The organism is Natronomonas gomsonensis (genome assembly GCF_024300825.1).
Taxonomy (GTDB): domain Archaea; phylum Halobacteriota; class Halobacteria; order Halobacteriales; family Haloarculaceae; genus Natronomonas; species Natronomonas gomsonensis.
Map to the genome: position 1 here is coordinate 114,133 of NZ_CP101323.1, position 109,272 is coordinate 223,404.

Consider the following 109,272-nt stretch of genomic DNA (forward strand, 5'->3'; position numbering starts at 1 on the left):
AACCGGCGTCGCCTCGGCGTGGACGACCGCGGCCGGCATCAACGGACTCGACGTCGAGGACCTCCCCGAGGTGCCGTGGTTTCCGCCGGCCCAACGCGAGTTGGAAATCGAGGCGGAGGAGGCTTCCCTCGTCGGACACGTCCGGGATGTGACCTCGTGTGCGGTCGGACTCGCCGAATCGCTGCTCGCCCGTGATTCGGACCTCGACATCGACCTCGATGTCGTCATCGCGGGCGCGCTCGTCCACGACGTCTCGAAACCCTACGAGTTCGACGGGATGGAGACGACCGAGGTCGGCGACCTGTTGGGACATCCCCACTACGGCGTGGCGGTCGTCTCCCGTGCCAACCTCCCCGTCGAAATCGCTCATATCGTTCTGTCGCACTCCTCGCGGACGACGGTCGAACCGGCGACACTGGAGGCCGAAATCGTCCGCCGCGCCGACGAGGTGGCGGCCGCGGGGATTCGCTCGAAGGCCGTCGACGACCTTCGAGAGGCGTAGGGTGATGTCGGTCGCTCCGCAACCACTTTACCCGCCACGTACCTCCCTCCGGTAATGAGTGATTGGACGGAAAAGTACCGCCCATCGACGCTGTCGGAGGTCCGCGGGAACGACAAGGCCCGCGACGCGCTGAAGGAGTGGGCCGAAACGTGGGACGACCACGGCGAGGCGGTCGTCCTCCACGGCTCGCCGGGCGTCGGGAAGACCTCGGCGGCCCACGCCTTGGCCAACGACATGGGGTGGCCGGTGATGGAGCTAAACGCCTCGAACTCCCGGACGAAGGACGAAATCGACCGCGTTGCGGGGCGGGCGGCCTCGAATACGACGCTCGGCGGCTCCCGGCAACTCATCATCTTAGACGAGGCCGACAACCTCCATCAGCACAAGGACCGCGGCGGCGCGGCGGCGATGACGCGACTGGTGAAAAACGCTACCCAACCCATCGTCCTCATCGCCAACGACTACTACGAGATGTCCTCGGGACTCCGGAGCGCCTGCCGGGACATCGAGTTCCGCGACATCTCCTCGCGCTCTATCGTTCCCGTCCTCCGGGACATCTGCCGACAGGAGGACATCGCCTTCGACGAGGACGTACTGAAGGGCATCGCCGAACAGAACCGCGGGGACCTCCGAGGTGCCATCAAGGACCTCCAGTCACGGGAACGCGACGGCGAGATACGCCCCGAGGGCGAGGAAAGCGACCGCGACAAGACGGTCGACATCTTCTCGTTTCTCGATGCCGTGCTGAAAGAGGAGTCCGCCGAAGACGCCCTCCAGACGGCCTATTCGGTCGACGAGACGCCCGACGACTTGCTGCAGTGGATAGAGGACAAGGTACCCAAAGTGTACGAGGGGGCCGAACTCGCCGACGCCTACGAACACCTCGCCGACGCCGACGTATGGCTCGGTCGGGTTCGTGCGACCCAGAACTACAGTTACTGGCGCTACGCCACCGACAACGTCGCCGCGGGCGTCGCGGCGGTCAGACGGTCCGACCGCGGCGGCTGGACCCGCTACGGCGGCGCACCGTATCGGTCCTCGCGTGACTCGACGCGGGACTACATCGCCCGGGAAATCGCCGAAACCGCCGGCGTCTCGACGGCGACCGCTCGCCGGGAAATCATGCCCTACCTCGCGGCGATGACGCATCACTGCCGGAACCGCGACCTCACGGTCAGGATGGTCGCTCGCTACGACCTCGATGCCGAACACGTCTCGTTCATCACCGGGTCGGGGAAGACGACCAACAAGGTGCAGGGAATCGTTGAGGACGCCGAGGAACTGCTCGAACAGGAGGCCGTCGACCACTCCGGGGGCGCCTTCGCCCAACTGGAGTCGGCGGTCGACGCCGACGAGACGGACTCCGAAGACGGGGAAAGCGGCACACTCGCGGACTTCGGCAGTTCTGAGTCCGCAGACGACGGTACCGATAGTGACGATGACGATGCCGAGCGGACGACCGAAGCGCGCGCGGAGGCCGCCGAAGACGACGATGGACAGGCCGGCCTCTCGGATTTCATGTAGTCAGTCGCGTCGGGCGGAGGACCCGAGTCCCGGAATCGCCACGGCGGATTCGAGTTTCGACATCGCCAGCGCCGTCGTCAACACCAAGGCGAGATAAAACAGCGCGGCGATGACGTAGATGTCGGTGAAGGCGAAGGTATCGGAGCCGATGTTTCGGGCCTGTCGGAACAGTTCGGGGACGGTGATAAACGACGCCAGCGAGGAGTACTTGATGAGGTAGACGAACTCGTTTGTCCACCCGGGGATGGCAAAGCGAAGTCCCTGTGGGAGGACGACGTGTCTGATGCCGTCGAGTTTCGAGAGTCCGACGGAACGTGCGGCGGTCAGTTGGCCGGCGTCGACCGACTGCAGAGCCGAGCGGATGTACTCCGATTGGTACGCCGAGGAGTTGATTGTGAAGCCGATTATCGCGACGAGAATCGACGCACGCGGAACCACTCCCTCGCCGACGAACGCGAAGCCGTTGAAGAAACTCGCAAGCGGTAGTCCGAAGTAGAGGAAAAACAGCTGTGCGAGCAGCGGCGTCCCGCGGATGAGTTCGGTGTAGACGAGCGAGATACCCGAGAGGACCGGCCCACCGTACACCCGAGCAACGGACAGCGGCACGGCGATGACGAGTCCGAACAGCATCGAGAGGATGGTGAGATACACCGTGATGAACGCCCCGGAGGCGAGTGCGGGTTCGGTCGTCGTCGCGAACGCCGCGAGTTCGAACGGCCACGCCGCCCACTCGATGAGGAAGTCGAGCGGTCCGACGGCGCTTTCGGCGCTCAGGATTGCTTCGGCGACGGCTTCGAACGGTGCCGCGGGAATCCACGACTCCTGTTGGCGGTAGCCCAACTCCGAGCGGATGAGGTCCGGAAAGCCCAACGCGGTGAACAGGCGGTCCAACAGCGTGTTGTGGTAGGCCCACCGGGCGAGCAGCCACGTCCAGAAGACGGCACCCACACCGATGACGACCAGCCGCTTCCGCCCCGGAATCTCGCCGACGGTCGACCCTCTGACTTCGGTTTCGCTCATCAGTGGAGGTCGGTCAGTTCACCGAGGAACTGTCTCGTGCGGTCGTGTTCGGGGGTGTCGAACAGCTGTTCGGGCGGGCCGCGCTCGACGATGCGGCCCTCATCGAGGAACGTCAGCGTCGACGCTGCTGAGCGAGCAAAGCCCATTTCGTGGGTGACACACAGCATCGTCATCCCGCCCTCGGCGAGGTCACGCATCACTTCCAGCACCTCCCCGATGAGTTCGGGGTCGAGTGCGCTCGTCGGTTCGTCGAAGAGGATGAGTTCGGGGTCCATCGCCAGCGCGCGGGCGATGCCGACGCGCTGTTTCTGGCCGCCGGAGAGCTCCGCCGGGTAGGAGTCGGCCTGTTCGGCGAGGCCGACGCGGCCGAGGTAGTCGTCGGCTTTCGCTTGGGCCTCCTCCTTCGACAGTCCCAGCACCTCGGTCAACCCCAGCGTGACGTTGCCTCGGGCGGTGCGGTGTGCAAAGAGGTTGAAGTCCTGAAACACCATGCCGACGCGGCGTCGAAGGTCGTTTTCGCCGATGCCGTGAATCTCCTCGTCGTCGAGGTAGATGGCACCGTCGTCGATTTCGGTGAGTCTGTTGACACACCGGAGCATCGTCGACTTCCCCGACCCGCTGGGGCCGACGATGACCTCGACGTCCTGGCGGTCCATCTCGAAACTCACGTCGTGCAGTACCTCCTCGTCGCCGTAAGATTTGTCGACGTTCTCGACGCGTAGTAGACTCATTCGTTGCCTCCGGGTGTCGCATAGACGTCTTCGAGACGGTCGAGCGAACGGTTCGTCGTGAACGTGAGTACGAAGTAGATGGCGCTGATGGTGATGATGACCTCCATTGCCGCCGTCCCACGCCCCGGTTGGAGATACAGGTTCTCGGCGCGAGTCAGGAGTTCGGCCAACCCGATAGCGAAGGCGACGCTCGTGTCCTTGAGAACGATGGTGAACTCGTTTTGAAAGCCGGGCACGGAGCGTCGAAGGGCCTGCGGGAAGACGACGCGGCGGATGGCCTGTAGTTTCGTCATCCCGACGGAGCGTGCGGCCTCCATCTGCCCGTCATCGATGGATTGGATGGCACCGCGGAACACCTGTCCCTGGTAGGCAGCGCTCCGGAGTCCGAGCGCGAGCGTCGCCGCGACGAACGTACTCAGTTGGATGTCCAGCCACTGGATGTCTCCGAGGTCGGGAATCGGGAGCCCGAAGTGGAACAGGAAGATGAGCACGACGATTGGCGTCCCGCGAAGGACGACGCCGACGGTGCTGACGATGTCCTCCAGCCGCCCGGAGCCGTACACCTCGATGGCGCCGGCCGGAAAGCCGGCGAGGAAGCCGAGGCCGAGGCTCGTCACCGTCAACAGCACGGTGACGATAGTCCCGACCAGCAGGTACGACCCGTTCGAGGCGATGAACGCCCAGTCGCCGGCCTGCAGGAACACCGATTCCATCTATCTCACTCGAAGTACTCGGCGACGAGGTCCTCGTAGGTGCCGTCCTCGCGAATCTCGGCTAGTGCGTCGTTGATGTCGCCGATGCGGTCGTCGTCCTGTCGCATTCCGAGCCCGTACTCCTCGCCGGTTTCGATGACGAAGGCGACCTCGACCGACCGGCTGTCGGCGAAGTTGTTCGCGACCGGCACGTCGATGATGATGGCGTCGACGTTGCCGTTCTCGAGGTCCTCGACCGCCAGCGTGTAGTTGTCGTACTGGCGGTAGTCGTCGCCGTCGACGATGCCCTCCTCGATGAGCCGTTCTGCCTCCGAAGCGCCGGTCGTCCCCGACTGAGCGCCGACGACGCGGCCTTCGAGGTCGGACTCGCCTTCGGGTGCGAAATCGCGGTCGGAGGAGACCAGCACGGACTGGTTGGCCTCGTAGTAAGGGTTCGAGAACGCGATTTGTTCGGCGCGCTCGTCGGTAATCGTCATCGCGGCCGCGACGAGGTCGATGTCGCCGCCGGTCAACGACGGGATGAGCGAATCGAACTCGATGTCGACCCAGTCGCCGACCTCGTAGCCGGCGCGGGTAATCGCCTCCTCGGCGAGGTCGACGTCGAAGCCGACCAACTCCCCGTCTTGGGTGTACTCGAACGGCGGGAACCCGGATGCCGTCCCCGGAACGATTACGTCGTTGCCGTCACCGTTGCCGTTTCCGTTGCCGTTTCCATTGCCGTTTCCGTTGCCGTTCCCACCGTTGCCGAGACAACCCGCAACCGCTGCGGTCGTCCCTGCCGCTCCGACCGTCTTCAGATACGCGCGACGGTCCATACTGAACTTGCGTGCCATACCTCGATTGTCGGGGGAATCCGGTTTCAACGTTTCGACGGAGGCCTGCTGTGGCTGTTAACACGCTTCGCGGAGAAAGCGAACAGTCGTCCAGACGCGGTCGGTTACTGTCCGTTGGACTGTGCGTCGACGACCGCAACGCCGGCCAGATTCACGATGTCTTTGACCTCATCGCCGCGCTGGAGGACGTGGACGGGTTTGTCCATGCCGACGAGCATGGGTCCGATGGCTTCGGCGCCGCCGAGTCGCTGGAGGAGTTTGTAGGCGATGTTGCCGGCTTCGAGGTTCGGAAAGACCAAGACGTTCGCCGGTTCCTCCAACTCCGAGAAGGAGTAATCGCCCGTCAGCATCTCCTCGACGACCGCCGTGTCCGCCTGCATCTCACCGTCGACCGGGAAGTCGGCCTCGGGGTCGTCGTGGAGCATCTTCGCGGCGTCGCGGGGCTTGCTGGTTCCCTCGTTTCTGACGCTGCCGAAATCGGAGTACGACAGCAGCGCCGCCCGCGGTTCGACGTTGAACCGGCGGGCGAGTTTCGCGGTCTGTTTCGTAATTTCGGCGAGGACGTCCTCGTCGGGCGATTGGTTGACGGTGGCGTCGGCGACGAAGACGACGCGATTCTTGAACGTCAGCATGTACACCCCCGCCGCGTAGTCGGCGTCGGGGTCGGTACCGATGACCTGCAACGGCGGCCGAAGCGCCGATGGGTAGTGGTGCATAAGCCCCGTCAACATTGCATCGGCGTCGCCCATCTCCACCATCACGCTGCCGAGGTAGTTCCCGTCCTCGATGAGTTCGTTGGCCTCCCGGCGGGTGATGCCCTTCCGCTGGCGGAGTTCGTACAGTCGCTCGGCGTACGGTGCGAGGTTGCCCTCCTCGGGGTCGACGATTTCGGGGTCGAAATCCAGCCCGAGCCGTTCGGCGTGCTCCCAGATTTCCTCTCGGTCGCCGATGAGAATCGGTTCGGCGATGCCTTGGTCGACGAGTTGGTGGGCCGCACGCACCATCTTCTCGTCGTCACCCTCGGCGAGGACGAGTCGCTTCGGGTCGCTTTTGGCCTTGTTCAACACCACACGCATCATCTCGCGGGACTTCCCGAGCCGTGCCTCCAACCGCTCGGCGTACTTCTGGAGGTCGAGTTCCTTCCGGGCACATCCGCTGTCCATCGCCGCCTTCGCCACCGCCGGGGCGACCTCGAAGAGGACCCGTGGGTCCAGCGGTTTAGGGATGATGTAGTTGGGGCCGAACTGCAGCGGTTGGTCGCCGTAGGCTTTGACGACGGCGTCGGGAACGTCCTGTCGGGCCAACTCGGCGAGTGCCTCGGCGGCGGCGACTTTCATCGCCTCGTTGATTTCGGTGGCGCGAACGTCCAAGGCCCCGCGGAAGATGAAGGGGAACCCGAGGACGTTGTTGACCTGATTGGGGTAATCCGAGCGACCGGTCGCCATGATGACCGAGTCCTCGCGAGCGTTCTTCGCCGCCTCGTAGCCGATTTCGGGGTCCGGGTTCGCCATCGCGAAAATGATGGGGTCTTCCGCCATCGACTTGACCATCTCCTCGGAGACCAATCCACCGACCGAGAGGCCGACGAACACGTCGGCGCCATCCATCGCATCCGCGAGGTCGCCTTCGGGGCGGTCCTGTGCGAACTCCCGTTTGAACTCGTTTACGTCGCCGGCTTCGGCGCGTTCCTCGGTGATAATGCCCGAGGAGTCACACATCGTGATGTTGTCGCGGTCGGCGCCCAGCGAGACGTAGAAGCGGGCGGTGGCGAGCGCCGAGGCGCCGGCTCCGGAGAAGACGATTTCGACCTCCGAGAGGTCCTTGTCGGCGATATCGGCGGCGTTCAGCAGTGCAGCCCCGGAGATGATGGCCGTCCCGTGTTGGTCGTCGTGGAAGACTGGGATGTCCATCTCCTTTCGAAGCGTCTCTTCGATTTCGAAACACTCCGGCGCCTTGATGTCCTCGAGGTTGATGCCGCCGAACGTCGGCTCCATCGCCTTCACCGACGTGATTATCTCCTTGGGGTCGTGTTGGTCCAACTCGATGTCGAAGACGTCGATGTCGGCGAAGCGCTTGAACAGCACGCCCTTGCCCTCCATCACCGGCTTCGACGCCTGCGCACCGATGTCGCCCAACCCGAGAACGGCCGTCCCGTTGGAGATGACGCCCACCATGTTCCCCTTCGTCGTGTAGGTAAACGCTCGCTCCGAATCCTCTGCGATTTCGTTACACGGCGCAGCGACGCCGGGCGAGTACGCAAGCGAGAGGTCCCGCTGGGTGTTCGTCGGTTTCGTCGTCGATATCTCGATTTTCCCCGGCGGCTCTCGCCGGTGATACTCGAGTGAATCCTCGTCCAGTCCCATAGAGGTATCCCGTCGACTGGCCTCAAAAAGCTACCCAACCCGAGGAGGCGGCAGAAGTTGCCTCAACCGGTCGTCGGCTCCCGCCAGCGTCCGGTTTCGGGGGGTATATACTCCCGTAGTACCGAACGTCGATTATGGACTTCCGTCGGCTGTTGCTCGTCACGACCGTCACGACGGCGCTCACGGCACTCGTCGGGGTCATCACGGCCACATCCGGGGCGGGACTGACCTGTGAGGCCCGGTGGCCGCTGTGCGATGGGGCCGTCTTCGGGCTGTTCCCGGCGAACTTCATGTCGTTCATCGAGTGGTCCCATCGGCTGGTGGCGATGATAACCGGCTTCCTCATCATCGGTTCTACGATTGCGGCGTGGCGCGGCGGCCACTCGCGGCGGATTCGCTTCGCTACGCTCGCCGCGTTGCTGTTGACGCCGGTGCAAATCGTCTTCGGGGCGTTTACCGTCCTCGTAAACGAGTTGGTGTTCGGCTACTCCATCGTCGTGTTGACGTTGCACTTCACGTTCGCGTCGCTCATCCTCGCGTTCCTCGTCGGCGCGACGGTGTGGGCCTACGCCGACGTATCCGAGGTGACCTTCCAGAAGATTCAGACCGCCGCCGTCGCCGCCCTCTTGGGCTTTCCCGTGATGGTCGGCCTCACCCCGCGGCTGTTCGTTGCCTTCGGCGAAATCGCACAGTTCGTCTACTACGGCCTCGGCTTCGCGATGTTCGCCGCGCTGTGTCTCGTCGCGCTGTGGAGTCGGGAACTCGGCGCCCGGGCCGTCGCCTACGCGGGCGGAGTCGGCGCTGCACTCGTGGTGTCCCAGCTCGTCATCGCCCGCCGCGCGTTCGGCAACGACGGCCAACTGTTGATTCTCGCTATTTCGCTTGCCGCCTTCGGACTGACGCTCGTGGCGATTCGACGCACCCGCGCCCTCGGCGAGCGCTCGAGGGCCGCCGCACCGATGGGCGACTGACCGACCCCCCGTCGCTCGCGTAGTTTTATCGGGCCACAGGCCGACCACTTACCCATGAGTGACCTGCTATCCGACGAGGAAATCGAGCGTCGACTACCGGAGGGCTGGGAACGTGACGGCGACGAAATCGTCCGCACCTTCGAGTTCGACTCGTATCTCGAAGGCGTTGGCTTCGCCGCCGGGGCGGGCGGCCTCGCCGAGGAGGCGTTTCACCACCCCAAGATGACCGTCGAGTGGCGTGAGGTGGAGGTCCGACTGACGACCCACGACGCGGGCGGCATCACCGAAAACGACACCGACCTCGCCGCTCGGTTCAACGAACTCGCGGATTGAGACGATGGACGACCCACAGGACGTGGGCGACGCGGAGTACGTCTTCGCCGTTCGGCTTCGACTCTCGCCGTCGGACCCGACAGTCAGACTTGACCCCGCTACCGTCGAGACGACGCTTTTCAAGCGAGCAGCGCCGCCCGGCGAGGACGGCTGGCTGTTCTTCCGGGACAACCTCTGGCGCGGTGAGGTGAACGACCACGGACACATGTGCGAACTGGCCGAGGAGATGCTCGGGACCGATGTCGAATCGGTCGATTTCCGGGAGTTACGTACCGACGAAGCGTACTACGAGGAACTACAGGACGCCATCGCGGAGGACCTCGCGCTGTTCAACGCCGACGACGTGCCGGAGGTTCTAACGAAGTACATGGGGAGTTCCATCAAGGTACTTCGGGGCGAATAGCGCCCACATCTTCCGGGATTCTGACAGGGATGGCGAAATCTCTCCAAGCGGAGTGTGGGGGGTATCGAATGCCCGTTGTGCCAGAACATTTATTGGAAACTGGGATGGGACTACAGGTGGGCAGCATATTCCCTGGCGATTCGGTGAAGAATCCCCCACCCCTATCCCCACCCACCTTGCCGCCCCGTTTTCGCTGTCGTCCGAGAGTGACCCACCGTCCCCCATCCGCCATAATGCCACGGGATAACAATAGTCACGCTGCCGGCTATCTCCGTTGTTTAATACCAGGGGCGAAAGTGCGCCTCGCCCCGAGTTTTTGATGCAGTTGGTATCCGGCCCACCACTGCAAGACATTTCGAAACCGAGGGACCCGCGTTCGTCGACGAGTTGGGTCGTTCGGTAGAGATATGTCGACGATACGTGCCATCGGGTGGTCACACGCCTCCAGAAAGCACTTATTCGGTACCCACTTACGCTGGAACCCATGAGCGTCCCGTCCTACGACCACTGGGTGTTCGACCTCGACGGCACCCTCGTCGACGTAGAACCGGGATACGTCCACGACGTGTTCGACCGAGTCGGCGACCGAGTCGGCTACGATTTCTCCGAACGGGAGGCCGAGGCGGTGTGGCACGGTCTGGGCGGCGTTCGCAACGACCAACTTTCCGAGTGGGGCGTCGACGTCGAGACGTTCTGGGAGGTGTACCACGAGGAGGAAGACCCCGAGGCCCGCGCCGACGCAACCTACCTCTACGACGACGCCGAGGTGGTCGGGGACCTCGATTCGCCGACGGTGCTCGTCACGCACTGTCAGGAGTACCTCACCGACCCGGTGTTGGAGGCGCTCGACATCGGCGACTGGTTCGATGCGGTCGTCTGCTGTACCGAGGAGACCGGCTGGAAACCGGACCCGGAACCCGTCCACATGGCGCTGTCGTCGGTCGGCGCCGACGGCGACGGCGTCCTCGTCGGCGACGGGCCCCACGATGTCGGCGCAGCGTGGAACGCCGGCCTCGCCGGCGCACACGTCGAACGCCACGGCCACGACCGACGTGGCCTGTGTGTCGTCGGCGACCACCGCGTCGACCGCGTCGACGAACTCGTTTAGTCGTACAGTTCGTCGTCGAGCGGCAACTCGAAGTCGCCCTCTTCGACACTCTCGACGGCCGCATCAATTTCGAGTGCCTCGCCGCACTCCGGACAGGGGAGCGCCAGCGTCACGTGAATGCCCCCGTCCCCCTCGTAGAGTTCCAACACGTCGGTATCGCCCGGATACAGGTACTCGGCATCGAGTTCGTGGTCACAAGACATACCGAATCATGCGGTCCGTGCCGACAAAAACCTACTGCGAGTCGTAACCTGACAGCGACTCGATGACCGAGGCACCGTCATCGATGACTGCCGCCAGACGCTCGACCTCCGGCTTTTCGAGGCGGTCGTCGCTTCCGTACACCCGAACCGTCTCGGTTCCGCAGGGGACGAACCCCATCCCGAGTGCGTCGGCGGTCGCGGCCAATCCGAGGCCGACGTCGGCCTTCCCGGCGAGGACCTTCCTGGCGGGCGATTCGTGGGCGCGGACAGAGAACTCGAAGCCGTCGATTGCACTCACGAGGTTGTGACGGTCGACGCCGCGTTCGTCTGCGAGGTCGGCAATGGCGTCGCCGAGGGTGCTCCGAAGCCCGGAGTCGGTCGTCCGGTTGACGAACCAGAGTTCCCGGTCGACGAGGTCGGTGAGGCCATCGATGTCGTCGGGATTGCCGGCGGGGACGACCAGCCCCCACTCGCGGGTCCAGCCGCCGAGTTCGGTCGCGTCGTCGGGTTCGGCGTCGCCCGAGACGACGGCCACGTCGGTGACGCCGTCGCGGAGTCGTCTGATTCCCTGTCGGCTGCCGACGCCGAGATACCTCGGTCGCTCGATTCGGTCCAACAGTCGCGACAGCGCGGGGTCGTCCTCGCCGGCGCCAAACAGACTGGGCGGGCGAACGTCGGCGGAGAACAACTGTACCTCGACTTTTTCGCCCGAGTCGAGGTACTCCATGTCTGGGTCGACGGCGACGACGCCGTCGGCCTCGACGAGACTCGTTGTCGCGCCGCTGCCCTTGTCGACCGGGTAGACGAGCGTGTTTCCGTCGCCGTCTTCGATTACTCCGGCCGGCATGTATCGCAGTCGCCCCTCGCTGTATCGCTCCCGGACGGCCATCTCGCCGGAGATGGTGGCGGTTCGCGGCTCCGGCAGTCCCGCGGCGCGCCGCACTGCGGGCGCGACGAAGGTCCGGAAGATTGTCAGCGCCGAAACCGGGTAGCCAGGCAGGCCGATGTACGCGCTCCCGTCCAACCGCCCGACGAGCATCGGCTTGCCGGGCTTGACCGCGACACCGTGCAGCAGGAGTTCGCCCGTCTCCTCGATGACGCGGTAGATGACGTCGACGGCCGACGCCGAGGTCGACCCCGAGGAGAGAACGAGGTCACACTCGCTTGCAGCCTCCCGGAGGACCGACTCCATCGCCTCGTAGTCGTCGCCGGCGTGGGGGTACAGCCGTGCCTCGCCGCCGGCCTCCTCGATTGCCGTCGCCGTCGTGTAGCTGTTCACGTCGTAGATTTCGCCCGAATCGCTGTTCAGCGGCTCGCCGGGACGGACGAGTTCGTCGCCGGTCGAGATGATGCCGACGGTCGGTTTTCCGCGGACTGGCACTTCGTCGACACCGAGGGCCGACAGCAGGCCGATTTCCCGCGGCGTCAACACGGTTCCAGGGCCGAGCGCTCGCTCGCCGGCGGCCACGTCGGCGCCCGCGAACATCACGCGGTCGCCCGGTGCCAGCGAGGTTCGGACGAGGACGGTTTCGCCATCGGTGTCAGTGCGCTCGACCATCACCACCGCGTCGGCGCCCGGCGGGAGGACGGCACCGGTCGAGATTTCGGCACACTCGCCGTCTCCCACCTCCAAGTCGGGTTCGGCGCCGGCGTGGACCTCGCCGACCAACTCCAACTCGACGGGGTCAGCCTCGTCGGCGCCGAAGGTGTCGGCGGCTTTCACCGCATAGCCGTCGACGCTCGCGCGGTCGAACCCCGGCACGTCGAGGGCGGCGTCGATTCGCTCGGACAGCACGCGGCCACGGGCCTCCCGGAGTGGGACGGTCTCGTCGTCCGCTCGGAGGTCCAGCGAGGCGATAGCCTCGTGTGCCTCGTCGGGGTCGGCCAAATCGCGGAACTCCTTTCTACGCATTGTACTCCCAGTCCTCGACGGTCACGGTTTCGCCCTTCGGAATCCCTTCGCGGCTCTCCTCGACGACGACCCACCCGTCGGCGAGGGCGACACTAGAGAGGACGCCCGACCCGCTGGCCCGGGTCGGCGTCGCGTCGAGTTCGTCATCGGACCCTTCGAGCTTCACTCGGACGAACGTCCGAACGCCGGGTTCGCTCCGTATTTTCCGCGTCAGTTCAGCCTCACGTGTCGGAATCGGGTTCCTCGGCATCCGACCGAGGTGTTTGATGAGCGGTCGGAGGAACTGAACGGCATTGACGATGGCGGCGACGGGGTAGCCGGGCAACATCACGACCGTCGTGTCCTCTACACGGCCGAGTGCGACCGGATGGCCCGGTTTCAGGGCGACCCCGTGGACGAACACCTCGCCGAGTTCCTCGACGACTTCCGGGATGAGGTCCCGTTCGCCGACGGAGGAGCCGCCGGTCGTGACCACCACGTCTCGGGTGAGGTCGCGTTCGACGGCGACGCGGAGCGCCTCGTGGTCGTCGGTGACGATGTTTCGCCGTTTCACGTTTGCGCCCCAGCGCTCGGCGAGTCGCGAGACGGTAAATCGGTTCGTCTCGATGACCTCGCCCGGTTCGGGGTCGGCCTGGACGAGTTCCTCGCCGGTCGGGACGACCGCCACCTCCGGGTGGGAAACGGCCTCGACGGTGTCGATGCCGGTGGCTTTCAACAGTCCGAGGTCCGAGGGCCGGAGCTGGTGACCGGGGTCGTAGAGTCGCTGGTCGTTCTCGACGTCCTCGCCGACGGGGGCGACGTTCTCGCCCTCGGCGACGGCATCGAACACTTCGAGTTCGCCGGCTATCTCGTCCGTTTGTTCGACCATCACGACCGAATCGGCTCCGTCGGGGAGTTCGCTTCCAGTGTGGACGCGGACGGCGGCGTTCGGGCCGACCGATTCCGCCGGCCGGAGCACCGCCGGCGAGCGGTCGGAGGCGCCGAAGGTGTCCTCGGCGCGTACCGCCCATCCATCCATCGCGGCCCGTGGGTAGTGGGGAACGTTTCGGGCGGCGTCGATGGGTTCGGCGAGCGTCCGTCCGTCCGCCACCGAAAGGGGGACGCGCTCGGTTCTGTCTAGGGCGTCCACGTCGAGTAAGCGCTCGCGGGCGTCGGCCACGCGGGTGCGCTGTTTGAACCCGGTCTCGCGTACGTCGCTCATACCGAACTCTGAGGCCGGCAAGGTCAAAAAGGGTCGCGCCCCGCACAACGGCGAGACCGGCACCCGTCGGTCACGGCCGACGAACAGTGGGCGTCGATAGCCGAATCACCGCCACCGAGGGCTTTAACGCGCCGGCGGGCGTACCCCGCCGTATGCAACTGCGTGAGGCACTCGGCGAGCTCCCGGAGACGGTGTTCGCCGACTTACTGGAGAGCGACGATGCCTATCTACTCGTCGTCGACCTCCCCGGTGCGACGGCCGACACCCTCGACGTGACACTCGACGACGGCCGACTCCGCATCGAGGCGCGACGCGAGAAGTCGCTGCCGACCTCCTTTCGCTACGTGACCGAGGAGCGCTCGCTGTTCCTCGACGCCGAACTGCCGTTGCCGCCCGACGTTTCGGGCGCCGACGCATCCGGTGAGATGGAGCGTGGCGTCCTCACGCTGCGGCTCCCCAAATCCACCGAAGAGAGCGGCCAGCGGATTCCCATCTCCTGACGCGTGTACTCCACTCTTATCACTACGGCGTCCCCCGTACGTCTGCGACCCTTACGGTCGTCGAGCGGCCGGTTCGGTGAGGTGTCTCCCCGGTGAACTTTCGCGTCTATCGGCGGTTCGTCGTCGTCGCCTATCAGTTCCTGCCGCTGCTCTTGGCGTACGCACGGGACCGAAAGCGATTCTTCCTGTTCGGCTCCGGCCGCCGAGTCACGGCGGAAACCCGACGGAAACGCGCCCAGGCGCTGTTGAACTCCCTCCTCACCCTCGGCCCGACGTTCATCAAACTCGGGCAGTTGCTGTCGACGCGGCCCGATATCCTCCCTCCGGAGTACGTCGAGGAGTTCGAGAGCCTACAGGACGACGTACCGCCAGCCGACTGGCGGGATGCGAAGGTGATCTTCGAGGAGGACATCGGCCCCGTCGAGACGACGTTCGACGAGTTCGACACCGAGGCGATAAGCGGCGCGAGTCTCGGACAGGTGTACATCGCCTCCCTCGACGACCAGCAGGTGGCGGTGAAGATTCGCCGGCCCGGCATCGAGGACCTCGTCGAAGCCGACCTCCGGGTCATCCGGTGGTCGCTGCCGATACTGATGCAGTTCGTCGACGACACGCGGTCGTTCTCCTTGGAGACGCTCGCCGACGAGTTCGAACGAACCATCCGCGAGGAGATGAACTACGAGCGGGAGCGCCGAATGCTCGAAGAAATCGGCGGGAACCTCGCCGACAACCCCAAGGTTCGGGTTCCCGTCGCACTCCCGGAGTTGTCGAGCAAGCGCGTACTCACCATGGAGTACGTCGGTGGGACGAAAATCTCCCAAATCGACAACCTCGACAGCCTCGGACTCGACCGAACCACGCTCGCGGAGACGCTCCAGCGCGTCTACCTCCAGATGATCGTCCAGGACGGCGTCTTCCACGCCGACCCACACCCTGGAAATCTCGCGGTTCAAGACGACGGCACCATCGTCTTCTATGACTTCGGGATGTCCGGGCGCGTCGACCCGTTCATCCAAGAGAAGATAATCGACTTCTACATGGCTATCGCCCGACAGGACATTGACGACATCCTCGACACCCTCGTCGAGATGGGAACGCTCAGCCCACAGGCCGACCGCGAGGTGATGGCGAACGTCATGGAGTTGGCCATCGCCGACGCCCGGGGGGAGGACATCGAGCAGTACCGCGTCCAGCAGATCATCCAGCAGGTCGAGGACACCATCTACGAGTTTCCGCTTCGGTTGCCGCCGAACCTCGCGTTGGTGTTGCGGGTGGCGACAGTCGTCGAGGGCGTCTGTGTCACCCTCGATGAGGACTTCGACTTCATCGAGGTGGCGACCGATTACCTCCGCGAACAGGGGTTCTTGGAGGAAAGCGCCCGCGGGTTCATCGAGGATCGAGTGACTGAAGCGCGCGATTTCGGCGAATCGATGGTCCGCGTCCCGCCGAAACTGGAGTCCACTCTCGACCGCGTCGAACGCGGCGACGTGACCGTCCAACTGGAAATATCCGACGACGAACGAGCCCTCGATACGCTCGCAAAGCGGTTGATTTTGGGCGGTCTGCTGTCGGCGACCGTGATGGCTTCGGCAGTGCTGTATGCATTCTCGACGCTGGAGGCGTCGCTCGTCGCTGCCGCTGTCTCGATTCCCGTCGCGGCGCTTCTGTGGCGGTCGTTCCGAAGCCGAAAGGGGATTCGAGCCACCCCACAGTTCACTCGCCAGAGCCTCCGGGAGCAGCGCGACGAGAAGTAAGCCCGCGTCGTTGCAGAAGGTGTATATAAATGGTGGGTTATAACCGGAAATCGAAACAAGAAACTTCGGGGTTACCTTCCAACCGTGTGCCCAATGAGGGGAAATGGGTCGTTTGTCGACGACCAACGCGGCGTCTCTGCGGTTTTGGGGTTCGTCCTGATGTTCGCCCTCGTCATGACGACGTTTGCAATCTATCAATCCGACGTGGTCCCCCACCAGAACGCCGAAGTCGAATCGAGTTACAGTCAGTCGCTGGACGGCGAGGTTTCGGAACTGCGGTCGACCACGATGGATGTGGCGGCCAACGGCGCCTCCGCTTCCGAGACGATTCAAGGGGCTCCCGACTACCCCGACAGAGCGTTGGGAATCAACGCTCCGCCGCCGAAGAGTCGACTGTCGACGACGGCCGAACACGATGTCTCGATAGCGGGGTTGGAATCCGCGCATAAACAGTACTGGGACGGAACCGAACGGACCTTCGAGACGCGCCTGCTCGCGTTCGAGCCCTCCTACAACTACATCCGGACCGAGGAGACGTACTACCTGGCGAACGGTGTCGGCGTCCACGAATCCGGCAACGGTTCGTACGCCAGTTCGGTCGGCGGCGAAGTCGTCGACTGCGACCAAATCGACATCGTTCTGTTCGACGGCGACGTGGACCAACAGGCCAGCGTCCACGACGTGTCGCTGGAACCGGTCAGCACGAACTCCGAGTATCACTCCGTGACGCCCGAAGACGACGCGAGCATCGAACTCCCGACCGTTCGGAGCGAGTCCGCGTGGACCGAAATTGCCGCCGATAACCCGAACGTCAACGACACCGAGGTGACGTGTGGCGACGGGAGCGACCCGCCGTGTGATGCCCGGGTGAACACCGTCGAAATCGAACTCAACGACAGCGTCGAGAGTTACGATTTCCGAGTGACGAAAGTGAGCCTCGAAGAGCCATCGACGACCTCACCGGAGTATATTACGACCACCTCGAACGTTCAGAGCGGGTTGTCAATGAATCAAACACACGAAATCGAAGTGACTGCTCGTGACAAGTACGGCAACCCAACCGACGCCGAAGTCGAGTTGGTCGGTGGCGGTGACGGAACGTTCCGACCCGATGGGTCTGTCCGAACCGGTGGCGATATGACAACGTTCAAATACGAACCCGGCTCCGGCGCGTCGGCGAATTTCAAGGCGAGAATCAACAACGGCAACGAACCCTACCAGCGGCTTGACTTCTCTCTGGGAAGCGGCGTTCCTGGACCAAGTGGAAAAGTGTTTGAAGTGTATAACGACGGACAACTGTACACTGACCTCGGTGAAATCGAATCAATGTATGTTTCGGATATTTATGCTACTGAGTCATCGAGCGCTGGATGCCTTCTCGGCGATATTGACGAGGGTCTGCTCGGATTACTTAGTGGACTTACGTGTATCGAGAGTACGAGTGATGTTTCTCAGTTCACGGCGACGCTCCATGGTGAGTCGACCACCTATGAGGTTGGATTTACTCTTGTTGATGAAGACCAAGACGGTCATATCTTCACCGGAAGCGGATACGATGGTGATGATTATGCGGCTGTGATGTTCGACAGTGACGATTCGCTCGTTGATGACGAACCCATTTTTGTTGGGAAGCTCGAACCCGGTACGGCTAACCACCTCTTCGTCACGAAACAGGGTGAAATAGACCTCCTTGACGAGAGCTCTTATCAATCGACCGAATGGGAACGAAGGTGCAGTGATACCGGTCTCTTCGGACTCACGTGTACTGATTACGAATACGGCATCACCAGCTTTGATGAATTTATGAACGAAAATATTGATGCGTTCTACGTTGACCATGCAGACGGCCACGCTACCGTCGAAGTCTCTTCCTGAGATTTTTGTCTCCTGACGTTCCATCGTCTACATGCAAATCCCACCGTTCGCCCTCGAACGCTGGTTCGAGGAGGTCGAATACGACGCCGACATCATGCTCGCCGAAAGCGGCATCCGGCCGCTGGATGCGAGCCGTTTCGACACCGACCCCGGGCGACTCGGCTACGTCGTCCCGACGGCCGGCGCCCCCGAGTTTCGCGCTGCCATCGGCGACCATCACGGTCGAAGCGCCGAGGAGACGCTGTTCACCTGTGGCACACAGGAGGCAAACTTGTTGGCTTTTCTCGCCGTGGTCGAAAACCACACCGTCGTCGTCACGCCGACCTACGGGTCGCTGACGTCGCTACCGGCGTCGCTGGGAGCGACGGTGACGGAGGTCCCGGTCGAGGAGGATGGGTGGACACTGGACGCCGATGCTGTCACGGAGGCGCTCCGGCCCGATACCGACTGCGTGGTCATCAACAACCCGAACAATCCGACGGGGCGGTACCACGACGAGGCGACGATCCGGGCCATCTACGAGGCGTGTGCGGACAACGGGACGTACCTACTGTGTGACGAGGTGTACCGACTGCTGGCCGACGAACCCATCCCACCTGTCGCGAGTTTCGGCCGATACGGCGTCTCGACGGCGGGCGTCTCGAAGTCCTTCGGTCTGGAAGGATTGCGGTTCGGGTGGCTGTGTGCCGCGCCCGAGGTCGTCGCCGCCGCCACGAACTGGAAGGATTACACGACCATCGCGCCGCCGGTCTTCGGCCAACACGTCGCCGAACAGGCCTTCGAACGCCGGGAGGAACTACTCGAAGAGAACCGCGACCTCGCGGCCGACCACCGTGCCCTCGTCGCCGAGTTCCTCGACGAGCGCGGCCTCGCGTGGTCGGACCCCGACTGCGGCGTCAACGCCTTCGTCGAGGTTCCCGAGGGGTTCGCCGGCGGGGAGTCGTTCTGTCGGGGGCTGGTCGAGGAGGAATCAGTCGTCCTCGCGCCGGGTGAGGCCTTCGGCTACCCCGACCGGTTCCGCATCGGCTACGGGCTCCCGACGGCGGAACTCGAAGAGGGCTTGGGTCGGGTGGCGGCGTTTCTCGACCGCCATCGCTGAGTTCGCGAGCGATTTTTGTCCGTCGGCTTCGAACACCGATTCGTGCAACAGGAGGTCGAGGCCGTCCTCTTCGACGTCGACGACACGCTGTGTCGGTATCGCCGTTCGGGCGCGGAACTGCTGGCGGCGTCCTTCGAGCGGACGGGCGTAGAGCCGTTCATCACCGTCGAGGAGTATCACGACCGCTACCCGGAGTTCGTCGATTCGAGCGATTCGATGGTCGACCTCCGCGAGCGGTGTTTCGCGGCTATCGCCGACGAGAAGGGGTACGACCCGGCCACCGGCCGGGAAATCGCGCAAATCTACGCCGACGAGCGCGACCACGGCAATGTCGAACCGCTGCCGGGCGTCGACCGCGCGCTGTCGGCGCTGTCGGAGTGGCCGCTCGGCGTCGTCACGAACGGCGCGCCGTCGATGCAACGGCGAAAGCTCGAGGCGCTCGGACTGGCGGAATCCTTCGATGTAGTCGTCCACGCCGGCTACGACGCTCCGGCGAAACCCAGTCCCGAACCGTTCGAGGCGGCGCTGTCGACGCTCGACGTGCGACCGGAGCGGACGGTTCACGTCGGCAACTCGCTGGGGTCGGACGTTGCGGGCGCCCGTGCGGCCGGGGTGGGTTCGGTGTGGGTACCGGACACCGACGAACCGGCCAACCCAGAGCCGGATTACACCGTCTCGTCGCTGTCGGACCTCCCGTCGCTTCTCGGCGTCGAGTAGAGCCTACCGGGGCGTTCGACGCCCGTCGTCGGCGTTCGCGGTCGCCATTCGAACGAGTCGCTCGATGCGCTCTTCCATCCGCGGATGTGTCGCCAGTAGTCGCGTCAACAGTCCGCCCTCGTCGCCGTGGATGTACAGCGGCGAGAGGGTTCCCCACCCCGGCGTGGCGGCGCGCTCGATTTTCACGAGTGCCCGCGCGAGCGCGATTGGATTCCCCGTCGCTTCGACGGCGCGGTCGTCGGCGGCGTACTCCCGGCGGCGGGAATGGGCACGCAGCGCCAGCGTCAGCACGAACAGCAACAGCACCACGAACTGCGCGACGCGAAACTGGACGATGGCGAGGTGCTCCGAGAACGGTCGGGGCGTTTCGCCACGGAGCCACGAGAGCGCCCGAAAGACGCCGCCGACGAGGAGGCCGACCGGCAGCAACGCGAGATACAGGACGCCTCCGACGGTTCTGACCTGCGTGTAGCCGAGCGTCTGAATCAGCCCATCGCGGCTCTCCAGGTGGGCGAGTTCGTGGGCGACGACGGCCTCCAGTTCCTCGGCAGTCAGTATCCTGAACAGGCCGTAATCGAGGACGAGCGCACCACCGCGGGCGGTGCCGAGTGCGAGGGCGTTCGGGGCGTCCATACGGGCGGTGTACACCGTCACGTCGTCGACGCCGATATTTCGCCGGAGGGTGTCGACGCGGGCGTAGAGCCACGGCGCCTCGGCCTCGGTGAGTTCTCTGGTGTCGAGTTCCGACAGCAGCGCTGCGGTGCCGAGTCGGTAGCTCAGATAGCCGACGACGAGCGTGGCGACGACGAAGTAGGCGACGGCGCGTGCGGGGTCGGGACGGAGTTGCCACACCACCGTGAGCAACTGATAGCCAGCGAGGGCGGCCAGCAGATAGCCGGCGAGAAGCGTCGCACCGGTGAGCGCCATCAGGAACCGCAGACGGAGCCGTCCCATTGCCGGGTGAAACGTGCTGCCGCGTTAGGAGCCTTCCGTCCGGTCGCCGTCGATCGATACGTCGGTGACCGTCCCGACGCCCTTCGAACGGCCTTCCCGGAACACGAACCGCTGGCCTTCCTCGACCATGTAGGGTCGGAACTTGAATCGGACGCGAGCGCGGCCGGTGTCGCCGGGGAGCAACTGCCCGCCCTCGGGGTGAATCGAGACGGTCTCGGAGACGGTTTCGAGGTGGACGACGGGTTCGTAGCCGTCGTCGATGCGGGTCGGATGATTGAGGACCATCACATCGGCCTCGAACTCCCGGACTGGGTCGGGGTCGTCGTCTCGGGGAAGTAGCACCATCCCGCGTTCGATGTCGGCCTCGCTGATGCCCTTCAGCGCGATACCGACGATGCGACCCGCCGAGGCCTCGTCGACGCGGTGGTAATGCATCTCGATGGAGCGGACCTCGACCTCGCGGAAGGCGCCGTCGGCCAGCGGGCCGACGAGCAACTCGTCGCCGGCTTCGACGCTGCCCGAACGGACGGTTCCGGAGGCCACCGCACCGACGCCCGTGACGTTGTAGGTGCGGTCGATGTACATCGAGAAGTCGCCCTCGGTGGCGCTCGTCTTCGGGAGGTGTTCGAACAGTTCATCGAGAACGGGGAGTCCCTCCATCGTCACCGCAGACGTCGAGAGGACGGGGACGACCTGTTCGTTTATCTCTTCGATTGCGGCCTCGACGCCGTGGCGGTCGACCGACAGCGGCGTCTTGTCGGCGTTCCGAAGCAGGCGTTCGACCTCGCGTTCGACCTCCTTGACGCGTTCTTTGGACACCATATCCGCCTTCGTGATGGCGACGACGGTGGGGAGTTCGGTCGCCAGCAGGATACCGAGGTGTTCCCGGGTCGTCTTCGTCGGACCGTCGTCGGCGGCGACGACGAGCAGGCCGTAGTCGAGTTTCTGACCGACGAGGCCGCGAATCGTCGTCCGAAGCCACGGTTCGTGGCCGACGGTGTCGACGAAGGAGACCAGCCGGTCGGCCTCCTCGACGACGCGAGCGCGGTCGGACTTCCGGTGGGGGTTGTCCATCCGGACCGGTCCTTCCTCGTCGAAGCCGTAGACGCCATAGGAGAGGTCGGCCGACAGCCCCCGGTCGACTTCGTGGGGCTGGACGTCGAGGAAGCCGCGGGTGCCGCCCTGTCCGTCGTCGGGGTCGCCGGTGACGAGCGAACCAACGAGCGTCGACTTGCCGTGGTCGACGTGGCCGGCGGTTCCGACGACGATGTGGTCGTCATCAACGTCGAGGACGGCGCCCTCCTGTAGGGTGGCGACACCGACGATACCCTCCTCGATGCCCCACGTCTGTACGTCGTCGATGTGGGCGCCTGCCTCCTCGGCGAGCATCGACAGTACGTCCATCGACTCGGAGAAGGCCTCCGGCGAGATGCCGGCGATACCGCCGTCGTCGGTGACGCCGACGACGTAGGTGGCCTCGCCGTCGCCCGACAGCACGCGATGACGCAGTTGCGCGGCGAGTGATTCCAACCGCCCGTCTGCGAGGTGGACCGAGCGAGTGAGCCGTTCCTTGAACTCGACGCTGCCGCCCTCCTGTTCGCCCCGTTCGAGGGCGCGCTGGAGTGCGGCCCGGTCGGCGCTCATGTGAGCGACGGTAACAACCACACGGGCAAAAGCTTTCCCCGGGAATAGGCAGAAACAACCGTTTGATGCGGCTGTATGTGGTGTTTTTCGACTGTACGTCTCCGGAGCGGTACGAACGGGTTCGAGTGTGGTCACCATCCGGTTCGAATCGCCTCCAGCGCCTCCAAGAATCCGTCCGCGAAGGCGCCGTCGGTGACCACGTCGGCGGCCGAAAGCGCGTAGTCGTCGGCGTTGGCGACGGCGTAGGCCTTCCCGGCAACTCCGAACACCTCGGCGTCGTTCTCGGAATCGCCGACGGCGACGAACTCCTCCGGGTAACAGTCGAGCAGGCGCGCGGCGGTCTTCAGCCCCTCGCCTTTGTCGACCTCGGGCGATTTGACGTGGTAAGCGTAGCCGGTGTCGACCACGTCCATCCCGTGGTCGGCGGCGATGCGCTCCAGCGGTTCCAGCGGTCGCTCCCGGGAGACGGCGAGTTCGGTCTCACGCCAGCGGTTCACCATGTCGACAGGGCCCCACCCGAGGTCGTAGCCCGCTTCGAGGTAGTCGGCGGCGACCGCGTCCGCTCCCTCGGGGTCGCCGTTGTACACCACTTCGCCCGCCTCCTCGATGTACACCGCGCCGCCGTTCTCGGCGATGACGTTCAGCGGAATCCCGAGGAACTCACAGAGGCCGACGGGGTACGGGAAGGACTTCCCGGTGGCGATGACGACGGGGGCCTCCCACGCGCGAAGCGCATCGAAGACGCGGGGGTCGATGGACTTGTCCGGCCGGGTGAGCGTTCCGTCGATGTCGGCGGCCAGCGGCGGTACCATACCGGCGTTCGGAACGCCGCAGGTATCAAGCCACCCCCTTCCGTACGGCGGTACGTGACGGTTACACACGCACTTGACGACATCTACACTGTCGACCCACATCTGATGGAGACGCCCGGTGCGCTCACGTTGTATCTCATCGACGCGCCGAAACCGACCATCGTCGACACCGGCGCGGCGGATTCGGTCGACCGGATTCACGACGCACTGAGCGAAGTCGGCATCGCGCCCGAAGCGGTCGAACACGTCCTCGTCACGCACGTCCACCTCGACCACGCGGGCGGAGCGGGTCATCTCGCCGACGACCTGCCGAACGCGACCTTCCACGTCCACGAGAAAGGGTTGCCCTACGTCACCGACTCCGAACAACTGAACCGGCTGAAACGCAGCGTCGACCGGGCGATGGGCACCGAGAACGCCTACGGAGAGCCGAAACTGCTCCCGGAGGAGCGTTGTCGCTCCGTCGGTGGCGGCGAGGTAATCGACCTCGGCGACCGCGAACTCGAACTCGTCGATGCGCCCGGCCACGCACCGCATCACTTCGCCGCCTACGACCCCGCAACCGAGGGCCTATTCTCCATCGATTCGGCGGGAATGCACCTCGCCGGCGAGATGCGGCCCACGACGCCACCACCGGGGTTCGACCTCGAAGCCAACCTCGACACCGTCGCTCGACTCCGGGAGTTCGACCCCGAGAAGAACTTCTACGGCCACGTCGGTCCGGGAGGCGACGACGCCGTCGGCGAACTCGACCGCTACGAGGAGATGTTACCGGAGTGGGTCGACCTCCTCGCAGAGCGTCGCCAAGAACACGACGACGACATCGGTGCTATCGTCGAATCGCTCGCTGACCGCTGGCTGAGTCCGACGGTCCAGCGGGACGTGGCCGGTGTGTTACAATACCTCGACAATCGGTAGTCCGCGGGATCCAATCGCTATCCCAACTTCTCGTCGAGGATGAGTCGCGTCTTCGTGGAGACGACTTCGTCGAGTTCCCGCGCTCGGGTGATGAGGTCGTTCAACGTCCCCGTGTCGGCGGTGTCGACGACGACGACGATGTCCTCCTCGCCGGAAACCTGCCAGACGAAGTCGACCTCGGTCCAGTCGGCGATGTCCTCGGAGATGCCGCCGGTGTCGACGTCGACGGCGACGCCGACCTCTATCATCGCCTTGACGTTGCCGGTTCGGGTGGCGATGGTGAACCGTTCGATGACGCCGTCTTCGAGCAGTCGCTCGACGCGGTTTCGGACGGTCCCCTCGCTGGTCCCGACGCGGTCGGCAATCTCCGTGTAGGGGGTTCGGGAGTCCCGCCGGAGGATGGCGAGTATCTCGCGGTCGAGGTCGTCCATTGAGATGTGACGATTCAGACTGCCCCCACTTACCGATTACGAATTTCGTAACGAATCTTCGAACACAAGCGTTATTTGGGGGTGCTTCATACGCATCTCGTAATGACGGATGCCTACGTGGCGCTGGAAAGCGGGCGTGTCGTGGAGGCACGCGCTCGCGCTCCCGGCCGCAGTCGTGGTGAACTGGTGTTTACGACAGCCTACACCGGCTACGAGGAGTCGCTCACTGACCCGAGCTACGAGGAACAGGTGTTGACGTTCTCGTATCCGCTCATCGGCAACTACGGCGTCCGAGAGGAGCGCTTCGAGTCCGACCGCGTCCACCCCCGGGCAGTCGTCGCCCGCGAACTCACCGAAGACATCGCCGAGTGGCTCGAAAGTGAGGGCGTCCCCGCAGTCGACCACCTCGACACGCGCGACCTCGTGACGGGCATCCGGGAGGGCGGTGCGATGAAGTGCGGCATCGCTGCCGGCCCCGACGCGACCCCCGAGACTGCCAAGGAAGAACTCGCCGACTGCAAGGGTATGAGCGAGCACACCGACATCGGCTCGCAGGTATCCACCGACAAGCGACTCACACACAACGCCGACGGCGACGGCCCCACCGTCGCACTCATCGACTGCGGCGCGAAGGGCTCTATCACCGAATCGCTCGTCGACCGCAATGCGACGGTCGAAATCCTCCCGTACGACGCGACGGTCGCCGACGTGGAGTCGGTCGACCCCGACGTACTGTTCATCTCCAACGGCCCCGGCGACCCCAAGAACTTCGAGGCCGCCGCCGCCCTCGTCGACGAGTACGTCGGTGAGTTGCCGCTGGCGGGCATCTGTCTCGGCCAGCAGGTCATCGCAGAAGCCCTCGGCGGCGAAACCGAGAAGATGGAGTTCGGCCACCGCGGCGTCAACCAGCCCGTTCAGGACCTCCGCTCCGAGAAGGTCGTGATGACGACCCAGAACCACGGCTACACCGTCTCCGAACCCGGACAGCTCGAAGTCACACAGATTAACGTCAACGACGACACCCCCGAAGGCCTCGAAAGCGACGAACTCGACATCATCACGCGTCAGTACCATCCCGAAGCGAACCCCGGCCCCAACGACACGCTCGACTTCTTCGACGACGTGCTCGCGCTGACCGAGAACGCACCTGTCGCCACCAAGCAGTAACCGAGGATTCTCGACGGGGAACCGTCGACTCTAAGCGGACTACTGACAACCACCTTTTCGGGCGTGGTATGCCGACGCAATGACGCTGCTTCCGTTGGTGTCACAGTTCGTGACGATGCGTGGATTGAACCGACGAGGGGTACGGGGTCGATTCAACTGGCGGACTGACCTCCGCAGATTTTGTTTTGGTAGAATCCGGAGCCTCTGAAACGGGTTTCCTCCAGTTGGTCGGCGGTCGCGTTTGCGAGGAACTCGTCGCCGCCGAGCCATCCTTCGTCGGTGTGGGCACCTTGGTCCGGTAATCCGGGTTTGTCGATGTGTCCGACGACGTTGTGCAGCAGCTCGTGAGTCATGACCCGGACCCGATTCGTGACGTTTCCATCGTAATCCGGGTTCTGAACCCCGGTGACGAAACTGCTGTAGCCCGGAGAGGAGCCCCAGCCGCTGTATCGAGTCGTCGGCTCGCCAAGGACGACGAGATGATGCCGACAGAGTCGTGGACCCATCCGTTCGGGGGTGTAATAGCGGGTGTGGTCGGCGCTATCACCGGCACCGAACCGGACCGGCTTACCGATGCTACCGCCCGATCCAACGTGAACGTCGATTCCCGTCGACCCATCGGGATTATCGACGGGCATCTCCGCCCACACCCTCCGGAGTTGCCGTTTCTCCCGCTGAGTCAGCGGGTCGACGTTCGAGCCGTGGACGACGTACACGTAGAGGTCGAGCCGTTCGACGGAGCCGTTCTCCAGTGGGGCGCCCTCCGGCGTCTCTCCGGCACGGAGCCACTCGTCGCGCAGTCGGTCGCCCGCAGTATCCGGCGATGGCCGGTCGTAGGTCGCCGAATTCAGGGCGACGGTTCCGTCGGCAGTACGGCGTATTTCACCGTCCTGAAACGCTTCTTCGAGGAAGCCACTGGCAGTTCCGCTCGCTCCGTTCCCACCATCGCCGCCGAGAGTACCAACGTCGCTGGGAATCGGTGCGGCAAAACCGAACACCACGAGCGACGCGAAGACGAAGCAGACGGCGAGGACGCCGGCAGGTCCTTCGGGAATCGCCTTCGAGCAGACCCATCGCATACCCGGAAGCACCCGACGAAGCACGGCGTAGAGGGCTCTCCCGGAGAGATACAGAACCACCAGCGTACACAGAAGGGAAATAACCGCCAGCAACGCGATTCCGGCCGGTGTCGTGAGGAACTCGAGAAACCCTTCTTCTGCCCCCGCCATGGGGATAGGGTCGCGATGTCGGTTGATAAACTATCGTGGCGTATCGGACGCCGAAGCTACTCCACGTAGTCGTACTTCCGTTCGCCCATGCGGCCCCAGCCGTCGAAGACGAACTCGCCGTCGGGGGCGGTGAACTCCTCGAAGCTCCGCTCTTCGTCGTGGTTGTGGGCGTCGTGAACCGTCTCGTACTCCGAGAAGGTGAGGTCGTAGCGCGATTCGAGCTGTTCGTCGATGTCCAGCGCCTCGATTTCGTCCTTCCAGCCCGGCTGAACCGTCTCGGCGTGGATTTCGGCCTGTGCGCCCGAACCGTAGGAGCCGACGAGCATCGTCGCACCCGTCGCGTCCTCGCCGGCCTCGGCGAGTTCCTTCAGTCCAGAGGCGCGGGCGACGTGGACGGACCCGGTGTACCAGTTGCCGACGTGTCGGGAGATGGTCAACGTCGGGTCGACGACCCGCTCGTACCACTCCCGGTATCGGTCGGTGTCCTGGAGGGCGTCGGTGTACTCCCGGACGGCATCGAGGTACTCGTCCTCGCCGTCGAAGGCTTCCTCGCGGGGCTGTGGCCCGATTTCCTCCGCGAGGGCGTCCTCGATTTCGGTGTTGCGAATCATGTGTCGGTACCCCAACACGGCGGCCTTCCGGACCATTCCCGGGAACGGCGTGTGGAACGGCACGAGTCGAATGTCGTAGGGGTGGACCTCGCCGGCGACGCTCTGGTAGTCCACCAATGCCTCTCGCATCCGCGCGAGATACACCTGCACCGAGCGCTTGCCGTCGACGCTCGGGAACTGCTGTTGGGGCTTCAGGAAGTCCGTCTCGTCGGCCGACCCATATCCCTGCTCGGTCGACAGTTCGACGAGCGAAGGGTCCTCGCTGATGAGCATCGCCACGGCGCCGGCGCCCTGTGTCGACTCGCCGGGGTCGTCCCGCGCATACAGCGCCGTGTCGGTGGCGATGACGAGCGCCGACCGACCGCGATTGCGCCCGGCCTGAATCCAGTTGTACGCGTCGTCGATGCTCTGGGTCCCCGCCACGCAGGCGAACTTCCGCTCGCCCTTGTTGGCGTGGTGGAAGTCACCCTCGAAGACCTGCTCCAGACAGCCCGCGATGTACGTCGAGACGGGCTTGGAGTGGTCGAACGCCGATTCAGTGGCCACGTCGATGCGGCCGATGTCCTCGGGTTCCAACCCCTTCCGCTCCATCAGTTTGTGGGCGGCGTTGGCCCCCATCGTCACGATGTCCTCGTAGGTGTCCGGGAAGGAACTGGCGTGCAGTCCCAGTCCCTTCGTGTACTTCTCGGGTTCGTCGCCCATCGCGGGCGCGAACGTCTCCGCGAGGTCGAGTTTCAGTTTGCCGGCGTGGATGGCGATGGCGTCGATGCCTACGCTGGTCATGTAAGTGGGGTTGGCGGTTTAGTATAAGTTTTTGTCGACGTGGAGTTCGTCGATTGTCGAATTTTAATTCGTACACTCTACCCAATCGCCATCAGAGAGTCTTGCTGTTTCACTGGCGCTGGAAAGAGTAGTACGCAGACATTCACCCCCTGATATACTTGCGCGTAATTCTAGCGGATATTTTTCCCCCTGTGGCTTAATATCGATTGTACCGCTCTGAACATTTCTTGTTTTGGATTGACCTCCAATAATTTCGAATGTAACTTGTGCTTGAGTTGTGAGTGTAAAATCAAATGTGGCTTCATTTGGGTTACCCGATTTCCCGCTTGCGGACGAGTCTCCGACCAAACTCTCAAAAGAAGCCGCGACTACGTCAACAGTGATTGTGTCAATGTCGTCTCCTCCACTGGCGTATAATACACCAGTATCATCAACTGACTCAAAGACTATTTTGAATCCCGGTGTTTCTCCGTCAGTGCCATCCGAACCAGTGAGCGCATCGGAGTCATCGATATTTGATACGATTCCTCCACTGTGGCCTGCGTCAATTACGACGTCATTAACCGGCGCACCTGAATTCCGATTGGTGACATCAACGAAGAATCCTGGGCTATTTACTGTAGACCCTGAATCAACTTCGATATCCTCAGTAGCACTGTCTCTGACTTGACTGTTCTCGTTGATAATCTTGGTAGTGTCCCACTGAACATTGTATGTCGCGTTGCCACCTGTTGCTGGGTTAGAGGGCCCCGGTGGCGAGAACGCAGGCTCACCATTCAATCCCGCAACCGCACATGATACACGATAATCGCCGCCGTCGAAATCCAACTCAACCTGATTCGTTCCGACATCACTCGCCGTCACGTCGGTTCGGTCCGACAAGATGTCGTCTTCCCACTCACCGGCGGAGAACCGAGACGGGAGCGTAATCGTCGGATTGCTGACTGTCGTACGGTATCGACTCGTTGCGTTTATTTCGATGTTTGAAACACCGACGGCGTTCTCGGATACCTCCCCGGTGAGCAATAGGAGATTGATACGGTCGTTTCCGCTTGCGGACTCGACGAGGCGCTGGTCACCGAAGATGTTCCCTTCACGGAACTGCCGCGTGGTGAATCGGTTCTCGTAGACGATAGAATTCGCGTTGTCGAATTCGGCATATCCGGGTCGGTATACGAGCGAACGAGAGGTAGCTGTCCCGCCGTCCCGACAGACGCTTACTGAACTCCCCGACTCGATAATCGATACTTCTCCTGCCTCTGTCGTCCTAAGACTTCCCGCAGCAGGCGGCGGATTCAACGCAAGCATTCGAGAGGGGTACTGCGGGCCGAGGTCGATGCTCGCCGACCGCGTGTCGCCGCTTTCGACCGCGTTGACGAGGTTGCTCTCCAGCTCTGCGAAGTCACTCTGCACGTCTTGGAAGTGGTTGAACTCCACCTCGGCGTTCTGATTCGGAACGGCGAACGCCTGATAGCCCGCAAAAGCCAAAATCAGTATCGTGAAAATAAGCAACGCCCCGATGACGACTGGTTGGCCACGTTCGTCATCGGCGAATGTCATAGCGACCATTCGCACGTCGAGAATAAAAACACCACGCCGAACTCGGCGGCGTTACTCGTCTTCGTCGATGACTTCGGGGTCGGCGAGGGCGGTTCCCAGCGAATCCAGTCCGTTCACCCACTCGGCGACGAGGCCGTACTCGATGTCCTCGGCCACGTCCATGTCTAGGGACTCGCCGTCGAACAACAGTGTCCCGGCTTGGGCGCAGTAGGCGAGGGCGGCGTCGACGTCCTCTTCGGCTTCGGCGTCGGCGGCCGCGCGGATGTACTCGGTGACCGAGCCCTCCTCCGGTGGGCCGCCGGCGACGTACTCCTCGGCGGCGTAGAAGACACAGACCAGCGAGGTCTGGACGCCGTCGATGAGCATGCGCTTTTCCTCGTCCTCGAAGTCGACTTCCGAGAGGACGATGTCGCGGACGCGGGCCAACTCCTCGAGGGCGGCATCGTCGTCGATTTCGCCGTCCTCGTACTCGGCGACGATTTTCACGACGGCGATGGCGGCGTCGTCCTGGAGGTTCAACAGCAGGCGTGCGGAATCCTCGTCCTCGGGGTCGATGTCCTCGTCCCGGAGTCGGTCGAGCCAGTTGTTCCACCGCTCTTCAGTGTAGTACTCGCCGGGGGGTGTGCTCATGCTCGAAGGTACGGTGGACGGGGGATATGCCTTTTCCTTGTCGCGCCGGATGCGTGTCGGTTCGCGGGGCGTGGTCGGTGCGTCGGGATTTAACGCTCCCGTCTGGCTTCACGACCGAGTTCTCGCTCGACGGCATCGACCTTCTCGTGGGCGCGCTGGTCGCGGGTTCGTTTGTCGTCGATTTTCAGGAACGTGCTCACGCGGTCGGCGTCGACGGCCTTGTGTGCGGCGCCGACCGCTGCGAGCAGCGTGTCGATGTCGTCGGCTTCGATGACGGTTCCCATCGGGTTGGTCTCGTAGGACACGTCGAACTCGTCGAGGGCGGCGACGGCCTCTGCGACCTCGCTGGCCATGCTGTCCTCGACGACCGGTGCGACGCTGAGGAGTGCGACGACGCTCATACCGGGAGGAGGGCATCAAGGGATAAATAGCCGCCCGCCGACGCCGTCTCCATGAGCGACACCGACTTCGACCGACTGTCGGTCGACGCCAACGGTCTCACCTTCGAATGTCTCCGCGCGGGCGACGGCGACCGCCTCGCCGTCTGCCTGCACGGCTTCCCCGACGACGCGGGGTCGATGGCGCCCATCCTCGAGACGCTGGCCGACGCCGGCTTCACCGCCGTCGCGCCGTACATGCGCGGCTACGGCCCGACCGACCCCGCACCGGACGGCGACTACTCGGCGACTGCCCTCGGTGCCGACGCGGTCGCTCTATCCGAGGCGCTGGGCGAGCGCTTCGAAACGGACGACGCTGTCCTCGTCGGCCACGACTGGGGTGCCGTCGCCGCCTACGCTGCAGACCGGGTCGACTCGACGGCGTTCTCGAAGATGGTCACGCTGGCCGTCCCGCCCGGGTTCGAAGGGTTGCTGTTGGAACACCCGCGACAGCTGCTCCGCAGTTGGTACATGTGGTTCTTCCAGATCCCGGACGCGCCGGAGCGCGCCCTCCGATGGCGGGAGTTCGCTCTCGTGGAGTTCCTCTGGGGACTGTGGAGCCCCGATTGGGACTACCCCGACGAGCGCATCGAATCGGTCAAAGAGACGTTCAGAACCGGCGAAACGGTCGAACACGCCGTCGAATACTACCGGGATACGGTCGGCCCGCAACTGTCGTCGATGGCCCGAGGGGACCTCCCCTCACTTGAGGACACGCCGCCCGTTGAGACGCCGACGCTCGCCATCGCTGGGGAGAACGACGGCTGTATCGGCCCGGCGCTGTTCGACCACGCCGGCGAGATCATCGCAGACTGTCGCGTCGTGCGCGTGCGCGAAGCAGGCCACTTCATGCATCAGGAACGGCCGGACGTGGTGACCGAGGAAATCGTCGACTATCTCGTCGAGTGATCGTCACCGAAACCCGTGGGGGGATGTTGAACCGGAGCCAGACGTGCTCGCTCACTCCGTTCGCTGCGCGCGACTGGCAGGGTTCAAATCACGGTTTCGAGTTCGTGGCTCCTGTCTGACGAGCAGGCCTCGCTTACGCTCGGCACTACTCGTCGGGTAGTCGCCACAAAAATGCGCTGGCGGGGATTTGAACCCCGGTTGTGACCATGGCAAGGTCACGTGATACCACTACACTACCAGCGCGCCCTTCGCATCAACTCGTACCGGGGAGATGAATAAAAGGCTTGCGAAACCGCCGACTGCGTGGCCGTCCGTCGCTTGGCAACGATCCACACTCCGAAACGCCTGTCAACGGCCGACACGGCGCGTGCATACCGCGATACTTTTAAGCTAGGATTTTGAAGGGATAGCACAGTCTGGTGAACGGAAACGGAAGCGACACGGCATGACACGCAGCGTACTCGTGCCGTCGTCTTTGACCCGGGAGGCCGAGGACAAACGCGAGGCGACTCGCAAACTCGGTTACGTCGCACGCGCGGCGGTCATCTTCCGGGTGGACCGACTCATCGTCTACCCCGACCGAGGGGGCGACGACGGGCGGTTCGGCGACGGGTTCGTCGACACGGTACTGTCGTACGCCGCAACGGCACCGTACCTCCGAAAGGAGGTATGGGCCCAGCGGGACGAACTGGAGTACGCCGGCATCCTGCCGCCGCTCCGCATCCGCTCACAGACCGGCTCCGGATCGGACGGTTCGGGGTCGTTAAGACAGGGAATCGTGACCGAGGTCGGATCTGACGGGCGCGTTCGGGTCAATTGCGGACTGCAACACCCGATCTCTCTCCCCGTTCCGCCATCGATGGCGGTCGAGGAGGGGGAGCGCGTCACCATCAGGGTCTCTTCGCGACGGCCGGTTCGCGCGAAACTCGTCGATGAACCCCTTCCGGGGTTCTCGGTGGAACGCGCGACCATCGACGACGCCCTCACACGACCGGACGCCGGCGTGCGCATCGCCGCCTCCCGGTACGGTGAGGAGTTGACGGTCGACCGTCTCGACCAACTGGTCGAGCGGACGGCCACCGACGGCCTGACAGTCACCTTCGGCGCCCCCGAGCGGGGACTGCCGGAGATACTCGACTGTCAGCCAGGCGAGGAGGTCATCAGCGATGACGAACCCAAAGCGCGGTTCGACCTTTGGCTCAATACGGTTCCGAACCAGGGTAGCGAGGTCGTGCGCACCGAAGAAGCGGTGTTCGCAACGCTCGCGCCCCTCACACTAGAGTGAGACACAATGCCACAACCAAGCAGACCACGCAAAGGCTCGATGGGCTTCAGCCCCCGCAGCCGTGCGGCCAGTGAGGTCCCGCGCTTCAACTCCTGGCCGGACGACGAGGGACAGCCCGGGCTCCAAGGCTTCGCCGGATACAAGGCCGGCATGAGTCACGTCGTTGCTATCAACGACGAGCCCAACTCCCCCCGAGAGGGCCAGGAGGAGACCGTCCCGGTGACCGTCGTCGAGACGCCACCGATGCGGGCTGTCGCCGTCCGAGCTTACGAAGACACGCCGTACGGACAGCGCCCCCTGACAGAGGTGTGGACCGACGAGGTCCACGAGGACCTCGAACGGGCACTGTCCGTCCCAGAAGAACAGACCGGAGACGCCGAAGGCCAGATTCGGGAGGCACTCGACGCGGGTGACCTCGCCGACGTGCGGGTCATCACCCACACCGTCCCGAGCGGCCTTTCGAGCGTTCCGAAGAAACGTCCCGACGTGATGGAGACACGCGTCGGCGGCGGTTCGCTCGCGGACCGATTCGAGTTCGGTCTCGACCTCGTCGACGACGGCGGGGAGCACGCGGCCACGGACGTGTTCCGTGCCGGCGAGTACGCCGACGTCGCGGGTATCACGAAGGGCAAGGGGACGCAGGGTCCCGTCAAGCGATGGGGCGTCCAGAAGCGGAAGGGCAAACACGCCCGACAGGGCTGGCGCCGACGTATCGGCAACCTCGGCCCGTGGAACCCCTCGCGCGTCCGGTCGACGGTCCCCCAGCAGGGACAGACCGGCTACCACCAGCGCACCGAACTGAACAAGCGCCTGCTCGCCCTCGGCGACGAGGAAGTCACCCCCGACGGTGGCTTCGTCAACTACGGCGAGGTCGACGGCGCCTACGCGCTGGTGAAAGGCTCCGTTCCGGGTCCGAACAAGCGCCTCGTGCGCTTCCGACCGGCGGTGCGACCTGCCGACCAACCGCGCCTCGACCCCGAGGTGCGCTACGTCTCCACCGTCTCCAATCAGGGATAACACATGAAGGCAACAGTACGTGACCTGAACGGCGACGACGCGGGCGAGGTCGACCTGCCGGACGTCTTCGAGACGCAGTTCCGGCCCGACCTCATCAAGCGCGCCGTCCTCGCCGCACAGGCCAACCGACAGCAGGACTCCGGTACAGACGAGTACGCGGGTCTTCGAACCCCGGCGGAATCCCACGGTAGCGGCCGCGGGATGGCGCACGTCCCCCGACAGAACGGGCGTGCCCGGGAGGTGCCCCAGGCCGTCTCCGGCCGACCGGCACACCCCCCGAAGGTCGAGAAGGACCGCGGACTCGACATCAACACGAAAGAGCGCAAACTCGCCACCCGCAGCGCCATCGCGGCGACCGCGGACGGCGACCTCGTTTCCGAGCGCGGTCACGACTTCGATGGGGACCTCGAGATTCCGCTCGTCGTCTCCGACGAGTTCGAGGACCTCCAGAAGACGAAGGAGGCCGTCGAGACGCTCGAGGCACTCGGTGTCTATTCGGACATCGAGCGCGCCGAGGACGGCAAGTCCGTCCGCGCCGGCCGCGGGACGACCCGTGGCCGGAAGTACACCCAGCCGAAGTCGATTCTCGTCGTCACGAGCGAGGAACCCTCGCTGGCCGCCCGCAACCTCGCGGGCGCCGACGTGACGACCGCTTCCGAGGTCAACACCGAGGACCTCGCACCCGGCACCCACGCTGGGCGACTCACGCTGTGGACCGAGAGCGCCCTCGAGGAGGTGGCCGAGCGATGACGCTGAAACACCCGCTCGTCACCGAGAAGGCGATGAACGCCATGGACTTCGAGAACAAGCTGCAGTTCATCTGTGACTCCGGAGCCACCAAAGGCGAAATCGCCGACGCCATCGAGGCGCAGTTCGACGTGGCCGTCGCGTCGATAAACACGCAGAATACGATGAACGGCGAGAAGAAAGCGACCGTGCGTCTCTCCGAGGACGACGACGCACAGGAAGTCGCATCGCGAATCGGGGTGTTCTGAACATGGGACGACGAATCCAAGGCCAACGACGCGGTCGCGGTACGTCCACGTTCCGGGCGCCGTCGCACCGCTACAAGGCGGACCTCTCGCACCGTAACGTCGAAGACGCGGACGTCATCTCCGGTGAGGTCGTCGATATCGAACACGACCCCGCACGGAGTGCGCCGCTCGCCGACGTGCAGTTCGACGACGACGACCGCCGACTCGTCCTCGCTCCCGAGGGCATCACCGTCGGCGACACGATTCAGGTCGGCGTCTCCGCCGAAATCGCCCCCGGAAACACGCTCCCACTCGCGGAGATTCCCGAGGGCGTTCCGGTGTGTAACGTCGAACGACAGGCCGGCGACGGTGGGAAGTTCGCACGCGCTTCCGGCGTGAACGCGACGCTTCTCACTCACGACCGCAACGCAGCGGTCGTCCAGTTGCCCAGCGGCGAGATGCGCCGCCTGTCGCCGGATTGCCGCGCCACCATTGGCGTGGTCGCCGGCGGCGGACGAACGGAGAAGCCGTTCGTCAAGGCCGGCAACAAGCATCACAAGATGAAATCGCGGGGTACGAAGTACCCGCGCGTCCGCGGTGTCGCGATGAACGCCGTCGACCACCCCTTCGGTGGCGGCGGCCGACAGCACCCCGGCAAACCCAAGAGCATCTCCCGGGACGCGCCGCCGGGCCGCAAGGTGGGCGATATCGCCTCCAAGCGGACCGGTCGGGGCGGCAAAGGAGGTAGAGAATGAGTTCGGAATACCAAATCGGCCACGAGGGTGACTTCACCTACCGTGGTCACACGCTCGACGAGTTGCAGGAGATGGAACTCGACGAGGTTGTGGAACTGCTTCCCGCCCGACAGCGGCGAACCATCAAGCGGGGCCTCTCGACTGAAAAGCAGAAACTGCTCGAGAAGGCACGCTCGCGTGGCGCCGAGGAAACCGCGAACGACCCGATTCGAACCCACCTGCGGGATATGCCGATCCTGCCGGAGTTCGTCGGATTGACGTTCGCCGTCTACACCGGCCAGAGCTTCGAACGCGTCGAGATAGAACCCGAGATGATCGGGCACTATCTCGGCGAGTTCCAGCTCACGCGTTCGTCCGTCGAACACGGACAGGCGGGCATCGGGGCTACCCGCTCCTCGAAGTTCGTCCCGCTCAAATAATCATGGGAATCAGCTACTCAGTCGACGCCGACCCCGAGAAGACGGCGAAAGCCATGCTTCGGGAGCGTCACATGAGCCACAAGCACAGCAAGGAGATCGCCCGCGAAATCAAGGGCAAGACCGCTTCGGATGCGGTCGAATACCTCGAAGCGGTCGTCAATGAGGAGAAGTCCGTTCCGTTCAAGTCCCACAACTCCGGTGTCGGTCACCGAAACGACATCGAGGGCTGGGACGCGGGACGGTACCCCAACAAGGCCTCGAAGGCCTTCCTCGACCTCCTGGAGAACGCCATCAACAACGCCGACCATCAGGGATTCGACGGTGAGGCGATGACCATCGCCCACATCGCCGCCCACAAGGTCGGCGAGTCGCCGGGACAGAAACCCCGCGCGTTCGGTCGCGCCTCGGAGTGGAACACTCCGCAGGTCGACGTCGAACTTATCCTCGAAAGCGAGGAGGAGAACGAATAATGGCAGACGAACACCAATTCATCGAGAACGGGCTTCAGCGAACCCAGATCGACGAGTTCTTCTCGGAAGAACTCTCCCGTGCCGGCTACGGCGGTATGGACGTCGCGAAGACGCCGATGGGCACCCAGATCGTGCTCAAGGCCGAAAAGCCCGGTATGGTCATCGGCAAAGGCGGGAAGAACATCCGAAAAATCACCACTGAACTGGAGGAGCGGTTCAACCTCGAAGACCCCCAAATCGACGTTCAGGAGGTCGACGAACCGGACCTCAACGCCCAAATCGTCGCCGACCGACTCGCCAACGCCCTCGAACGGGGTTGGTACTTCCGGAAGGCCGGCCACACGACCATCGACCGCATCATGGACTCCGGCGCACTCGGCGCCGAAATCGTCCTGAGCGGAAAGGTCACGGGCGCACGCTCACGCGTAGAGAAGTTCAACCGTGGCTACATCAAGCACAACGGCGAACCCGCCGAGACCATCGTCGACAGCGGCGTCGGCGTCGCGGTCATGAAACTCGGCACCATCGGCGTGCGTGTGAAAATCATCCCGCCGAACGCGGAACTCCCCGACGACTTCGAGGTCTACGAGGACGTCGAAGTCGAGGACTTCGTCGAAGAGCCGGAAGGCGAAATCGAGGACCTCCTCGAAGAGCCCGAGGATGCCGAGGGCGAATCCGTCGGCGCCGACCCCGAGGAAGTCGCCGAGGACGCGGCGGAAGCGGAGGTCCCCGACGACATCGAAGAGGAAATCATCGACGAGGAGGTCGACAGCGAGGAAGGCGCAGCGCCGACGTCGCCACCGGACTCCGCGGAAGAGGAGGAACCGGAAGAACTCGACGAGGACATTGAGGCCGAGGCGGCCGACCTCGTCGAGGAGATGGAAGCGGACGAAGACGAAAACGAGGAGGCTGAGGAATAATGGCCATCCTACACGTCGACGAAATCCGCGACATGACGCCCGCCGAGCGCGAGACGGAGCTCGAACAGCTCGAAACCGAGCTGCTCAACGAGAAGGCCGTCCTCGCCGCCGGTGGTGCCCCGGAGAACCCGGGTCGCATCGGCGAACTCAAACGAACCATCGCGCGCCTGAAGACGGTTCAGCGCGAGGAGGGCGACTTCGAAGAATGACCCCGAAGTCGCTCGTTCGCCACGAACTCGCCGGCCTCGATGTCGAGGTCACCGATTCGCCCAATCCCGACCTCGTCGGGATAGCCGGGCGCGTCGTCGACGAGACGACGAACACGCTGCTCGTGGCGACGAGCGATGGGGTCAAACAGGTGCCGAAGGCCGCGGCGACGTTCCGGTTCACCGTCGATTCCACCGACGTGGTGGTCGAGGGTGACCGACTCGTCGCTCGCCCTGCCCGACGCACCGAGCAGATTGGAGGTTCACTATGGCAATAGGACTCGACGTAACTCAGCCTCCGGAGCCGGAAAATCCGGAGGAGTACGACTACGAGACGTGTCCGTTCTTCGGTGAGTTGCCCGTCCGAGGGCAGGTCATCGAGGGGACGGTCGTCTCGACAGACATGGAACGTACCGTCGTCGTCGAGCGAGAGTACGACGTGAAGGTACCCAAGTACGACCGCTACATGAAGCGGCGGTCGCGCATTCCGGCCCACGTGCCGGAGGTACTGGAGCCGCTCTCGGTCGGCGATGAAGTAAAGATTGCAGAGACGCGACCGCTCTCGAAGACGAAGAGCCACGTCGTTGTCGAAGTCACGGGAGGTGAGGAGTGATGGAGGCGCTGAACGCCGACGTCACCCAGGGTCTCGAGAAAGGCTCGCTCATCACCTGTGCCGACAACACGGGCGCCCGAGAGCTGAAGGTCATCTCCGTCGCCGGCTACTCGGGGACGAAGAACCGACACCCGAAGGCGGGTCTCGGTGACAAGGTGACCGTCTCGGTCACGAAAGGGACGCCGGAGATGCGGCGGCAGGTGCTGGAAGCGGTCATCATCCGCCAGCGCAAGCCGGTCCGCCGTCCGGACGGCACGCGCCTCAAGTTCGAGGACAACGCGGCCGTCATCATCGACGAGAACGAAGAGCCCCGCGGGACCGAACTCAAGGGTCCCATCGCTCGTGAAGTCGCAGAGCGGTTCGGGAGCATCGCCAGCACGGCGACGATGATAGTATGACACGACAACCAACCAAACAGCGCAATCGACAGGAGCGCGCCCCGCTGCACGAGAAGCAAAAGCAGGTTCGTGCACCGCTCTCGCCGGAACTCCGCGAGGAGTACGGCCAGCGTAGCGTCCGCGTCAACGTGGGCGACACCGTTGAGGTTCAACGCGGTGACTTCGCCGGCGATTCCGGCGAAGTCGCCGACGTTGACCTCCGTGCGGCCGTCATCCACGTCGAGGACGTGACCCAGGAGACGGCGGACGGCGAGGAGGTTCCCCGTCCGCTCGAAGCCAGCAACGTTCAGGTGACCGAGCTGGACCTCTCCGACGACGTGCGCGAGGCGCGACTGGAGGAGGATAACGAATGACGAAACACCAGAAACGACTCTCGGTTCCGAAGTCGTGGCCGGTTGAGCGGAAAGAGGAGACCTACACGACGAAGGCCGCCGCGGGTCCGCACGGCGAAGAGGGGGTTCCGCTCCTCATCGTCCTGCGCGACGTGCTCGGCTACGTCGACTCGAAGAAGGAAGCGCGCTACGCGCTCGAACAGGACAGCGTTCTCATCAACGGGAAAGCCGTCTCCGACGAGCGCCGTCCGGTCGGGATGTTCGACATCCTCGCGTTCGTCGAACGTGAGGAGTACTACCGCGTGTTCCCCGACGAGGGAGGTCGGCTCTCGCTGACGCCCATCGACGAGGAGTCCGCGGGTTCGAAACTCGGCAAAATCATCGGCAAGACGCAGGTTACTGGCGGCGACACGCAGTTGACGCTGCACGACGGCCAGACGCTGCTCGTCGACGACGCTTCCGAGTACGATGCGAACGATTCCATCGTCGTCTCCAACGACGACGGCGAGGTCGTCGCCCACTTCACCTACGAGGAGGGCGCCCTCGTGACGGCCGTCCGTGGCGCACACGCCGGTCAAATCGGGACCATCGACGAGATTCAGGTCACGCCCGGTTCCTCGGCGAACAACGTCCTCATCGAGGGCGACGACGACCGCTTCGAGACGGTCGAAGAGTACGTCGTCGTCATCGACGAGAACTTCACGGACGGAGGTGACGGCGAATGAGTTCGGAATCTGCCGACTCGGAGTTCCACGAGATGCGCGAGCCGACCGTCGAGAAGGTCGTCGCCCACATGGGCGTCGGCGAAGGCGGTGAGCCGCTTGCGACCGCCGAGAGCATTCTCGGCGAGATTACCGAACAGCAGCCGGTTCGAACGACGGCCAAACGCACCATTCAGGACTTCAACGTCCGCGAGGGCGACCCCATCGGTGCGAAGGTCACGCTCCGCGGCGAGGCCGCGGAGGCGTTCCTCGAGACGGCCTTGGAGATTGCCGACATCTCGGCGAAGCAGTTCGACGAGACCGGCAACTTCAGTTTCGGCATCGAGGAGCACACCGAGTTCCCGAGCCAGGAGTACGACCCGACCATCGGGATTTTTGGTCTCGACGTGACGGTCAACCTCGTCCGGCCGGGCTACCGCGTGACGAAGCGCGACAAGGTGTCCCAGCCGATTCCGTCGAACCACCGACTGACCGCCGAGGACGCCATCGCGTTCCTCGAAGCGAACTACGACGTGGAGGTGACCGAATGAGCGAATCCGAACAAGAGACAGGCGAGCAGGCCGCAAAGCGAACGGGCCAGCTCGAAGCATGCCAGCGCTGCGGGCGCGAGCAAGGACTCGTCGGCAAGTACGACATCTGGCTGTGCCGACAGTGCTTCCGCGAAGTCGCCCGTGGCATGGGCTTCAAGAAGTACAGCTAACAATGGCGGACAACGACCCACTGGCCAGCGCGCTGTCGGGCCTCGACAACGCCGAGAGCGTCGGCCACTTAGAGCAGACGATACAGCCCGCCTCGAACGAAATCGGCTCCGTACTCGAGGTCTTCTACGACCGCGGGTACGTCGACGGATTCCAGTTCGTCGACGACGGGAAAGCCGGTCGATTCGAGGTCGAACTGAAAGGAGCGATCAACGAGTGTGGCGCGGTCAAGCCCCGCTATTCGGCGGGTGCAGATGACTTCGAGAAGTGGGAGAAGCGATTCCTCCCCGCCCGTGACTACGGGACGCTCGTCGTCACGACCAGCCACGGCGTGATGAGCCACTACGAGGCCCGCGAACAGGGCATCGGTGGCCAAGTGATCGCATACGTCTACTGACCATGCGAAAGGAAATCGACATTCCGGATGAGGTCACGGCGACGATGGACCACTTCGACATCACCGTCGAAGGGGACAACGGAAGCGTCACGCGACGCCTCTGGTACCCCGACGTGACGGTGTCCGTCGAGGACGGTTCGGTCGTCGTCGAGACCGACGACGAGAACGCGAAAGCCCGTGCCACGGTCGGCACCTTCCAGAGCCACGTCACCAACATGATTCACGGCGTGACCGAGGGCTGGGAGTACAACATGGAAGTGTTCTACTCTCACTTCCCCATGCAGGTCTCCGTCCAGGACGGAGAGGTCGTCATCGAGAACTTCCTCGGCGAGAAGGCGCCGCGGCGGACGCCCGTCCGCGGCGACACCGAGGTCTCGGTCGACGGCGAGGAACTGACCATCACGGGCCCGAGTATCGAAGACGTCGGCCAGACGGCGGCCGACATCGAACAGCTGACCCGGGTTCCCGACAAGGACACCCGCGTCTTCCAGGACGGCGTCTACATCACACAGACGCCCGAACGAGGTGAGGTCTGATGGCTGACGACGAAGAATACGAAGAACTGACCGACATCAGCGGCGTCGGTCCCTCGAAGGCCGAGGCACTGCAAGAGGTCGGCATCGAGACCGTCGACGACGTCCGTGAGCAGTCCCAGGAGGACCTCGCGGAGGTCGACGGCATCGGGAACGCCCTCGCGGCACGTATCAAAGCCGACGTCGGCGGCCTCGAAGTCTCCGAGGACACCGAGGCTGAAGTCGAAGAGGACGAACCGGAGGAAGCCGAGGAGACGCCCGACGAGGACGTCGAGACGGAACTGCAGCCCCGCGGGCTGGCCGAGAAGACCCCCGAGTTGAGCGACAACGAGGAGCGGCTTCTCAAACAGCGCCAGCGCGTCGGCAAACCGCAGTTCAATCGGCAGGACTACCACAAGAAAAAGCGAACCCCGACCTCCTGGCGCAAGCCCCGCGGTGGGCTCTCGAAGCAGCGCCGCGGCATCAAGGGCAAGGGCCCGAAAGTCGAGGCCGGCTACCGAACGCCGAAGGCGGTGCGCGGCAAGCACCCCAGCGGCTTCGAGGAGGTTCGCGTCGAGAACGTCGACGACCTCGACGGTATCGACGGGGACACGGAGGCCGCCCGAATCGGCTCGACCGTCGGCGCTCGCAAGCGCGAGCGCATCGAAGAGGTCGCCGAGGAGGAAGGCATCCGCGTGCTCAACCCGACCTACGTCGAAGTGGAGGTAGAGGAATGACTGACCTGAAAGCACAGAAGCGACTGGCAGCGGACGTGCTCGGCGTCGGGAAGAACCGCGTCAAGTTCGACCCCGACGCACAGGGCGAAATCGCCGACGCCATCACGCGCGACGACATCCGAGAGCTCGTCGACAGCGGCGTCATCTCCGCGACCGAGGCCAAGGGCAACTCCCGCGGCAAGGCTCGCGAACGGGCGAAGAAGCGCTCCTACGGCCACCAGAAGGGACACGGCTCCCGGAAGGGGAAGGCCGGAGCACGACAGAACGAGAAGGAGGATTGGACGAGCCGCATCCGCGCACAGCGTCGCGAACTCCGCGAACTGCGCGATGACGGCGAAATCGACCGCTCGCAGTACCGCGAGCTGTACGACCAAGCCAGCGGTGGCGAGTTCGACAGCGTCGCGGACCTGCGACGGTACATCGACGACAACTACGGTGAAATCTGATGGCAACGGGACCACGATACAAGGTGCCGATGCGGCGTCGCCGCGAGGCCCGAACGAACTACCACCAGAGGTTGCGCCTGCTGAAATCCGGCAAGCCACGCCTCGTTGCTCGCAAGAGCAACAACCAAACCAGGGCGCAGCTGATCGTGACCGGCACGAACGGTGACGAAACGCTTGCGAGCGCTTCCTCGGCCGACCTCGAAGAGTTCGGCTGGGAAGCGCCGACGGGCAACCTGCCCGCGGCGTATCTGACCGGCCTGCTGGCCGGCAAGCGCGCCGTCGAGGCCGGCCTCGAAGAGGCAGTTCTCGACATTGGGCTCAACACGGCGACCCCCGGCAACAAGGCGTTCGCAGTACAGGAAGGTGCAATCGACGCAGGTCTGGAGATTCCGCACAACGACGAGGTGTTCGCTGACTGGCAGCGCACCCGCGGAACCCACATCGCCGAGTACGCTGAACAAGAGGACGGCCTCTACAGCGGCGACTTCGATGCGACGGAGCTTCCGGACCACTTCGACGAGGTGCGAGAGCGCCTGGAGGATGAACTATGAGTAACGGATGGGAGCCGCGGACGCGGCTCGGACGCAAGGTAGCAGAGGACGAGATTACCTCGATGCGTGACGCCCTGCAGTCGGGGCTTCCGCTGAAGGAACCGGAAATCGTCGACCAGCTCCTCCCCGGACTGGACGACGAGGTCCTGGACATCAACATGGTCCAGCGGATGACCGACTCCGGTCGACGCGTGAAGTTCCGCTGTGTCGTCGTCGTGGGCAACCGCGACGGCTTCGTCGGCTACGCGCAGGGTCGAGACGACCAGGTCGGTGGTGCGATTCAGAAGGCCATCAACGTGGCCAAACTGAACATCATCGACGTTTCGCGTGGCTGTGGGTCCTGGGAGTGTGGCTGCGGCCGCCCCCACACCGTCGCGCTGCGGACGACCGGCAAGGCCGGCTCCGTCGAGGTCGAACTACAGCCCGCCCCGCGTGGGCTGGGACTGGCGGGCGGAGAGACCGTCCGGCACGTCCTCGAACTCGCGGGCATCGAGGACATCTGGACGCGCTCCAGCGGGAACACCCGAACGACGGTCAACTTCGCGAAGGCGACGTTCAACGCCCTTCGTGCGACCGCGGAGGCCCGCGTTCCCGAGCGAACCCTCGAAAAGCGTGAGGTGGTCGAATGAGGGCCATCGTCCAGCTGCGCGGTGAGGTCAACCAAAGCGAGAGCGTCCGGGACACCCTCGGCATGCTTAACCTCCACCGCGTCAACCACGCCACGTTCGTCCCCGAGACGGACGCCTACCGCGGCATGGTGACGAAGGTCAACGACTGGGTCGCCCACGGCGAACCCACCGAGGACATCGTCGCACTGCTCGTCAGTAACCGTGCCGAGCCCGCCGAGGGCGCGGCCGACATCGACGACGAGTGGGTCGCCGAGAACACCGACTACGACGACGTCGACGCCCTCGCGTCGGCGCTGGTCGACGAGGAGACGACGCTCCAAGAACAGGGGCTCTCGCCGACGCTTCGTCTGCATCCGCCGCGTGGCGGCCACGACGGCGTCAAGCACCCGACGACCGAGGGCGGCCAACTCGGCCCCCACTCGACGGAAGACATCGACGCACTGCTGGAGGCGATGCGATAATGACATCCAAGAAACGACGACAGCGCGGCTCTCGCACCCACGGCGGCGGTACCCACAAGAACCGCCGCGGCGCCGGCCACCGAGGCGGGCGCGGTCGTGCGGGCCGTGACAAACACGAGTTCCACAACTACGAACCGCTCGGCAAATCCGGCTTCAAGCGACCCCAGAAGACCGACCGGACGGTCGAGACCGTCAACCTCCGTGAACTCGACGAGGACATCGCGATTCTCGTCGAGGACGGCGTCGCCGAGGAGTCCGGCGACGGCTACGCTATCGACGCCCGGGACCTCGTCGAGGACGGCCACGAGGCCGACTCGGTGAAGGTGCTGGGCGCCGGTCGCGTCCACAACACTTTGGAGGTCACCGCCGACGACTTCTCCGACAGCGCCGAGGAAGCGCTCTCGGAGGCCGGCGGCGAAGCGGTCCTCTCGGAGCGCGGTGAAGCCGCCGAGGAGGCCGACAAAGATACAACCGACGAGGACAACGAGGAAGCGTAATGAGCTGGAAGGAGGTCGCCGAACCGGTACTCACGCGCCTGCCCGCAGTGAAGCGACCGACGGGACACGTCCCGTTCCGTCGGAAGCTCGGCTGGACCGCGGGCGTGCTCGTGTTGTACTTCTTCCTGACGAACGTGGCCATCTACGGCCTCGGGCAGAGCTCGGACATCTTCGGGCAGTTCCGAACCATCCTCGCGGGCGCACAGGGGTCGCTACTGCAGGTCGGTATCGGTCCCATCGTCACCGCGTCCATCGTGCTGCAGTTGCTCGGTGGCGCCGACCTCCTCGGACTGGACACCGAGGAGAACCCCCGCGACCAGGCCATCTATCAGGGGCTCCAGAAGCTGCTCGTCGTCGTGATGACGGCGCTGACGGCGTTGCCGATGGTGTTCGCCGGCTTCCTGCAGCCGAGTCCGCAAGTCGCAGCCGGATTGCCGTTCGGGACGACGGGACTGGCGTGGCTGATGTTCGCCCAAATCTTCGTCGGCGGCCTCCTCATCCTCTATATGGACGAGATTATCTCGAAATGGGGGGTCGGCTCCGGTATCGGCCTGTTCATCATCGCCGGGGTGAGCCAGCGACTCATCGGTGGCTTCATCGCCTGGAGCGGCCTGGGTGCCGGCTACGTCGGGTTCTTCCCGCGGTGGGTCGGCATCCTCACCGGCGACATCGAGGTCGGTTCACCGCTGACCCAGTCGGGGCTGTTCGACTTGTTCCTCGGTCCCGGTGAGTTGCTCGGACTCATCACGACGCTGTTCATCTTCGGCGTGGTCGTCTACGCCGAATCCGTCCGCGTCGAGATTCCACTGAGCCACTCCCGCGTGAAGGGTGCTCGTGGTCGCTTCCCCGTGAAGCTCATCTACGCGAGCGTCCTGCCGATGATTCTCGTCCGCGCTCTGCAGGCGAACGTCCAGTTCCTCGGCCGCATCCTCAACGCCCAGTGGACTGGGATGCCGGCGTGGCTCGGTGACTACACCCAGCCACAGGCCGGTGGGTTCGCCGAACCAATCGGCGGGCTGTTCTACTACGTCGCGCCGATTTACACGCCGGAAGACTGGATGTGGTGGCTTGGTGAGACCACCGCCGCGCCGTGGCAAATCATGCTCCGTGTCGGTATCGACCTCACGTTCATGATTTTCGGTGGCGCCATCTTCGCCATCTTCTGGGTCGAAACGACGGGCATGGGCCCCAACGCGACGGCCAAGCAGATTCAGAACTCCGGGATGCAGATTCCCGGGTTCCGACAGTCGCCCGGCGTCACCGAGAAGGTCCTCGAGCGATACATCCCCCAGGTCACCGTCATCGGCGGTGCCCTCGTGGGACTGCTCGCGGTCATGGCGAATATGCTCGGCACCATCGGACAGGTCTCCGGTACGGGTCTGCTGCTTACGGTGTCTATCACGTACAAACTGTACGAGGAGATAGCCGAAGAGCAGATGATGGAGATGCATCCGATGATGCGGGAGATGTTCGGCTAACGCGTCGAGACATCCCGAAACACCACTTCCTATCTTTTTGAGCGACTAGCCGCGGCTTCAGGGTGCTTCGGCGTGAGTAGTGCGCTGGTCGAGTAGCCACGGAACCACTTCCCGTGGCGGTCGACTCTTCCCACCGACTTTTTGGACGGTTCCCGTCAGATGTGTTGTATGCCCTCCGAGTCGATACTGCGAGAGCGAGTGTTCACCCAGCGGAACGTCACCATCGCCGTTGCGGTCCTCTTGGCGTTACCGGCGGCGTACCTCTTTCATGACCGCTTCGGGGCCGATGCCGGGGACTTCCTGTTGTTGTTCACCGTCGGGGTCGGCGTTCCGACCGCTTACGACGGGTTCTGGGAGCCCTACGACCGGACGTGGAAGGCGGTCGCGTGGGTCGTCGTTGCGTCGCTGCTGGCCGTCGTCGTGTTCGTTGGCAGCTATCTCATCGCTGTCGAAGGGCTATCGCTGTCGCCGTTCCTCGGGAGCGTCGCCGCGTTCGTCGTCGCCTATCCGGGGATCCTCACATTTCTTGCGGTCCGCCGACGCGCCCGGGGGGACTTCACGGGATAGTAACCGACTTACCGTCGGCCCGTGTGGACGGCGGTATGCACGTCGTCATCATCGGTGCTGGGGAAGTCGGCACCTCCATCGCAGGGAGTCTCGCCCAATCCCACGACGTCGTCGTTATCGACATCGACTCCGAACGGGCCGACCAACTCAAGTACGAACTCGACGTGATGACGCTTGCGGGTGACGGCACCGCCTCGTCGACGCTCGAACAGGCCGGTATCGAGGAGGCGGACATGCTCATCGCCAGCACCGACGACGACAGGACGAACCTCGTCGCCTGTGAGACGGCGAAGACGCTCGCGAGTCCGTTCACCATCGCCCGAGTCAAGAGCGTCGAGTACCTCCGGACCTGGGAAATCACCGAGAAGGCATTCGGCGTCGACTTCATGGTGTGTTCGGACCTCTTGAGCGCCGAGAACATCGTCCGTATCGTCGGGCTTCCGGCCGCAATCGACGTCGACCCCTTCGCCGGTGGCTGCGTCCAGATGGCGGAGTTCGAGGTGATGGAGGACAGTCCCGTCGCGGGACAGACCGTCGCCGAGGCCGACCGCTTCGAGTCGCTGACGTTCGCGGGCGTGTTCCGGGACGGAGATCTGATACTCCCGCGTGGGGATACGCTCATCGAGGCCGGCGACCGGACGGTCGTCATCGGGAGTCCCGAGAGCGTCCAGGCCTTTGCGACGGACATCGCCCCGGAGACGACGCCGGGGGCGGCCGACGAAATCGTCATCATCGGTGGGTCGGAAATCGGCTATCACACCGCCCGACTGCTCGAAAGCCGTGGGCTGAAACCACGACTCATCGAACAGGACCCCGAGCGTGCACGCCAACTCGCCGAGGAGTTGCCGAACACGCTCGTGATGGAACACGACGCCACCGACACGGAGTTCCTCGCCCGCGAACACGTCGACGAGGCCGACATCGTCGTCGCCGCCCTCGATAGCGACGAGAAGAACCTGCTCGTCTCCGTGTTGGCGAAACGAATCGGTACCGACCGTGTCGTCGCCGTCGTCGACAACGGGGAGTACGTCATGCTGTTCGAGGAAATCGGCATCGATATCGCCATCAATCCCCGGCAGGTCACTGCCGAGGAGATAACCCGCTTCACCCACGAGGGCGTCGCCGAAAACGTCGCGGTACTGGAAAACGACCAAGCGGAGGTTCTGGAGTTGGAGCTAACCGACAGCAGCGACCTCGTCGGCCGGCCGATACAGGATATCGTCGCGGACATCGACGCCGACTTGGTCATCGGTGCGGTGACGCGCAACCGCGAACTCGTCACGCCCCGGGGCGATACGGTGCTGGAGTCCGGCGACCACATCATCGTCTTCGTCGAATCGTCGTTCATCGGCGAACTCACGTCGATGGTGTGAAATGGGCGTCATCCGAGTCGATTGGCGGGCTAGTCTCGATTTGACTGGCCGGATACTGCTGTATCTCGCCGGGCCGCTGTGTTTCCCGCTTCTCGTCGCCATCTACTACGGTGAGTCGACGGTGCCGTTCCTGTCGGCCATCGCCGTAACCGTCGTCCTCGGCGGTTCGTTGCGGGGGCTGCCGGGGGAACCCGGTGAACTCGGCCCGCGGGAGGCGTTTCTCGCCGTCGCACTGATTTGGTTTCTCGTCGCGGCGGTCGGGGCCGTCCCGTTTTTCGTCGCCGGCGTCGGCATCATCGCCCATCCGGTCGACGCCATGTTCGAGTCGATGAGCGGGCTGACGACCACGGGGGCGACGGTCCTGCGTGATTTCTCGATTCACTCGCGGTCGATACTCATGTGGCGACAGGTGCTGCAGTGGCTCGGCGGCCTCGGCATTCTCGTCCTCGCGACGGCGATACTGTCGGAACTCGGCGTCGGTGGTGCCCAACTGATGGAGACCGAAACCCAGACCCGGAACGTCAGCAAACTCACGCCGCGCATCGCCGCGACGGCACAGCTCATCTGGGGGCTGTACATCGGCCTGACGCTTCTGGCCGTCGCCGTCTACTACGGCCTCCACCTGCTGAACCTCGCGCCGAATATGGGTTTCTACAACGCGGTCGCCCACGCGCTCACCTCTGTGTCGACGGCGGGGTTCTCGCCGGAACCCGACAGCATCGGCGCGTTCTCGCCGGTCGTACAGTGGGCCGTCATCCCGTTCATGCTCGTCGGCTCGACGAGTTTCGTGCTACTGTACTTCGCCATCAACGGCGACCCGATGCGCTTGCTCAAAAACGAGGAGTTTCATTTCTATCTCGGCGTCGTCGCGACCGGAAGCGTCCTCGTCGCTGCGGCGCTGGCCACCGACCCGACGGTGACCTTCGGAACTGAGGCGACGGTCCGTCATGCAGTGTTCAACGTCGCCTCCATCGTGACGACGACGGGCTATGCGAGTGCGGACTTCGAGTTGTGGTCACCGGCCGCCAAACACGTCCTCTTTCTGTGTATGTTCGTCGGTGGGATGGTCGGCTCGACGACGTGCTCCATCAAATCGCTTCGGTGGCTCGTCGCGCTGAAGGCGTTCAAGCGCAACCTCTTCACCAGCATCCACCCCGAGGCGGTTCGTCCGGTTCGGGTCTCGGGCAACCCCGTCGAGGAGGAGACGATTCGGGACATCTACGCGTACCTGCTCTTGAGCCTCGTCATCTTCACCCTCCTTACGGTGTTCATCGTCGTCGACGGCACGCGGGCACCGGTCGAAGTCACGGAGTTCGAGGCCCTCGGCGCGGCGGCATCGACGTTCCTCAACATCGGCCCGGCGTTCGGCGACGCCGGGCCATACGGCACTTACGCGACGTTTCCGCGGTCGACGCGGGCGGTGATGATTGCCTTGATGTGGATTGGCCGCATCGAAATCATCCCCGTCTTGGTGCTGTTCACGAAAGCGTTTTGGACCTCCTGAGAAACGAATCCGCCTCTTTATTACATCGGCGGTGAGACGGGACGCGTAATGGAGGTCGTCGTCCAGTGAGGTTTCGAGTTCGTTGGCGGACGAGTTTTAGCCTTGTTGGGACCGTCGTCAAGTATCTCGCAGTGGCGATGCTCATTCCGCTCGCCGTAGCTGTAATTTACGGTGACGATATCTGGGTCTTCGCCGCCTCGATTGCCATTACGGTGTCCGTCGGTCTCGCGCTCGAACGACTCGACAGGGACCCCGAGGTGGACGCCCCCGAGGCACTCGCCCTCGTTACGTTTTCTTGGCTGGCCGTCGCGGCTATCGGCGCAGTTCCGTACTTACTCGCCGGCTACGGCACCTCATCCACGCTGGCTATGCCGGTGAACGCGCTGTTCGAATCGATGTCCGGATTCACGACGACAGGGGCGACGGTCATGGGTGAGATAAGCTTCGAGCAACATTCCCACGCGTTGCTGATGTGGCGACAACTCACGCAGTGGCTGGGTGGGATGGGTATCATCGTTCTGATGATTGCCATCCTTCCGGAGTTGGCTGTCAACGGAGCGCAACTGATGCAATCGGAGGCGCCCGGTCCGGAGCTACAGAAACTAACGCCCCGAATCGCGGAAACCGCGCGCGCACTCTGGTTGGTGTATCTCGGATTCACCGTCGTCTACGTGCTGTTGCTCTACGGGTTGCATCTGGCCAATCTGGCCCCGAATATGACGTTTTACAACGCCGTCGCACACGGCTTTACGACGCTTCCGACGGGTGGGTTCTCACCGGAGGCCGACAGCATCGCGGCGTTTTCCGCGGCAGTTCAGTGGGTCGTTATCCCCTTCATGTTCGTCGCGGGTGTCAACTTCGCGCTGTTCTGGCACGTTCTCAAAGGTGAAATCGACGAACTGACCGGAAATCCCGAGTTCAGGTGGTATGCCGGAAGTATCGCCGCGGTGACGGCCGTATTGACGGCACTGTTGTTCTCCGGAACTGCACCGGTTCTGGACCTCGGTGGGGCGACGGAGGGTGTCGCCGAGAACTCGCTCCGGCAAGCGACGTTCCAGGTCGTCTCGTTGCTGAACTCGACCGGATACGCGACGAGCGACTTCGCTCAGTGGGATAGCAACGCACAGATGGTGCTCCTGTTCGCTATGTTCATCGGTGGGTCTGCTGGCTCGACTGGTGGTGGCGTCAAAGTCGTTCGGTGGCTCATCGTCGTCAAATCGATTCGGCGAGAACTGTACAAAACGGCCCGGCCGAGCATCGTTGAGCCGATTCGTCTCGGAGGCAACGTCGTCGACGAAGACGCCGTTCGAGGCGTGATGTCGTTTACACTCCTGTATCTCCTCCTGTTCGGAGTCGCGACAGTGGTCATCTCGTTGGACGCACACAGAATCGGATACGACATCACGACACTGGAGGCGCTCAGTGCGTCCATCGCGACGCTCGGAAACATCGGTCCGGGGTTCGGCTCACTCGGCCCGTTCGGCAGTTATATCAAATTTCCGCGGTCGTCGAGGCTTCTGATGGTGGTTCTGATGTGGGTCGGACGTCTCGAAATCGTCCCCGTGTTGGCGCTGTTCATCGGCATCACACGCGAGTGAGCGATTCAGGGGCGCAGGCCGTAGATGAGTGCTCGTCCGAACACCAACACCGGGATGATTTCGAGGCGGCCAATCCACATGTTGAGAACGAACATCGCTTCTGCAAGCGGGTGCATCGACGGGCCGACGATACCCGTCGACAACCCGACGTTCCCCTGTGCGCTTGCTACCTCGAAGAGCGCATCGGCGTAACTGAAATCGGGGCCCGCGAGGTTGACGAGAACGATACTCGACGCCGCCAGGAGCGATATCCAGAGGACACCGACGATGGCGGCTTCGCTGAACTCTCGGTCCATCTGCTGGCGCGTGAGCGTTCGGTCTCCCACGTTCGCCGTCGCAACCGCAGTCGAGGGGAGAAACACCCGAGAGAACTGCCATTTGATGCCCTTCGCGATGACGTACGCGCGAATAATCTTGATGCCGCCGACGGTCGACCCCGCCGCTCCGCCGACGACCATCGCTCCCGAAACGATGAGTTTTCCGCCGTCGCTCCAGTTGGCGATTGGCGAGGACTGGAACCCGGTACAGGTCAGCGCGCTGACGAACTGGAACGTTCCGTCCCGAACGGCGTCGGCCTCCGCCGTCGTTACGTGCTGGGCGAGTATCTCGGGGACTGGCACCGCGTTCCCGAGTACGCCCGTCTCACCGACGAACAAGAGGTTCTGAAACGACAGTGCGACCACACCGACGCCCAGCAGGACGAACAGCCATCGGGTCTGGATGTCTGAAACCAATCCTCCGAGGTCACGGTTTGAGAGAACGGCAAAATGAATCGGGAACGCGATGGCACCGAGGGTCATCACCGGGAGGAGAACGGCTTCGACGAGCGGTGAGTTGTACGTCCCGATGGAGTTGTCGGTGACGCTGAACCCTCCCGTCGCGAGTCCTGTCATCGCATGATTTAGGGCCTGCCAACCCACCTCGAACAGCGGCAGGGAACGCCCGTAGTCGCTCATTCGAAGCGCAACGAAGAGGACGATGATGGAAACGATGGTGTACGCGAAGAAGATCTTCCAGACGGTTCGGACCGTCGAGACGACGCTCGGGTGAATCTTCCGCTCTCGGGTTTCGCTCTGATACAGCGTGTAACTCCCGCTTCCCGGACGCGCGAGGATGGCGACCGTGAGAACGATGACCCCGACACCGCCGACCCACTGGATGACGGTGCGCCACCATTGAATCGCACGGGGAAGGGTCGGTTCGTGGACGGCCATCGTGAGGCCGCTCCCCGTCCACCCACTCATCGATTCGAAGAGGGCGTGTAGCGGATGCCGGAAGTGCCGAAGACTCGACGCCTCGAACCCGGCTGCGTTTGCGGTCGCCGCTGCGACGGCCGGTGGGGTGAAGTGTGCGGTCAACAGGAACGGCAACGCGCCGAGAACCGCCGTACAGAACCAACCGGCAGCCGCGATTACCATCCCGTGTTTCATCAGGGGGGCTGGCGCGTCGAGGAACCGCCACCGTGCGAGCCCGCCGATGCCGGCTGTCAAACCACCGGAGACGAGAAACGCCAGCGCGGCGTACCACTCTCGGAAGGCGATAGCGACACCGAGGCTGACCGTCATCACGAGGGCCTCTATCAGCAGCAGCGACCCGATGTCACGCGCAATCGTCGCGAGGTCCTGCGTTCGTGTCCGCTCCATTATGAGACGAATACGTCGAGGACAGATTCGGTAATCCCCGTCCCGGAGTACGCCGTCACCATATCTCCCCTCTCGATTCGGGTGTTTCCTCGGGGTGTAATCGGCCGTTCGTTATCGTCCCGTTCGATGGCGACGATGAGCATTTCATCCCCCAGTAATCCTTCCTCGGCCGCCTCCGAAATCGTCAGCCCGACTATTGGGGCGCCTTCTTCGACAGCGACTTCGAACACTTCGGCCTCCTCGCCGATGTGCATGTAGTCGACGACGGAGGGCCGGCGAACGGCTCGATAGAGGTACTCGGCGATGAGCCGCTGGGGGTTCTGCATCGTGTTCACGCCGATTTGTCGGAAGATGTTCATGTGTTTGGGGTTGTGGACCACGGAGACGATTTGCGGTACGTCGAACTCCTGGGAGAGGAGACACACCATGATGTTCGTCGCGTCCTGGTCGGTCGTCGAAATGACTGCATCCGCTCTGTCGAGTCCGGCGTCGGCGAGCGTCTCCTTGACTGTCGCATCGGCGTTGAGAACGAGGCAGTCGAACTGGCTGGCGGCACGCTCGGCACGCTCGTCGTCGTTCTCGATGACGACGACTTCGTTTCCACCCGATGTCGCGATTTCGATGAGTGGGATTCCGATATCACCTGCCCCGACGATGACGACGTACATTCGTCGTCGGGTTCGCTGGGTACTCACGAAAAGGTACCGTTACGGCCGCCGGATTTCGAGTTCGTACCCCTCGTCGGCGCCGTAGAGGTCTCGAAACAGCGATTCGACGAAGTCGGCGGCGTGTTTCGGGTCGGTGACCGCCGAGAGATAGACGACCTCGTCGTCGGCCTTTCGGGTGTCGGGCTGTTTGACTTTGAACACGTGGTACGCCGACAGCAGCGCTTCGAGGCGGTCGCGCTCGTCGGCGTCGAGTTCCAACCGGAGCCGCCGGTCGTCGTACTCGAGGCGGCGGTCGACAGCCTCGAACACGACGGGGTCGCCTCCTTCCCGTCGATGGGCGACGATGGCCTCGACGACCAGTCGGCGCCTGTCGACGGGCGTCGTCGCTTGGGGTGACATACAGGACCGTTGGCGTGCCGAGGTATGAAGGCGACGCTCGGCGCGTTCGTCACCGTTTTCTACCCGTGCTTCGTGGGTGGGGTGTGTCGCTGTACGAACGCCCTGCGGACCTCGACGACCGCACTCGCTCGCGTCTCGACGACGTACTGATGTCCGGGGAGGCGTTCGTCGTCGGAGCGCGGGCGACAGACGGATTGCTCTCGCGGTGGTGTACTCGCGTCGTCGTGACGACCGACCGGGTCCTGGAGATACGGCACGTCGGCCTCGATTGGTCGCTCGAAGGGTACAGACGAGAACGGATTCACGACGCCCGAGCGACCGGTGACGGCACTCGACTCCGGTTCGATGCCGGTCTCGACGAAATCGAGTATGATTTCGATGACGCGGCCACGGTCGACCGCTTTCTCACGGAACTGGCCTGAGGACGCTGCTCCGTCAGCAGACGAGGACGGTCGCGTACGCCCGACCGTCGGCGGTGGCCACGCCGACGCCGAGGTAATCCGCACCATCGGCGTACAGGGACCGTCGGGCGTGGTCGTCGCTCATCAGGCCGTCGGCGATTCGCCGCCCCACCTCCGGCTCGGAGTCCTCTCCGATGTCGACGCTGTACAACCCTTCGAGCTGCCGCCCCGAGAGGAGCGTTCCGCTGTTTTCGACCCTACAGGAGTCGAGACCGACCGCTTCGAGTCGCGCGCGGGTGCCGATTCCGCCCGCCTCGTGGCTCACCGTCCGCTCGGCGGCCATCCGCTCGCTGTGGACCGACGCCGCCTGCTCGAGTTTCGACGGAATCGTGCCGGTCGTCGACAGCGACGCGTCGTAGTAGCTCTGTGGCGTCGGCCCCGCGTTCGCGTAGTAGTTCCGATACAGTGCCAACTCCCGTTGTATCGCCCGGACCACTGCGGCGGTGTCGACATCGCGGGGCGGCTGTGGCGTGGCGGTCGGTGTGGCAGTGGGTGTCTCCGTCGGCGCCTCGGTCGGCGTGGCGGTCGGCGTCGCCGTCGTTGTGGGCGTCGGGTTGGTCGGCGTCCCGTCAGCGGTACCGACGTTTCCGTCTCTCGGCGTCGACTCGCCGGGGTCACCCATCGTCGGTGACTCACCGAGTCCGGGAACCGACCCCGGCGCACCGACGGCGAACAACACGATACCCCCCACGAGTGCCACTACGAGCAATGCCAGTTTGTTTCTCCGTCCCATTGTGTCGAGCCACGTCCGGAGTCGGCGGCGGCCCCCCCTCCGTCGAACCTTACGGCGTGTTGTTATGATAGTCGCTTAAATATTTGGTTCGCCTCCGGTGGTAAACCGGTGGATACGGCCGGTTCGGTGGTCGTCCCTACCACATGTTTCTTATAGTCCGCGAATGAATGACACGAAAATGACTAGAAGTCGTCGCTCCGTGTTGGCCGCGGTCGGAGCGCTGGGGTCGGGATTGCTTGCGGGGTGTCAGACGGGACGGTTCGGGAACGATGCCGACTCGCCGCGACGTACGGACTCGACGCCGACGGGATCGAGGGCGACTGCGACGCCCGAACCGACCGATTCGGCGACGCCGACGGAGGCGGCGAGTCGCTCGACCGACGCGGCCGAAACGCGCGCCCAGTCCGTCGAACGCGCCGAACGTATCTACGAGAAATTCGTCCTGCCGGCCGGCGAGCGCAAGACGTGGAGCCTCTCCTTCGACTCGCCGGTCACCGTCAGTATCGACCTCATCGTTCGCTCCGGGCCGCCCATCGACGTCATCCTCTTCGACGACGAGCGGGAGTACCGGGCGTATCTCCGAAACGACCGCGCCCGCTACGTCGATTCGGGCAGCGCCTTCTACGTGTTGAACCTCAACGACCTCACGACCGACCTCTCACGCGGCGACTACTGGATCGCACTAGACAACTTCTCGTGGCGTGAAGGCGACGACTTCCAGCGGGCCTTTCCGTCGATTCCCCAGCAGGACTCCGACGAGTCCGGAACGATGCGCGTCCAGTTCGGTCTCACTGCAGAGACCTGAGCGGAGCCGGCGCCGAGACGATTCAGACAAGCCTTTTACTGGAGGGGTAAAACTGCCGGTATGAGCCAGCCGAAGATTCTGCTGCTCGGGGCGCCGGGGGCCGGTAAGGGAACGCAGTCGAAAAACATCGCCGAGACTTACGACGTCGACCACGTCACCACCGGCGATGCGCTCCGCGCCAACAAGGACATGGAGACCGAACACGGGACGCCGCGGTCGTTCATGGAGGCGGGCGAACTCGTTCCGGACCCCGTGGTCAACGAAATCGTCCAAGCGGCGCTGGATGACGCTGACGGATTCGTCCTCGACGGCTACCCGCGAAACCTCTCGCAGGCGGAGTACCTCGACGACATCACCGACCTCGATTTGGTCGCTCTACTGGATGTCGACCGCGAGGAACTCGTCGACCGACTCACCGGTCGACGCGTCTGTTCGGAGTGTGGCGCGAACTACCACGTCGAATTCAGCCCGCCCGAAGAGGAGGGCGTCTGCGACGAGTGCGGCGGCGAACTCATCCAACGCGACGACGACAACGAAGAGACGGTCAAGGAGCGCCTCAACGTCTTCGAGGAGAACACCCAGCCAGTTATCGACTACTACGACGACGAGGGCGAACTCGTCCGCATCGACGGCGAGGGCACGCCCGACGAAGTGTGGGCTGACCTGCAGGCAGCCATCGAAGACGCGGTCTGAACGGCGGAAAACATCTTTTCGCGGTCCGTCCGCTCGCCGAGTCGAGTGCGTCGCCAAGGTAAAAGGTTGATTACCCGCCCTTGACTAGGGAGGGTAATGGCACGCACGGCATCGAAAGTACAGGAACTCGTCCGGGAGGACCCCGAGATGGAGTCCGCCATCGAGTACGTCCTCGAACGCGCCAACGAGGGGACGGTCTCGTGGGGGGATGTCTCAGACGAACTCACGAGCGGACAGTGGGGACGGCTCATCGAGAAGGGCGTCCTCGTCGATTCCGACGGCGAAGGGTTCGACCTCGAAAATCCCGACGCGGTGCGGGAGGCGTTAGAAGATGACGACCTCGAGATACCGGATGCCCCCGACGAGGGCTCTTCGTGGACGAAGTGGGACAAACTCGCCGCCGTCGGCTCGGTGTCAATGTTCGCCGGCTACACCTTCCAGTCCGTCCGAGACCCGCTTGCGAGTACGCTCGATATCCTCCTGGGGCCGCTGCTCGATATCCTCCCGTTCTTCGCGGTCGTGATGATTCTGTCGCTGTTTACGGGGCTATACTCGACGCTGTTGCAGGCGAACCTCATGGACATGGAACTGATGGGCGAGTACCAACAGCGGATGAAGGACATCCAGGACAAGCGCAAGGCGGCGAAAGAACGCGGCGACGACGAGGAACTCGAACGTATCCAAGACGAGCAGATGGAGGCGATGGCCGACAACATGGGCATGTTCAAAGAGCAGTTCCGACCGATGGTGTGGATTATGCTGCTTACCATCCCCGTGTTCCTGTGGATGTACTGGGCTATCGGCTTCCGCGGTGGGCCGGAACACTACGAACTCGCGACGATGGTGATGCCAATCGTCGGGCAGGTGGAGTGGACCCAAGGCTTCGTCGGGCCGATTCAGGCGTGGATCGTCTGGTACTTCGTCTGCTCGATGTGCTTCACGCAGGTCATCCGCAAGGCGCTGAACATCCAGACGACGCCGACGTAATCCGGTGGCAGCGCTGCGGTCTTCGACCGCCACGTTTTCTTCTCCGTTCACGGTCGAAAAGAAATGAGCGGTTCGCTCCCTACGATGTCGTGACGGTCGTCTCCGTGCGAACTAGTGTTCCTCGGTGGGTACCGCTCCCAACCTGGAAGTGTATCGTGTACTCGCCGGGTTCGTACTCCTCGCCTAACTGTTCTTCGAGGTCGAGAGTACCGCTGGTCGACCCGTCGCCGTAGTGGACGTGTCGGGCGTCGCTGGGAATCACCTCGCCGACCGCCACGGGGTCGGTATCGATGATAGCGTGGAGGTGGCCGGAGTTGGAGTTGACGCCGTTGCTCGACGGCTCGATGGTGTAGTCCTCGGCGGTGGCCTCCCAGTCGACGACGCTGCCGTCGACGGACGTAGAGACATCGAGCGTGGCAGTATCCTCGACGGTCACGTCAACACTGTCGGTCAGTCCCATCGCCGTGTGTTCTCCGTCGGCGACCTGTAGATGGAGGGTGTGTTCGCCGGGGCCGAGTTCGAGGACGCCGTCGGATTGCCCCGTTCCGTAGTGAATGTGTTGGTCGTCACTCGGAATCGTCTCACCGGGCGTGACCGGCTCGGTGTCGATCATGATGTGGTAGTGGCCGGCACCCTCGTTGACCTGTCCAGCCTCCTCGATGGTGACGCCGTCGGCCGACGCCGTCCACTGGAGGGACGGACTGTGTATCGTCGTGCCGTCCGACGGAACGTCGAAGGAGATAGCGGCATCGTCTCCGACTCCATTCATGTACTCGCCGTCGGGCGTCGGCGTTCCGGAATCATCGTTTGTAGAATCGTTCCCCTGATCCGTACACCCCGCAATGCTGGCTGCGGCAACCCCCGCGCCCAGACGGAGCATCGCTCGTCGACTGATTTCGTCGAACATACGACGTTCGGTGGCTTGACCAGATTGTAAAAAACCGTTCGGGGCCGCGGCAAATTTACTGGATGACGGCTGATTCCCACCCACGTGATGTGTTTTTGGTTACCACTGAGTGCGATCGAGGTGACGCAGCGAACGGGTCCAACTGACCTATCGGCGTGATTCGAGCCCGGCCCCGAAGAGTAACCTCTTTCAGTCACAGCGGCGGAGTACTGATATGTTGGTGACCATCTCCGGCCCCGCAGGCAGCGGGAAGAGTACGGCCGCTGCCTCCTTGGCCGAGGCACTCGGATACGAACACGTAAGCGGTGGTGACATCTTCCGGGAGTTGGCCGCCGAGCGTGGCCTCACGCCGCTGGAGTTGAACAAACTCGCCGAGGAAGACGACCAGATAGACCGCGACCTCGACCGTCGACAGCGGGAAATCGCCGAAGAGCGAGACGACGTGGTCCTCGAATCCCGACTGGCTGGCTGGATGGCCGGCGAACACGCAGACTTCCGGGTGTGGCTCGACGCGCCGCTGTCGATTCGCGCCGAACGCATCGCCGACCGCGAGGACAAATCCGTCGAACTCGCACGCAAGGAGACGAAGGAACGCGGTGACAGCGAAGCGCTCCGCTATCGGGAGTACTACAACATCGACATCGACGAACTCGGCATCTACGACCTCGCGCTCAACACCGCTCGCCTCTCGCCAGAGGGCGTCCTCAACGTCGTCCTCACGACGCTGGAGTCCTACGACGTCGAGAGCGACGAGGGGAAAGCACCCGTCGATAACGTCCGCTACGAGTTCTGAACATGGAGGAACGTGGGCCGCCCGACGACCGTGACCCGGCGACGCTGCTCGAGTTCGGCGTCATCAACCTCGACAAGCCACCGGGACCGTCGGCCCATCAGGTCGCCGCCTGGGTTCGGGATATGGCCGACGTTGGACAGGCGGCCCACGCGGGGACGCTCGACCCCAAAGTCACCGGTTGTCTCCCCATCCTGACCGGAACGGCCACGCGTGCCGCACAGGTGTTCGACGACAGTCGGAAGGGGTACGTCTCGGTGCTGGAACTGCACGCGGCGGCACCGAACGACCTCGAATCGACCCTCGATGAGTTCGAGGAGCCGCTGTACCAGAAGCCACCGCGGAAGTCCGCCGTCGCGCGGCGGCTTCGAGTCCGGACAATCCACCGTCTTGAGGCCCTCGAAGTCGACGACCGACGCGTCTTACTCGACGTGGAGTGCGAAAGCGGGACCTACATCCGAAAACTGTGTCACGACCTCGGCCTCGCATTGGGCACCGGCGCCCACATGGGGGACCTCAGACGGACGAAGACGGGCATCTTCAACGACCGGATGCTCGCAACGCTGCAGGATTTCGCCGACGGCCTCGCCTTCTGGCGCGAGAACGACGACGCCGAACTGCTACGGGAGGTCGTCCACCCGGCCGAGCGGGCGCTGGACGGAATCCCATCGCTGACCGTCGCCCCCTCCGCGGCACGCGAAATCGCAAACGGCGCGCCGGTGTTCGCACCCGGTATCATCGCCAGCGAGCTTGATGGAACCGAAACGGGTTCGCTAGTCGTCTGCTACACGCCCGATGGCGCGGCGGTGTGTCTCGGCCACCTCGTCGGCGATCCCGACGCCGACAGCGGCGAGGTGGTCGAACTGGAACGCGTCCTCGTGTAGCCCGCATCGAAACGAAGAGGTTAAAGGCCGGTGCGCCCTCCGTCGAAATGCAAGGGACCGTGGGGTAGTGGTATCCTCTGCGGATGGGGTCCGTTGGACCCGTGTTCGAATCACGGCGGTCCCACTTTCCAAACCGACACAGCATCCCTTAGCGATGCTCTCGGCATTTCTCAACCGATAACCGCCTCACCCCCGAGGGGGGTCCAGCAATGACCCGTTTCTGCCCCCATTGTGGCACCCGTCTGAAGCGGGGTACTACCACCGGCTCAGGCATCCCGAACGACTACTGTCCCAACTGCTCGGACGGGGGTGAACGATGATCTTCCAGTCTATAGACGGGGCTGTCCAGTTTACTCGAAAAGGAGCAGTAGGGAGAAGAATGCGAAATGGTGGTGGGGGATGCACCTCTCGCCTACCGTCCATCAGTTTCTACAGTAGATACTATAAAAAATATTTTTATTACTCAGACAAAATAACTGCCGCTTCGTCTATACTGTATACCGGCGGTATCGGTGGAGGTGATTCGGATGTCTGACTCCCCACAGCGCCGCATCACCAGCTACCCCACCATCGACGAGCACGAGCCCGCCGGGCACGAGGTCGTCCGCTTCGATCTCGACTGCGAGGACGGCTCACTCAAACGGAGTCGCACCGACAACCCGCTCGTCGCGCCCCTCGACGACGCCCACACCTATCTCGTCATCTACGATGACTCCGAGCACGACCACGAGGTCGTCCTCTCACGCTCCACAGATGGCTGGGAGGCCGACTGCTGGCAACTCGACGACGAGGGCGACCGCATCGGCCGCTGTCGCGGCTGGGCGTTCCACGACGGTCCCTGCGCCCATCTGTGGGCCGCACGGTCGCACGTCGCCCAACAGCGCCTCGAAGACGATGACGCCCGTCACGACCACCACGTCGAGCGAGCGATGGCCGACGGTGGTCATCACGCCGAGGAGGGCCGACGATGACCCGAGTCGCCCGATGCCGACGCCGACGCGACGCCAATATCGCGCACGCACCCGCCCGCGTGAGGCCGCCGTTCTCACCGCATAGGGGGGGCACGACTACGTATTGGTCAACCCGCCGCCGTCCCCGTAATCACCACGTAATCACGGACGTAATCATGCCAGTCGGTCTCATGGGGGGCCAGCGATGAGCAAACAAATCGAGTCGAACCCCTCCCGAGTATCGTTCGACCCCGGCGCCGTCGACATGGACAAGCTCGACGACATCGCCGAAGAGCGAGACCTCAGTCGGGCCGAACTCATCCGACAGACGCTGAAGGAGGTTGTCGACGCCCACGACGTTGGTGAAGAGCGAAACGCCGAACTCCACAAGCCTGAGCATCCCGAACTGCTGGCCGCCTTCGAGAAACTGCTCGACGCCAGTAACCACCCGAGAGGTGTCCGTCGCGTCGGTGTCGAGGAAGCCCGCGACAAACTCCACACGCAGCAGTGTGGGAAGTCCCAAGTTGTCGAGCGGCTTCTCAGTCCGCTCAACCAAGAGAGCTTCATCACCATCCGCAACGGGAAGATTACCGTCCACCGACAGACTGTCGACGAGGTCGAAGCAGCCCGTCAGCAGACCGAGCGGGAGATCGAGGAACAGGGATACGACGGCCCCATCCCCTCACAGTACGACATTCCCGAGGAGCAGAAGACGATTCGGAAGTATCAGTTGGGTCGGATGAACGTCCCGTTCGGCGCCGCCGCGTGGGCTACCTCGCAGGTCGTGTGGGACGACACTGACCGCGTCGCTACCGACGGAGGCCAGCGATGAGCGATACATCTACGGACAGCACAGCGGAGTCAGGGGGCGAGATGCTTCTCGCGGGGCCCCTCACTGTCGTCGGTCATCTGGTCAGAGTTAGGACGAGTGGTAATCGTCCATCCGCACTCAGGACAATCGATGTCGGCGGTGTCGCCGTGTTCTCGAACCGTCCAGTTGCCGTCGATGAGGCTTGCATGACCGCAATTAGGACAGTAAAGTGTCTTCTTTGGAACCGGAGAGTTTCCGAGAGAGTGGGTAGAGGGCAACGTGGCTCTAAATACGGTCTTCAGGCGGATAACCTCCGTGTTTCCCTGTTTTCAGAGGCCTCGATACCGAAGCCCTCGCAGGCAGGTGGTTCGGCATGAATGAGACATCCACACGCGAGAGAGAACAGTCAACTCTGGGAACGATGCCCTACGAACAGGAAGTCGATGAAGACCGAACCTTCGATGTTGAGTGCTCGTGTGGTGAAACAGCGCGCCTCTACTGTTACGCTGGACGCGACTGGCCGTGGAAACACGACATGGTGACTGGATTGGGCCATGTCGTCGAGTACCGCCGTGTCGACACGGAGGTCTCCGATGACTGACTCGTTCCACACGGGTGTCGGCCTCCTCGCGCTTTCCGGGGTTGCCATCGTGTTCTTCTCATTTCTGGGCCAACACGGCGTCTACACCGCTATCGCGATCATCACCTCGTGGTTCCTCGCACTTCCGTGGTTCGACAAGGGGTACGTCGTCGGAATCGGCCTCATCGGCCTCGCTGTGACGATGACCTTCCTACGGGACTACTTTCGCGGGCTGACTCTATGACGCTCGGTCGTCAGTGCGATTTCTGCTCCAGCTACTCGTCGCGAGCAGCCCGGTACTGCCAGTGGTGTGGACGCCAGATTCGGCCGCTCGAACCATTCGAGTCGCCGAACCAGCCATCCCACCGGCTGCTTCCATTCGATGAACTACAGGGGATGTTTCGAAGCCGACAGCGGGAGACTACCATCGAGGACATCAAGCGTCAGTCTGAGTTCCACATTCGGAGAAAGCGAGCAGATGCGCTCGAACGCATTCTCGAAGAGCGTCGTGGGGCGAAGAACCAACACCCCTACCAGCGAGGCATCGACCAATGACGCTCACGCTTCACGATGTCGTCTACTCGGTCGGGCTCGGTGTGTTCACCATCGCGCTCATCTGGAGTTGGGCGATGGTCGGCGCCGCCGTCGGGCTCCACGACAACCCGCCCGTTGAGGATGGCCTCGACACCAGCGCCGCGGGCGTCTACCTCTCGACCGGCATCGGCGGCTCGATGGAACCGACGTTGTCACCAGGCGACCGAGCGCTCTGTCTCAGTTGGGCTGACTACCAGGAAGGCGACATCGTCGTCATCGACGGCGAGGCCACAGGCAGCAGTCACGATGTGCGGCACCGCGTCGTCGAGATCGAGGGTGACCGCGTCGTCACGAAAGGCGACGCCAACGACTACCGTGACGAGCCCGTCGACAGTTCAGAAATCGTCTGTACCGTCGTCTGGCACGAATAGCCCAGCTTCAGCCTTCAAACTCCGCGCTTCTCTCGATTTTTCCTGTTTCTTCCGCACCTACCGGGGTCGGTCGGGGTCGGACCACAAGAAATCGGCCACATATGCGCCCGTTAGATATAGATATATGCGCAGGTTGGGGGGCCTGTTGGGGTTGTGGCGAAGGGATTCCAGCGCCGTCAGTCGATTTTCTCTAATCCTTTCGCAACGGCCTCTGGTGGGTCATCCGGCATCGCCACAACATCTCGATGCTCGCCGCGCAGCCACTCGCGCCAGCGTGAGCCAACCCAGCCGCGCCCGTGCTCGACTAATTCGGCCGCCTGCGGGTGCGTATCCCCGCGCATCTTCGCGCGGAGGACCGTCTCGATGTCCTTGCGTTTCTCAACTGCCTCGACATCTTCGTCGTCGCCGTCGTCATCGTCGTCGAGTCCTTCCCACGACCAGCCCGACTCCTCGTAGGTGTCGTACTCGAATTTCGCGTCGGTGAGGCCCTTCATTTCAAACAGTTTGTCTCGCGGGCCGTTGTTCGACATCCGCTGGTAGACGACCGCTCGACCCTTGTCACGGCGAGAGGGCTTCTCGATGACCAGCGAGAGGAGTTCGCGGAGTTCGGGGTGGAGTCCCTTGTTCGTCTGGCCGACGAAGAGGATGTCTCCCTGTTGTTTTCGGATGAGCTTGATTTTCTTCGCGAGGTCAGCCGCTTTCTGTGCGTCGCCGCCGCGGCCGGTGAGATGGTTGTCGGCTTCGTCGAGCACCATGATGACCCGGCCGCTCGTCGATTCGAGCACGTCGACCAACTCGCCGTAGGTGGTGACGTAGTGATCGGCACCGGCCCACTCCTCGATGTTCGTGGCGATTTCGGCGCCGTTGAAGACGGCGTGCGTATGGGCGATATTGATTGCCAGCGCCGTCTTCCCAGTTCCCGGTGAGCCTTTGATGAGTCCGATGTAGGCTTCGTAGCTCATCTCCTCCATCAGCCGCGAGAGGCCGACCTGCCGGCCTTCGGAGTGGTCGACCATGCCGACGGCGAACTGCATCTGGGAGACGTTGCCCTCCGAAACCGCCTCGGTGGCCGTGTCGGTCGCTGCCGAGGAGACCGCCATCTTGTAATAGCGCGTGTCCTCGAAGTCCGCCGGCATATCGGAGTCGTCGGGGTCGTAGAGTGCCGAGGCGAAGTTCAGCGCTTCTCGCGAGTCGGCGTTTTGGACCAGCCCAGCGTGCGGGAGGAGTACCTCGTCGTCGCCTTCGGTGATATGCTTGTTCAGCAGTGCGGCAGCGTAGGCGCTGTTGTCGTTCTGTTTCTTACTCATGTTCGGCCTCGACGTGGGTCCGCATCTTCTCGGCTCGATTCGTCGCGTATCGGCAGTTTCGGTGGTCGCACTCGACGAGCGGTTTCTCAGGCATCGGAGTCCCCACCTCCGTCGGTCGCCGCCTGCTGCCCGTTGGGGCCTTTCGACGGCACGTCGTCTTCGTAGCTCCAGTCGTCGAAGTCTTCAGGTTCCTCGTCCGGCGAGCCTTCCCGCGTGGCATCGAGGTCGCCGATCACGTCCTCGATGGTCTCGGAGATGACCTTGCCATCGGGAACGGTCATCTTCTCGGTTTGCTTGATCTGTCGGTTGATGACCTCTCGGTAGGCGCGTCGAATGATGCTCCCGTGGTTGACACGGAGATCGAGGAACTTGTCGGCCTCTCTGGCCTGTTCGGTCTCGATGTGTTCGAGTTGCTTCTCCTTCTCCCGAATCGACTTGTAGCTCTTGCCGGCGAGCCACGAGGCTTTGGCGACGTTGTTCTCGGCATCGTATCGCTTGCACTCGAAGGCGGTGCCGGCTTTCGTCGTCAGTTTTGAGAGGTAGTTCGTCCCCTGTCGGTCGTCATTGCCATCGACGACGACCAACTCAGCGAATCTGTCCGGCGAGAGGCGATGGACAGCGAGGTCGCCCTCCATCGGCGAGAGTTCGAGTAGCGTCACCTGCTGGCGCTCGTGGAGGTATCGGACGAACTTCTTTGCGGGCGAGTACGCTACGCCCGCGATAATCACGCCCGTGGCCACGAACACCCGCGCCCACGTCGGGATTTCCGGCATGGAGACATCGGGTTGGAAGACGATGAGCGCGACGGAGATGAGGACGCCGCCGCCGATGAGCCACCTGCTGTGGTCGGTGATCCAGCCCTTCCCGCTGCGGTAGATGTCCCACGGTCCGGTCTCCTCGGGGTCGAATGGTAGCGACATTCAGACCACCCGCTCGTGTTCGTCGTCTCGGGTGCTCACACGAATCCAGCCCAGCACAAGGACGGCGCCAAGGCCGGCTGCCCCACCGCCGATGCCGGCGAACCACACGTCCTGCCACATCGGTGTCGCCGGGAAGAACGTCGCCCGCTCGTCGGAGCCGAGGCCTACGAGGGATTCCCCGGCGGCAACGGTGACTGCCGCCTCGCTCGGGTTCGTCGTCTCGAAGGTCACCTCGGTGTATCCGGGCGGCACGCGCACCTGATCGCGCGGGATGTTGACCGCGCCCGTGATGTCTACGCTCGCGTCCGTGATGACGACGAACTGCGAGCGGTCGGATTCGATGGTCATCGTCACCTCGCCATCGTTCCAGTCGGCGCTGACGATGCGGGTGTGCTCGTTGATCTCGATGAGGTACGTCGTGTTCTCATCGGTCGACGGTTCCTCCGTTGGTGTCGCCGTCGGTTCCGGAGTTGTCGTCGGCGTTGGTGTCGGTTCGGGCGTCGGGGTGGCTGTTGGCGTCGCTGTTGGGGTCGCAGTGGCGTTCGGGGTTGCTTGTGGTGTGTCGGTCATGTTCGGTGGCGGCGTGGCTGTCGGTGATTCTTGAGCGCCGACGGCGCCGGTCGCTCCGGCGGCGATGAGCACGAGCGCTACAGCAGCGAGGATTCGTCTATCGGTCATGAAGTGGGTAGGGGTAGTGCGATTACCCTGCGAGGGTGGTTGCGATGCTGAAGGGATTCGCCCGGTCGATGACTTCCTGAGTGATGAGGTCGATGACGAACTCCCAGAACGACCAGAAGGCCCACGTTACGAGGTCATACAAGCCCCACAGCAACGTCGATGCGACTGGGATGCCTATCGCCTGACCGATGGCCAACGCCCCAACAATGACGAGTAGGGGCTTCACAATCGGCCGCAGTAAAAGCCAGACGAACAGCATCGCGGGTTAGTTCCCCCGCGAGGCAATCGCGGCCAGCGTGACGAGCCCGCCGCCGACCCAGCCCAGCGCTGGAATGCCGTAGTACGACTGGTCGAGGATTGATGGCTCGTCGTCTCCGTTACCGCCACCGCCGCCTGTTCCGCCGTCATCCTGGGACTCCTCGTAGAGGTCAATGAGACGCTCGTTTTGCGCCTGGAGGTTGTCCCATTCCTCTTGGGTGACGTAGTTCGTATCATCCTGCGGCTCAGAATTCTCGAAGCCTGCGGAGTCGACCTCCTCGCCCGTTTCCCGGTTCGTGAATTTCTCGATAGTAAACTGCCCTTCGAGTTGAATCGTCTCATATCGAGTTTCGTCGGTCGGGGTGTAGAATTGAATCTCTGAGATCTCGGCTATCGAGTTGTCGAGTTGCCCGCTCACGTCGACGGTCCACACCGTATTCGAGGAGCCGTCGGTCCCCTTCGTGAAGTCTGACACCGTGACCTCGGCGGTCTCGTCGTAGTTCGTCGTTATCGCATAGGTGACGCCATCGAGCGGTTCGGCCTCGAACTCGACGATTCCACCGTCGACGCCTTTCGCGTCGTCGTACTGCGTCCAGTACCCGACGCCCGACCCCACGTCGTAGGTGAGATAGACCGAACCGAGATTATCACCTGACGGCGAGTAGGTGCCGGGGGTGAGAGAATCGGGCGGTGAGGTGATACCGAGGGTCCCTTTCAGAGATACGTCCTGACTGAGGTAGTCGAGCGAGACCGTTGCCTCTCGCTCGAAATTGACCGGAACGTTCAGCGCGAGGAGGTCAGCGACAGCCTGCGGGTACTTGCCGTCATCAGTCATCATTGCCGCCCGTTCGCGGGGCGTGATGAGATCCTCAACAGCAATCTCACCAGACTGCACCTGACCATATATGCTGTCAATCCAGAGGATTAGCCCGTCATTGACCGACGTGATTGTGTTCTGAATATTCGTCCAAATGTCGTTCCATTTGTAGAAATCCAAGTAATGGAACACATCGTGCGGTTCGACCTCTACGGACATACGGCGGTGGTCAACAGTATCGTAGTTACTGCTGCTCTCAGCGGTGGGGTCCCACCGCATAACGTCGTTGCCGCCGTGAGTGTCGTGTTTCAGCCGCTTTATCGTGAGTGTGGACCCATCGGTCAGCGTAATAGTCGTCTCAGGGAAGGCGAAGTCGTTAAACCCATGAGAGCTACCACCGCCAGTGTGCCAGTCGTCATCAAGGAAATCATTGATGACCGTATCAGGGTGGTCCTCGATAGACTGAAGGGTCAGCTCGAACTCGTTTATGGACTCGTGCCACGTCTTGAGCAGGTTAGACTCAATGGTTGTTGCGTAGCCTTCGAGCGCAGAGATAGCGGCAGTTTCCACATTAGACTGAGTCTCCCCAGCATTCAGAGCCTCAATAGCCGCAAGCTTGCCTTCGACGTAGAGGGTGTTGGAAAGACCGAGGTTGACGATATTTTGGTTGTCGACGATTGTACTGGCGTTGGTAGACTGACGAGTCAACAAGGTCTGATACACTTGGTCGAGCAGGGCGTCAGCAGACAGTCCATCGGCGGGCCCATCAGCGCCGAGGACAGTGTATTCTCGGAGCGCCCAGCCGAGCGCGACACCCGCGCCGTGAGCGGCGAGGTCTCCGAGCGGCCCGAACGCCGACGGCGTGATGGCCTCACTCCGCTCGACAGGGTCGAGAGAGACCCCAACCGCGGCGGCCCCGCCCGCGGCGGCAACCCCGCGCATGAAGCGCCGTCGAGACGGGGAGGGGACCGTGTCGTGAAGTTCACTGGCAGACATGGTCAGTTGTTCTCCATGTACCAGTAGCCACCCACGAGCATGAGCCCGACGATGGCCAGGACGGGGATGCCCCAGATGGAGCCGAGCGGAAGCCCGCCACCGGAGGAGCCACCGCCGCCTGCGACCGAGACAGTCGTTCCGTAGTCGGTGGCGTTGATGTCCTCGGAGTGGCCTTCGATGACGATGCGAACATCACTGTAGTTCGCTCGATGGCTGTCGGAAATCGTCACGTCGGAGTAGCCGACTCCCTCGCCGGAGAGGGTCATCGTCTCGTTCTTTAATTGTGTCTCGGTGCCCTCGGATTGGTTGACACCGACGAAGGTGACCGTCACGTCGGTCGAGTTGCCCGAACCGAGCGCTTCGGCTGTCGCCTCGCCCCAGACCGTCAGCGTGTTCGAGTCGAGGGCGACCGTCTCGTTGACGAGTTCGTCGGGTTCTTCGGACATCGTCACGGTCTGGGAGACTGCCGAGCCCGAGACCGTGATCGAGGACGCCGAAGCGTCCGCGTAGCCGTCGGCGGAGACTTCCGCGTAGTACGTCGCATCAGTGACCGACGAGAACGTCACTTCACCGTTCGCGTCGGTCGTCGCGCTACCCGCCTCTGTGTCGTCGGCGCTGTCGTAGAGGGTGACGGTCGCGCCCTCGATGGCCGAGCCGGTGTCGTCTTCGACGGTGATGGTCACGTCACCGGCCGCCGCTGCGGGTGCGACGGCGAACGACGAGAGGACCGTGACGGCCACGAGGGCCGCCAGCAGGATGCTTTTGAATCGATGCGTACCGTCCGTGGTGTTGGTGTTTCCGAACATGGTTTTCAGTTGATGTAACTCGCCAGGGTGATGCCCATCGTCTGGATGAGGAAGGTGACGAGCGAGTAGGGCGTCGCTGCGATGGTGTTCTCGACGATAGGGAAGAACGGCGGTGCGATGATGAGGCCGGCCGTCACGTAGACGACCCACAAATCAAGCCCGCCGAGTTCGCCCCAATCGATATCTCGGTTGATCGTCACCATCCCGAGGGCGATGAGGCTCATCACGCGAGAGATGGTGATTTCGACCCCGCCACGCTCGATGAGCGCTTGGCCGAGATCGATGCCGAAGAGGTCGCCGGAGACGAAGCCGAGCGTGATGGCGGCGCCGAGAGTGAACAGCGGAATCGCCACCCAGGTCTCCTTATCGAGTTGGAGTTTCGCCATCGGGCTATCCCCACTGGAGTCGGTGGTAGCCGACGTAACTCACCAGCGCGGCGGCCGCGCCCGTGAAGGGGTGGTAGTCGCTGATGAGACCCGTGATGAACGTGATATCGAAGTGGACACCAGCGAGGAAGACGACGGCCGCCGCGACGACGCCGAACTCCCACGCCTCGATGTCGTCGAGTGAGCGGCTTCCCATCAGGAAGCCGGCGGCCAGCGAGATGAAACCGGCCAACACAGCAAAGTCAGCCAGCGCGTAGGTCATCTCCGAGCCGAAGTCGAAGGTGCCGGTGAAGATGCCAGCCGCCGACAGGACGGCCAGTCCCATCACGATACCGAGCATCGACCGCGCGGTGCGTTCGATATTCATTGTGACTCTCCGCTGTGGGTCTGTTCTGTACCATCCGACAGAATCGTATCAGTAGCTTCCATGATACAGGTCTATAAAGTGGTCAAACTGTGGAGAATCGCGGAGTTTCATTCGGGTCCTTGCGGGACCATCGGGTTCGCTCGAACCCACTTGCACCCACGCTTATTACACCCGAGAGATGAGCGAGGATATGGAGTTTCGAAAGCTTCGGCAACTGGATTCCGAGAGTGGTGGGGTGACACTGCCGAAAGAACAGCTACGTGAGGCCGGGCTGCTCGACGAACATGGGCGTGTCGACGGTGGGTGCTACGTCCGAATCGAGCAGACCGACGAGGCCGAGTGGAAGATTCGAGCCGTCGGCGAATAGGCCTGTGTACGAGGACGTATTATAGATTCTCAGAACTCACTCAGCTGCGTCTGCTCACCCACCTTTTTGCGAGCGTACTCTCGGCATGCCTCCTGCATCTTGCTGTACCTCTCTTTGACTTTGTGTTCTTTCCACTTCTTCTTCAGCGTCTTCTCGATTCCCTTTCTGGAAGTGTACTGAGAGACAACCCGGTAATCCGAAGGACCGTCTTCCCAGTCCCTGAGTAGGCCAATCTCTTGTCCAAGTTCGATCAATTCGTCGGTGATCTCATCAATCCGCTCAGATCCGTAGTTCCGCGCACCCGCCTTGATCTCACGCCTGATGTCTAAGCGACCTATGAAGGTGTCTCGCCCTCTTGAGGAATAGGCGCGAGTGATTACCCGGAGCTGGTCAATGTCTGCAGATTCGGGTAGAACGTTAACTGCTCCTGTCGCGGTCTCACAATTCTCTAGTGCAGAGTTAAGCGAACCAATGGAGTGTTTGGCTAGTTTAGATAGTTCTGCGATGGGGTCGTCACCTGGGAGATTATCAGGGGTTTCGTCCGGCAGACTCTTCTTAATATTGAGTTCTTTCTCCGTTCTGTTCACGCCCCAGACCTTCACATCCTCGCCTCTCGCCAGTACTTTCCGAGATGCGGTAGTCGCGTAGTTATCGTACGTCGCTAGCACATACTCTGCGAACACCATCTCTCGCCCAAGGTAGTTCTCCTCGATATAGTCCTGCCACTCCTCGACCGCCTCTCGCTGCTCAAGGAGGTCGTTAATCTCGCTGCCAACGTTCGTTGGGAGGCTGGCCTTTGCTTCTCCAAATATGACCTTCCCCTCTAGGTCGTGGAGGAGGAAGTCGAAATTCTTGACTCCACACTCTTCTAGCGGATCCGCACGGACGAACTGGTATCCCTCTGGTGCAGACTGCACGAACGGGAAGACACAGAAATTGATTAGTCTCCGGTGCTCTCGCTCCTGGTCGATGAAGTTCTCAAGGTCTTCCTTGTACCCTTCACGGTCAAAATCCCTGTTCTTGGGTATTATGCACTCTTGATATGCACTTCTGAAATCGCTCGTATGATGGTCTGGTAGGTCGGAGGGAGGCTCGATATTGACCATCTATGTGGCAGTCTGAGAATTGTGCAGGTCCAGCTCGGCGCTCCCGTCAACGAGCTGCAACACACAAAAGTAGAACTCGATTAAGGAAGGAAACGAGCAGTTTGTCTCGGGGACGATTCGCATCTCGTCCGCAGTGGCGCTGATGTTGAAGAACGAGTTCCGATTCTCGTCGACTACCTGAGCGGAGAAGTCGAGTGAACCGGCCTGCATCGTCACATCTGTGAAACTGAAGTCGACCCGGTCGCGGTTTCTGGTGCCCTCGACAAAATCCTCCGCTAGTACGCGAGTGAATTCACGGTCGAAGGTGACTTCACCCGCTTCAACTTTGGGCACCGTAATCGACAAATTTCCCGATTCCACCTCCTCCTCGGTAAATCGGATCTCTTGAGTGATGTCTTTCAGCTCCAGAACGTTCTCGATGACTTCCTCGACAAGCTCGAAGAGGAGATCGAAGTTCTTCGAGTTTATCTTCTTCAGCGTGAACTTCCCGCGGGAGTCGATCTTCAGGGAGAGGTTCTGATGCTCGTACTGGATTCGGACAGGTACGACACCGTACCCGCTTCGGAGTTCCTCAATTGCTTCCTTCCCGTCCCGGCCTTTGTACTCAATAGAGCGCTGTACGCTGGGTCGAATCTCGGCCTCTGCCAGGTCGGGGACTCGCTCGGACTTGAATTCGGTAATTCGGACATCGTTGTGCTCCAGAACGAGTTCGTTCATGCGCTGGAAGTCTTCCAGCATGATTGGCATGAGGGAGATGTCGTCCCTCCGGCCTAGCATGGGGAGGAGAGCTTGATCGATAGCCTCCTGCGTCTCTGCAGTCAAGATTGTGATAATCTCGCTCTCGTCGCCGTAGGGGCCGATGAAGAAGTCCGCGCGATCTTCCGCTCCGAACCGATTCGTATACTCGGCAGAAACCTTCGTCATCTCCCCGTAATTCTGTGTTTCGTACCTGTCTGGGAAGTTCGAATTCCAGTCCTCGTCTGCGATGTAGAAGTAGAACTTGAGATGCTTGACGTGGTACTGCTCAAACGCGCTCTCAGTGTGGTCTATGACCTCCTGGCAGAGTTGCTCAAGCGTGAAACTACCCTGCTCTATTTCCATATTCGTGTCTCTCTCTTGTGATATGTCATGGTCGGCTATTATCTTTCCTTGTGGTTGCCTGATGGATAAAGGTTCTCTTGGGGTTAGTTCCGGTTGAGGTTCCTAATGAGGTGTTTGCAATTCTATTGATCGATTCTTACGATATGGTCTGTATGGAACCTTCTGGAATTGGCTTGAATGAGAACCCAATTAGATTGACTTCCGACTTGTGAAAGAAGTCGGCACTCAACCCCGCTATATGGACCCGGATTACACACTTCAACTTCTTAGGCGAACATTCTAGTGCAACCTCCTAGGAGAACATAACAAGGGGCTTGGTGCAATGGAACCCCCAACAATTAGTTATATTATTCATCCTTGCTTGGCGACTCGCCTTGGACAATCTCATGGCACTCATTGATGAACCCAGCTAGGGAGGTACCAATATCTACGTCAAAAGTGGCAACAATCCCCGACGTTTCGTCCCACGGCAATTGAATTACGAAGGCCTCCTCAAAGGAATACACACCCGCAATTGGTCTTCCAAGCGGGGCATCGGACACATTTGAATGATGAAGCGTCGTGTTAAGCTCGATGGCGCTCTGCACCAGAGCGGAGATCTGCTCTTCTGTGTAGCGCTCACGGAGCATATCGTCTGAATACACTCGAGTTGTTCCTTCAGGACGGTAGACAGTGACACTCCGAAGTTTGTCCCCCGTGCGCTTTTTGCAATATGCAGCGAGTCTTTCCGCACCCTCCTCAAGCATATTATTGTTGAAGTGGCCTTGCTTCATCAGTCCCTCGACAACTTTCGCCGCTCAAAATCCTGTATTAATATGTTTCTTCATCGATATAATGTACAGATCTATTACAGAAACCGTTCAATAGAGGGTCCCACGTATCAATCGACCGGCTGCTTTACTTGATACCCACCAACTACGCCGCACAAGATACAAAGAGTTGTACTCAGTAACTTGACCTTCTGATTAGACATGAGTTCCACGATGACCCGGACAGCTAATAGCTGAACTGATTATTTTGCCGGTATCGGCCATTTCTCTCCGGGAGAGGTGGGCAAATGATTATTGGTGTACAGCCGTAGGTCCACTCATAATGAAAGGTGGGTCTCGGGTCTCCTCGGGAATCGATGGTCTCGATACGTTGCTGAACGGGGGATTTCCCTCAAACCGTACATACATGGTTCGTGGTCGGTCCGGAACGGGAAAGACCATCGTCGGATATCACTTTCTCGATGAGGGACTATCCAACAGAGAAAACGTCCTATACATCACCTTCGAGGAACCGTCGGTCGAGCTGATAGAGAATGCAGAAACCCTTGGATTCGACTTCTCGGAGATGCCCATACTCGACCTGAGCCCAACGGGCGGTGAGTTCACCGACGAGGAGTCGTACTCTGTGCTAATGCCGAGCGAGGTTGAGGGAGAGTCGACGAAGTCGGCCATTACCGAAGCCGTTGAAGAGCACCAACCGAACCGTGTTGTAATCGACCCTCTCTCACAGTTACGCCATCTTTCTCCGGACGAGTACCAGTTCAACAAGACGGCCGCTTCCCTCATGCGGTATCTCAAGGACACGGGGGCGACGACGCTCTTCACGAGCCAACCAGACACAGAACAGGCCGATGAAGGGCTCCAGTATCTCTGTAACGGGTCGATAACCATCTCACGGACTGATGAAGGTCGGTTCCTCAAAATCGAAAAACTCCGAGGGTCAGACTTCCAGAGCGGCACCCACGCATTCCGTATCGACGACGGGAAAGGCATCCATCTCTTCCCCAAGCTCCGTCCGGAGAATCAACACCACGAATCGGCCTTTGAGACGGTGCCAACGAATGTTGGGTCACTCGATTCATTACTCGGAGGTGGCCTTGAACGAGGAAGCATCACGCTCGTCTCGGGGCCGAGCGGCGTCGGCAAGTCGACAACCGCTACAACGCTGGCTAGGGCCTTTACCGCCCGCAACGAGCGAGCAGCGCTCTACCTGTTCGAAGAGAGTGAGGAGAGTTTCAAACACCGCTCGTCAGCCGTTGGGCACCCGGTGAATGAATACATTGAGTCAGGAGACATGGTTGTTGAGGCCATCGAACCACTAACGCTATCTGCCGACGAGTTCGCCGACCGGGTCCGAACCGAAGTCGAAGAGAACGATACGAAGTTCGTGCTTATTGACGGGACTGCCGGCTACGAACTGAGCCTCCACGCCGAAGGAGACGACCTCCGCAAGCAACTCCATGCATTGGCACGCTATCTCCGAAATCTCGGCGTGACGGTGGTGATAACCGATGAGATACAGGATGTCACGGGCGGGTTCCGAGCCTCGGATAGCCATGTCAGCTATCTCGCCGATAACATCTTGTTCTTCCGATATATCGAGGTTCGTGGTGACGTACAGAAGGCTGTCGGTGTCCTGAAGAAGCGCTTCGGACCATTCGAGTCTACCTTGCGTTCGTTCCGCATAGACAGTGACGGGATTCATATCGGGGATCCCCTTGATGACCTTCGTGGGGTTCTGACTGGGACACCAACGTGGGATGGTGAAACGTAATTATGAGTGACGAAGAGCTACTGTTCGCCGAGGGAACGGAACCGGGAACATCGACCGGCAGTGAGACAATTTTACTCCTCCTCCAAGGCCAGCGCAACCGAGACCTCCTCGCAGAACTGCTCAATGACTACGAGGTGGCCGTGGCGGCCCCAGATTCGGACGAACCGCTTCCGAAGTTCGACCTCTGTATCGTCGGCGAAGCAAGCTACCGTGCGGTCGCTGACACTCTTGAGGGCCGAAAAAAGAACACAGGCGAACGGTACCTACCGGTACTCTTGCTGGTAGGAGAACGTGGTGGGCACGAGACCTCTCAGCGTCTACATGGAGTGGCCGACGATACGCTTCATATACCCGCAACAGAAGCGGTCGTTAGGTCGCGTGTCGAATCTCTGCTCCGGACCCGTCGGCAGTCACTGCAACTCGCATTGTACCGGCGGGCGATGGACGATTCGACGGCGGGTATCGCCATCGCAGATGCTGACTACGACCAGCCGCTGACCTATGTCAACGACGCGTTCGTGGAGATGACCGGGTACGATCGCGAGGAGGTGCTTGGTCGGAATTGTCGATTCCTGCAGGGCGAAGAGACCGAACCAGAGCCGGTTCAACAACTCCACAAGGCTATCGAAGCGGGCGAAGCCGTAAGCGTCGAACTCCGAAACTACAGGAAAGACGGTACAGAGTTCTGGAACCGCCTCGAAATTGCCCCTGTTCGCAACGATGCAGGGGAACTCACACACTACATCGGCTTTCAGACCGATGTGACGGCTCGCCACGAAGTCGAAGAGCGATTGCGTGAGGAGACCGAAACGCTCGAACGGCTGTTGGAGACGAGTCCAATCGGCATCACAGTGCTTGATGCCGACGGCCAGATTGTCCGCGCGAATGCGATGGCGGAGGAGGTTCTCGGGCTGGAGCGTTCGGATGCGGTCGGCCGGACGTTCGACGAACCGAACTGGGGCATTGTCGGAGAGAAGGGTGAACCGGTCGACATTGAGGATCTTCCGTTTAGTCACGTGATGGCAACTGGCAAGTCCGTCCGAGGTTACGAACACGGTATCACTGAGGGTGGCGAGACGCGCTGGCTCTCTGTTAACGCCGAACCCCTGACTGACGAGTCGGGCGAGCGAATCGGCGTTATCACGACCGTCGAGGATATCACTGAACAGCGAGCGCAAGAGCGCGAATTGGAACGTCTGGTTGACCTCCTCAACCAGATGCAGGATATCGCCGATATCGGCGGCTGGGAAATCGATACCGACGAAGGTGAAGCCGAGTTCACCAAGGGGCTCGCCCAGCTGCTCGGTGTCTGGCCGCGAACCGAGTTCGACCTCGATGAGGCGTTCGGGTTCTTCCACCCGGCGGATGAAGCAGAGGCCCGTGACGTGTTCGGACGGGTGGTGGCGACCGGTAAGCCTCAGGAGCTCGATTGTCGGATTCAAACTGTGTCCGGCGAGACCAGATGGATACACGTCCGAGGTCAACCGCACCAGTCCGAGCCCTCTGTCTACCGAGGTACCATTCAAGACATCACCGAGCGCAGGGAGCGCGGACAGGAACTCAAAGAGACGAAAGATCTGCTCCAGTCCGTGTTTGACGCCTCACCTATCGGGATACTTGCAGTGGACGAAGATGGCATCACACAGCTCTGGAGTATGGGGTGTGAGCGAATCTTTGGCTGGTCCGAAAAGGAAGCCGTCGGTGAACCGTTACCGAACGTTCAAGAGGAGAAGCAAGCGGAGTTCGACGAGTTGCGAACGGAGGTGATAGAGGATAAACAGCCGGTCATTGGCTACGAGACGGTTCGTCAGCGGAAGGACGGTTCGCTTGTCGACGTAACTCTCACGACGGCTCCGATGCGAGACAGCGACGGTGAGGTCATCGGCGTGGTGGGCCTCCTTGAGGATATCACCGACAGGAAGGAACGCGAACGTCGACTATCTGTGTTCGACCGGGTGCTCCGGCACAACCTCCGGAACAAAATGAACGTCATCCAGGGGTGGTCGGAGCTTCTCATTGATGACCCGACAAGCGAGGAAACAGCGGACGCTGCCGCCAAGATTCAGGAATCAAGCGACGAACTGCTCAAGCTCTCCAAGCTTGTCAGGGATTTCGAGACTGTCTCGGACCCCGGTGCATCCGACCTCGTCGAGACGGTTGATGTGGCCAGACACGTTGAGGAGATTGTGTCGGAATCGAAGTTGAGTTATCCGAGCGCCTCTCTTTCGGTCGAGACACCGTCCGTCGCTGAGGCAAAGGTCCACCCGGCGTTCGAACTGGCCGTGAACGAACTGATCGACAACGCGGTGAAACACAGTGGGGAGCAACCATCGGTTCACCTTTCGGTCACGATAGACGACGAGTCGGATGCTGTGGTTTTTCGCGTCGCTGACGACGGGCCTGGGATTCCTGACCTCGAACGACGGTCGGTCACCGCTGGGCAGGAGTCACCACTTCAGCACTCCAACGGACTCGGACTTTGGTTCGTGCGGTGGATGGCAACGAACAGTGGGGGTTCAATGCGAATCGAGGATAATGAACCGACAGGGGCAGTCGTCGAACTTCGGTTCTTGCGGCAGTGACGTGAGCAGACCTTCGAAGCCACCTGTGCAGGGGTGATATGGCTCCGATTATTTCATTCAAATTTTGGTAGTAGTATTTATACAGGTACTCGGGCATACATAGACATGGCCGACGAAGAGTCTATTCGAGCGCGCCTTTCTGACTCGCGAATCACGATTCATCACATCGGGGAAGACGAAGACGGCTCATTTGCTTGGATTGAGGTCGAAGGAACGCCTGACCTCGTCAGACAACTCACGGCGGATTCCTTCGAGATTGAAGACGGCGTTATCGAGACCGCCGACAGTCCGCCGGAGGCGGTTGTTCGGCCCAAGTTCTGACAAAACTCCGCAGTCGCTCTATTGACCGACTCTTCCACTGTGGTTTGTCTGGAAACGTCCATAATCGACTTCCCCACCAACCCGATTAAATTTCGCCGATTCGCCCCTATATCGAGACGCTCCACCCCACTTACCCCTACTCTTACAATCGGGTTGTCTGTCGTATCCGATTATGGTACGACTCGATGACTCTGGCGACGTGACGAAGTGCTGGCTCTCCCCCGACGAACTCGACCGGCTCGAAGGTGTGGCCGGTCGGAACGGCTGGGGGCGCGAAGTCGCCGTCCAACTGATGGGACGGTGCGGCTTCCGAGCGAGTGAGGTCACCTATCCCGCCGACGAACATCTCCGGTGGTCCGACGACGGCGACTGTTGGCTCGTCGAGGTCCGCGGGAAGAACACCAGTGGCGGCGACCCGAAGGTCCGCGATGCGTGGATGCCTGAAGCCGTCGCCGACGACATCCACAAGTTCAGTCGCGAGCGCGGGCTTGAGGCGAGTGAGGCGTGGGTCGACGCCTCGACGCCGTCGGTTCGGCGGTGGGTCAAGGAGGCCGCCGAGACGGTCGCCGCGGAGATCGACGACGAACGCTGGCTGGAAGTGTCGAGTCACGACCTCCGACGCTCGTGGGCGACGTACCACCTCGTCGAACGGCAGGTGGATGTGCGGACAATGATGTCCATCGGTGGGTGGTCGGATTACTCCGCTATCGAGCCGTATCTCGCCGAGCCGACCGAATCACGTATCGGCGCTGCGATGACTTGAGCTATTACCCAATCGGAAGGGCGAGTGGTGTTGATCAGGTTTCGATTATATATCTATACCTAATATGTTAGGGGAAATGCTTTGCTCGTTCCCCACCGTTTCTCCCATATGGAGGTCATGTTTTCGTGCAACTGCGGCCACGATATTTCTGAGTTTACGCGAGGTAAGCAGACAAAGAATATCCAAGTGGAGTGTTCGAATTGCGGAGCTGTCTGGACGCTCACGCTGACGAATATTCGGTCTGGTAAGTGTGCTTAATAATTCATGAGACGCCAGAGTCGTATCACCACTCGTGTTACTCAAGTACTCGGCTGTGAACATATTCTGGAACTCAGCCACTCGATTGGAAAGTTCTGCTATACCAATGCTTATTAAATTGAATGGGATTATATAATAAATGAGAATACACGGAAAAACTGTTCACCGAGGCCAGTTGCTGGTCATTACTGCATTAGTTATCGCAGTGATATTTGTTGGTCTCGCGCTCGTGGTTAATTCGGCTATTTACACGGAAAACCTCTCAACACGGTCGGACAGCAACAGTGAAGATGCCCTGTCTGCCACATCAACGACATTCGGGACCATTGCTACCCATCTGGAGCGAGTTAATACACGGTACAATACCTCATACGATGAGTTAACGCAGAACTACACCCACCTGACTAGCGACTTCCAACAGGCACAATCGAATACATATGCGAAACGAGGAGCCGTATTCGAGATGACGGCGCTCAATCAGACAAATGGAACGCATCTTCGACAATCGAACCAGTCACGGGCATTCACCAACGCGAGCGGCCAACCAAGTGATTGGCAGGCTGCTGAGAGTGTTGGTGGTATCAGCGACTATACGATGGTGGTCAACCGGGACAGCCTATATACCGACAGTGGCGGCAGCGGTCTACTGTCGAACTCCTCCACCGTGTTTCTCACTGACGATGATGGAGATACCTGGGAGCTACATATCTATGAAACAACTGCCGGCGATGTGGCGGTACAGTCGGTCGTGGATGGAACCGAAAAGGCTGCCTGTGAGGCTGACGCCGCCGAGGTCGAGATTGATTTGGTTGCTGAGACGGTTGGTGGGGTACCGTGTTCGACACTCGTGTTTGCGGAGGGACTTGAGGAATCGATTGATATCGAGTATCACAACCCCGACGAAATCGCTGGCACCTATTCGTTGCGGGTGGATGTAGTCATTGACCCAGCCACGAGCGACCACTACGTCGAACGTGGTGTGGGATCACCAACAGCGACACCGAACATCTACGCGACGACCACGAGAATGACGTACGCCACCTCGGATGTCTCATACATCGCAACAAAGCGTATGGTCGCAGGTGAGCCAGCCTACACAGAATAAGCAAAGCCCAGTCACCTGCGTGAGTGCGGTTGTCGTGCCTGTTTTTCGCGTCGAAGGACTGGTATTGAGCAACTATCCGACCGAAGACATCCCTGACGCAGTCTGCGGAGATTCGTGGCCGGTTCGCATTTACGAGCCCGCGCGCTCGCAGTTGGCCGGCTCTCCCGATCTCGGCGACTGAGGCTACTCGCCGAGATCGTGCTCGTCGACGTAGTGCGTCAGCACCTCATCGAGCCGCGTCACCCCATTCTCCAGTCCGTAGGTGAACTCGTGGCCGCACTCAACACAGGGCATACTCCGCGTTGGTTAGCCGTTTAACAAATACCCAGCTAAATCTGACTCACGGCGCTACGACGTGAGTCGCTCAGCCACATCTCAAAAGTAATGATATCTTTATTCATTTCACGGTATCGTCAAATCCCTTCGAATCGCACAAGATTTAGTACGCGGCCGTTGAACAGTATTACAAGAACCAATGAGTCCCCAATACGTCGGACTCCCAACTGCGGCACGGAATTATGCCGCCAGTTACTTTCGGGCGCTGATACCGTTGGGTGTTGTCCTCGCAATTACGGGGGCTCTGGGGGCTCTAATCATCAATTTCGTCTATCCAGAGGTGTTTCTGTTCTACGGTGTCGCCTTTGCCAGCGTCTCGCTTCATGTCTCGGCACTTTACGTCCGCGACGTTTGGGGCGGTGACTACGAACCATCCCAAACCGAATTCGCCTCCGGGTCGCAGTTCCTTGCAGTCCTGATAGTCCTCGGTATCTCCGACTCCGGCCTCCTCGTTTTGGGTACCCTCGTCGCCGCTGGCGCGGTCTGGATGGGTGCCCCACTCGGCGCGGCCGTCGCGATCGCCGCGTATTATCCGGTTATCGACCTCGTTCTGCTCAGAAACGGTTACTGGACTCCCGGAGCCATCATAACAGCAGCCGGCGCATGGGCGATAGTCGCTACGATGAACGTCCCGAATACGCTTGTCGGGTCACTCCCCGTTATTGGCAAAGGCAAACGCCCCCAGGCTTAGTCGCCATCTCCCGAATTCGGGAACATCTCTCCCGGCTCCCCAACATTTTCGAGTAGGCAAAACGACGCTGCGTAAATCGTCGCTGAAATACTCCCCCAAGCGATTAGCACTCGAAAGTACGTCACCTGTTCAACGCCATACCACGCGGCTGCTATCCCTGGGAGGAAGACGATTGCCAGCGTCCCAGCTACGATTCCACCCTCTACGAGCACCTTCAGCGAGTAACCAAGCGCCAGTTTTGGAAGCCCCTCAGAGTGGCATAACCGGACGATTTTGGCGTGATACGTCTCATCGGACGCTGGTTCGGGTGGTTGCTCTTCCGACAACGTCGTCTGTTTGTCGTCAGTCATCTATACAACGTGGGGATTTGGGGAGTCTCGATGATTTCAGCGAGTAGAACCAGCCTTTGCGCATCCACTCAGTCGGTGACGGGGATGAATTTGAATACATTCTTACGAAGTCAGCCGTTCGACGACCTCCATCAGTTCCTCTTCCGAACGCGGATGTTCGTAGAGTCGGACATCCACCTCACCTTCGAGATACTGCAATCCTTTCGTCGTAATCTCGACCTTCCAGCCCTCTGTAATCGAGAGACCGACGAGTTCGGCATCGGCCAGTTGCAAACACCGAGCCCGTATTTGTCGCTCCGTCGCATGGATGTGCGGCTCCAGTTCCATCACCGACGGCGTCGACCACGACTCGCTCTTCAGTAGTTCGAGAATGCGGTCGTCTACGTCCCCCTGCCACGACCCCGACCTCCTCATGTTACACCCCGTTCTCCGTCTGGGACTCCGATTCCGCGCCCGATTCGCCGTTGGCGACATCTCGGTTGACGTAACTACCTGCCTCAACGTTGTACTCCTCGTCCAGATACGCCTCCCCTTCTTCTGTTATTACGTACATACCATTGCCAACTTCTTTCAGTAGATTGTGGTCCGCCATCTTGTTCAGCCGGCGGGAGATCGTTGGTCGCGACACCAAGATGAGGTCACTTTTCTTCATTTGAGATGCCGACCCCATCCCATCGTGCTCACGAATCCATTCGAGGATGCGGTCATCCCACAACCCCATCCACTTCGCCGACTTTCTCATTATTCTCAATACTCAACAAGCTTCTTTAATAGAATCGCATAGATTAATAAGAATCTAATAGTACTTGATAGACCAGTATGGTCATCCTAAACCAGCCGGTACATTTTTGAACAGACGGTTCAATTGTGTGTTTCACGAAACTGCCAAACTCGTTGATGCCTCTCTGCGGTTGGCATCTCGGGGCTGTGCACCACCACAGCCCCGGAAAAGGTGGTTTCGTGGACCTAAGATGTCCGAAACCAACTCCGCGGGCGAGAACGCCCGCACCGACCGAGACGCACCACACGACAAAAAGCCCGACGCTCACGTCCTTGGGCGTGGCGAAACTCGCGTTCCCGACGAGGACGCCGTCATCCTCACCGACGGCGGCCGCGATCTTCCTCGCTTCGTCTACGACGACGCGGCCATCTCGACGGGCGACATCGTCGTCGACCTCGCCAGCGGGAAAGCACTCCAGGTCGTCGGCAAATCCGTCCAGACCGTCAGCGAACACCCGCAGACGCGCTCGAACGACACCGCCGAGATGTTCGGCGCGCACTCCGCCGAGACCGTCTTCGACTGCGTGTTCCTGCCGGACGGCGAGAAGGTGACGCCGCCGACGAAAACCTACGCCTACCCCGAGAGCCGACTGCTCCGCTACCCCGTCGAGAACGCCACCGAGTACGACGGCGACATCCAGACGTGGCTCCGAACCGCGTTCCTCGACGAACTCGCCAACGCGGCCGCTGAGAACGACCGACTGACGGCCGCCGTCTCGATAGCCGTCCGTGAGGCCTACGGCGAGGACCTCGAAGCGACCTTCCGCGAACTCGTCGAGAGGAAGGCCGACGAGCCCGAGGTCGCCACCGACGGTGGTATCGACCTCGTCTCAGCGGACCTGAAAGCCTCGCTCGAATCCTCAGAGTGTCATCCCGACGTGGTCCGGTATGCCGAAGCGGCCGCCGAACGCGGTGGAACACCGATTCTCAACTCGCTGCGGCACTTCCACGAGGAAACCGACGTGTCGAGAATCGCCGACATCGGCACGGAGATCGAGAAGACGCTGTGGTACCACGGTGCTCGCGCGACACTGGACCGCCACGGCCACCTCGACGACACCAACACCGCGATTCTCGAAGACATCGCCGACGACCACGGCGAAGCCCTGCTCGCCGACGGCGGCACGGTCCAGACTGGCCCGGAGCCACGACCCGACGCGCCCTCGAAACCCACGCCGGACGTGACCCGGATCGAAGCGGTCGGCTCCGCCCCCGACACGGTCGACCGACTCACCGTCACGGTGCACTTCTACGACGGCTGTACCGAAAACACCGCCCACGTCGAGTTCACCGTCACCGGCTCGACGGCCGCATTCCGCGACATCGACGTGCCGTGCTCGATGAGGGCCGCCTCGCCGGCTATCGTCGAGGCCGAAGCCGCCGTCGGCGAGCATCAGGCCATCCAAGCCGTCGAGACCGCCGCGATGCAACTCGCCGAAGCGCTGGCTGCCCTCGCCGACGACACGGAGGCCGACCGATGACCCGGATGCCCGAACTGTCGGACTTCAAGCGCGACCTCCTGATGACGCTGGCGCGCTCGGAGCCGACCCACGGCTCCGGGCTCGTGGATGACCTCTCGTGTCTCCGTGCCGAGAACGTCACGAAGGGCCGACTCTACAAGAATCTCGACGAACTCCACGACCACGGCCTCATCGAGAAGCGCGTTCGCACCGAGAACGACAACCGACGCAACGAGTACGCACTCACGACCGCAGGGCGAGAATCCATCCGACAGCACGCCCAGCGCGTCGCTGGCGTCGCCGACGCCATCAACGGAGGTGCAGCATGAGCGACCGTATCTCGACGGAGGACCTCACCGACGAGCAGATAGAGAGAGTCCTGAATTCGAAGGGATTTCAGAAGATGTTGGCGTACTCGAAGCTCGCCGACGGCATCGAGGTGCTCGAATCCGAAGACGAAATCTTCGACTCGATGGTCAACACCATCACGAAGCAACACACCTCGGTCAGCACCGAGTCGAGTATCCGCGAAGTCCTCTCGCTGTTCCGCAGCGAGGTCTCGACGTTCACCGAGCCGCTCGTCGACGACGAGAACGGCATGGAGGGCAGCGACCTCGAAGACATCTACGTCGACGACACGGAGGCCGACCGATGACCCGCCACATTCCGGGCGGGTACGCCCCTGACCACAACACGCCGTCGCAGTTCGTCGTCCGTTGCTCGGACTGCGGCCGTGTCTGCATCCGCGACGACCGCGGGGATGCCCATGACCGCGCCGACAGCCACGCGCTTCACTGCGCGCAGACGGGTGTGACGCCCATCTCGTTCATCGGCGACGAGGAGCAGGCCGACGACGAGGCCGAGACTGCGACACTCCAGCCGCGGATCACCAACCTCGTCGGCGAAGAGGTGACGCTCGTCTACCACAGCAAAGACCCCCGTAGCGACGAGGTCGAACGGGACGCCGTCGTCGAGGAGATGCTCACCAGCTACCTCGACGTGCCCTACCGGGGCTTTCTTGCCCGGGCCGAGAACGGCATCGAACTGGAGGTCGACCTCTCGGCTGGCATCGTCTTCTCGCACGGTAACGTTCGCAGTCCGACCGGCGAAATCCTGCGGGTCGAACCCGCCTGCGAGGAGCCCGCGCTCGGCGAGGACGCAACCGACGACGCTCGGGTGGCAACCGACGGAGGTGAACCATGAGCGCCGACGCCGTCGAAGCCGATGGCGACGAAGAACCCGTCGACGAAGCCGATGAACGACCGTCTTCCCCGACCGTCGACGCGCTGGAGACGCTCATCAACGCGGACACGTTGGCCAAGACCATCGAGGTCGCTAACTCTGTCGCCGACGAGTCCGTGCTCCGGTTCGGCCGACACGGGCTCAAAATCCGCCTGGTCGACCCGGCGAACGTCTACATGGCGAACATCCACCTCGATTCGAGCGGCTTCGAGGCCGTCGGCGACGGCGTCTTCCCCGCCGGTCAGAAACACGAAGGACTGCTCGACTTCATCGGCAAGGCCGACAGTGAGGAACTCGTCTCGCTGGCCTTCGACGCCGAGACGAGACGACTGGCCGTCGAGTTCCAGCCCTACGAGCGCGACTACGCGCTCATCGATCCCGACAGCATCCGGCAGGAACCCGACATCCCAGACATGGACCTCCCCAACGTCTTCAACATCGACGGGGAGACCCTGAAGGAAGTCGTCGAGGTCTCGCAACTCGTCTCTGACCATGTCGACATCGAGGGCGACCCCGACGCTGAGTGCATCCGGATTGTCGCCGAAGGGGACACGGATACCAACACGGCGACTCTCGACGACGAACTTGGGTTTGCCGAGGTGACGGAGGATGCGTCGTCCTTCCTCTCACTCGACTACCTCGAAGACGCGGTCGGTGTTATTCCGAAATCATCGACTGTCGAGGTCCGATTCGGCGACGAGTTCCCCGTGATGATGGAGTGGACCTTCGCCGACGATTACGGCCACGTCAAGCAGGTAATCGCACCGCGGATTGTGTCGCAATGAGCCTCGCCATGTCCACCGGCTCATCCCACGTCATCGGCGAGCCGCATCCGAACCAGCGGTCGCACGCCACCTTCGAGTTCAAGCAGGCCGACCCCGACCGAACCGGCGGTGGCTACCCGCGCTGGCGCTCCTACGAACTTCGACCGGAGACGCCCGGTCGGCAGAAGGAGGATGTGTACGTCTCCGTCCACCGGTTGTGTGCCGTCGCGTGGCTCTTCGAAAACGGACGTACCGCCGAGGACATCCTTCGATCGGGCGACCTCATCGGCGCCGACGTGCATCACGAACTGGAGATGCCGTCGGCGAACATCGAATCCGAACTTTCGCTCCGAGGCCACGGTGAACATTCCGAGATTACACAGACGAAGCGCCGTGCGTGGGCGGAAGACACGAAGCGTGACATCGAGGAACGTGAATCCAGACCCGTCGGAGCCGACGAGTGCGCCCGCTGTGGTGCAGTCGAGACGAGTCTCGCCGAATGTGACGCATGGCCCGGCGAGAAGCGGTGTATCGAGTGCGCTATCGAGACCTCGAACGGAGAGGAGGTCCGACTGTGACCGAACACGCTGTCGGGACCACCCGAGTCCCGCCCGCCCAAGGCGGCCCCGAGACGTGGAAAACCGGCTGTCCAGAGGGACACGTCCGGACGATGCCGCGACCGCAGAAAGGCGGCTACTACTGCAACACCTGTAAGCAGCACTACGAGGGCGACCCAATTCCCCGAGGTGAGGCCGATGTCTGAGAACCTCCAGCCGACGACGCCGGAGGAGGGCATCGAGAAGTACCTCGCCCATCGGAAAATCGAGGTCTCCGAAGAGACGCTCCAGACCTACGACTACCGCCTTCGGAAATTCAATCGTTGGACCGACGAGGTCGGCCTCGACAATCTAAACGACCTCACCGGCCGGAAGCTCGACGAGTACGAGCGTCATCGCCGCCAGCAGGGCATCAAGAAGACGACGCTGAAGGGCGACATGAAGGACTTCCGGATGGCAGTCCGGTACTGGGAACGCATCGAAGCGGTCGCCGACGGGCTCGCCGATAAGGTGCCCGTCGTCAACCCGAAGAAGCACGAGGAAGTCTCCCAAGAAACACTCGACGAAGAGAGCGCGATGCCGCTGCTTCGGTACTATCGGCACCGGACACCCGGTACTCGAAACCACGCTTTCCTCGAACTCGCGTGGTCGACCGCCGCCCGCGTCTCCGGGCTCCAAGCGCTCGATATGCGGGACTTCTACCCCGAAGAGGGCTACGTCTGGTTTCGGCATCGGCCGGGGCAAGGCACCTCGCTCAAGAAGAACTACGCCAGCGAGCGAGTCGTCAGTATCCCCGACCGCGTCGTCGAGGCGCTCCGGGGCTACATCTCAGATAAACGCTACGCCGTCCGTGACGACCACGGTCGTCACCCGTTGTTTACCAGCCAGCAGGGACGGCCGCACAAGAACACGATTCGCGGCTGGTCGTATCACATGACCCAGCCGTGCCGCTACGGCGACTGTCCGCACGGGTACGACCCCGCGGAGTGCGACTTCCGTGAGCACGGATACTACTCGAAGTGCCCGTCCTCGAAGTCGACACACCCGATTCGGAAGGGCTCGATTTCCTGGCACCTCGGTAACGGCGTGCCCATGGAACTCGTTGAGGCCCGCTGTGACGCCTCTCGGGAGGTCATCGAGTTACACTACGATATGCGCTCTCCCGAGGAGCGAATGCAGCACCGTCGCGGAACCGTTCTCCCGAAACTGAAGTACGCATGACCATGTCCGAAACCACCGACCAACACGACCCGCAGAATCGACGCGAAACGGAAGATGTGGGTACTCCGATACACGGCGGTCCCACTTTCCAAACCGACACAGCATCCCTTAGCGATGTGGACATCTCGATAGGGGGATGCGAACTATTCAACAACCACCACCGGCGTCTGCCATGTCTGTGGCGACGAGCACGCGACCGAACAATCCGGTGGGTTGGCCGTACTGAGTCACCGCTTCAGTTCCACCCCGGTTGGCAAACTTCTTATTCGGTGTCGGGCGACAGGCGCCCTATGGGCGACGAAGTACCACTCGAACTCATGGTCTCGGAAGACGCAGCTAAGGCGGCTATTCGAAGGGACGAGATGGACGCACCCGAGTTGTTCGCGAACCTTGAGTCGCTGATTTGGGTGTACGAGATACTCGACGCCAGGGCGAATCCACAAACCAACGACGAGCTTCGAGATATTCGGTTGTTGCTCGATGAAGATTTGGAGGTCCCTGTCAAGCGAGCCGCGAAGATACTCAGCGAACTGGGACTCGTTGAGGATACCGGTCAGGGATGGGTGACAACCGACTAACCCGTCACGCCCCAATCGATGATATCGGAATCGCAATACTGAGGAAAGTTATTTGACCGATTGGCCACGTTACCGTGGTGTGATTAGGCGAGATTTCCTCGCGACGAGTTTATCCGGAACTGTAGCCCTCATTGCTGGGTGTACAGGCGGCGATTCGAACGATTCAGACACGTCACCCGCCACGCCGGACGGGGATGCGTCTCCCGAAGAACTGCTCCCGGAACCATTGGAAGGATGGGACCGAACCAATATACGGGACGTTGGGGGTGGGTTTGGACCAGACGATGGAATTGAAACTGCGAAATTAGGGTCGTACACACCCGATGGCGAAACTGGCTATCAAGTCGGGATTTATCGCTTTGCGTCAGAGGCAGACGCGACCGAAGTCGCCTCGCTCATCGAGGAGGAGGGCGAATTTTTCAACTTCATGTACGCGGTTCAGAACAAAAATTTCCTCATCGGTGGCAGACATAGTGATGGAACGGATCAAAACCTCCTGTCGCTATTAACTAATTCGCGCGTGCTTACTGAACAGTACGTTACGGACAATAACCTCCTGTAGGGCGTATCTCTTCGCAGTGTATAGATACGGAGTCGAGGGGCTGGGTGATTGCTAATAAATAAAGAGCGCGTCGATAGGGCCCGCAACGTGACAACCCCGATCTTAGAACTTGCCTGGTACAGTTGTCAGTTAAGCCACTCCACTTTACGACGTTCCGCCTTCTGTACGTCGGGCGCGTACGTCCCCCGGTAGTGTATCGAGGAACGTTTCGAGGTCGTCCCAGCCGCCCCAGTCACAGACGAGGAGTGAGTCGACATCCTGGCTTTTCAGTTGCGTTGCCCATATCCGCCGGAGGCCGTGGAACGTGAGTTCCGCCCACCGCGGGTCGCCCTCTTCGGCCAACTGCTTGTCCGTGGCCTTGATTCAGTGGAGGAGCGTCCGGGTGCTGAGGCCTTTTGTCGAGGACTGTGAGGTGACGATGGGATAGTCGTCGGGGTCGTCGCGATACTCGGCGGCGGTCTCAATGGTGTTCGCGACCGACGGCGGAATCGGGGTCTCTGAACCGTTGATAATTCTTAAATTTGGATTCGCTTTCCTGAGATGGAGAATCAGCTATTATTACCTTTGCCAGAGGAGAAATAGGTGCTTGTAGTTCCATCTTCGAATTCCAGCACGACTGCGATAGCGGCGTTTGGTTTTCCAGATATTCCTTTTATATTAATATTATGGGTTTCCTCACCACTCCAGGTCCACTCATTAACCTCCCTAAACTTCGTCCCCCCCACATTTACAGAAGACGCCGTTTCAGATGTTTTTGCGAATGTGAGGTCTACCGAAGATATGCCATTCCCATTGCCAGGATTGGAGGCCCATGGTACGCGAACGCCGGTTACGACTTTTGCTGTATCCGCCTTGTTCTTAAGAACTAGTTTGTCGGCCGATGAGGAGGGTCCTTTCAGGACAAGAGCATCTGCACCGATTGGATTAATCCCGCCTGTGTCTTCATCCTCACCACTATCATCTCCAGTGAATACTGCCGCAGGCTCATTCTCTGGGTCCGTATTGATGCCGATTGGCGTACAGCGAATGCGATACTGTTCACTCCCACTCTCACTATCGAGTGACAGGACTGCCTCGTCTTCGGATGGCATAACGAAGTCACCATCAAACGACGCTTTCCAACCGTCTTGGTTCTGAATCGGGATTTCAATCGTGGCAGGGGTATCATCCTCACCCACACTGAACGTCCCTGTGTCGCCAGTCACCCCTGGCTTGAACGTGATCGGTTCTCTTGAAGTTCCCGATTCACGAATCGAACCATGGGTGATCGGAGTGAGGTGAATCGTTGTGACACCGGATTCATCGTCAACTAATCGTTGACTGTTTTTCAAGCCAGCCCCGTCGACTATCCGATAGTGAACTCCGGCCTCATACGTGTGTGAGGCCGCGTTCTGGTATTCATTATACCGTGGTTCATAGGTAAGCGCCTTTGTCTCGACGCCTGAGAGCCCACAAACCTCGTTAACTAGCTCTCTATCATCCAAATCCGAGAAGGCATCGCCGTTCTCACTTGATAATGACCCAACAGACTCACTTTCTACCGTGCCTCGTGCTGGTGGTGGCGTGAGAAACACCGTCGACACGCCGTATCGAGTTCCCAGAGAGAGACTAGCGCTTCGTTCGCGGTTACTCCCGGCTGCATCCCCGATCGAGGCATACATTTCGGTGAAGTCATCAGAGACTTCTTCGACGTGATTCTGCTCGGTCGCCGCGATCTCCTGTGGGACGAAATACGTCTGGAGGAGTCCCAGTGCGAGAATGAAAATCCCGAACAGTAATATTGCGCCAACTACCTCTGACTGTCCCCGGTCCCCGGTGATGATGCCCATTGGTCCCCACTCACATGGGGTATTCGCTGAAAGGTAAAAAATCTATATACAACCAAACTCATAGTAAATGACATCCGGACACACCGCCTCTACATACGGATTTTCGCCATCTAACTCGATAACAACAGGATGTATGGAGATTCCACGCGACCAGCCCAGGCCCCACAGAATCACAACGACCACCCCTGCGGCTCGGCACACGCTGAATAACAATGTCCATCGCGCTGCAGTGACGGTCAGCAGGCGTTCCGACGGGACTCGGCGGCCGCTGTCGTCAGGAATCCACATGACCGGACATTTAAACTCTCCCGTCGTCGAACTCGCGTATGACTCTCCTCGTCCCGTTCGATGGGTCCGAACTCGCCGAGGCGGCGCTCGTCCGAGCGACGGAGTTCGCGGCGGTGTTCGACGAAGACGTGTTGGCTGTGACGGTCATCCCGAAAGGCAACGCCCGCTACGCGAGAAAACGCGACTGGCTCGGCGACGAGGAGCCCTTCGCCATGCAGCCAATCGTCTCGAAGTTACACGAGCAAGTCGTGGGACTGGCATCGAGTGCGGATTTTATACACAAGACGGTCGACAAATACGCACCGTCCGGGTCCATCTCGACTCGCATCCGAAAAGTCGCCAAACGGGAGGACGTGTCGATGGTGTTCATCGGCAGCGACAACGCCGGCCACCTGGTGACAAGCGTCTCGAGCGTCGGCGGCAACGTCGCCACCGACGAAGCCTACGACGTGGTCATCGTCCGCAATCGGAGTCCGGCGAAAATCGCGAAACTGAAGAACGCCTCCCCTCACCGACACACGAAATCCGACTTCTATCTCCCGGATTGAGTCTCGGCGTGGTTTCGTCCGGACTGCCCGGCGGTCCGTGGCGACGAATCTGTGTGCATATATACGGGGATGTGTAACGCCAGATGTGCCCGACGGATTCGATGGAGACACCGACGAGGTCGGCTGTCCGGACGAAATCGACGACACGCCCACCGTGTCGTGTTCCCAGTGTGGCCGGGAGTGGGACCTCGAATACGAACTCGACGACCTGCGCGTCGGCAATCAGGCGCTCGAACGGTTCGCGTTGGACCACAAACGCCACACCGGACACTTTCCCGACGAGGTAACGCCGTGGGTCGTGGCCTGCCGACAGTGTCCCGACGGCGACGAGTTCCTCTCGGAGCGGCCCGCACGGCGCTGGGCGGAGACCCACGCACGCCACACGCGACACAGCGTGACGGTTCGCGGCGACGACGGTGACGACCCGACGGTCGTCGAACCCGACGACTGAACGGTAGTGTCTCGACTCGGCCGCACGCAACCTTTTTCGAACGGCCGGCCGACGTACGGCCGTGAGCAACGAGGGGTCGGACGACTCGGACCTCGAGGAAGTCGCAGTCGAGGAAATCCGCTCGCAACTCGCGGAGTTGGAAGCCACCGTCGACGACGACGCCGAGCGCCGCGAGGTCCGTGGCGTGATTTCTCTCCTAGACCGCCTGCCGGAGCCGTCCGTCTCGGAGGGGATTCGGAAGTTCACGCGACGCGACATCGCGGAAGCCACCGTCGGCGCGATTATCATCTCGATTCCGATGTTGGTCGAAGACGGCGTCTTCGACATCGCTGCGTATCTCCTTTCGACGCCGGCGTTGTTCTTGGTGAACGCCGCGTTCGTCGTCCTGATGGCAATCTCTCTGCTGTACTTCGCGGACTTCCGTGAGGTAATCGTCAACCGACCCATCTTCGGTCTCGTTCCACGGCGACTCGCCAGTGTCCTCGTCGTCGCGTTCCTCACCGCAGCGTTCACGATGACGCTGTGGGGCCGTATCGACTGGACCAATCCTTCGGTTGCCCTCGCCCGCGTGTCCGTCGTCTGGACGGTCGCCTCCCTCGGGGCCGCACTGGGAGATATTCTCCCGGGTGAATCGTCCGGGACCGACATCAACGACGAAATCGAGGACCTCGGCGAGCGGCTAGGTATCGGCGACGAGGAGGGACGTTTTTAGAGACACGAACTTTTTGCACGGCGCGCTGTGCGCGCCGGCAAAAACTTCGATGAAAAATAGTGGCTCGTTCCCTACGGTCACTCGCCGCTACCGGCGGCTGTGCCGCCGGAGAACCGCGCTCGCTTCGCTCGCGCGGATGCTATCTAAAAGAGCCTCAGCGCTTAGTCGTCGCGCTTCACGCCGGGGTTCGTCACCGCGCCGTTGGCGGCAGAGCCGAAGGCCATACCGTACTTCGCCAACACGCCCGTCGGATACGAGGGGTCGGGCTGTTCCCAGTCCTCGAGGCGCGCTTCGAGTTCCTCGTCGGTGAGGTCGACCTCGATGCTCCGTTCGGGAATGTCGATGGTGACGTGGTCGCCGTCCTCGAGGGCCCCGATGGGACCGCCGACGAACGCCTCGGGGGCCGCGTGGCCTATCATCGGTCCGCGGGTCGCCCCCGAGAAGCGGCCGTCGGTGAGCATCGCCACGTCGTCCTCGTGGCCGGCGCCGACGACAGCGGCGGTCACGCCGAGCATCTCCCGCATCCCGGGGCCACCCTGCGGGCCCTCGTTGCGGATGATGATGACGTCGCCAGATTCGATGCGGTCCTCCTGGACGTACTTCATCGCCGCCTCCTCGTCTTCGAAGACGCGTGCCGGCCCCTCGTGGAAGAAGGCGTCGTCGCCGGTCACCTTCAGCACCGCGCCGTCGGGTGCGAGGTTGCCGGTGAGAATCTTGATGGCCCCCTCCTCGTGGATGGGGTCGTCGACGGTGTAGAGGAAGTCGGCCTCGATGTCCTCGTCGTCGGGAAGGTGGCCGGTCTCTTCGAGCAATTCGAGTTCCTCCTCGATGGTGCGGCCGGTGACGGTCATCGCGTCGCCGTGGATGTAGCCGCCCTCAAGCAGCCGCCGGATGACGACCGGCACGCCGCCGATTTCGTGGAGGTCGTTCATCACACGCGTCCCGCCGGGCTGGAGGTTGGCGATTTTCGGCGTGCGCTTGGATATCTCGTTGAACTCCGTGATGTCGAGGTCGATGCCGGCCTCGGCGGCCAACGCGAGGACATGGAGGACGCCGTTGGTCGACCCACCCAGTGCGACTTGGACGGCGATGGCGTTCTCGAAGGACTCCTTCGTGAGGATGTCGGAGGGCTTGCGGTCCTCTTGGACGCACTCGAGGACGAGTTCGCCGGCGCGTTCGGCGACCTCGTAGCGCTCGTCGCTCTCGGCTGGCGGGGAGGCCGACCCGAGCGGCGCCATCCCGAGCGCCTCGCTGATGGAAGCCATCGTGTTGGCGGTGAACATCCCGCCACAGGACCCGGCGCCGGGACAGGCGTGGTGTTCCATCTCTTCGAGTTCCTCTTCGCTCATGTCGCCGGAGGCGACGGCGCCGACGCCCTCGAAGACGTTCTGAATCGTGATTTCTCGCCCGTCGTGTTCACCGGGCATGATGGACCCGCCGTAGAGGAACACGGAGGGGAGGTCCGTTCGAATGGAGGCCATCATCATTCCGGGGAGGTTCTTGTCACAGCCCGCGACAGTGACGAGGGCGTCCATGCGCTCGCCGAAGGCGACCAACTCGACGGAGTCGGCGATGACCTCCCGTGAGATGAGGCTGGCTTTCATCCCCTCGGTCCCCATCGAGATGGCGTCGGAGATGGTGATGGTGCCGAACTCGATGGGCATGCCGTCGGCTCCGTCGACGCCGTCGATGGCCGACTGGGCCACGTCATCGAGGTGGACGTTACACGGCGTGATGTCGGCGGCGGGGTTGGCGACGCCGACCATCGGCGAGGCGAGGTCTTCGTCGTCGTACCCCATCGCGCGGAACATCGCACGGTGTGGGGCGCGTTCGGGGCCCTCGGTGACCTCACGGCTGCGGAGATGCTCCGGTTTCTCCTCGTCGCCGGCCTCCCGCTCCGGCGGTTCCTGTTGGCTCATGTGTAGTCCCTTGCCGTCGACCGACTTAACGACCAGCAATCGACTCACTTCTTGCTGGATATCTTCGGAAAACGTTTGTAATCTTCTATGGTGTCAAAGTAGTACAGATGACCATGTTGGTGTAGGAGTATCTGGACTTTACTAGCAATATTAGGGTGGGAGTTAACCAATGCGCCAACGAACATGGTCGTATGCGACCGAATATATTCGGTGGAGGCACGGAACTGTACGAGTGTTTCGACTGTGGCCGCCGAACCGAGACCGCCGAAACGCCTTCCTGTTCGTCCTGTGGTGGCGAATTGCGGAACCTCACCCGGTCGCGGGACCTCTGAGACAGCGCTGCCGCTGTCGAAACCCACAACTCACCGACCGGCGAAGAGCCGTCAATGCGCGCCCGTGTCGAGGCCGGTGCCCGACTCCACATCGGTTTCGGGAACCTCTCGCTGGCCCACGAACGGCTCTACGGCGGCGTCGGCGTCGCCCTCGAGGAGCCACGGGTGGTCATCGAAGCCGAACGGGCCCCGGCGGTCGTCTGTGACGATGCGGTCGTTACGGAGTACGCCGAGGCGGTCTGTGACGTGCTCGACGTGCCGGGCGCCGAATTGACGGTCGAGGAAACGCTCCCGCGACACGTCGGATTGGGTAGCGGAACGCAACTCACCTTGGCGACGCTTGCGGCGGTCGCGACTGCCTATGACCGCGACCCGAAAATCCGAACGCGTGCGCCGGCGCTCGAACGCGGTGGCCGAAGCGGCGTCGGGGTCGCGGCCTTCGAAGCCGGCGGGTTCATCGTCGATGCCGGTCATCCGACCGAGCGGTTTACGACCGCCCCGCCGGCCCCCGGCGAGTGGGAGGTTCCGGCGATCGTCGCACGCCACGGCCTCCCCGACGACTGGCGATTCGTCCTCGTGTTGCCCGACGCAGACCCCGGACGCAGCGGCGACACCGAAGACGAGAGCATGCGCGCCGTAGTCGAGAACGCCGACCCGGCGGTTGCCGACGAACTCGCCTCGCTGCTCGTTCGCCGACTCCTGCCGGCGGCGGTGGAGGGCCGACTGGCGGCCTTCGGCGACGCGGTCGGTGCTTTCGGCCGACTCAACGGCGCGTGGTACGCCGACGAACAGGGGGGCGTCTACCGGCCGCCGGCAGGCCGCCTCATCGACGAGTTGGCCGAGACGCCCGCGCTCCGCGGCGTCGGGCAGTCCTCGTGGGGGCCAGCGGTGTACGGCGTAACCGACGCCGACTCGGCGGTGACGGCACGACGGGCCGCCGAAACCGCACTCACGGAGACGGGCGTCGACGGCAACGTGCGCGTTGTCGAACCGCGAAACGCCGGTGCGCGCGTCGTAACTGACTAAACGCTTTAAGCCCAGGGGACCGAACGGCTGTGCATGGACCGCATCCCGTTCGGGATTCGACGCTTGGACACGACCATCGGGGGTGGTGCGCCGCCCGGCAGCGTCGTGCTGCTGTCGGGGGAAGCCGGCGCCGGCGCCCGGGAGTTCATGTACACCGCGGCCATCATGAACGGCCTCGCGAAGGGCGACCCCGAGCTGTTCGACCTCTACTACGGCGGCATCGACGACCGCGCCTCCGCACCGGAGGAAGTCCACTACATCTCCTTTACCTCCGAGAAACGGCAGGTAAACCGCGAGATGACGCTCGCGATGGATGACGAAGTCGTCGAGGCGGGCATCGACAACATGTCGTTTCACGACCTCTCGCCGGAGTATTTCCGTCTCAGCCCCGTCCCCCGGGAGTGGTACGCCGAGAAGACGGCGAGCATCTCCGATTTGGGGCACACACAGGACAGAAAAACCGTCACGGAGGCCCTCGGGGACCGACTCACGAGTCACGCTGCCGGCAACGTCGTCGTCATCGACTCAATCGCCGACCTCATCGGCTCCCGAACCGACAGCCTGCCGTGGAGCGACGTGCCAGTCCTTTTGAAGGGGCTCTCGCGGGCGGCCTACGAGTGGGGCGGTCTCATCCTCGTCCACATCAACCAGGAGACGCTCGGGGCTGAGAAACACGGCCAACTCGTCGACGCCGCCGACGGGACGCTTCTGTTCGAGTGGGAAAGCGGCGGGAGCGCCCGCGCACGAACGATGGTCGTAAAGCAGTTCCGTGGGGTACTCTCGCGCATCGAAGACGAGAACATCGTCCGATTCGAGACGGAAATCGGCGACGCAGGCTTCGACATCAGCGACGTTCGGAAAATCCGATAAGCCGGGGATTCCGTCCTGTTCACGTCGCGAGACCGGTAGTGTTCAGATAAGCTGATTCCATGCGAAGGCGAAGGTTTGAAGCCAATTGTCGGCGGTGTCTGCTTCGGCGTTGCTGAAACAGTTTGAGAAGCTGGTAGCTCGCTGTTTTACCTCACGAAAGACACGTTCGACACTATTCCGATTTCCATGTTTTTCGTATCTGAAATCGAGGCCGTGTCGATGGCAGGCGTCTTTCAGCGGTGCGGCGCTATCGATGAGGAAGACGGGGTCATCGACATCATGTTTCTCGCGGAGTTCGGTGAAGGATGCGTGGGCGAGAACGTTTGTTCTGGCTGGTTCAAGCTTTGTATGAAGCAATTCGTTTGTATTAGGATCGACAGCGGCGTACAGCCAGTAGCGTTCGTCATTGAGCTGAATCACGGTCTCGTCAACTGCGACGTGATTCGGATGCCGACCAGATTCGGGCTGTAAATCTGCTTTGTGAACCCAGTTGTGAACGGTGGATCGAGCTCAACTGACACCAAACATCTCAAGAATAGAAACGGTATTCGAAAGTGATAGACCAGCCAAATGGAGTTGAATACCAAGCTTCATCAGGAGTTTCGGTGTTGCCTCTCGTTCCACAAAACCTAACTCAATCTGGTCGATACTACCACTGAGGCATGTGTTTTCGGGCATGAACCACTCAGAAAACACACCGCCTCACTCTTCATCCTTATCTGAACACCACGACATACATCTAGGAAAGAATAGTTATACAACCACTACCACAGCGGTATACTGTAGGTACAGCGCCTTTTGATAGGCATTTCACCGGAAACGTGGTGTGTGTCGGAGTCGATTCTTAGGATATCCCGAGCTATCATCTTGACCCAGCGGGCCTCTTGACTCGATACACCGGAAACCCGGTGTCCTTTCGTAGGGGCTTCGGGTACGACAATGATTTCTCGCCATACCCGTGTCTGCTCTTCTTCGTGGAAATACTCACTAATACGATACGATTCGATCACTATTCACCCCGCCAGACAATTCGAACGAACGCCACATTCATTAACCAACAAAATTGCTCACTGCGTCTGTTATGTTGGTTAAACAGCACCAACAAAGGAATCATAATTCAATCTAATCTCAACTCTCATTCTCCGACAGAGCAGGCAGAACGTCTCAGGACTGCCACCGAGGTAGTTTACTCGAGAATATTGAACACATCAACGGCTTTGTACTCTTTTCCGCGTTCTTTCCCGGTTACTTCCTCGATGAGGCCATCCGATTCGAGATCGTCGACGACCTTGTAGGCAGTCCGACGAGAGACATCGAGATACCCCACGAGATTCGGTGCGGTAAAATACGGATACTGGAGTAACTGGCGTGCAAACTGATCCGTTTTCGTGTTGCCCGGATACTCCTTCTCGTAGCGCTCCTGGAGTTCACGGAGCTGGTGGGTTCGGTCGTACGATGTTTCCGCTTGACTTCGGAGCCCTTCGAGGAAAAATTGGAACCATTCGTTCCACGCACCCTCGTCACTGACCGCCCGCATTCGTTCAACGTATTCGACTTTGTGCCGGTTGAAGTATGCGCTCGGGTAGATGTACGGACTCTCGAGATACCCTTGGCTCGTCAAATAGAGAATAATGAGGAGGCGGCCAAGTCGACCGTTCCCGTCCGAGAACGGATGGACTGTCTCGAAAAAGTAGTGGATAATTGCAGCATCCACGAGTGGATGATACTGTCCGCCCATCTGGACGTATCCCTCAAGAGACTGCATCAGTGCGTCGAGCGCTTCCGGCGGTGGGGGAACGAACGGGCGTTCTCCTGACTGGGGACTTGTTAGATGAACCATGTGGTCCCGGAAGTCCCCGACAACGTCTCCGTCGTTTCGGACGTCTTCAAGCAGCATCGAGTGAAGGCGTTTGATGAGCGAGAGCGTTATTTCATCTCCACTCTTGACTTTCTCGAGCCCGTGGGTAAGCGCGTTCTCGTAATTGAGTGCCTCTTTCAGGTCTTTTTCGACTGTCGGGTCTGTTTCACCCGTGGGATTCTGGGTGTGATACGCCTCAACGTCTTGGTATACAACATCTGCCCCTTCGATACGTGCGGATTCGACAGCCTCAATCCGAATAAGTGAGGTATAGAGTACTGTTGAGAAGTCAACAGTTGAACTGATACCGTCGACACGACCGATCTGATGTGCGGCATCAGCTACGAGAGCGTGTGTCTGATCGGTGATTTCAAGCTTTGGCTCTACAGGGAGCGTTTCAGGCGAATAGTATGGATTTGGGTGGTAGGAGACGTATGTCCCTGGCGCGCGATCGGGAAGCTCTTTCGGGGACATCTCGGTAGTAACACAATCTATCTCTGTTGGTATAGGTGTTTTTATAGCCAGTATACGAACTGACTGTTTCCTATTCTGTTGTTCTAATCAAGGACGGAGTGGTATACGTGCAATCTTCAGTACGCGCCTTCATGAGAACCGTCATTAACCAACAATACTTCTCCAAACGACCCTTGTGTTGGTTAATATTGCTTGGTATTCGCGAACGCCGTCAACTCCGATACCCGTGAGGACATCTGACGGTCCCACCGATTCAATGTCACAACGATGGGAGCAGTACGTTCACGCTCATCGGGACGGAAGCGGCGATACAGAACGCGGTCGACGGCGTTCCTGATGGAGTGGATGTTACGATTGACGCGGTCGGCGCCGGGCCTGTCGCACAGAACGCCGTCGCGGACAACCTCTCGCCGAAGCAGCGCGAAGCCGTCCAAGCCGCACTCCGAGTCGGATACTACGACATCCCTCGGGAGGCGTCGTCACAGGACGTCGCCCAAGCGCTGGATTGTGCGACGGCGACGGCTTCCGAGCACCTCCGGAAAGCCGAATCCCGTATCCTATCGATGCTGTTCGCCGAGACGGATGCCCGATAGTAGAAGCCGACTTTGTTTCCGTGAGTCTTCGATACGCTGTGTGTCTATACGTTCTCCAGATCCCGATCTATGTCCTCGATGAGGTCGGAGGTGTCTTCGATGCCAACCGACATCCGAACCAGCGACTCCGAAATCCCGGCTTCTCGTCGTTCCTCCGGTGAAATGAACGACGCCGACATCGTCCACGGATGGTCGACGAGCGACTCGACACCACCGAGGCTGACGGCAATCGTAAACACGTCCAGTTCTTCGAGAACGGCCCTCGTCTCCGCTTCGGTCGCGTCCAACTCGAAGGAGACGATGCCACCGAACCCGTCCATCTGCCGTCTCGCCAGTTCGTGTTGGGGATGTGATTCGAGTCCGGGATAGTTGACTCGAGAGACCGAGGGGTGTTCGAGGAGATGCTCGGCAATCGCTCGGGCGTTCGTTTCGTGTTTGCCCATTCGAAGCGGGAACGTCTTCGTCCCGCGAAGCACCAGATAGGAGTCGAACGGGGCCAGAAGGTTCCCGAGCGTGTACGCCTGTAGTTCCGAGATGCGATTGGCGAGTGCGGGGTCGCTCGTCGCCACCGCACCGCCGGTGGAGTCGCTGTGACCGTTCAGGTACTTCGTAGTGCTGTGAACGACGAGGTCGGCGCCCTGCTCCAACGGCCGCTGGAAATACGGCGTCGCAAAGGTGTTATCGACGCCGAGTGGAATCCCGTGGTCGTCGGCTATCGACGCTACTGCGTCTAGGTCACAGAGTTTCAACAGCGGGTTCGTCGGCGTCTCCATCCACAGTAGCGTCGTCTCGGGACGTATCGCGGTCTCGACGTTCGTCGTATCCGTCGCATCCACGTATTCGATGTCCACGCCGAGTTTTCCCCGGAGGAACTCCTTGAAGAGGAGCCGCGTCCCGCCGTAGACGCCATCGAAGGCGACGATGTGGTCACCGGGGTCACAGAGCGCAAGGCCCGCCGTCGCGATGGCAGCAGTACCCGAACTGAAGGCTATCGCCTCACTCGCTCCCGTCAGGTCGGCCAACCGCGTTTCGAGCGCCTCCCGAGTCGGATTTCCGAACCGCGAGTACTTGTAGCCGTGCGCTGACTCTCCCGGCGCATCCATCTCGTGGTGGGTGGCCAGGTGAATGGGCGAGACGACATCGCCGGAGACAGAACTGAGTTCGTCGGTGTTCTCACCACTGTGGACCGCATCAGTCGCGAGGTCAGTTCCGGTGTCGTCGCTCATGAGGGCAAGCAGTCTCGGCCCGTGAATGAATCCCTCGGCTCGCCGACCCGGCCATCGTCTCCCGACTCAATCACGTCTCGGAACATCGCCCTCCGGGGGTTCTTCCCCCCAGTCCGCTTCCCATTCGGCCAGTTCGCCTAGCGCGTCGAGGAGTCCCTCGCCTTTCGAAGTGAGTCGATAGTAGACGGCGACCGGCGCCGCTTCTTCCATTCGGCGGGTGACGACGTCGTTCTCGACCAGTTCGTCGAGGGCGTCCGAGAGGGTCTTCGAGCGGGCGTTCGTCGCTTCCTTGAGTTCGTTGAACCGCTGTTCGCCGTCGGCGAGTGCGTAGATGACGTTCAGGCGCCACGGCGTTCCGACCTTGTCGATGGCTTGGATAACGGGACACGCAGAGGAGTTGTGCGCTTCGATTTCGTGTTGTCGTGTTTCAGTTTCGGCAGACATGATTAATCAGCCGTAGGAACGGCACAGGCCGAGGGGGCGTCCGGGTACGATTCGACGTTCGCGTAGTCGACGAGCTGGCCTCCGAGCGCGTCGATACGTTCGAGTAAACCCTCGTCGGTCAACTCGCCGTCCTCGAAGGCGCTGTGGGAGTCCGGAATCGCGACTTGCGTGGGGAGCACCCAGGCGTCCAGTTCGCGGGCGACCGACCGAAGATGCTCCAGGGCAGGTGTCGGGAACCCACCGCCGGAGACGGCCAACAGCCCGACCGTCGTTTCTTCGAATTCGTCGAACCCACAGTAGTCCAACGCGGTTTTCAGCGGCGAGGAGTACGACCCGTGGTACATCGGCGTCCCCAGCAACACCGCGTCGGCACGCCGGATGCGGCGACGAAGCGAGTCGGCATCGCCGGCATCCGTTCGGTCCGGGTCAAAGAGGGGAAGGTCGAGGTTCGAGAGGTCGACGAAGTCCGTCTCGGCACCGCGAACTTCGGCAGCCGTCAGTGCTCGCTGTAGCGCGCGATGGGTGTAACTCCCGTCCCGCTGACTTCCACATACTGCGACTACATGTTTGGAATCGGTTACTTCCATGTGTGGTCAAAACCCACGTTAGGATAGTAAGTAAAAGCTCGGTGAGATGAATTACAGTAAATATTCTTATGTGTTTAATTCGCGCTCGACAGAAACGTTGAACGACTCGTCGACGACACAAACCAGCTGCTCGTCCCCGTCCTGTATCGTGACCTCGATGGCCATCGAGTCTGCCATTCGAAGACCGATCGCATCGGCGTCGACGACGAAGCCGAGGTCCCACAGGGGTGTCCGTCGAATGTCGATTCCCGCCTCGTGGAGTCGTCCCGTAATCGAGGGGCGCGACAGGAGCACGACCCCGACCGGGATGAAACTGTAGAAACTGCACCGTTCGCAGTCGACCGAGACGACCGCTGGGTGGTCGCGAGCGAAGTACTCGTCGTAGCGGTCCAGTTCTTCGAGGACGCCGATACAGATTCCGTGGTCGTCGACGTTGCTGGCGAACTCGCGGTCGATTCGACCGGCACAGAACGGACAGACCCCATCGAGCGCACACGACCAGATAAGTCGCGTCCGTCGGTCGAAGGCGTTCACGATCTCCTCGGGGTCTCTGTCAGCCGTTCCACCGGGGTCGAACGGCCACTCCAGAGCGCGGTTCCCGCAGTCCGGACAGTGGACACGGCCGATGAAGTCGGTGCCGTATTCGAAGGTCAACGAGGCAGTACAGTCACGGCAGTCGGCGTCGAGTTCGACGGGGTTGACGGCGGCCTGTTCGTGGAAGACGCCGCTTTGAATCGCGTCGAGAACGCGGTGTCCGGGATACTGGAGTTCGTAGCCGTCGTCCGTCTGGGCGACGAAGTGGCCCTGAAGCTCCGAAAGGTGATACGTGAATTTCCCGGAGTCACGTTCGCCGACTGCCGAGCGAAGCTCGGAGAACGACAGTGAGAACCCGGGCGCGTCCCACAGCGCGAGCAGAATCTCCAGCCGGAGGTCGTGGCTCAGCGTCATGAACGCCGACTCGGCGTCGGCGACCCCACCGCTCGTTTCGGCGGATTCGTTGGCCATAGCTACCAACGCGTCCGATTCCGCTTAAAAATTGGTTCCATTTATCTAGCGACAAAGAGGACTCCTGCTACGACTGCGGCACCGAGTCCCGCACCGAGGAGTGTACGCTGGTAGCCGATTTTACCGCTCAGTAGGGTGAACGCGATGGGTCCCACGGCTTGGCTGATGCCGATTGTCGTCGTCTGGAGACTCATCACGCCCCCGCGGACGTGAGTCGGGGCGAGGGAACTGATTCCGCCGAACAACGTCGGTGTGACGAGTCCACTGCCGACGCCGAAGACGAGAAGTCCTCCGACGAGGGCCGTTTGACTGTCGGTGAGGCCGACGATGAGAAACCCGACTGCATACAACAGGAACCCGACAGCGAGGTGTTTCGCCGTCGACAGCCGGGTGGTCACCCGCCAGTTCTGCGTCGAAACGACCGCCGTCACCAACAGGACGGCGCTCGTGACCAGTCCCACCGTCGTCGCGGTAACCCCGAACCTCCCGGTGAGATAGAACGGAAGCGCCGTGTACAGTCCTCCAAACAGGAGGCTAAACGACAGGAACATCACTCCATACAGCGCGAAAGCACGCTGCGCCGGAATCGTCTGCAACGCTTCCCTGAGGTATCCCCTGTCGCTTGAACCCGATTCGGTCCTCCGTTCGTCCAGTGTCCACAGGACAAGACCCGCGACTGGGAGTGTAAGCGCGTACATGAGGAACGGCGCGTTCCACACGCGGGTCGCGAGGTATCCGCCAATGACGGGGTAGGCGGCAGTCCCGAGCGAGAGCATCGCGGATGTCACGCCCATAACGGCGTCGTGTTGGCGGCCGGTGTATCGGTCACCGACGACGGTCATCGCAAGAGCGGAGAGAACGCTCCCGGCGGCGAATCCCTGGACGACACGCAGACCGAGCGCCACCGAGAAGTCGTCGGTGAACCAGACAGCGAACCCGGCGAGGCCGAACACCACGAGACAGCCGGAGAGGACGTATCGCCGGCCGACGCGGTCGGCAAGCGCTCCGATAACCGGCGCCAGTACGATACCAGGGAGCGCATACAGCGTGATGAGCAGGCCAGCACGGGACTCCGAGACGCCGAATACGGATTGGACCTCGGGAAGAACTGGACTAATCATCGGGACGTCCATCGGCGTCATCAGCGTGGCTGCAAGAATCGCGAGTAACGCCGGCGACCGCCACGGAACGCCGACTGCACTCTCCGAGGCACTCGAGTTTTCAGTCGCCGGCATGGGGTATCAGAGCCCGATGCCGACTGCCAGCGGCCACGTCCCGACGGAAACCGACAGGAACAGGAGAGCGGCACCGATTAGGCCGGCGTTCTTGAGGAAGTGAATCTGTTCGTTCTGTCGGTCCTGGCCGTCCATCGTCCAGAAGTCGTGCATGATGACCGTAATCGGGACGAGAAAGCCCACGATTGCGAGGACACCGAGGGTCGGGTAGACGCCGAAGAGCACCGAAAGCGCCCCAACGACTAACCCGAGACTCCCCAACGGCACGGTAACCGACGCCAGCGGTGCCCCCTTGCTCTTGGCGTAGCCGACCGATGATTCGAGGTCGAGCAGGTTTCCGACAGCGAGGTATCCGACTACGAGCGCGAATAGCGCTCGACCGAGCAGGAAGGCGACATCTGAGACGGCTGCTGGAAGCGCCATCAGTTCTCACCTCGCTGGAACCCGCGAATGAGTTGGCTTCTGTTCGATAGCGTCGTTCCGACGATTACGTATCGGATGTCGTTCGGTGACTTCATCGCACTTGGAGAAAAGGAGGTCAAGTAAAAATATTTCAGGCAAGTTACACTATACTTGGTTTATTCCGGTATACCTGAATTCGAATTGCGGTGATTTACCGACTAATAGGCTGTAGAAGCCCTGGTTAACAGAACTGGTCGTCCTCTGTACAGATTAGAAGATTTGATGATTAACCGATGTTCCCTCGGTCGTGTGGCTTCTCCCAGCCGATTTCGGGACCGACAGGGACGAACCCAGTCGGGTTGATGTCATCGTGGCTGCGGTAGTAGTGAGCCTTGACGTGTTCCGTATTGCACGTCTCTGCGACGTCCGGCGTCTGATAGATATCCCGAGCGTAGTCGAAGAGATGCTCGAAGTCACGGAGCCGCCGGACGTTACACTTGAAATGCGTGTGGTACACCGAATCGAACCGATAGAGGGTCGGAAAGAAGAACACGTCGGCAAGTGTCAGTTCCTCCCCCAAGAGGTAGCGACGCTGACCGAGAGTGTCGTCCCACTGTTCGAGTGCTTCGAACAGGTCCCGGACGGCCGCCTCGTATTCGGGTTGTGTGTCGGCGAATCCGGCTCTGTACACTCCGAGATTGATGTCACGGTGAATCGAGTCGATGATGCTATCGATTTCGTCGCGTTTACTCTCGGGGTAGAGTTTCCGTTCTCGAGTGGCGTGGGTTTCGAATGCTTCGTCGAGCATCCGAGCGATGTCCGCCGACTCGTTGTTGACGATTGTTTCCGTCTCGGTATCGTAGAGGACGGGAACCGTGACTCGACCCGTGTAGGATGGGTCCGTCCGGGTGTACACCTCTCGGAGATACTCGGCGCCGTGTATCGAGTCGGGCGTACACGCGCGTTTCGAGGGGGTGAACTCCCATCCTTCGTCCCGGCGAACGGGGTCAACGATGTCGAGAGAAACCACGCCTTCGAGTCCCCTGAGGCGGCGCACTAGCGCGGTTCGGTGCGCCCACGGACAGGCCCGAGAGATGTATAGGTGATACCGATTCGGTTCGGCAGGGAAGGCGGGAGCGTGGGCTCCAGACGACTGAATCCACGCATCGAACCCTTGGCCGTCACGCTCTCGTTCGGTTTCCGTCACCCACTCCCCGTCGACGAGTCGGCCCATTCTCACATCCCTCCGAAAAGTACGATACAGTTGCTGTCGGTTCTCCGACCCGGTTGGAAGGCTTCTTCGAACATCCTCAACCGACTGTTTCAGCTACTCCGACTAAGCATTCAGACACGGTCAACGGAACCAGGTATGACGAACGAAACCGGGGTGTGACTCCAGTACCCTAGCCCCCGTAGGGCCGAAATCAACTACGGCATCGGGTCCATCGCGGTATACCTGATTTAGTGTAAGTTGCCTGAGATATATCGGTGACGGACGGGTAGTTACGAGTGTATGACGGCAGAATCAGACGAACGGCCGACGATAACGCAGTTTACGGACCCGATGTGTACGTGGTGTTGGGGGTCCGAACCGGTCATCAGGCACCTTCGGGTTGCCTACGGGAACCAGATACGAATCGAGTACGTGATGGGTGGGCTCATCGAGGACTTCGACGATTTCTACGATGCAGCCAACGACATCTCCGAACCGAGCGAAGTCGGCCCACACTGGCTTGAGGCCTCGGAAGCACACGGAATGCCGGTCGATACGGCTATCTTCGATGAAGACCCCGCCCAGTCGACGTATCCCGCCAGTGTGGCCTACGTCGCCGCACGCCAGCAGGACGAAACACTGGCGAGCCGATACCTGCGACGGCTTCGTGAGGCCTACGCCACTCAGGTCCGGAACGTCAACCGCCGTGAGGAACAGGTCGAGATTGCGGCGTCGGTTGGACTCGATGTGGACGAGTTCACTGCGGCCCTAGACGACGGAACCGCTCGGGCGGAATTCGAGGCGGACCTCTCTCGGACCCGAGCAACCGGGGTTCGGGCGTTTCCGACCTACGAGATAGACGGGCCCGAGGGAACACGGCTGGCCGGCGGCTTCCAGTCCTTCGAGGAGTTGGCGGCTGCGTTGACGGCCGTCGCTCCATCACTGGAGCAACACTCTCCCCCGACAGTAGAGCGATTCGTCGCTGACTACGGTCCCGTTGCGACTCGGGAGGTCGCCGAAGTGTACGAACTCGGAGACGGTAAGACACGGCAGACGCTACGGGCCCTCGCTGACGACGGCGTCGTGCGCTGTGAGTCCCGTGGAAACGGCCTGTTTTGGCATTCGACCACTGGAGGTGATAGCTGATGGATGGCCTCCACCCCGGGCTCGAAGACATCTCGGTCGCCGAAACACGGCTCAGTTCCATCGACGGCGAGGCAGGCGAACTCCTCATCGGCGGCGTTCCGGTCGAGGAACTGGCAGCTAATGCGACCTACGAGGAAACCGTCTTCCTACTGTTGAACGACCGGCTGCCGACTGTCGAGGAACTGAAGGCGTTCCGGTCGGCGTTGGCGAGTCATCGTGCCATCGGCGAGGAGACACGAGCAGTCCTTCGACGAGCGGCCAACGAAGAGAAGCCGCCGATGGACGCCCTCAGGATGGGTCTCTCGACGGCCTCGCTCGGCGTTGAGGACGAAACTACCCAAACCGCAGTCCGGAGAGTCATCGCCGTCGTCCCGACCATCGTTTCGACGTACTGGCGATACCGGGAGGATAACGACCCGATTGCGCCCCGAAGCGACCTTCGACACGCTGAGAACTATCTGTACATGATGACCGGGGACGAGCCAACCCAGGCGGCGGTTCGTGGGCTCGAAACGTATCTCAACACGGTTGTCGACCACGGACTGAACGCCTCGACGTTCACCGCCCGAGTGGTGGTTTCGGCGGAATCCGACGTGGTGTCAGCGGCGACTGCGGCCGTCGGGACGCTGAAGGGACCGCTCCACGGCGGTGCTCCCGGCCCGGTCTTGGAGATGCTCGAAGAAGTGTTCGAAACGGGCGGTCCCGAAGCGTACGTGCGGGCGAAACTCGACGCCGGAGAGCGATTGATGGGGTTCGGACACCGAGTGTATCGGGTTCGGGACCCACGTGCCGAGGTGCTTTCGACAGCCGCCGAGCAGTTCTACGACGCGGGTGGTGACGCCGAGTTCTTCGCTGCGACGAAGACCTTCGAGGACGTGGCTACTGACCTGTTGGCCGAACACAAGCCGCAACGGCGACTGGAGACGAACGTCGAGTTCTATACTGCCGTGCTCCTTGCCGGTGTCGGCGTCCCGAAGGAGCTTTTCACGACGACGTTCGCCGTGGCGCGGGTCGGGGGATGGATGGCCCACGCGCTCGAACAGTTGGACGACAACAAACTCGTTCGGCCTCGGAGTCGCTACACGGGCCGGTCGGATCGACGGTGGAAACCGATTGACGACCGATAGTTCGGCTCGCGGTTGACGCCCGCACCGACAGCCTCCCTGTTTTCCTCCCCTGCGTGTTCCGACTGTTCGGCGATCTTCGAGCTCGAAAAACAGCTCAGAGTACCACGACGGCCCTGCGGAGCACGAGGACGGTGAAGATACCGGTGCCGATGGACAACAGGATACTGTCCGTGCGGCGAACGACGACGAGAACAACCGCTGCAGCAGCCCATTCTGGTGGACCTCCTTGGAGGAGTTCCGGGGCGAGAATCGCGATGATGATACCTCCGGGTAACGCTTCCAGCCCGGATTTCGCGCGGTCGGATAGCTCTACCTGCTCCAAGACCCAGAGTCCCCCTGCCTTCGTCACGTAGGTGAGGACGGCCATCCCGAGGATAATCGAGACGGGAACAACCGAGGCTTCAATCATACCGCATCACCTTGATGAGACTCGCTGTGAGTCCGCCAATCAAAATGTACCACCGTCCGGGGAGCCACATGAACCCCAGTATCGCCGTTCCCGCCGCGAAGCTCCACGAAAGAGCGGTTTCGGTTCCTTCCCAAAACCCGACCACGAGCGTCAGAAACACGGCCGTCAGAACGAAATCCAGGCCGTACACTGATGGGTCGTCGATGACCCCTCCAGCCGTCGACCCCACAATCGTCGCCACGACCCAGAACGACCAGATAGCGAGGCCGCTTCCGAGGAGGAAGGCACCCTGCTGATTGCCATCACGCAGCTCCTTAATCGTGAGTGCCCAGTTCTCGTCGGCCGTGAAGAAGATACTCCCGTAGGCCTGCAGCGGCGTGAGTTTGCTGAACCACGGCCGCAACGCCGCACCCATCAGGACGTACCGGAGGTTCACGATGAACGTCGTCAGGAGTATCGCCACCGCGGGCACCGGTGAACTCCACAGTTCGACGGCGATTAGCTGTGCCGCACCGGCGAGTACGGTCGCACTCATCAGGGTCGCTTCGAACGGTGTGAGTCCCGCTTGCCGGGCCAACACGCCGAATAAGATTCCATAGCCTGCGACCCCGAGCGCTATGGGGACACACTGTAGGTAGCCCTGATACAGCCCCGTAAGCGAGAAGGTCAGCTC

General features: G+C 61.7%; 130 protein-coding genes, 2 tRNA genes and 2 pseudogenes (2 of these 134 cut by a window edge). 83 read left to right on the forward strand and 51 right to left on the reverse strand.

Annotated features, from left to right (window positions below):
- On the forward strand, positions 1–502 hold the 3' portion of the coding sequence (locus NMP98_RS00560) for an HD domain-containing protein (protein ID WP_254859479.1). Its footprint begins 56 nt before the window's first position; only the last 502 of its 558 coding nucleotides appear in the window; its start codon lies off the left edge, out of view; its stop codon occupies positions 500–502.
- A gap of 54 nt (positions 503–556) precedes the next feature.
- Positions 557–2,026, forward strand: coding sequence for a replication factor C large subunit (locus NMP98_RS00565; protein WP_254859480.1), 1,470 nt, complete (start codon positions 557–559; stop codon positions 2,024–2,026).
- Here the strand turns inward: NMP98_RS00565 and NMP98_RS00570 are convergent, their stop codons facing one another.
- The 5 genes from NMP98_RS00570 to NMP98_RS00590 all read right to left on the reverse strand — a co-directional run bounded on the left by NMP98_RS00570 (position 2,027) and on the right by NMP98_RS00590 (position 7,686).
- The gene (locus NMP98_RS00570) at positions 2,027–3,046 is read right to left on the reverse strand and encodes an amino acid ABC transporter permease (protein WP_254859481.1); all 1,020 of its coding nucleotides are present in this window, start codon (positions 3,044–3,046) and stop codon (positions 2,027–2,029) included.
- On the reverse strand, positions 3,046–3,777 hold the full coding sequence (locus NMP98_RS00575; RefSeq protein WP_254859482.1) for an amino acid ABC transporter ATP-binding protein: 732 nt from the start codon (positions 3,775–3,777) through the stop codon (positions 3,046–3,048). The genes NMP98_RS00570 and NMP98_RS00575 overlap by 1 nt, the downstream gene beginning before the upstream one ends.
- Positions 3,774–4,490, reverse strand: coding sequence for an amino acid ABC transporter permease (locus NMP98_RS00580; protein WP_254859483.1), 717 nt, complete (start codon positions 4,488–4,490; stop codon positions 3,774–3,776). The genes NMP98_RS00575 and NMP98_RS00580 overlap by 4 nt, the downstream gene beginning before the upstream one ends.
- A 5-nt stretch (positions 4,491–4,495) precedes the next feature.
- A complete protein-coding gene (locus NMP98_RS00585; protein ID WP_254859484.1) occupies positions 4,496–5,323 on the reverse strand; it encodes a basic amino acid ABC transporter substrate-binding protein in 828 nt (275 codons plus the stop codon).
- A 104-nt stretch (positions 5,324–5,427) separates the two neighbouring features.
- Positions 5,428–7,686, reverse strand: a complete 2,259-nt coding sequence (locus NMP98_RS00590) for an NADP-dependent malic enzyme (RefSeq protein WP_254859485.1) — start codon at positions 7,684–7,686, stop codon at positions 5,428–5,430.
- 134 nt (positions 7,687–7,820) lie between these two features.
- Between NMP98_RS00590 and NMP98_RS00595 the strand changes: the two genes are divergently transcribed.
- From NMP98_RS00595 to NMP98_RS00610, 4 genes are all read left to right on the forward strand, one after another.
- Entirely contained in the window at positions 7,821–8,657 is an 837-nt protein-coding gene (locus NMP98_RS00595) for a COX15/CtaA family protein (RefSeq protein ID WP_254859486.1), read from the forward strand.
- 54 nt (positions 8,658–8,711) lie between these two features.
- The gene (locus NMP98_RS00600) at positions 8,712–8,990 is read left to right on the forward strand and encodes a 4a-hydroxytetrahydrobiopterin dehydratase (RefSeq protein WP_254859487.1); all 279 of its coding nucleotides are present in this window, start codon (positions 8,712–8,714) and stop codon (positions 8,988–8,990) included.
- Between the two features lie 4 nt (positions 8,991–8,994).
- Positions 8,995–9,393, forward strand: coding sequence for an LWR-salt protein (lwrS, locus tag NMP98_RS00605; protein WP_254859488.1), 399 nt, complete (start codon positions 8,995–8,997; stop codon positions 9,391–9,393).
- 484 nt (positions 9,394–9,877) lie between these two features.
- Entirely contained in the window at positions 9,878–10,501 is a 624-nt protein-coding gene (locus NMP98_RS00610; RefSeq protein WP_254859489.1) for an HAD family hydrolase, read from the forward strand.
- Here the strand turns inward: NMP98_RS00610 and NMP98_RS00615 are convergent.
- The 3 genes from NMP98_RS00615 to NMP98_RS00625 are packed head-to-tail and all read right to left on the reverse strand — an operon-like array spanning position 10,498 to position 13,817.
- The gene (locus NMP98_RS00615) at positions 10,498–10,704 is read right to left on the reverse strand and encodes a hypothetical protein (protein ID WP_254859490.1); all 207 of its coding nucleotides are present in this window, start codon (positions 10,702–10,704) and stop codon (positions 10,498–10,500) included. The genes NMP98_RS00610 and NMP98_RS00615 overlap by 4 nt on opposite strands.
- A 31-nt stretch (positions 10,705–10,735) precedes the next feature.
- Positions 10,736–12,616: a molybdopterin biosynthesis protein gene (locus NMP98_RS00620; protein ID WP_254859491.1), complete on the reverse strand. Its 1,881-nt coding sequence runs from the start codon at positions 12,614–12,616 to the stop codon at positions 10,736–10,738.
- Positions 12,609–13,817 (reverse strand): molybdopterin molybdotransferase MoeA, encoded by a 1,209-nt coding sequence (locus NMP98_RS00625; protein WP_254859492.1) that lies wholly within the window; start codon positions 13,815–13,817, stop codon positions 12,609–12,611. The genes NMP98_RS00620 and NMP98_RS00625 overlap by 8 nt, the downstream gene beginning before the upstream one ends.
- A 152-nt stretch (positions 13,818–13,969) precedes the next feature.
- Between NMP98_RS00625 and NMP98_RS00630 the strand changes: the two genes are divergently transcribed.
- The 5 genes from NMP98_RS00630 (at position 13,970) to NMP98_RS00650 (ending at position 19,762) form a co-directional block, all read left to right on the forward strand.
- Entirely contained in the window at positions 13,970–14,317 is a 348-nt protein-coding gene (locus NMP98_RS00630; protein ID WP_156708098.1) for an Hsp20/alpha crystallin family protein, read from the forward strand.
- A 92-nt stretch (positions 14,318–14,409) separates the two neighbouring features.
- Entirely contained in the window at positions 14,410–16,071 is a 1,662-nt protein-coding gene (locus NMP98_RS00635; RefSeq protein WP_254859493.1) for an ABC1 kinase family protein, read from the forward strand.
- A gap of 93 nt (positions 16,072–16,164) precedes the next feature.
- Positions 16,165–17,946: a hypothetical protein gene (locus NMP98_RS00640; protein WP_254859494.1), complete on the forward strand. Its 1,782-nt coding sequence runs from the start codon at positions 16,165–16,167 to the stop codon at positions 17,944–17,946.
- Positions 17,947–17,977: 31 nt separating this feature from the next.
- Entirely contained in the window at positions 17,978–19,045 is a 1,068-nt protein-coding gene (locus NMP98_RS00645; RefSeq protein ID WP_254859495.1) for an aminotransferase class I/II-fold pyridoxal phosphate-dependent enzyme, read from the forward strand.
- A 42-nt stretch (positions 19,046–19,087) separates the two neighbouring features.
- Positions 19,088–19,762, forward strand: coding sequence for an HAD family hydrolase (locus tag NMP98_RS00650; protein ID WP_254859496.1), 675 nt, complete (start codon positions 19,088–19,090; stop codon positions 19,760–19,762).
- 3 nt (positions 19,763–19,765) lie between these two features.
- Here NMP98_RS00650 and NMP98_RS00655 read toward each other — a convergent pair whose 3' ends face one another.
- The 3 genes from NMP98_RS00655 to NMP98_RS00665 form a co-directional block, all read right to left on the reverse strand.
- Positions 19,766–20,716 (reverse strand): M48 family metallopeptidase, encoded by a 951-nt coding sequence (locus tag NMP98_RS00655; protein ID WP_254859497.1) that lies wholly within the window; start codon positions 20,714–20,716, stop codon positions 19,766–19,768.
- Between the two features lie 24 nt (positions 20,717–20,740).
- A complete protein-coding gene (locus NMP98_RS00660) occupies positions 20,741–22,360 on the reverse strand; it encodes a GTPBP1 family GTP-binding protein (RefSeq protein WP_254859498.1) in 1,620 nt (539 codons plus the stop codon).
- Between the two features lie 131 nt (positions 22,361–22,491).
- Entirely contained in the window at positions 22,492–23,172 is a 681-nt protein-coding gene (locus NMP98_RS00665) for an HAD hydrolase family protein (RefSeq protein WP_254859499.1), read from the reverse strand.
- Between the two features lie 54 nt (positions 23,173–23,226).
- Between NMP98_RS00665 and NMP98_RS00670 the strand changes: the two genes are divergently transcribed.
- Complete coding sequence (locus NMP98_RS00670) at positions 23,227–24,090, forward strand: MBL fold metallo-hydrolase (RefSeq protein WP_254859500.1); 864 nt, start codon at positions 23,227–23,229, stop codon at positions 24,088–24,090.
- Positions 24,091–24,107: 17 nt separating this feature from the next.
- On the opposite strand, the gene NMP98_RS00675 is transcribed toward NMP98_RS00670, so the two are convergent.
- Entirely contained in the window at positions 24,108–24,521 is a 414-nt protein-coding gene (locus NMP98_RS00675) for an Lrp/AsnC family transcriptional regulator (RefSeq protein WP_254859501.1), read from the reverse strand.
- Between the two features lie 102 nt (positions 24,522–24,623).
- Between NMP98_RS00675 and carA the strand changes: the two genes are divergently transcribed.
- On the forward strand, positions 24,624–25,688 hold the full coding sequence (gene carA / locus NMP98_RS00680) for a glutamine-hydrolyzing carbamoyl-phosphate synthase small subunit (protein WP_254859502.1): 1,065 nt from the start codon (positions 24,624–24,626) through the stop codon (positions 25,686–25,688).
- A 152-nt stretch (positions 25,689–25,840) separates the two neighbouring features.
- On the opposite strand, the gene NMP98_RS00685 is transcribed toward carA, so the two are convergent.
- From NMP98_RS00685 to NMP98_RS00705, 5 genes are all read right to left on the reverse strand, one after another.
- A complete protein-coding gene (locus NMP98_RS00685; RefSeq protein ID WP_254859503.1) occupies positions 25,841–26,917 on the reverse strand; it encodes a hypothetical protein in 1,077 nt (358 codons plus the stop codon).
- 56 nt (positions 26,918–26,973) lie between these two features.
- Positions 26,974–28,311: a hydroxymethylglutaryl-CoA synthase gene (gene hmgB / locus NMP98_RS00690; protein WP_254859504.1), complete on the reverse strand. Its 1,338-nt coding sequence runs from the start codon at positions 28,309–28,311 to the stop codon at positions 26,974–26,976.
- A gap of 63 nt (positions 28,312–28,374) precedes the next feature.
- The gene (locus NMP98_RS00695; RefSeq protein ID WP_254859505.1) at positions 28,375–29,871 is read right to left on the reverse strand and encodes a hypothetical protein; all 1,497 of its coding nucleotides are present in this window, start codon (positions 29,869–29,871) and stop codon (positions 28,375–28,377) included.
- A 51-nt stretch (positions 29,872–29,922) separates the two neighbouring features.
- Positions 29,923–30,501 (reverse strand): DUF2150 family protein, encoded by a 579-nt coding sequence (locus NMP98_RS00700; RefSeq protein WP_156708088.1) that lies wholly within the window; start codon positions 30,499–30,501, stop codon positions 29,923–29,925.
- An 89-nt stretch (positions 30,502–30,590) separates the two neighbouring features.
- Complete coding sequence (locus tag NMP98_RS00705) at positions 30,591–30,902, reverse strand: MTH1187 family thiamine-binding protein (protein WP_254859506.1); 312 nt, start codon at positions 30,900–30,902, stop codon at positions 30,591–30,593.
- A 51-nt stretch (positions 30,903–30,953) separates the two neighbouring features.
- Here NMP98_RS00705 and NMP98_RS00710 point away from each other — a divergent pair, with 51 nt between their 5' ends.
- On the forward strand, positions 30,954–31,847 hold the full coding sequence (locus NMP98_RS00710; protein WP_254859507.1) for an alpha/beta fold hydrolase: 894 nt from the start codon (positions 30,954–30,956) through the stop codon (positions 31,845–31,847).
- Between the two features lie 172 nt (positions 31,848–32,019).
- Here NMP98_RS00710 and NMP98_RS00715 read toward each other — a convergent pair.
- Positions 32,020–32,090 (reverse strand) — tRNA-Gly (locus tag NMP98_RS00715).
- A gap of 202 nt (positions 32,091–32,292) precedes the next feature.
- On the opposite strand from NMP98_RS00715, the gene NMP98_RS00720 reads away from it, so the two are divergent.
- The 29 genes and pseudogenes from NMP98_RS00720 to NMP98_RS00860 all read left to right on the forward strand — a co-directional run bounded on the left by NMP98_RS00720 (position 32,293) and on the right by NMP98_RS00860 (position 51,406).
- Positions 32,293–33,132 carry a putative RNA uridine N3 methyltransferase gene (locus tag NMP98_RS00720; protein WP_254859508.1) on the forward strand — a complete coding sequence of 280 codons (840 nt, stop codon included), beginning with the start codon at positions 32,293–32,295 and terminating at the stop codon, positions 33,130–33,132.
- A gap of 6 nt (positions 33,133–33,138) precedes the next feature.
- Complete coding sequence (locus tag NMP98_RS00725; protein ID WP_254859509.1) at positions 33,139–34,149, forward strand: 50S ribosomal protein L3; 1,011 nt, start codon at positions 33,139–33,141, stop codon at positions 34,147–34,149.
- 3 nt (positions 34,150–34,152) lie between these two features.
- A complete protein-coding gene (gene rpl4p / locus NMP98_RS00730; protein ID WP_254859511.1) occupies positions 34,153–34,899 on the forward strand; it encodes a 50S ribosomal protein L4 in 747 nt (248 codons plus the stop codon).
- Positions 34,896–35,144, forward strand: coding sequence for a 50S ribosomal protein L23 (locus tag NMP98_RS00735; protein WP_156708082.1), 249 nt, complete (start codon positions 34,896–34,898; stop codon positions 35,142–35,144). Before rpl4p ends, NMP98_RS00735 begins: the two co-directional genes overlap by 4 nt.
- Positions 35,145–35,146: 2 nt before the next feature.
- On the forward strand, positions 35,147–35,878 hold the full coding sequence (locus tag NMP98_RS00740; RefSeq protein WP_156708081.1) for a 50S ribosomal protein L2: 732 nt from the start codon (positions 35,147–35,149) through the stop codon (positions 35,876–35,878).
- Entirely contained in the window at positions 35,875–36,297 is a 423-nt protein-coding gene (locus NMP98_RS00745; protein WP_254859513.1) for a 30S ribosomal protein S19, read from the forward strand. Before NMP98_RS00740 ends, NMP98_RS00745 begins: the two co-directional genes overlap by 4 nt.
- Before the next feature lie 2 nt (positions 36,298–36,299).
- Positions 36,300–36,767 (forward strand): 50S ribosomal protein L22, encoded by a 468-nt coding sequence (locus NMP98_RS00750; protein ID WP_254859514.1) that lies wholly within the window; start codon positions 36,300–36,302, stop codon positions 36,765–36,767.
- Entirely contained in the window at positions 36,767–37,687 is a 921-nt protein-coding gene (locus tag NMP98_RS00755) for a 30S ribosomal protein S3 (protein ID WP_254859517.1), read from the forward strand. The genes NMP98_RS00750 and NMP98_RS00755 overlap by 1 nt, the downstream gene beginning before the upstream one ends.
- Positions 37,687–37,896, forward strand: a complete 210-nt coding sequence (rpmC, locus tag NMP98_RS00760) for a 50S ribosomal protein L29 (RefSeq protein WP_156708077.1) — start codon at positions 37,687–37,689, stop codon at positions 37,894–37,896. Before NMP98_RS00755 ends, rpmC begins: the two co-directional genes overlap by 1 nt.
- A complete protein-coding gene (locus tag NMP98_RS00765; protein ID WP_254859519.1) occupies positions 37,893–38,171 on the forward strand; it encodes a ribonuclease P protein component 1 in 279 nt (92 codons plus the stop codon). Before rpmC ends, NMP98_RS00765 begins: the two co-directional genes overlap by 4 nt.
- A pseudogene (locus NMP98_RS00770) lies at positions 38,162–38,491 on the forward strand (30S ribosomal protein S17); the annotation flags it as partial. The gene NMP98_RS00765 and the pseudogene NMP98_RS00770, both read left to right, overlap by 10 nt.
- A gap of 14 nt (positions 38,492–38,505) precedes the next feature.
- Positions 38,506–38,904, forward strand: a complete 399-nt coding sequence (locus NMP98_RS00775) for a 50S ribosomal protein L14 (RefSeq protein WP_254859525.1) — start codon at positions 38,506–38,508, stop codon at positions 38,902–38,904.
- Positions 38,901–39,257 (forward strand): 50S ribosomal protein L24, encoded by a 357-nt coding sequence (gene rplX / locus NMP98_RS00780; RefSeq protein WP_254859527.1) that lies wholly within the window; start codon positions 38,901–38,903, stop codon positions 39,255–39,257. Before NMP98_RS00775 ends, rplX begins: the two co-directional genes overlap by 4 nt.
- Positions 39,254–39,961, forward strand: a complete 708-nt coding sequence (locus NMP98_RS00785) for a 30S ribosomal protein S4e (RefSeq protein ID WP_254859529.1) — start codon at positions 39,254–39,256, stop codon at positions 39,959–39,961. Before rplX ends, NMP98_RS00785 begins: the two co-directional genes overlap by 4 nt.
- Positions 39,958–40,488, forward strand: coding sequence for a 50S ribosomal protein L5 (locus NMP98_RS00790; RefSeq protein ID WP_254859531.1), 531 nt, complete (start codon positions 39,958–39,960; stop codon positions 40,486–40,488). Before NMP98_RS00785 ends, NMP98_RS00790 begins: the two co-directional genes overlap by 4 nt.
- Positions 40,485–40,658: a 30S ribosomal protein S14 gene (locus NMP98_RS00795; protein ID WP_156708070.1), complete on the forward strand. Its 174-nt coding sequence runs from the start codon at positions 40,485–40,487 to the stop codon at positions 40,656–40,658. Before NMP98_RS00790 ends, NMP98_RS00795 begins: the two co-directional genes overlap by 4 nt.
- Before the next feature lie 2 nt (positions 40,659–40,660).
- Positions 40,661–41,053 carry a 30S ribosomal protein S8 gene (locus NMP98_RS00800; RefSeq protein ID WP_178917618.1) on the forward strand — a complete coding sequence of 131 codons (393 nt, stop codon included), beginning with the start codon at positions 40,661–40,663 and terminating at the stop codon, positions 41,051–41,053.
- Positions 41,054–41,055: 2 nt separating this feature from the next.
- On the forward strand, positions 41,056–41,589 hold the full coding sequence (locus NMP98_RS00805; protein WP_178917617.1) for a 50S ribosomal protein L6: 534 nt from the start codon (positions 41,056–41,058) through the stop codon (positions 41,587–41,589).
- Positions 41,589–42,302: a 50S ribosomal protein L32e gene (locus NMP98_RS00810; RefSeq protein WP_254859533.1), complete on the forward strand. Its 714-nt coding sequence runs from the start codon at positions 41,589–41,591 to the stop codon at positions 42,300–42,302. The genes NMP98_RS00805 and NMP98_RS00810 overlap by 1 nt, the downstream gene beginning before the upstream one ends.
- Complete coding sequence (locus NMP98_RS00815; RefSeq protein WP_254859536.1) at positions 42,299–42,748, forward strand: 50S ribosomal protein L19e; 450 nt, start codon at positions 42,299–42,301, stop codon at positions 42,746–42,748. Before NMP98_RS00810 ends, NMP98_RS00815 begins: the two co-directional genes overlap by 4 nt.
- Positions 42,748–43,299 carry a 50S ribosomal protein L18 gene (locus tag NMP98_RS00820; protein WP_254859538.1) on the forward strand — a complete coding sequence of 184 codons (552 nt, stop codon included), beginning with the start codon at positions 42,748–42,750 and terminating at the stop codon, positions 43,297–43,299. The genes NMP98_RS00815 and NMP98_RS00820 overlap by 1 nt, the downstream gene beginning before the upstream one ends.
- A complete protein-coding gene (locus NMP98_RS00825) occupies positions 43,296–43,928 on the forward strand; it encodes a 30S ribosomal protein S5 (RefSeq protein WP_156708064.1) in 633 nt (210 codons plus the stop codon). The genes NMP98_RS00820 and NMP98_RS00825 overlap by 4 nt, the downstream gene beginning before the upstream one ends.
- The gene (locus NMP98_RS00830; protein WP_254859540.1) at positions 43,925–44,389 is read left to right on the forward strand and encodes a 50S ribosomal protein L30; all 465 of its coding nucleotides are present in this window, start codon (positions 43,925–43,927) and stop codon (positions 44,387–44,389) included. The genes NMP98_RS00825 and NMP98_RS00830 overlap by 4 nt, the downstream gene beginning before the upstream one ends.
- Complete coding sequence (locus NMP98_RS00835; protein ID WP_254859542.1) at positions 44,389–44,886, forward strand: uL15m family ribosomal protein; 498 nt, start codon at positions 44,389–44,391, stop codon at positions 44,884–44,886. The genes NMP98_RS00830 and NMP98_RS00835 overlap by 1 nt, the downstream gene beginning before the upstream one ends.
- Entirely contained in the window at positions 44,886–46,364 is a 1,479-nt protein-coding gene (gene secY / locus NMP98_RS00840; protein ID WP_156708061.1) for a preprotein translocase subunit SecY, read from the forward strand. The genes NMP98_RS00835 and secY overlap by 1 nt, the downstream gene beginning before the upstream one ends.
- 168 nt (positions 46,365–46,532) lie before the next feature.
- Entirely contained in the window at positions 46,533–46,931 is a 399-nt protein-coding gene (locus NMP98_RS00845) for a DUF7987 family protein (RefSeq protein ID WP_254859545.1), read from the forward strand.
- A gap of 35 nt (positions 46,932–46,966) precedes the next feature.
- The gene (gene trkA / locus NMP98_RS00850) at positions 46,967–48,304 is read left to right on the forward strand and encodes a Trk system potassium transporter TrkA (RefSeq protein ID WP_254859547.1); all 1,338 of its coding nucleotides are present in this window, start codon (positions 46,967–46,969) and stop codon (positions 48,302–48,304) included.
- Position 48,305: 1 nt separating this feature from the next.
- Positions 48,306–49,808 (forward strand): TrkH family potassium uptake protein, encoded by a 1,503-nt coding sequence (locus NMP98_RS00855; RefSeq protein WP_254859549.1) that lies wholly within the window; start codon positions 48,306–48,308, stop codon positions 49,806–49,808.
- 65 nt (positions 49,809–49,873) lie between these two features.
- Entirely contained in the window at positions 49,874–51,406 is a 1,533-nt protein-coding gene (locus NMP98_RS00860; RefSeq protein ID WP_254859550.1) for a TrkH family potassium uptake protein, read from the forward strand.
- A 5-nt stretch (positions 51,407–51,411) separates the two neighbouring features.
- Here NMP98_RS00860 and NMP98_RS00865 read toward each other — a convergent pair whose 3' ends face one another.
- From NMP98_RS00865 to NMP98_RS00875, 3 genes are read right to left on the reverse strand one after another with little or no spacing between them, the layout of a single operon-like run.
- Entirely contained in the window at positions 51,412–53,049 is a 1,638-nt protein-coding gene (locus NMP98_RS00865) for a TrkH family potassium uptake protein (protein WP_254859551.1), read from the reverse strand.
- Positions 53,049–53,717 carry a potassium channel family protein gene (locus NMP98_RS00870; protein ID WP_254859552.1) on the reverse strand — a complete coding sequence of 223 codons (669 nt, stop codon included), beginning with the start codon at positions 53,715–53,717 and terminating at the stop codon, positions 53,049–53,051. Before NMP98_RS00870 ends, NMP98_RS00865 begins: the two co-directional genes overlap by 1 nt.
- A gap of 39 nt (positions 53,718–53,756) precedes the next feature.
- A complete protein-coding gene (locus NMP98_RS00875) occupies positions 53,757–54,116 on the reverse strand; it encodes a DUF7975 family protein (protein ID WP_254859553.1) in 360 nt (119 codons plus the stop codon).
- 83 nt (positions 54,117–54,199) lie between these two features.
- Here NMP98_RS00875 and NMP98_RS00880 point away from each other — a divergent pair, with 83 nt between their 5' ends.
- Entirely contained in the window at positions 54,200–54,538 is a 339-nt protein-coding gene (locus tag NMP98_RS00880) for a hypothetical protein (RefSeq protein WP_254859554.1), read from the forward strand.
- A 13-nt stretch (positions 54,539–54,551) separates the two neighbouring features.
- On the opposite strand, the gene NMP98_RS00885 is transcribed toward NMP98_RS00880, so the two are convergent.
- Positions 54,552–55,310: a spore germination YkwD domain-containing protein gene (locus tag NMP98_RS00885; protein ID WP_254859555.1), complete on the reverse strand. Its 759-nt coding sequence runs from the start codon at positions 55,308–55,310 to the stop codon at positions 54,552–54,554.
- 178 nt (positions 55,311–55,488) lie between these two features.
- Here NMP98_RS00885 and NMP98_RS00890 point away from each other — a divergent pair, with 178 nt between their 5' ends.
- From NMP98_RS00890 to NMP98_RS00900, 3 genes are all read left to right on the forward strand, one after another.
- Positions 55,489–56,115, forward strand: coding sequence for a hypothetical protein (locus tag NMP98_RS00890; RefSeq protein WP_254859558.1), 627 nt, complete (start codon positions 55,489–55,491; stop codon positions 56,113–56,115).
- A gap of 60 nt (positions 56,116–56,175) precedes the next feature.
- Positions 56,176–56,808 (forward strand): adenylate kinase, encoded by a 633-nt coding sequence (locus NMP98_RS00895; RefSeq protein WP_254859559.1) that lies wholly within the window; start codon positions 56,176–56,178, stop codon positions 56,806–56,808.
- 96 nt (positions 56,809–56,904) lie between these two features.
- Positions 56,905–57,795, forward strand: a complete 891-nt coding sequence (locus NMP98_RS00900) for a DUF106 domain-containing protein (RefSeq protein WP_254859560.1) — start codon at positions 56,905–56,907, stop codon at positions 57,793–57,795.
- A gap of 79 nt (positions 57,796–57,874) precedes the next feature.
- Here the strand turns inward: NMP98_RS00900 and NMP98_RS00905 are convergent, their stop codons facing one another.
- A complete protein-coding gene (locus NMP98_RS00905; RefSeq protein WP_254859561.1) occupies positions 57,875–58,702 on the reverse strand; it encodes a DUF4399 domain-containing protein in 828 nt (275 codons plus the stop codon).
- A 214-nt stretch (positions 58,703–58,916) separates the two neighbouring features.
- Between NMP98_RS00905 and cmk the strand changes: the two genes are divergently transcribed.
- From cmk to NMP98_RS00955, 10 genes are all read left to right on the forward strand, one after another.
- Entirely contained in the window at positions 58,917–59,495 is a 579-nt protein-coding gene (gene cmk, locus NMP98_RS00910; RefSeq protein WP_254859562.1) for a (d)CMP kinase, read from the forward strand.
- Between the two features lie 2 nt (positions 59,496–59,497).
- Positions 59,498–60,376, forward strand: a complete 879-nt coding sequence (locus NMP98_RS00915; RefSeq protein WP_254859563.1) for an RNA-guided pseudouridylation complex pseudouridine synthase subunit Cbf5 — start codon at positions 59,498–59,500, stop codon at positions 60,374–60,376.
- A 53-nt stretch (positions 60,377–60,429) separates the two neighbouring features.
- A tRNA-Pro gene (locus NMP98_RS00920) sits at positions 60,430–60,500 on the forward strand.
- 403 nt (positions 60,501–60,903) lie between these two features.
- Positions 60,904–61,347 (forward strand): hypothetical protein, encoded by a 444-nt coding sequence (locus tag NMP98_RS00925; RefSeq protein WP_254859565.1) that lies wholly within the window; start codon positions 60,904–60,906, stop codon positions 61,345–61,347.
- A gap of 184 nt (positions 61,348–61,531) precedes the next feature.
- Positions 61,532–62,158, forward strand: a complete 627-nt coding sequence (locus tag NMP98_RS00930) for a hypothetical protein (protein ID WP_254859567.1) — start codon at positions 61,532–61,534, stop codon at positions 62,156–62,158.
- On the forward strand, positions 62,155–62,514 hold the full coding sequence (locus NMP98_RS00935; protein ID WP_254859569.1) for a hypothetical protein: 360 nt from the start codon (positions 62,155–62,157) through the stop codon (positions 62,512–62,514). Before NMP98_RS00930 ends, NMP98_RS00935 begins: the two co-directional genes overlap by 4 nt.
- A complete protein-coding gene (locus NMP98_RS00940; protein WP_254859570.1) occupies positions 62,511–62,738 on the forward strand; it encodes a hypothetical protein in 228 nt (75 codons plus the stop codon). Before NMP98_RS00935 ends, NMP98_RS00940 begins: the two co-directional genes overlap by 4 nt.
- On the forward strand, positions 62,731–62,961 hold the full coding sequence (locus tag NMP98_RS00945; RefSeq protein ID WP_254859573.1) for a hypothetical protein: 231 nt from the start codon (positions 62,731–62,733) through the stop codon (positions 62,959–62,961). The genes NMP98_RS00940 and NMP98_RS00945 overlap by 8 nt, the downstream gene beginning before the upstream one ends.
- On the forward strand, positions 62,958–63,272 hold the full coding sequence (locus tag NMP98_RS00950) for a hypothetical protein (RefSeq protein ID WP_254859574.1): 315 nt from the start codon (positions 62,958–62,960) through the stop codon (positions 63,270–63,272). The genes NMP98_RS00945 and NMP98_RS00950 overlap by 4 nt, the downstream gene beginning before the upstream one ends.
- The gene (locus tag NMP98_RS00955) at positions 63,269–63,682 is read left to right on the forward strand and encodes a S26 family signal peptidase (protein WP_254859576.1); all 414 of its coding nucleotides are present in this window, start codon (positions 63,269–63,271) and stop codon (positions 63,680–63,682) included. The genes NMP98_RS00950 and NMP98_RS00955 overlap by 4 nt, the downstream gene beginning before the upstream one ends.
- 176 nt (positions 63,683–63,858) lie before the next feature.
- Here NMP98_RS00955 and NMP98_RS00960 read toward each other — a convergent pair whose 3' ends face one another.
- From NMP98_RS00960 to NMP98_RS00995, 8 genes are all read right to left on the reverse strand, one after another.
- Positions 63,859–64,989, reverse strand: coding sequence for an AAA family ATPase (locus tag NMP98_RS00960; RefSeq protein ID WP_254859578.1), 1,131 nt, complete (start codon positions 64,987–64,989; stop codon positions 63,859–63,861).
- Between the two features lie 86 nt (positions 64,990–65,075).
- On the reverse strand, positions 65,076–65,909 hold the full coding sequence (locus tag NMP98_RS00965) for a DUF8125 domain-containing protein (protein ID WP_254859580.1): 834 nt from the start codon (positions 65,907–65,909) through the stop codon (positions 65,076–65,078).
- Positions 65,910–66,587 (reverse strand): DUF8063 family protein, encoded by a 678-nt coding sequence (locus NMP98_RS00970; RefSeq protein ID WP_254859582.1) that lies wholly within the window; start codon positions 66,585–66,587, stop codon positions 65,910–65,912.
- 22 nt (positions 66,588–66,609) lie between these two features.
- Positions 66,610–66,813 carry a hypothetical protein gene (locus NMP98_RS00975; protein ID WP_254859584.1) on the reverse strand — a complete coding sequence of 68 codons (204 nt, stop codon included), beginning with the start codon at positions 66,811–66,813 and terminating at the stop codon, positions 66,610–66,612.
- A gap of 39 nt (positions 66,814–66,852) precedes the next feature.
- The gene (locus tag NMP98_RS00980; protein ID WP_268105387.1) at positions 66,853–68,658 is read right to left on the reverse strand and encodes an Env/VP5 family phage fusion protein; all 1,806 of its coding nucleotides are present in this window, start codon (positions 68,656–68,658) and stop codon (positions 66,853–66,855) included.
- A 2-nt stretch (positions 68,659–68,660) separates the two neighbouring features.
- Positions 68,661–69,464: a carboxypeptidase-like regulatory domain-containing protein gene (locus NMP98_RS00985; RefSeq protein ID WP_254859586.1), complete on the reverse strand. Its 804-nt coding sequence runs from the start codon at positions 69,462–69,464 to the stop codon at positions 68,661–68,663.
- Between the two features lie 5 nt (positions 69,465–69,469).
- Positions 69,470–69,850 carry a DUF8023 family protein gene (locus NMP98_RS00990; protein WP_254859587.1) on the reverse strand — a complete coding sequence of 127 codons (381 nt, stop codon included), beginning with the start codon at positions 69,848–69,850 and terminating at the stop codon, positions 69,470–69,472.
- 4 nt (positions 69,851–69,854) lie between these two features.
- Positions 69,855–70,217 carry a DUF8023 family protein gene (locus tag NMP98_RS00995; protein WP_254859588.1) on the reverse strand — a complete coding sequence of 121 codons (363 nt, stop codon included), beginning with the start codon at positions 70,215–70,217 and terminating at the stop codon, positions 69,855–69,857.
- A 190-nt stretch (positions 70,218–70,407) separates the two neighbouring features.
- On the opposite strand from NMP98_RS00995, the gene NMP98_RS01000 reads away from it, so the two are divergent.
- Complete coding sequence (locus NMP98_RS01000; protein WP_254859589.1) at positions 70,408–70,584, forward strand: DUF8053 family protein; 177 nt, start codon at positions 70,408–70,410, stop codon at positions 70,582–70,584.
- Between the two features lie 29 nt (positions 70,585–70,613).
- On the opposite strand, the gene NMP98_RS01005 is transcribed toward NMP98_RS01000, so the two are convergent.
- From NMP98_RS01005 to NMP98_RS01015, 3 genes are all read right to left on the reverse strand, one after another.
- The gene (locus tag NMP98_RS01005; RefSeq protein ID WP_254859590.1) at positions 70,614–71,690 is read right to left on the reverse strand and encodes a hypothetical protein; all 1,077 of its coding nucleotides are present in this window, start codon (positions 71,688–71,690) and stop codon (positions 70,614–70,616) included.
- The gene (locus tag NMP98_RS01010; RefSeq protein ID WP_254859592.1) at positions 71,691–72,791 is read right to left on the reverse strand and encodes a hypothetical protein; all 1,101 of its coding nucleotides are present in this window, start codon (positions 72,789–72,791) and stop codon (positions 71,691–71,693) included.
- Between the two features lie 347 nt (positions 72,792–73,138).
- Positions 73,139–73,564, reverse strand: a complete 426-nt coding sequence (locus NMP98_RS01015) for a DUF7522 family protein (RefSeq protein WP_254859593.1) — start codon at positions 73,562–73,564, stop codon at positions 73,139–73,141.
- Positions 73,565–73,883: 319 nt separating this feature from the next.
- On the opposite strand from NMP98_RS01015, the gene NMP98_RS01020 reads away from it, so the two are divergent.
- From NMP98_RS01020 to NMP98_RS01045, 6 genes are all read left to right on the forward strand, one after another.
- Positions 73,884–75,335, forward strand: a complete 1,452-nt coding sequence (locus NMP98_RS01020) for an ATPase domain-containing protein (protein ID WP_254859595.1) — start codon at positions 73,884–73,886, stop codon at positions 75,333–75,335.
- A gap of 2 nt (positions 75,336–75,337) precedes the next feature.
- Positions 75,338–77,917, forward strand: coding sequence for a PAS domain-containing protein (locus NMP98_RS01025; RefSeq protein WP_254859597.1), 2,580 nt, complete (start codon positions 75,338–75,340; stop codon positions 77,915–77,917).
- 105 nt (positions 77,918–78,022) lie between these two features.
- Complete coding sequence (locus NMP98_RS01030) at positions 78,023–78,238, forward strand: hypothetical protein (RefSeq protein ID WP_254859598.1); 216 nt, start codon at positions 78,023–78,025, stop codon at positions 78,236–78,238.
- Between the two features lie 172 nt (positions 78,239–78,410).
- Complete coding sequence (locus NMP98_RS01035; RefSeq protein WP_254859600.1) at positions 78,411–79,001, forward strand: tyrosine-type recombinase/integrase; 591 nt, start codon at positions 78,411–78,413, stop codon at positions 78,999–79,001.
- A 397-nt stretch (positions 79,002–79,398) separates the two neighbouring features.
- Positions 79,399–80,364, forward strand: a complete 966-nt coding sequence (locus tag NMP98_RS01040; protein WP_254859602.1) for a DUF7261 family protein — start codon at positions 79,399–79,401, stop codon at positions 80,362–80,364.
- 550 nt (positions 80,365–80,914) lie between these two features.
- A complete protein-coding gene (locus NMP98_RS01045) occupies positions 80,915–81,391 on the forward strand; it encodes a hypothetical protein (RefSeq protein WP_254859604.1) in 477 nt (158 codons plus the stop codon).
- Here NMP98_RS01045 and NMP98_RS01050 read toward each other — a convergent pair.
- The 3 genes from NMP98_RS01050 to NMP98_RS19635 form a co-directional block, all read right to left on the reverse strand.
- Positions 81,388–81,741, reverse strand: coding sequence for a hypothetical protein (locus tag NMP98_RS01050; RefSeq protein WP_254859607.1), 354 nt, complete (start codon positions 81,739–81,741; stop codon positions 81,388–81,390). The two genes, NMP98_RS01045 and NMP98_RS01050, sit on opposite strands and share 4 nt — an antisense overlap.
- Before the next feature lie 102 nt (positions 81,742–81,843).
- Positions 81,844–82,155: a hypothetical protein gene (locus tag NMP98_RS01055; protein ID WP_254859608.1), complete on the reverse strand. Its 312-nt coding sequence runs from the start codon at positions 82,153–82,155 to the stop codon at positions 81,844–81,846.
- 1 nt (position 82,156) lies between these two features.
- Positions 82,157–82,483, reverse strand: coding sequence for a winged helix-turn-helix domain-containing protein (locus NMP98_RS19635; RefSeq protein WP_497007557.1), 327 nt, complete (start codon positions 82,481–82,483; stop codon positions 82,157–82,159).
- A 229-nt stretch (positions 82,484–82,712) separates the two neighbouring features.
- Here NMP98_RS19635 and NMP98_RS01065 point away from each other — a divergent pair, with 229 nt between their 5' ends.
- From NMP98_RS01065 to NMP98_RS01110, 10 genes are all read left to right on the forward strand, one after another.
- The gene (locus NMP98_RS01065) at positions 82,713–84,002 is read left to right on the forward strand and encodes a hypothetical protein (RefSeq protein ID WP_254859610.1); all 1,290 of its coding nucleotides are present in this window, start codon (positions 82,713–82,715) and stop codon (positions 84,000–84,002) included.
- Complete coding sequence (locus NMP98_RS01070; protein ID WP_254859611.1) at positions 83,999–84,310, forward strand: PadR family transcriptional regulator; 312 nt, start codon at positions 83,999–84,001, stop codon at positions 84,308–84,310. The genes NMP98_RS01065 and NMP98_RS01070 overlap by 4 nt, the downstream gene beginning before the upstream one ends.
- On the forward strand, positions 84,307–84,636 hold the full coding sequence (locus tag NMP98_RS01075; protein ID WP_254859613.1) for a hypothetical protein: 330 nt from the start codon (positions 84,307–84,309) through the stop codon (positions 84,634–84,636). Before NMP98_RS01070 ends, NMP98_RS01075 begins: the two co-directional genes overlap by 4 nt.
- Positions 84,633–85,184, forward strand: coding sequence for a hypothetical protein (locus NMP98_RS01080; protein WP_254859615.1), 552 nt, complete (start codon positions 84,633–84,635; stop codon positions 85,182–85,184). The genes NMP98_RS01075 and NMP98_RS01080 overlap by 4 nt, the downstream gene beginning before the upstream one ends.
- Complete coding sequence (locus NMP98_RS01085) at positions 85,181–86,008, forward strand: beta clamp domain-containing protein (RefSeq protein WP_254859617.1); 828 nt, start codon at positions 85,181–85,183, stop codon at positions 86,006–86,008. Before NMP98_RS01080 ends, NMP98_RS01085 begins: the two co-directional genes overlap by 4 nt.
- Complete coding sequence (locus tag NMP98_RS01090; protein ID WP_254859619.1) at positions 86,005–86,565, forward strand: hypothetical protein; 561 nt, start codon at positions 86,005–86,007, stop codon at positions 86,563–86,565. The genes NMP98_RS01085 and NMP98_RS01090 overlap by 4 nt, the downstream gene beginning before the upstream one ends.
- A complete protein-coding gene (locus NMP98_RS01095) occupies positions 86,562–86,750 on the forward strand; it encodes a hypothetical protein (RefSeq protein WP_254859621.1) in 189 nt (62 codons plus the stop codon). The genes NMP98_RS01090 and NMP98_RS01095 overlap by 4 nt, the downstream gene beginning before the upstream one ends.
- On the forward strand, positions 86,743–87,765 hold the full coding sequence (locus NMP98_RS01100; protein WP_254859623.1) for a tyrosine-type recombinase/integrase: 1,023 nt from the start codon (positions 86,743–86,745) through the stop codon (positions 87,763–87,765). Before NMP98_RS01095 ends, NMP98_RS01100 begins: the two co-directional genes overlap by 8 nt.
- A 290-nt stretch (positions 87,766–88,055) precedes the next feature.
- Positions 88,056–88,343 carry a hypothetical protein gene (locus NMP98_RS01105; RefSeq protein WP_254859625.1) on the forward strand — a complete coding sequence of 96 codons (288 nt, stop codon included), beginning with the start codon at positions 88,056–88,058 and terminating at the stop codon, positions 88,341–88,343.
- 79 nt (positions 88,344–88,422) lie between these two features.
- The gene (locus tag NMP98_RS01110; protein WP_254859627.1) at positions 88,423–88,905 is read left to right on the forward strand and encodes a hypothetical protein; all 483 of its coding nucleotides are present in this window, start codon (positions 88,423–88,425) and stop codon (positions 88,903–88,905) included.
- Between the two features lie 144 nt (positions 88,906–89,049).
- On the opposite strand, the gene NMP98_RS01115 is transcribed toward NMP98_RS01110, so the two are convergent.
- Positions 89,050–89,247, reverse strand: a complete 198-nt coding sequence (locus NMP98_RS01115) for a site-specific integrase (RefSeq protein WP_254859629.1) — start codon at positions 89,245–89,247, stop codon at positions 89,050–89,052.
- Positions 89,248–89,453: 206 nt separating this feature from the next.
- On the reverse strand, positions 89,454–90,734 hold the full coding sequence (locus NMP98_RS01120) for a DUF7289 family protein (RefSeq protein ID WP_254859630.1): 1,281 nt from the start codon (positions 90,732–90,734) through the stop codon (positions 89,454–89,456).
- A gap of 326 nt (positions 90,735–91,060) precedes the next feature.
- Between NMP98_RS01120 and NMP98_RS01125 the strand changes: the two genes are divergently transcribed.
- The 3 genes from NMP98_RS01125 to NMP98_RS01135 all read left to right on the forward strand — a co-directional run bounded on the left by NMP98_RS01125 (position 91,061) and on the right by NMP98_RS01135 (position 92,733).
- A complete protein-coding gene (locus NMP98_RS01125) occupies positions 91,061–91,570 on the forward strand; it encodes a universal stress protein (protein WP_254859631.1) in 510 nt (169 codons plus the stop codon).
- A gap of 85 nt (positions 91,571–91,655) precedes the next feature.
- The gene (locus tag NMP98_RS01130) at positions 91,656–92,021 is read left to right on the forward strand and encodes a DUF8062 family protein (protein WP_254859632.1); all 366 of its coding nucleotides are present in this window, start codon (positions 91,656–91,658) and stop codon (positions 92,019–92,021) included.
- 61 nt (positions 92,022–92,082) lie between these two features.
- Positions 92,083–92,733: a DUF2391 family protein gene (locus tag NMP98_RS01135; protein ID WP_254859634.1), complete on the forward strand. Its 651-nt coding sequence runs from the start codon at positions 92,083–92,085 to the stop codon at positions 92,731–92,733.
- A gap of 161 nt (positions 92,734–92,894) precedes the next feature.
- Here the strand turns inward: NMP98_RS01135 and ilvD are convergent, their stop codons facing one another.
- The gene (gene ilvD / locus NMP98_RS01140) at positions 92,895–94,652 is read right to left on the reverse strand and encodes a dihydroxy-acid dehydratase (RefSeq protein WP_254859636.1); all 1,758 of its coding nucleotides are present in this window, start codon (positions 94,650–94,652) and stop codon (positions 92,895–92,897) included.
- A gap of 191 nt (positions 94,653–94,843) precedes the next feature.
- Between ilvD and NMP98_RS01145 the strand changes: the two genes are divergently transcribed.
- From NMP98_RS01145 to NMP98_RS01155, 3 genes are read left to right on the forward strand one after another with little or no spacing between them, the layout of a single operon-like run.
- Entirely contained in the window at positions 94,844–94,984 is a 141-nt protein-coding gene (locus tag NMP98_RS01145) for a rubrerythrin-like domain-containing protein (protein ID WP_254859638.1), read from the forward strand.
- 54 nt (positions 94,985–95,038) lie between these two features.
- A complete protein-coding gene (locus NMP98_RS01150; RefSeq protein ID WP_254859641.1) occupies positions 95,039–96,010 on the forward strand; it encodes a beta-ribofuranosylaminobenzene 5'-phosphate synthase family protein in 972 nt (323 codons plus the stop codon).
- Between the two features lie 33 nt (positions 96,011–96,043).
- Positions 96,044–96,880: an RAD55 family ATPase gene (locus tag NMP98_RS01155; protein WP_254859643.1), complete on the forward strand. Its 837-nt coding sequence runs from the start codon at positions 96,044–96,046 to the stop codon at positions 96,878–96,880.
- 42 nt (positions 96,881–96,922) lie between these two features.
- Here NMP98_RS01155 and NMP98_RS01160 read toward each other — a convergent pair.
- Together NMP98_RS01160 and NMP98_RS01165 are read right to left on the reverse strand one after the other, a co-directional pair.
- Positions 96,923–97,558 (reverse strand): annotated as a pseudogene (locus NMP98_RS01160) (IS6 family transposase).
- A 508-nt stretch (positions 97,559–98,066) separates the two neighbouring features.
- Positions 98,067–99,212: a Fic family protein gene (locus tag NMP98_RS01165; protein ID WP_254859644.1), complete on the reverse strand. Its 1,146-nt coding sequence runs from the start codon at positions 99,210–99,212 to the stop codon at positions 98,067–98,069.
- Between the two features lie 341 nt (positions 99,213–99,553).
- Here NMP98_RS01165 and NMP98_RS01170 point away from each other — a divergent pair, with 341 nt between their 5' ends.
- Positions 99,554–99,805, forward strand: a complete 252-nt coding sequence (locus tag NMP98_RS01170) for a helix-turn-helix domain-containing protein (protein WP_254859645.1) — start codon at positions 99,554–99,556, stop codon at positions 99,803–99,805.
- Between the two features lie 44 nt (positions 99,806–99,849).
- Here NMP98_RS01170 and NMP98_RS01175 read toward each other — a convergent pair whose 3' ends face one another.
- The 7 genes from NMP98_RS01175 to NMP98_RS01205 form a co-directional block, all read right to left on the reverse strand.
- The gene (locus NMP98_RS01175) at positions 99,850–101,031 is read right to left on the reverse strand and encodes a trans-sulfuration enzyme family protein (RefSeq protein WP_254859647.1); all 1,182 of its coding nucleotides are present in this window, start codon (positions 101,029–101,031) and stop codon (positions 99,850–99,852) included.
- Between the two features lie 66 nt (positions 101,032–101,097).
- Positions 101,098–101,475 carry a winged helix-turn-helix transcriptional regulator gene (locus NMP98_RS01180; protein WP_254859649.1) on the reverse strand — a complete coding sequence of 126 codons (378 nt, stop codon included), beginning with the start codon at positions 101,473–101,475 and terminating at the stop codon, positions 101,098–101,100.
- Positions 101,476–101,477: 2 nt separating this feature from the next.
- On the reverse strand, positions 101,478–102,062 hold the full coding sequence (locus tag NMP98_RS01185; protein ID WP_254859651.1) for an NADPH-dependent FMN reductase: 585 nt from the start codon (positions 102,060–102,062) through the stop codon (positions 101,478–101,480).
- Between the two features lie 66 nt (positions 102,063–102,128).
- Complete coding sequence (locus NMP98_RS01190; RefSeq protein WP_254859652.1) at positions 102,129–103,067, reverse strand: winged helix-turn-helix domain-containing protein; 939 nt, start codon at positions 103,065–103,067, stop codon at positions 102,129–102,131.
- A 41-nt stretch (positions 103,068–103,108) separates the two neighbouring features.
- Positions 103,109–104,302: an MFS transporter gene (locus NMP98_RS01195; RefSeq protein ID WP_254859654.1), complete on the reverse strand. Its 1,194-nt coding sequence runs from the start codon at positions 104,300–104,302 to the stop codon at positions 103,109–103,111.
- Between the two features lie 6 nt (positions 104,303–104,308).
- Positions 104,309–104,725: a DoxX family protein gene (locus NMP98_RS01200; RefSeq protein ID WP_254859656.1), complete on the reverse strand. Its 417-nt coding sequence runs from the start codon at positions 104,723–104,725 to the stop codon at positions 104,309–104,311.
- 265 nt (positions 104,726–104,990) lie between these two features.
- Positions 104,991–105,938, reverse strand: coding sequence for a glutathione S-transferase family protein (locus NMP98_RS01205; protein ID WP_254859657.1), 948 nt, complete (start codon positions 105,936–105,938; stop codon positions 104,991–104,993).
- A 279-nt stretch (positions 105,939–106,217) separates the two neighbouring features.
- On the opposite strand from NMP98_RS01205, the gene NMP98_RS01210 reads away from it, so the two are divergent.
- Both NMP98_RS01210 and NMP98_RS01215 read left to right on the forward strand, forming a co-directional pair.
- On the forward strand, positions 106,218–107,063 hold the full coding sequence (locus NMP98_RS01210; protein WP_254859658.1) for a DsbA family oxidoreductase: 846 nt from the start codon (positions 106,218–106,220) through the stop codon (positions 107,061–107,063).
- Positions 107,063–108,190, forward strand: coding sequence for a citrate synthase/methylcitrate synthase (locus NMP98_RS01215; protein WP_254859659.1), 1,128 nt, complete (start codon positions 107,063–107,065; stop codon positions 108,188–108,190). Before NMP98_RS01210 ends, NMP98_RS01215 begins: the two co-directional genes overlap by 1 nt.
- Positions 108,191–108,284: 94 nt before the next feature.
- Here the strand turns inward: NMP98_RS01215 and NMP98_RS01220 are convergent, their stop codons facing one another.
- Both NMP98_RS01220 and NMP98_RS01225 read right to left on the reverse strand, forming a co-directional pair.
- On the reverse strand, positions 108,285–108,599 hold the full coding sequence (locus NMP98_RS01220; protein WP_254859661.1) for an AzlD family protein: 315 nt from the start codon (positions 108,597–108,599) through the stop codon (positions 108,285–108,287).
- Positions 108,592–109,272: the 3' portion of an AzlC family ABC transporter permease gene (locus NMP98_RS01225; protein ID WP_156707463.1), read on the reverse strand. The gene runs 54 nt beyond the window's last position; only the last 681 of its 735 coding nucleotides appear in the window; the start codon falls outside the window, past its right edge; its stop codon occupies positions 108,592–108,594. Before NMP98_RS01225 ends, NMP98_RS01220 begins: the two co-directional genes overlap by 8 nt.

Coding starts and splice junctions, on each gene's coding strand:
- NMP98_RS00565 (WP_254859480.1), top strand. CDS start 557: ATGAGTGATTGGACGGAAAAGTACCGCCCATCGACGCTGTCGGAGGTC.
- NMP98_RS00570 (WP_254859481.1), bottom strand. CDS start 3,046: ATGAGCGAAACCGAAGTCAGAGGGTCGACCGTCGGCGAGATTCCGGGG.
- NMP98_RS00575 (WP_254859482.1), bottom strand. CDS start 3,777: ATGAGTCTACTACGCGTCGAGAACGTCGACAAATCTTACGGCGACGAG.
- NMP98_RS00580 (WP_254859483.1), bottom strand. CDS start 4,490: ATGGAATCGGTGTTCCTGCAGGCCGGCGACTGGGCGTTCATCGCCTCG.
- NMP98_RS00585 (WP_254859484.1), bottom strand. CDS start 5,323: ATGGCACGCAAGTTCAGTATGGACCGTCGCGCGTATCTGAAGACGGTC.
- NMP98_RS00590 (WP_254859485.1), bottom strand. CDS start 7,686: ATGGGACTGGACGAGGATTCACTCGAGTATCACCGGCGAGAGCCGCCG.
- NMP98_RS00595 (WP_254859486.1), top strand. CDS start 7,821: ATGGACTTCCGTCGGCTGTTGCTCGTCACGACCGTCACGACGGCGCTC.
- NMP98_RS00600 (WP_254859487.1), top strand. CDS start 8,712: ATGAGTGACCTGCTATCCGACGAGGAAATCGAGCGTCGACTACCGGAG.
- lwrS (WP_254859488.1), top strand. CDS start 8,995: ATGGACGACCCACAGGACGTGGGCGACGCGGAGTACGTCTTCGCCGTT.
- NMP98_RS00610 (WP_254859489.1), top strand. CDS start 9,878: ATGAGCGTCCCGTCCTACGACCACTGGGTGTTCGACCTCGACGGCACC.
- NMP98_RS00615 (WP_254859490.1), bottom strand. CDS start 10,704: ATGTCTTGTGACCACGAACTCGATGCCGAGTACCTGTATCCGGGCGAT.
- NMP98_RS00620 (WP_254859491.1), bottom strand. CDS start 12,616: ATGCGTAGAAAGGAGTTCCGCGATTTGGCCGACCCCGACGAGGCACAC.
- NMP98_RS00625 (WP_254859492.1), bottom strand. CDS start 13,817: ATGAGCGACGTACGCGAGACCGGGTTCAAACAGCGCACCCGCGTGGCC.
- NMP98_RS00630 (WP_156708098.1), top strand. CDS start 13,970: ATGCAACTGCGTGAGGCACTCGGCGAGCTCCCGGAGACGGTGTTCGCC.
- NMP98_RS00640 (WP_254859494.1), top strand. CDS start 16,165: ATGAGGGGAAATGGGTCGTTTGTCGACGACCAACGCGGCGTCTCTGCG.
- NMP98_RS00645 (WP_254859495.1), top strand. CDS start 17,978: ATGCAAATCCCACCGTTCGCCCTCGAACGCTGGTTCGAGGAGGTCGAA.
- NMP98_RS00655 (WP_254859497.1), bottom strand. CDS start 20,716: ATGGGACGGCTCCGTCTGCGGTTCCTGATGGCGCTCACCGGTGCGACG.
- NMP98_RS00660 (WP_254859498.1), bottom strand. CDS start 22,360: ATGAGCGCCGACCGGGCCGCACTCCAGCGCGCCCTCGAACGGGGCGAA.
- NMP98_RS00665 (WP_254859499.1), bottom strand. CDS start 23,172: ATGGTACCGCCGCTGGCCGCCGACATCGACGGAACGCTCACCCGGCCG.
- NMP98_RS00675 (WP_254859501.1), bottom strand. CDS start 24,521: ATGGACGACCTCGACCGCGAGATACTCGCCATCCTCCGGCGGGACTCC.
- carA (WP_254859502.1), top strand. CDS start 24,624: ATGACGGATGCCTACGTGGCGCTGGAAAGCGGGCGTGTCGTGGAGGCA.
- NMP98_RS00685 (WP_254859503.1), bottom strand. CDS start 26,917: ATGGCGGGGGCAGAAGAAGGGTTTCTCGAGTTCCTCACGACACCGGCC.
- hmgB (WP_254859504.1), bottom strand. CDS start 28,311: ATGACCAGCGTAGGCATCGACGCCATCGCCATCCACGCCGGCAAACTG.
- NMP98_RS00695 (WP_254859505.1), bottom strand. CDS start 29,871: ATGACATTCGCCGATGACGAACGTGGCCAACCAGTCGTCATCGGGGCG.
- NMP98_RS00700 (WP_156708088.1), bottom strand. CDS start 30,501: ATGAGCACACCCCCCGGCGAGTACTACACTGAAGAGCGGTGGAACAAC.
- NMP98_RS00705 (WP_254859506.1), bottom strand. CDS start 30,902: ATGAGCGTCGTCGCACTCCTCAGCGTCGCACCGGTCGTCGAGGACAGC.
- NMP98_RS00710 (WP_254859507.1), top strand. CDS start 30,954: ATGAGCGACACCGACTTCGACCGACTGTCGGTCGACGCCAACGGTCTC.
- NMP98_RS00720 (WP_254859508.1), top strand. CDS start 32,293: ATGACACGCAGCGTACTCGTGCCGTCGTCTTTGACCCGGGAGGCCGAG.
- NMP98_RS00725 (WP_254859509.1), top strand. CDS start 33,139: ATGCCACAACCAAGCAGACCACGCAAAGGCTCGATGGGCTTCAGCCCC.
- rpl4p (WP_254859511.1), top strand. CDS start 34,153: ATGAAGGCAACAGTACGTGACCTGAACGGCGACGACGCGGGCGAGGTC.
- NMP98_RS00735 (WP_156708082.1), top strand. CDS start 34,896: ATGACGCTGAAACACCCGCTCGTCACCGAGAAGGCGATGAACGCCATG.
- NMP98_RS00740 (WP_156708081.1), top strand. CDS start 35,147: ATGGGACGACGAATCCAAGGCCAACGACGCGGTCGCGGTACGTCCACG.
- NMP98_RS00745 (WP_254859513.1), top strand. CDS start 35,875: ATGAGTTCGGAATACCAAATCGGCCACGAGGGTGACTTCACCTACCGT.
- NMP98_RS00750 (WP_254859514.1), top strand. CDS start 36,300: ATGGGAATCAGCTACTCAGTCGACGCCGACCCCGAGAAGACGGCGAAA.
- NMP98_RS00755 (WP_254859517.1), top strand. CDS start 36,767: ATGGCAGACGAACACCAATTCATCGAGAACGGGCTTCAGCGAACCCAG.
- rpmC (WP_156708077.1), top strand. CDS start 37,687: ATGGCCATCCTACACGTCGACGAAATCCGCGACATGACGCCCGCCGAG.
- NMP98_RS00765 (WP_254859519.1), top strand. CDS start 37,893: ATGACCCCGAAGTCGCTCGTTCGCCACGAACTCGCCGGCCTCGATGTC.
- NMP98_RS00775 (WP_254859525.1), top strand. CDS start 38,506: ATGGAGGCGCTGAACGCCGACGTCACCCAGGGTCTCGAGAAAGGCTCG.
- rplX (WP_254859527.1), top strand. CDS start 38,901: ATGACACGACAACCAACCAAACAGCGCAATCGACAGGAGCGCGCCCCG.
- NMP98_RS00785 (WP_254859529.1), top strand. CDS start 39,254: ATGACGAAACACCAGAAACGACTCTCGGTTCCGAAGTCGTGGCCGGTT.
- NMP98_RS00790 (WP_254859531.1), top strand. CDS start 39,958: ATGAGTTCGGAATCTGCCGACTCGGAGTTCCACGAGATGCGCGAGCCG.
- NMP98_RS00795 (WP_156708070.1), top strand. CDS start 40,485: ATGAGCGAATCCGAACAAGAGACAGGCGAGCAGGCCGCAAAGCGAACG.
- NMP98_RS00800 (WP_178917618.1), top strand. CDS start 40,661: ATGGCGGACAACGACCCACTGGCCAGCGCGCTGTCGGGCCTCGACAAC.
- NMP98_RS00805 (WP_178917617.1), top strand. CDS start 41,056: ATGCGAAAGGAAATCGACATTCCGGATGAGGTCACGGCGACGATGGAC.
- NMP98_RS00810 (WP_254859533.1), top strand. CDS start 41,589: ATGGCTGACGACGAAGAATACGAAGAACTGACCGACATCAGCGGCGTC.
- NMP98_RS00815 (WP_254859536.1), top strand. CDS start 42,299: ATGACTGACCTGAAAGCACAGAAGCGACTGGCAGCGGACGTGCTCGGC.
- NMP98_RS00820 (WP_254859538.1), top strand. CDS start 42,748: ATGGCAACGGGACCACGATACAAGGTGCCGATGCGGCGTCGCCGCGAG.
- NMP98_RS00825 (WP_156708064.1), top strand. CDS start 43,296: ATGAGTAACGGATGGGAGCCGCGGACGCGGCTCGGACGCAAGGTAGCA.
- NMP98_RS00830 (WP_254859540.1), top strand. CDS start 43,925: ATGAGGGCCATCGTCCAGCTGCGCGGTGAGGTCAACCAAAGCGAGAGC.
- NMP98_RS00835 (WP_254859542.1), top strand. CDS start 44,389: ATGACATCCAAGAAACGACGACAGCGCGGCTCTCGCACCCACGGCGGC.
- secY (WP_156708061.1), top strand. CDS start 44,886: ATGAGCTGGAAGGAGGTCGCCGAACCGGTACTCACGCGCCTGCCCGCA.
- NMP98_RS00845 (WP_254859545.1), top strand. CDS start 46,533: ATGCCCTCCGAGTCGATACTGCGAGAGCGAGTGTTCACCCAGCGGAAC.
- trkA (WP_254859547.1), top strand. CDS start 46,967: ATGCACGTCGTCATCATCGGTGCTGGGGAAGTCGGCACCTCCATCGCA.
- NMP98_RS00855 (WP_254859549.1), top strand. CDS start 48,306: ATGGGCGTCATCCGAGTCGATTGGCGGGCTAGTCTCGATTTGACTGGC.
- NMP98_RS00865 (WP_254859551.1), bottom strand. CDS start 53,049: ATGGAGCGGACACGAACGCAGGACCTCGCGACGATTGCGCGTGACATC.
- NMP98_RS00870 (WP_254859552.1), bottom strand. CDS start 53,717: ATGTACGTCGTCATCGTCGGGGCAGGTGATATCGGAATCCCACTCATC.
- NMP98_RS00875 (WP_254859553.1), bottom strand. CDS start 54,116: ATGTCACCCCAAGCGACGACGCCCGTCGACAGGCGCCGACTGGTCGTC.
- NMP98_RS00885 (WP_254859555.1), bottom strand. CDS start 55,310: ATGGGACGGAGAAACAAACTGGCATTGCTCGTAGTGGCACTCGTGGGG.
- NMP98_RS00890 (WP_254859558.1), top strand. CDS start 55,489: ATGACTAGAAGTCGTCGCTCCGTGTTGGCCGCGGTCGGAGCGCTGGGG.
- NMP98_RS00895 (WP_254859559.1), top strand. CDS start 56,176: ATGAGCCAGCCGAAGATTCTGCTGCTCGGGGCGCCGGGGGCCGGTAAG.
- NMP98_RS00900 (WP_254859560.1), top strand. CDS start 56,905: ATGGCACGCACGGCATCGAAAGTACAGGAACTCGTCCGGGAGGACCCC.
- NMP98_RS00905 (WP_254859561.1), bottom strand. CDS start 58,702: ATGTTCGACGAAATCAGTCGACGAGCGATGCTCCGTCTGGGCGCGGGG.
- cmk (WP_254859562.1), top strand. CDS start 58,917: ATGTTGGTGACCATCTCCGGCCCCGCAGGCAGCGGGAAGAGTACGGCC.
- NMP98_RS00915 (WP_254859563.1), top strand. CDS start 59,498: ATGGAGGAACGTGGGCCGCCCGACGACCGTGACCCGGCGACGCTGCTC.
- NMP98_RS00925 (WP_254859565.1), top strand. CDS start 60,904: ATGTCTGACTCCCCACAGCGCCGCATCACCAGCTACCCCACCATCGAC.
- NMP98_RS00930 (WP_254859567.1), top strand. CDS start 61,532: ATGAGCAAACAAATCGAGTCGAACCCCTCCCGAGTATCGTTCGACCCC.
- NMP98_RS00935 (WP_254859569.1), top strand. CDS start 62,155: ATGAGCGATACATCTACGGACAGCACAGCGGAGTCAGGGGGCGAGATG.
- NMP98_RS00940 (WP_254859570.1), top strand. CDS start 62,511: ATGAATGAGACATCCACACGCGAGAGAGAACAGTCAACTCTGGGAACG.
- NMP98_RS00945 (WP_254859573.1), top strand. CDS start 62,731: ATGACTGACTCGTTCCACACGGGTGTCGGCCTCCTCGCGCTTTCCGGG.
- NMP98_RS00950 (WP_254859574.1), top strand. CDS start 62,958: ATGACGCTCGGTCGTCAGTGCGATTTCTGCTCCAGCTACTCGTCGCGA.
- NMP98_RS00955 (WP_254859576.1), top strand. CDS start 63,269: ATGACGCTCACGCTTCACGATGTCGTCTACTCGGTCGGGCTCGGTGTG.
- NMP98_RS00960 (WP_254859578.1), bottom strand. CDS start 64,989: ATGAGTAAGAAACAGAACGACAACAGCGCCTACGCTGCCGCACTGCTG.
- NMP98_RS00965 (WP_254859580.1), bottom strand. CDS start 65,909: ATGTCGCTACCATTCGACCCCGAGGAGACCGGACCGTGGGACATCTAC.
- NMP98_RS00970 (WP_254859582.1), bottom strand. CDS start 66,587: ATGACCGATAGACGAATCCTCGCTGCTGTAGCGCTCGTGCTCATCGCC.
- NMP98_RS00980 (WP_268105387.1), bottom strand. CDS start 68,658: ATGTCTGCCAGTGAACTTCACGACACGGTCCCCTCCCCGTCTCGACGG.
- NMP98_RS00985 (WP_254859586.1), bottom strand. CDS start 69,464: ATGTTCGGAAACACCAACACCACGGACGGTACGCATCGATTCAAAAGC.
- NMP98_RS00990 (WP_254859587.1), bottom strand. CDS start 69,850: ATGGCGAAACTCCAACTCGATAAGGAGACCTGGGTGGCGATTCCGCTG.
- NMP98_RS00995 (WP_254859588.1), bottom strand. CDS start 70,217: ATGAATATCGAACGCACCGCGCGGTCGATGCTCGGTATCGTGATGGGA.
- NMP98_RS01000 (WP_254859589.1), top strand. CDS start 70,408: ATGGAGTTTCGAAAGCTTCGGCAACTGGATTCCGAGAGTGGTGGGGTG.
- NMP98_RS01005 (WP_254859590.1), bottom strand. CDS start 71,690: ATGGTCAATATCGAGCCTCCCTCCGACCTACCAGACCATCATACGAGC.
- NMP98_RS01010 (WP_254859592.1), bottom strand. CDS start 72,791: ATGGAAATAGAGCAGGGTAGTTTCACGCTTGAGCAACTCTGCCAGGAG.
- NMP98_RS01015 (WP_254859593.1), bottom strand. CDS start 73,564: ATGAAGCAAGGCCACTTCAACAATAATATGCTTGAGGAGGGTGCGGAA.
- NMP98_RS01020 (WP_254859595.1), top strand. CDS start 73,884: ATGAAAGGTGGGTCTCGGGTCTCCTCGGGAATCGATGGTCTCGATACG.
- NMP98_RS01025 (WP_254859597.1), top strand. CDS start 75,338: ATGAGTGACGAAGAGCTACTGTTCGCCGAGGGAACGGAACCGGGAACA.
- NMP98_RS01030 (WP_254859598.1), top strand. CDS start 78,023: ATGGCCGACGAAGAGTCTATTCGAGCGCGCCTTTCTGACTCGCGAATC.
- NMP98_RS01035 (WP_254859600.1), top strand. CDS start 78,411: ATGGTACGACTCGATGACTCTGGCGACGTGACGAAGTGCTGGCTCTCC.
- NMP98_RS01040 (WP_254859602.1), top strand. CDS start 79,399: ATGAGAATACACGGAAAAACTGTTCACCGAGGCCAGTTGCTGGTCATT.
- NMP98_RS01050 (WP_254859607.1), bottom strand. CDS start 81,741: ATGACTGACGACAAACAGACGACGTTGTCGGAAGAGCAACCACCCGAA.
- NMP98_RS01055 (WP_254859608.1), bottom strand. CDS start 82,155: ATGAGGAGGTCGGGGTCGTGGCAGGGGGACGTAGACGACCGCATTCTC.
- NMP98_RS19635 (WP_497007557.1), bottom strand. CDS start 82,483: ATGAGAAAGTCGGCGAAGTGGATGGGGTTGTGGGATGACCGCATCCTC.
- NMP98_RS01065 (WP_254859610.1), top strand. CDS start 82,713: ATGTCCGAAACCAACTCCGCGGGCGAGAACGCCCGCACCGACCGAGAC.
- NMP98_RS01070 (WP_254859611.1), top strand. CDS start 83,999: ATGACCCGGATGCCCGAACTGTCGGACTTCAAGCGCGACCTCCTGATG.
- NMP98_RS01075 (WP_254859613.1), top strand. CDS start 84,307: ATGAGCGACCGTATCTCGACGGAGGACCTCACCGACGAGCAGATAGAG.
- NMP98_RS01080 (WP_254859615.1), top strand. CDS start 84,633: ATGACCCGCCACATTCCGGGCGGGTACGCCCCTGACCACAACACGCCG.
- NMP98_RS01085 (WP_254859617.1), top strand. CDS start 85,181: ATGAGCGCCGACGCCGTCGAAGCCGATGGCGACGAAGAACCCGTCGAC.
- NMP98_RS01090 (WP_254859619.1), top strand. CDS start 86,005: ATGAGCCTCGCCATGTCCACCGGCTCATCCCACGTCATCGGCGAGCCG.
- NMP98_RS01100 (WP_254859623.1), top strand. CDS start 86,743: ATGTCTGAGAACCTCCAGCCGACGACGCCGGAGGAGGGCATCGAGAAG.
- NMP98_RS01105 (WP_254859625.1), top strand. CDS start 88,056: ATGGGCGACGAAGTACCACTCGAACTCATGGTCTCGGAAGACGCAGCT.
- NMP98_RS01120 (WP_254859630.1), bottom strand. CDS start 90,734: ATGGGCATCATCACCGGGGACCGGGGACAGTCAGAGGTAGTTGGCGCA.
- NMP98_RS01125 (WP_254859631.1), top strand. CDS start 91,061: ATGACTCTCCTCGTCCCGTTCGATGGGTCCGAACTCGCCGAGGCGGCG.
- ilvD (WP_254859636.1), bottom strand. CDS start 94,652: ATGAGCCAACAGGAACCGCCGGAGCGGGAGGCCGGCGACGAGGAGAAA.
- NMP98_RS01145 (WP_254859638.1), top strand. CDS start 94,844: ATGCGACCGAATATATTCGGTGGAGGCACGGAACTGTACGAGTGTTTC.
- NMP98_RS01150 (WP_254859641.1), top strand. CDS start 95,039: ATGCGCGCCCGTGTCGAGGCCGGTGCCCGACTCCACATCGGTTTCGGG.
- NMP98_RS01155 (WP_254859643.1), top strand. CDS start 96,044: ATGGACCGCATCCCGTTCGGGATTCGACGCTTGGACACGACCATCGGG.
- NMP98_RS01165 (WP_254859644.1), bottom strand. CDS start 99,212: ATGTCCCCGAAAGAGCTTCCCGATCGCGCGCCAGGGACATACGTCTCC.
- NMP98_RS01175 (WP_254859647.1), bottom strand. CDS start 101,031: ATGAGCGACGACACCGGAACTGACCTCGCGACTGATGCGGTCCACAGT.
- NMP98_RS01180 (WP_254859649.1), bottom strand. CDS start 101,475: ATGTCTGCCGAAACTGAAACACGACAACACGAAATCGAAGCGCACAAC.
- NMP98_RS01185 (WP_254859651.1), bottom strand. CDS start 102,062: ATGGAAGTAACCGATTCCAAACATGTAGTCGCAGTATGTGGAAGTCAG.
- NMP98_RS01190 (WP_254859652.1), bottom strand. CDS start 103,067: ATGGCCAACGAATCCGCCGAAACGAGCGGTGGGGTCGCCGACGCCGAG.
- NMP98_RS01195 (WP_254859654.1), bottom strand. CDS start 104,302: ATGCCGGCGACTGAAAACTCGAGTGCCTCGGAGAGTGCAGTCGGCGTT.
- NMP98_RS01200 (WP_254859656.1), bottom strand. CDS start 104,725: ATGGCGCTTCCAGCAGCCGTCTCAGATGTCGCCTTCCTGCTCGGTCGA.
- NMP98_RS01205 (WP_254859657.1), bottom strand. CDS start 105,938: ATGGGCCGACTCGTCGACGGGGAGTGGGTGACGGAAACCGAACGAGAG.
- NMP98_RS01210 (WP_254859658.1), top strand. CDS start 106,218: ATGACGGCAGAATCAGACGAACGGCCGACGATAACGCAGTTTACGGAC.
- NMP98_RS01215 (WP_254859659.1), top strand. CDS start 107,063: ATGGATGGCCTCCACCCCGGGCTCGAAGACATCTCGGTCGCCGAAACA.
- NMP98_RS01220 (WP_254859661.1), bottom strand. CDS start 108,599: ATGATTGAAGCCTCGGTTGTTCCCGTCTCGATTATCCTCGGGATGGCC.